The sequence below is a fragment of the Bacillus salitolerans genome, assembly GCF_042680805.1.
In the GTDB taxonomy this organism is placed as follows: domain Bacteria; phylum Bacillota; class Bacilli; order Bacillales; family SA4; genus Bacillus_CJ; species Bacillus_CJ salitolerans.
Genome location: NZ_JBHUEM010000009.1, coordinates 1 through 115,343 on the forward strand (window position 1 = coordinate 1; position 115,343 = coordinate 115,343).

At 36.2% G+C, this 115,343-nt stretch carries 124 protein-coding genes, 1 tRNA gene, 3 pseudogenes and 1 riboswitch (1 of these 129 running past the window's edge); of the genes and pseudogenes, 25 read left to right on the forward strand and 103 right to left on the reverse strand.

The window, feature by feature from the left end; genetic code table 11:
- Window positions 1–261: 261 nt before the first annotated feature.
- Window positions 262–1,098: a lipoate--protein ligase family protein gene (locus ACFSCX_RS08040; protein WP_377927675.1), complete on the reverse strand. Its 837-nt coding sequence runs from the start codon at window positions 1,096–1,098 to the stop codon at window positions 262–264.
- Window positions 1,099–1,241: 143 nt separating this feature from the next.
- Between ACFSCX_RS08040 and ACFSCX_RS08045 the strand changes: the two genes are divergently transcribed.
- Together ACFSCX_RS08045 and ACFSCX_RS08050 are read left to right on the forward strand one after the other, a co-directional pair.
- Window positions 1,242–1,619, forward strand: a complete 378-nt coding sequence (locus ACFSCX_RS08045; protein WP_377927676.1) for a rhodanese-like domain-containing protein — start codon at window positions 1,242–1,244, stop codon at window positions 1,617–1,619.
- A 100-nt stretch (window positions 1,620–1,719) separates the two neighbouring features.
- Window positions 1,720–2,877 carry a histidine kinase N-terminal domain-containing protein gene (locus ACFSCX_RS08050; RefSeq protein ID WP_377927677.1) on the forward strand — a complete coding sequence of 386 codons (1,158 nt, stop codon included), beginning with the start codon at window positions 1,720–1,722 and terminating at the stop codon, window positions 2,875–2,877.
- 426 nt (window positions 2,878–3,303) lie between these two features.
- Here ACFSCX_RS08050 and gcvPB read toward each other — a convergent pair whose 3' ends face one another.
- From gcvPB to gcvT, 3 genes are read right to left on the reverse strand one after another with little or no spacing between them, the layout of a single operon-like run.
- Window positions 3,304–4,761, reverse strand: a complete 1,458-nt coding sequence (gcvPB, locus tag ACFSCX_RS08055) for an aminomethyl-transferring glycine dehydrogenase subunit GcvPB (protein WP_377927678.1) — start codon at window positions 4,759–4,761, stop codon at window positions 3,304–3,306.
- On the reverse strand, window positions 4,754–6,100 hold the full coding sequence (gene gcvPA, locus ACFSCX_RS08060) for an aminomethyl-transferring glycine dehydrogenase subunit GcvPA (RefSeq protein WP_377927679.1): 1,347 nt from the start codon (window positions 6,098–6,100) through the stop codon (window positions 4,754–4,756). The genes gcvPB and gcvPA overlap by 8 nt, the downstream gene beginning before the upstream one ends.
- Before the next feature lie 17 nt (window positions 6,101–6,117).
- A complete protein-coding gene (gene gcvT, locus ACFSCX_RS08065; protein ID WP_377927680.1) occupies window positions 6,118–7,221 on the reverse strand; it encodes a glycine cleavage system aminomethyltransferase GcvT in 1,104 nt (367 codons plus the stop codon).
- Between the two features lie 207 nt (window positions 7,222–7,428).
- Window positions 7,429–7,538: riboswitch (glycine riboswitch) on the reverse strand.
- 174 nt (window positions 7,539–7,712) lie between these two features.
- Between gcvT and ACFSCX_RS08070 the strand changes: the two genes are divergently transcribed.
- Both ACFSCX_RS08070 and ACFSCX_RS08075 read left to right on the forward strand, forming a co-directional pair.
- A complete protein-coding gene (locus ACFSCX_RS08070; protein WP_377927681.1) occupies window positions 7,713–9,395 on the forward strand; it encodes a DEAD/DEAH box helicase in 1,683 nt (560 codons plus the stop codon).
- The gene (locus ACFSCX_RS08075) at window positions 9,382–10,185 is read left to right on the forward strand and encodes a YqhG family protein (protein WP_377927682.1); all 804 of its coding nucleotides are present in this window, start codon (window positions 9,382–9,384) and stop codon (window positions 10,183–10,185) included. Before ACFSCX_RS08070 ends, ACFSCX_RS08075 begins: the two co-directional genes overlap by 14 nt.
- Before the next feature lie 30 nt (window positions 10,186–10,215).
- Here the strand turns inward: ACFSCX_RS08075 and ACFSCX_RS08080 are convergent, their stop codons facing one another.
- The 9 genes from ACFSCX_RS08080 to comGA all read right to left on the reverse strand — a co-directional run bounded on the left by ACFSCX_RS08080 (window position 10,216) and on the right by comGA (window position 15,081).
- Window positions 10,216–10,398 (reverse strand): YqzE family protein, encoded by a 183-nt coding sequence (locus tag ACFSCX_RS08080; protein WP_377927683.1) that lies wholly within the window; start codon window positions 10,396–10,398, stop codon window positions 10,216–10,218.
- Window positions 10,399–10,445: 47 nt separating this feature from the next.
- The gene (locus ACFSCX_RS08085) at window positions 10,446–10,943 is read right to left on the reverse strand and encodes a shikimate kinase (RefSeq protein ID WP_377927684.1); all 498 of its coding nucleotides are present in this window, start codon (window positions 10,941–10,943) and stop codon (window positions 10,446–10,448) included.
- A 167-nt stretch (window positions 10,944–11,110) separates the two neighbouring features.
- A complete protein-coding gene (gene comGG, locus ACFSCX_RS08090; protein ID WP_377927685.1) occupies window positions 11,111–11,485 on the reverse strand; it encodes a competence type IV pilus minor pilin ComGG in 375 nt (124 codons plus the stop codon).
- Window positions 11,478–11,918 (reverse strand): competence type IV pilus minor pilin ComGF, encoded by a 441-nt coding sequence (gene comGF / locus ACFSCX_RS08095; protein WP_377927686.1) that lies wholly within the window; start codon window positions 11,916–11,918, stop codon window positions 11,478–11,480. The genes comGG and comGF overlap by 8 nt, the downstream gene beginning before the upstream one ends.
- Window positions 11,915–12,250: a hypothetical protein gene (locus ACFSCX_RS08100; RefSeq protein ID WP_377927687.1), complete on the reverse strand. Its 336-nt coding sequence runs from the start codon at window positions 12,248–12,250 to the stop codon at window positions 11,915–11,917. Before ACFSCX_RS08100 ends, comGF begins: the two co-directional genes overlap by 4 nt.
- On the reverse strand, window positions 12,237–12,677 hold the full coding sequence (gene comGD / locus ACFSCX_RS08105; protein WP_377927688.1) for a competence type IV pilus minor pilin ComGD: 441 nt from the start codon (window positions 12,675–12,677) through the stop codon (window positions 12,237–12,239). Before comGD ends, ACFSCX_RS08100 begins: the two co-directional genes overlap by 14 nt.
- Window position 12,678: 1 nt before the next feature.
- Entirely contained in the window at window positions 12,679–12,975 is a 297-nt protein-coding gene (gene comGC / locus ACFSCX_RS08110; protein ID WP_377927689.1) for a competence type IV pilus major pilin ComGC, read from the reverse strand.
- 17 nt (window positions 12,976–12,992) lie between these two features.
- Window positions 12,993–14,030 (reverse strand): competence type IV pilus assembly protein ComGB, encoded by a 1,038-nt coding sequence (comGB, locus tag ACFSCX_RS08115; RefSeq protein ID WP_377927690.1) that lies wholly within the window; start codon window positions 14,028–14,030, stop codon window positions 12,993–12,995.
- The gene (gene comGA / locus ACFSCX_RS08120; protein ID WP_377927691.1) at window positions 14,008–15,081 is read right to left on the reverse strand and encodes a competence type IV pilus ATPase ComGA; all 1,074 of its coding nucleotides are present in this window, start codon (window positions 15,079–15,081) and stop codon (window positions 14,008–14,010) included. The genes comGB and comGA overlap by 23 nt, the downstream gene beginning before the upstream one ends.
- Before the next feature lie 162 nt (window positions 15,082–15,243).
- On the opposite strand from comGA, the gene ACFSCX_RS08125 reads away from it, so the two are divergent.
- Window positions 15,244–15,315, forward strand: a tRNA-Gln gene (locus ACFSCX_RS08125).
- A gap of 224 nt (window positions 15,316–15,539) precedes the next feature.
- Window positions 15,540–15,785, forward strand: a complete 246-nt coding sequence (locus ACFSCX_RS08130; protein ID WP_377927692.1) for a DUF2626 domain-containing protein — start codon at window positions 15,540–15,542, stop codon at window positions 15,783–15,785.
- A 43-nt stretch (window positions 15,786–15,828) separates the two neighbouring features.
- On the opposite strand, the gene ACFSCX_RS08135 is transcribed toward ACFSCX_RS08130, so the two are convergent.
- On the reverse strand, window positions 15,829–16,932 hold the full coding sequence (locus ACFSCX_RS08135; protein WP_377927693.1) for a class I SAM-dependent methyltransferase: 1,104 nt from the start codon (window positions 16,930–16,932) through the stop codon (window positions 15,829–15,831).
- A gap of 11 nt (window positions 16,933–16,943) precedes the next feature.
- Window positions 16,944–17,579, reverse strand: coding sequence for an MBL fold metallo-hydrolase (locus tag ACFSCX_RS08140; protein WP_377927694.1), 636 nt, complete (start codon window positions 17,577–17,579; stop codon window positions 16,944–16,946).
- A gap of 291 nt (window positions 17,580–17,870) precedes the next feature.
- On the opposite strand from ACFSCX_RS08140, the gene ACFSCX_RS08145 reads away from it, so the two are divergent.
- Window positions 17,871–18,350 carry a hypothetical protein gene (locus ACFSCX_RS08145; protein WP_377927695.1) on the forward strand — a complete coding sequence of 160 codons (480 nt, stop codon included), beginning with the start codon at window positions 17,871–17,873 and terminating at the stop codon, window positions 18,348–18,350.
- Between the two features lie 105 nt (window positions 18,351–18,455).
- The gene (locus ACFSCX_RS08150; RefSeq protein ID WP_377927696.1) at window positions 18,456–18,629 is read left to right on the forward strand and encodes a DUF2759 domain-containing protein; all 174 of its coding nucleotides are present in this window, start codon (window positions 18,456–18,458) and stop codon (window positions 18,627–18,629) included.
- A gap of 380 nt (window positions 18,630–19,009) precedes the next feature.
- Here the strand turns inward: ACFSCX_RS08150 and ACFSCX_RS08155 are convergent, their stop codons facing one another.
- The 7 genes from ACFSCX_RS08155 to ACFSCX_RS08185 form a co-directional block, all read right to left on the reverse strand.
- The gene (locus ACFSCX_RS08155; protein WP_377927697.1) at window positions 19,010–19,324 is read right to left on the reverse strand and encodes an MTH1187 family thiamine-binding protein; all 315 of its coding nucleotides are present in this window, start codon (window positions 19,322–19,324) and stop codon (window positions 19,010–19,012) included.
- Window positions 19,325–19,341: 17 nt separating this feature from the next.
- A complete protein-coding gene (locus ACFSCX_RS08160; protein ID WP_377927698.1) occupies window positions 19,342–20,475 on the reverse strand; it encodes a YqgU-like beta propeller domain-containing protein in 1,134 nt (377 codons plus the stop codon).
- Window positions 20,476–20,945: 470 nt separating this feature from the next.
- The gene (locus ACFSCX_RS08165; RefSeq protein ID WP_377927699.1) at window positions 20,946–22,139 is read right to left on the reverse strand and encodes a M14 family metallopeptidase; all 1,194 of its coding nucleotides are present in this window, start codon (window positions 22,137–22,139) and stop codon (window positions 20,946–20,948) included.
- Between the two features lie 166 nt (window positions 22,140–22,305).
- A complete protein-coding gene (locus ACFSCX_RS08170) occupies window positions 22,306–24,186 on the reverse strand; it encodes an LTA synthase family protein (protein WP_377927700.1) in 1,881 nt (626 codons plus the stop codon).
- A gap of 324 nt (window positions 24,187–24,510) precedes the next feature.
- Window positions 24,511–25,479 (reverse strand): ROK family glucokinase, encoded by a 969-nt coding sequence (locus ACFSCX_RS08175; RefSeq protein WP_377927701.1) that lies wholly within the window; start codon window positions 25,477–25,479, stop codon window positions 24,511–24,513.
- Between the two features lies 1 nt (window position 25,480).
- Complete coding sequence (locus ACFSCX_RS08180) at window positions 25,481–25,687, reverse strand: YqgQ family protein (RefSeq protein ID WP_377927702.1); 207 nt, start codon at window positions 25,685–25,687, stop codon at window positions 25,481–25,483.
- A gap of 444 nt (window positions 25,688–26,131) precedes the next feature.
- Window positions 26,132–27,595 carry a spore germination protein gene (locus ACFSCX_RS08185; RefSeq protein WP_377927704.1) on the reverse strand — a complete coding sequence of 488 codons (1,464 nt, stop codon included), beginning with the start codon at window positions 27,593–27,595 and terminating at the stop codon, window positions 26,132–26,134.
- Between the two features lie 182 nt (window positions 27,596–27,777).
- On the opposite strand from ACFSCX_RS08185, the gene ACFSCX_RS08190 reads away from it, so the two are divergent.
- Entirely contained in the window at window positions 27,778–28,653 is an 876-nt protein-coding gene (locus ACFSCX_RS08190; protein ID WP_377927705.1) for a hypothetical protein, read from the forward strand.
- On the opposite strand, the gene ACFSCX_RS08195 is transcribed toward ACFSCX_RS08190, so the two are convergent.
- The 4 genes from ACFSCX_RS08195 to ACFSCX_RS08210 all read right to left on the reverse strand — a co-directional run bounded on the left by ACFSCX_RS08195 (window position 28,650) and on the right by ACFSCX_RS08210 (window position 31,517).
- Entirely contained in the window at window positions 28,650–29,822 is a 1,173-nt protein-coding gene (locus tag ACFSCX_RS08195; RefSeq protein ID WP_377927706.1) for a rhomboid family intramembrane serine protease, read from the reverse strand. The genes ACFSCX_RS08190 and ACFSCX_RS08195 overlap by 4 nt on opposite strands.
- Before the next feature lie 90 nt (window positions 29,823–29,912).
- Window positions 29,913–30,089: a hypothetical protein gene (locus tag ACFSCX_RS08200; protein ID WP_377927707.1), complete on the reverse strand. Its 177-nt coding sequence runs from the start codon at window positions 30,087–30,089 to the stop codon at window positions 29,913–29,915.
- An 80-nt stretch (window positions 30,090–30,169) separates the two neighbouring features.
- Entirely contained in the window at window positions 30,170–30,955 is a 786-nt protein-coding gene (locus ACFSCX_RS08205; protein WP_377927708.1) for a DUF92 domain-containing protein, read from the reverse strand.
- Window positions 30,948–31,517 carry a 5-formyltetrahydrofolate cyclo-ligase gene (locus ACFSCX_RS08210; RefSeq protein WP_377927709.1) on the reverse strand — a complete coding sequence of 190 codons (570 nt, stop codon included), beginning with the start codon at window positions 31,515–31,517 and terminating at the stop codon, window positions 30,948–30,950. Before ACFSCX_RS08210 ends, ACFSCX_RS08205 begins: the two co-directional genes overlap by 8 nt.
- A gap of 902 nt (window positions 31,518–32,419) precedes the next feature.
- Here ACFSCX_RS08210 and ACFSCX_RS08215 point away from each other — a divergent pair.
- Window positions 32,420–32,773, forward strand: coding sequence for a chymotrypsin family serine protease (locus ACFSCX_RS08215; RefSeq protein WP_377927710.1), 354 nt, complete (start codon window positions 32,420–32,422; stop codon window positions 32,771–32,773).
- Window positions 32,774–32,801: 28 nt separating this feature from the next.
- A complete protein-coding gene (locus tag ACFSCX_RS08220; protein WP_377927711.1) occupies window positions 32,802–33,164 on the forward strand; it encodes a DUF3221 domain-containing protein in 363 nt (120 codons plus the stop codon).
- Window positions 33,165–33,410: 246 nt separating this feature from the next.
- Here ACFSCX_RS08220 and rpmG read toward each other — a convergent pair whose 3' ends face one another.
- The 4 genes from rpmG to ACFSCX_RS08240 form a co-directional block, all read right to left on the reverse strand.
- Window positions 33,411–33,560: a 50S ribosomal protein L33 gene (gene rpmG, locus ACFSCX_RS08225; protein ID WP_149218494.1), complete on the reverse strand. Its 150-nt coding sequence runs from the start codon at window positions 33,558–33,560 to the stop codon at window positions 33,411–33,413.
- Window positions 33,561–33,665: 105 nt separating this feature from the next.
- Entirely contained in the window at window positions 33,666–36,455 is a 2,790-nt protein-coding gene (locus tag ACFSCX_RS08230) for a 1,4-alpha-glucan branching protein domain-containing protein (RefSeq protein WP_377927712.1), read from the reverse strand.
- An 11-nt stretch (window positions 36,456–36,466) separates the two neighbouring features.
- The gene (locus ACFSCX_RS08235) at window positions 36,467–37,117 is read right to left on the reverse strand and encodes a DUF4912 domain-containing protein (RefSeq protein WP_377927713.1); all 651 of its coding nucleotides are present in this window, start codon (window positions 37,115–37,117) and stop codon (window positions 36,467–36,469) included.
- A gap of 235 nt (window positions 37,118–37,352) precedes the next feature.
- The gene (locus ACFSCX_RS08240; RefSeq protein ID WP_377927714.1) at window positions 37,353–37,574 is read right to left on the reverse strand and encodes a hypothetical protein; all 222 of its coding nucleotides are present in this window, start codon (window positions 37,572–37,574) and stop codon (window positions 37,353–37,355) included.
- Window positions 37,575–37,773: 199 nt separating this feature from the next.
- Between ACFSCX_RS08240 and ACFSCX_RS08245 the strand changes: the two genes are divergently transcribed.
- Both ACFSCX_RS08245 and ACFSCX_RS08250 read left to right on the forward strand, forming a co-directional pair.
- Complete coding sequence (locus ACFSCX_RS08245) at window positions 37,774–37,989, forward strand: hypothetical protein (protein WP_377927715.1); 216 nt, start codon at window positions 37,774–37,776, stop codon at window positions 37,987–37,989.
- 32 nt (window positions 37,990–38,021) lie between these two features.
- Window positions 38,022–38,543 carry a hypothetical protein gene (locus tag ACFSCX_RS08250; protein ID WP_377927716.1) on the forward strand — a complete coding sequence of 174 codons (522 nt, stop codon included), beginning with the start codon at window positions 38,022–38,024 and terminating at the stop codon, window positions 38,541–38,543.
- 140 nt (window positions 38,544–38,683) lie between these two features.
- On the opposite strand, the gene phoU is transcribed toward ACFSCX_RS08250, so the two are convergent.
- The 7 genes from phoU to ACFSCX_RS08285 form a co-directional block, all read right to left on the reverse strand.
- Window positions 38,684–39,343: a phosphate signaling complex protein PhoU gene (phoU, locus tag ACFSCX_RS08255; protein WP_377927717.1), complete on the reverse strand. Its 660-nt coding sequence runs from the start codon at window positions 39,341–39,343 to the stop codon at window positions 38,684–38,686.
- 38 nt (window positions 39,344–39,381) lie between these two features.
- The gene (gene pstB, locus ACFSCX_RS08260) at window positions 39,382–40,218 is read right to left on the reverse strand and encodes a phosphate ABC transporter ATP-binding protein PstB (RefSeq protein ID WP_377927718.1); all 837 of its coding nucleotides are present in this window, start codon (window positions 40,216–40,218) and stop codon (window positions 39,382–39,384) included.
- A gap of 18 nt (window positions 40,219–40,236) precedes the next feature.
- The gene (gene pstA, locus ACFSCX_RS08265; protein ID WP_377927719.1) at window positions 40,237–41,121 is read right to left on the reverse strand and encodes a phosphate ABC transporter permease PstA; all 885 of its coding nucleotides are present in this window, start codon (window positions 41,119–41,121) and stop codon (window positions 40,237–40,239) included.
- A 1-nt stretch (window position 41,122) separates the two neighbouring features.
- Entirely contained in the window at window positions 41,123–42,064 is a 942-nt protein-coding gene (pstC, locus tag ACFSCX_RS08270) for a phosphate ABC transporter permease subunit PstC (RefSeq protein WP_377927867.1), read from the reverse strand.
- Window positions 42,065–42,201: 137 nt separating this feature from the next.
- Window positions 42,202–43,212 (reverse strand): PstS family phosphate ABC transporter substrate-binding protein, encoded by a 1,011-nt coding sequence (locus ACFSCX_RS08275; RefSeq protein ID WP_377927720.1) that lies wholly within the window; start codon window positions 43,210–43,212, stop codon window positions 42,202–42,204.
- 198 nt (window positions 43,213–43,410) lie between these two features.
- The gene (locus tag ACFSCX_RS08280; RefSeq protein ID WP_377927721.1) at window positions 43,411–45,474 is read right to left on the reverse strand and encodes a peptidoglycan D,D-transpeptidase FtsI family protein; all 2,064 of its coding nucleotides are present in this window, start codon (window positions 45,472–45,474) and stop codon (window positions 43,411–43,413) included.
- A 103-nt stretch (window positions 45,475–45,577) separates the two neighbouring features.
- Entirely contained in the window at window positions 45,578–46,867 is a 1,290-nt protein-coding gene (locus ACFSCX_RS08285) for an MFS transporter (protein WP_377927722.1), read from the reverse strand.
- Between the two features lie 214 nt (window positions 46,868–47,081).
- On the opposite strand from ACFSCX_RS08285, the gene ACFSCX_RS08290 reads away from it, so the two are divergent.
- A complete protein-coding gene (locus ACFSCX_RS08290; protein ID WP_377927723.1) occupies window positions 47,082–48,050 on the forward strand; it encodes a GGDEF domain-containing protein in 969 nt (322 codons plus the stop codon).
- Between the two features lie 296 nt (window positions 48,051–48,346).
- Here ACFSCX_RS08290 and sodA read toward each other — a convergent pair whose 3' ends face one another.
- A complete protein-coding gene (gene sodA / locus ACFSCX_RS08295) occupies window positions 48,347–48,958 on the reverse strand; it encodes a superoxide dismutase SodA (protein WP_377927724.1) in 612 nt (203 codons plus the stop codon).
- Window positions 48,959–49,247: 289 nt separating this feature from the next.
- Window positions 49,248–49,730, reverse strand: a complete 483-nt coding sequence (locus ACFSCX_RS08300; RefSeq protein ID WP_377927725.1) for a DUF456 domain-containing protein — start codon at window positions 49,728–49,730, stop codon at window positions 49,248–49,250.
- A gap of 81 nt (window positions 49,731–49,811) precedes the next feature.
- On the opposite strand from ACFSCX_RS08300, the gene ACFSCX_RS08305 reads away from it, so the two are divergent.
- Window positions 49,812–50,579, forward strand: a complete 768-nt coding sequence (locus ACFSCX_RS08305; protein WP_377927726.1) for a DUF1189 domain-containing protein — start codon at window positions 49,812–49,814, stop codon at window positions 50,577–50,579.
- Window positions 50,580–50,601: 22 nt separating this feature from the next.
- Here ACFSCX_RS08305 and ACFSCX_RS08310 read toward each other — a convergent pair whose 3' ends face one another.
- Window positions 50,602–51,234: an NfeD family protein gene (locus ACFSCX_RS08310; RefSeq protein ID WP_377927727.1), complete on the reverse strand. Its 633-nt coding sequence runs from the start codon at window positions 51,232–51,234 to the stop codon at window positions 50,602–50,604.
- Between the two features lie 168 nt (window positions 51,235–51,402).
- Between ACFSCX_RS08310 and ACFSCX_RS08315 the strand changes: the two genes are divergently transcribed.
- The gene (locus tag ACFSCX_RS08315) at window positions 51,403–51,735 is read left to right on the forward strand and encodes a LysM peptidoglycan-binding domain-containing protein (RefSeq protein WP_377927728.1); all 333 of its coding nucleotides are present in this window, start codon (window positions 51,403–51,405) and stop codon (window positions 51,733–51,735) included.
- A gap of 97 nt (window positions 51,736–51,832) precedes the next feature.
- Window positions 51,833–52,924 carry a flavodoxin-dependent (E)-4-hydroxy-3-methylbut-2-enyl-diphosphate synthase gene (gene ispG, locus ACFSCX_RS08320; protein ID WP_377927729.1) on the forward strand — a complete coding sequence of 364 codons (1,092 nt, stop codon included), beginning with the start codon at window positions 51,833–51,835 and terminating at the stop codon, window positions 52,922–52,924.
- A gap of 27 nt (window positions 52,925–52,951) precedes the next feature.
- Here the strand turns inward: ispG and ACFSCX_RS08325 are convergent, their stop codons facing one another.
- Window positions 52,952–53,431 carry a DUF4190 domain-containing protein gene (locus ACFSCX_RS08325; RefSeq protein ID WP_377927730.1) on the reverse strand — a complete coding sequence of 160 codons (480 nt, stop codon included), beginning with the start codon at window positions 53,429–53,431 and terminating at the stop codon, window positions 52,952–52,954.
- A gap of 180 nt (window positions 53,432–53,611) precedes the next feature.
- On the opposite strand from ACFSCX_RS08325, the gene ACFSCX_RS08330 reads away from it, so the two are divergent.
- On the forward strand, window positions 53,612–54,190 hold the full coding sequence (locus ACFSCX_RS08330; protein ID WP_377927731.1) for a hypothetical protein: 579 nt from the start codon (window positions 53,612–53,614) through the stop codon (window positions 54,188–54,190).
- Window positions 54,191–54,462: 272 nt separating this feature from the next.
- On the opposite strand, the gene ACFSCX_RS08335 is transcribed toward ACFSCX_RS08330, so the two are convergent.
- From ACFSCX_RS08335 to ACFSCX_RS08345, 3 genes are read right to left on the reverse strand one after another with little or no spacing between them, the layout of a single operon-like run.
- Window positions 54,463–54,873: a Fur family transcriptional regulator gene (locus tag ACFSCX_RS08335; protein ID WP_377927733.1), complete on the reverse strand. Its 411-nt coding sequence runs from the start codon at window positions 54,871–54,873 to the stop codon at window positions 54,463–54,465.
- Window positions 54,870–55,709, reverse strand: coding sequence for a metal ABC transporter permease (locus ACFSCX_RS08340; protein ID WP_377927734.1), 840 nt, complete (start codon window positions 55,707–55,709; stop codon window positions 54,870–54,872). Before ACFSCX_RS08340 ends, ACFSCX_RS08335 begins: the two co-directional genes overlap by 4 nt.
- Window positions 55,703–56,476 carry a metal ABC transporter ATP-binding protein gene (locus ACFSCX_RS08345; protein ID WP_377927736.1) on the reverse strand — a complete coding sequence of 258 codons (774 nt, stop codon included), beginning with the start codon at window positions 56,474–56,476 and terminating at the stop codon, window positions 55,703–55,705. Before ACFSCX_RS08345 ends, ACFSCX_RS08340 begins: the two co-directional genes overlap by 7 nt.
- 242 nt (window positions 56,477–56,718) lie before the next feature.
- On the opposite strand from ACFSCX_RS08345, the gene ACFSCX_RS08350 reads away from it, so the two are divergent.
- Complete coding sequence (locus ACFSCX_RS08350) at window positions 56,719–56,973, forward strand: DUF2624 domain-containing protein (protein WP_377927737.1); 255 nt, start codon at window positions 56,719–56,721, stop codon at window positions 56,971–56,973.
- Window positions 56,974–57,119: 146 nt separating this feature from the next.
- Here ACFSCX_RS08350 and ACFSCX_RS08355 read toward each other — a convergent pair whose 3' ends face one another.
- Entirely contained in the window at window positions 57,120–58,013 is an 894-nt protein-coding gene (locus tag ACFSCX_RS08355; RefSeq protein WP_377927738.1) for a deoxyribonuclease IV, read from the reverse strand.
- A gap of 71 nt (window positions 58,014–58,084) precedes the next feature.
- Entirely contained in the window at window positions 58,085–59,386 is a 1,302-nt protein-coding gene (locus tag ACFSCX_RS08360) for a DEAD/DEAH box helicase (protein ID WP_377927739.1), read from the reverse strand.
- A gap of 275 nt (window positions 59,387–59,661) precedes the next feature.
- Here ACFSCX_RS08360 and vrrA point away from each other — a divergent pair, with 275 nt between their 5' ends.
- Both vrrA and ACFSCX_RS08370 read left to right on the forward strand, forming a co-directional pair.
- Window positions 59,662–60,198: a VrrA/YqfQ family protein gene (gene vrrA, locus ACFSCX_RS08365; protein ID WP_377927740.1), complete on the forward strand. Its 537-nt coding sequence runs from the start codon at window positions 59,662–59,664 to the stop codon at window positions 60,196–60,198.
- A 146-nt stretch (window positions 60,199–60,344) separates the two neighbouring features.
- Window positions 60,345–61,286 carry a 4-hydroxy-3-methylbut-2-enyl diphosphate reductase gene (locus ACFSCX_RS08370; protein WP_377927741.1) on the forward strand — a complete coding sequence of 314 codons (942 nt, stop codon included), beginning with the start codon at window positions 60,345–60,347 and terminating at the stop codon, window positions 61,284–61,286.
- Window positions 61,287–61,315: 29 nt separating this feature from the next.
- On the opposite strand, the gene ACFSCX_RS08375 is transcribed toward ACFSCX_RS08370, so the two are convergent.
- From ACFSCX_RS08375 to ACFSCX_RS08500, 26 genes and pseudogenes are all read right to left on the reverse strand, one after another.
- Window positions 61,316–62,434, reverse strand: a complete 1,119-nt coding sequence (locus ACFSCX_RS08375) for a Nif3-like dinuclear metal center hexameric protein (protein ID WP_377927742.1) — start codon at window positions 62,432–62,434, stop codon at window positions 61,316–61,318.
- Window positions 62,431–63,144, reverse strand: coding sequence for a tRNA (adenine(22)-N(1))-methyltransferase (locus ACFSCX_RS08380; protein WP_377927744.1), 714 nt, complete (start codon window positions 63,142–63,144; stop codon window positions 62,431–62,433). The genes ACFSCX_RS08375 and ACFSCX_RS08380 overlap by 4 nt, the downstream gene beginning before the upstream one ends.
- Before the next feature lie 167 nt (window positions 63,145–63,311).
- Window positions 63,312–63,668, reverse strand: a complete 357-nt coding sequence (gene cccA, locus ACFSCX_RS08385; RefSeq protein WP_377927745.1) for a cytochrome c550 — start codon at window positions 63,666–63,668, stop codon at window positions 63,312–63,314.
- A 254-nt stretch (window positions 63,669–63,922) separates the two neighbouring features.
- Complete coding sequence (locus ACFSCX_RS08390) at window positions 63,923–65,062, reverse strand: acyl-CoA dehydrogenase family protein (protein ID WP_377927746.1); 1,140 nt, start codon at window positions 65,060–65,062, stop codon at window positions 63,923–63,925.
- Window positions 65,063–65,175: 113 nt separating this feature from the next.
- On the reverse strand, window positions 65,176–65,733 hold the full coding sequence (locus ACFSCX_RS08395; RefSeq protein WP_377927747.1) for a hypothetical protein: 558 nt from the start codon (window positions 65,731–65,733) through the stop codon (window positions 65,176–65,178).
- 66 nt (window positions 65,734–65,799) lie between these two features.
- On the reverse strand, window positions 65,800–66,930 hold the full coding sequence (gene rpoD / locus ACFSCX_RS08400; RefSeq protein ID WP_377927748.1) for an RNA polymerase sigma factor RpoD: 1,131 nt from the start codon (window positions 66,928–66,930) through the stop codon (window positions 65,800–65,802).
- Window positions 66,931–66,975: 45 nt separating this feature from the next.
- Complete coding sequence (gene dnaG / locus ACFSCX_RS08405) at window positions 66,976–68,772, reverse strand: DNA primase (protein WP_377927749.1); 1,797 nt, start codon at window positions 68,770–68,772, stop codon at window positions 66,976–66,978.
- 18 nt (window positions 68,773–68,790) lie between these two features.
- Window positions 68,791–69,044: pseudogene (locus tag ACFSCX_RS08410) on the reverse strand (DUF188 domain-containing protein).
- Between the two features lie 598 nt (window positions 69,045–69,642).
- Complete coding sequence (locus ACFSCX_RS08415) at window positions 69,643–70,452, reverse strand: pyruvate, water dikinase regulatory protein (protein WP_377927750.1); 810 nt, start codon at window positions 70,450–70,452, stop codon at window positions 69,643–69,645.
- A gap of 20 nt (window positions 70,453–70,472) precedes the next feature.
- Window positions 70,473–71,111 carry a helix-turn-helix transcriptional regulator gene (locus ACFSCX_RS08420; protein ID WP_377927751.1) on the reverse strand — a complete coding sequence of 213 codons (639 nt, stop codon included), beginning with the start codon at window positions 71,109–71,111 and terminating at the stop codon, window positions 70,473–70,475.
- Window positions 71,112–71,263: 152 nt separating this feature from the next.
- Entirely contained in the window at window positions 71,264–72,010 is a 747-nt protein-coding gene (gene recO / locus ACFSCX_RS08425) for a DNA repair protein RecO (protein ID WP_377927752.1), read from the reverse strand.
- Window positions 72,011–72,041: 31 nt separating this feature from the next.
- Window positions 72,042–72,185, reverse strand: a complete 144-nt coding sequence (locus tag ACFSCX_RS08430; RefSeq protein ID WP_377927753.1) for a YqzL family protein — start codon at window positions 72,183–72,185, stop codon at window positions 72,042–72,044.
- A 153-nt stretch (window positions 72,186–72,338) separates the two neighbouring features.
- Entirely contained in the window at window positions 72,339–73,247 is a 909-nt protein-coding gene (gene era / locus ACFSCX_RS08435; RefSeq protein ID WP_377927754.1) for a GTPase Era, read from the reverse strand.
- The gene (locus tag ACFSCX_RS08440) at window positions 73,228–73,641 is read right to left on the reverse strand and encodes a cytidine deaminase (RefSeq protein WP_377927755.1); all 414 of its coding nucleotides are present in this window, start codon (window positions 73,639–73,641) and stop codon (window positions 73,228–73,230) included. The genes era and ACFSCX_RS08440 overlap by 20 nt, the downstream gene beginning before the upstream one ends.
- Window positions 73,642–73,711: 70 nt before the next feature.
- Window positions 73,712–74,098, reverse strand: coding sequence for a diacylglycerol kinase family protein (locus ACFSCX_RS08445; RefSeq protein WP_377927756.1), 387 nt, complete (start codon window positions 74,096–74,098; stop codon window positions 73,712–73,714).
- A complete protein-coding gene (gene ybeY, locus ACFSCX_RS08450) occupies window positions 74,098–74,568 on the reverse strand; it encodes an rRNA maturation RNase YbeY (protein ID WP_377927757.1) in 471 nt (156 codons plus the stop codon). The genes ACFSCX_RS08445 and ybeY overlap by 1 nt, the downstream gene beginning before the upstream one ends.
- The gene (locus ACFSCX_RS08455) at window positions 74,565–76,655 is read right to left on the reverse strand and encodes an HD family phosphohydrolase (protein WP_417281901.1); all 2,091 of its coding nucleotides are present in this window, start codon (window positions 76,653–76,655) and stop codon (window positions 74,565–74,567) included. Before ACFSCX_RS08455 ends, ybeY begins: the two co-directional genes overlap by 4 nt.
- Window positions 76,656–76,950: 295 nt before the next feature.
- Window positions 76,951–77,913: a PhoH family protein gene (locus tag ACFSCX_RS08460; RefSeq protein WP_377927759.1), complete on the reverse strand. Its 963-nt coding sequence runs from the start codon at window positions 77,911–77,913 to the stop codon at window positions 76,951–76,953.
- A 2-nt stretch (window positions 77,914–77,915) separates the two neighbouring features.
- Window positions 77,916–79,103: a sporulation protein YqfD gene (gene yqfD / locus ACFSCX_RS08465; protein WP_377927760.1), complete on the reverse strand. Its 1,188-nt coding sequence runs from the start codon at window positions 79,101–79,103 to the stop codon at window positions 77,916–77,918.
- Between the two features lie 22 nt (window positions 79,104–79,125).
- Window positions 79,126–79,410 carry a sporulation protein YqfC gene (yqfC, locus tag ACFSCX_RS08470; protein ID WP_377927761.1) on the reverse strand — a complete coding sequence of 95 codons (285 nt, stop codon included), beginning with the start codon at window positions 79,408–79,410 and terminating at the stop codon, window positions 79,126–79,128.
- 221 nt (window positions 79,411–79,631) lie between these two features.
- Window positions 79,632–80,099: a hypothetical protein gene (locus ACFSCX_RS08475; protein WP_377927762.1), complete on the reverse strand. Its 468-nt coding sequence runs from the start codon at window positions 80,097–80,099 to the stop codon at window positions 79,632–79,634.
- Between the two features lie 31 nt (window positions 80,100–80,130).
- Window positions 80,131–81,117, reverse strand: a complete 987-nt coding sequence (gene floA, locus ACFSCX_RS08480) for a flotillin-like protein FloA (RefSeq protein WP_377927763.1) — start codon at window positions 81,115–81,117, stop codon at window positions 80,131–80,133.
- 12 nt (window positions 81,118–81,129) lie between these two features.
- Window positions 81,130–82,467 carry an NfeD family protein gene (locus ACFSCX_RS08485; protein ID WP_377927868.1) on the reverse strand — a complete coding sequence of 446 codons (1,338 nt, stop codon included), beginning with the start codon at window positions 82,465–82,467 and terminating at the stop codon, window positions 81,130–81,132.
- Window positions 82,468–82,638: 171 nt separating this feature from the next.
- On the reverse strand, window positions 82,639–83,085 hold the full coding sequence (locus tag ACFSCX_RS08490; RefSeq protein WP_377927764.1) for a GatB/YqeY domain-containing protein: 447 nt from the start codon (window positions 83,083–83,085) through the stop codon (window positions 82,639–82,641).
- A gap of 15 nt (window positions 83,086–83,100) precedes the next feature.
- Window positions 83,101–83,274, reverse strand: coding sequence for a 30S ribosomal protein S21 (gene rpsU / locus ACFSCX_RS08495; RefSeq protein ID WP_377927765.1), 174 nt, complete (start codon window positions 83,272–83,274; stop codon window positions 83,101–83,103).
- Between the two features lie 105 nt (window positions 83,275–83,379).
- Window positions 83,380–83,939, reverse strand: a pseudogene (locus tag ACFSCX_RS08500) (flavin reductase family protein).
- 64 nt (window positions 83,940–84,003) lie between these two features.
- Between ACFSCX_RS08500 and ACFSCX_RS08505 the strand changes: the two are divergent.
- Window positions 84,004–84,924, forward strand: a complete 921-nt coding sequence (locus ACFSCX_RS08505; RefSeq protein ID WP_377927768.1) for a Na/Pi symporter — start codon at window positions 84,004–84,006, stop codon at window positions 84,922–84,924.
- A 272-nt stretch (window positions 84,925–85,196) separates the two neighbouring features.
- Here the strand turns inward: ACFSCX_RS08505 and ACFSCX_RS25665 are convergent.
- The 27 genes and pseudogenes from ACFSCX_RS25665 to gpr form a co-directional block, all read right to left on the reverse strand.
- Window positions 85,197–85,516: pseudogene (locus tag ACFSCX_RS25665) on the reverse strand (transposase); the annotation flags it as partial.
- Between the two features lie 196 nt (window positions 85,517–85,712).
- Window positions 85,713–86,384 (reverse strand): deoxyribose-phosphate aldolase, encoded by a 672-nt coding sequence (gene deoC, locus ACFSCX_RS08515; RefSeq protein WP_377927770.1) that lies wholly within the window; start codon window positions 86,382–86,384, stop codon window positions 85,713–85,715.
- Window positions 86,385–86,815: 431 nt separating this feature from the next.
- A complete protein-coding gene (locus ACFSCX_RS08520) occupies window positions 86,816–87,016 on the reverse strand; it encodes a helix-turn-helix domain-containing protein (RefSeq protein ID WP_377927771.1) in 201 nt (66 codons plus the stop codon).
- A gap of 92 nt (window positions 87,017–87,108) precedes the next feature.
- A complete protein-coding gene (gene deoC, locus ACFSCX_RS08525) occupies window positions 87,109–87,915 on the reverse strand; it encodes a deoxyribose-phosphate aldolase (RefSeq protein ID WP_377927772.1) in 807 nt (268 codons plus the stop codon).
- A 14-nt stretch (window positions 87,916–87,929) separates the two neighbouring features.
- The gene (locus tag ACFSCX_RS08530; protein WP_377927773.1) at window positions 87,930–88,199 is read right to left on the reverse strand and encodes a EutN/CcmL family microcompartment protein; all 270 of its coding nucleotides are present in this window, start codon (window positions 88,197–88,199) and stop codon (window positions 87,930–87,932) included.
- A complete protein-coding gene (locus ACFSCX_RS08535; RefSeq protein ID WP_377927775.1) occupies window positions 88,199–88,480 on the reverse strand; it encodes a BMC domain-containing protein in 282 nt (93 codons plus the stop codon). Before ACFSCX_RS08535 ends, ACFSCX_RS08530 begins: the two co-directional genes overlap by 1 nt.
- 4 nt (window positions 88,481–88,484) lie before the next feature.
- Window positions 88,485–88,766, reverse strand: coding sequence for a EutN/CcmL family microcompartment protein (locus ACFSCX_RS08540; protein WP_377927776.1), 282 nt, complete (start codon window positions 88,764–88,766; stop codon window positions 88,485–88,487).
- Between the two features lie 5 nt (window positions 88,767–88,771).
- Window positions 88,772–89,236, reverse strand: coding sequence for a ribose 5-phosphate isomerase B (rpiB, locus tag ACFSCX_RS08545; protein ID WP_377927777.1), 465 nt, complete (start codon window positions 89,234–89,236; stop codon window positions 88,772–88,774).
- Entirely contained in the window at window positions 89,233–90,075 is an 843-nt protein-coding gene (gene tpiA / locus ACFSCX_RS08550) for a triose-phosphate isomerase (RefSeq protein ID WP_377927778.1), read from the reverse strand. The genes rpiB and tpiA overlap by 4 nt, the downstream gene beginning before the upstream one ends.
- Before the next feature lie 15 nt (window positions 90,076–90,090).
- Window positions 90,091–90,369: a BMC domain-containing protein gene (locus ACFSCX_RS08555; protein WP_377927869.1), complete on the reverse strand. Its 279-nt coding sequence runs from the start codon at window positions 90,367–90,369 to the stop codon at window positions 90,091–90,093.
- Between the two features lie 134 nt (window positions 90,370–90,503).
- Window positions 90,504–91,925 (reverse strand): aldehyde dehydrogenase family protein, encoded by a 1,422-nt coding sequence (locus ACFSCX_RS08560; RefSeq protein ID WP_377927779.1) that lies wholly within the window; start codon window positions 91,923–91,925, stop codon window positions 90,504–90,506.
- A gap of 15 nt (window positions 91,926–91,940) precedes the next feature.
- Window positions 91,941–92,234: a EutN/CcmL family microcompartment protein gene (locus ACFSCX_RS08565; RefSeq protein WP_377927780.1), complete on the reverse strand. Its 294-nt coding sequence runs from the start codon at window positions 92,232–92,234 to the stop codon at window positions 91,941–91,943.
- Window positions 92,235–92,238: 4 nt separating this feature from the next.
- Complete coding sequence (locus ACFSCX_RS08570; RefSeq protein WP_377927781.1) at window positions 92,239–92,961, reverse strand: hypothetical protein; 723 nt, start codon at window positions 92,959–92,961, stop codon at window positions 92,239–92,241.
- Entirely contained in the window at window positions 92,958–93,617 is a 660-nt protein-coding gene (locus ACFSCX_RS08575) for a phosphate propanoyltransferase (protein ID WP_377927782.1), read from the reverse strand. The genes ACFSCX_RS08570 and ACFSCX_RS08575 overlap by 4 nt, the downstream gene beginning before the upstream one ends.
- Complete coding sequence (locus tag ACFSCX_RS08580; RefSeq protein WP_377927783.1) at window positions 93,618–94,574, reverse strand: sugar-binding transcriptional regulator; 957 nt, start codon at window positions 94,572–94,574, stop codon at window positions 93,618–93,620.
- Window positions 94,575–94,983: 409 nt separating this feature from the next.
- Window positions 94,984–96,345, reverse strand: coding sequence for a tRNA (N(6)-L-threonylcarbamoyladenosine(37)-C(2))-methylthiotransferase MtaB (mtaB, locus tag ACFSCX_RS08585; protein ID WP_377927784.1), 1,362 nt, complete (start codon window positions 96,343–96,345; stop codon window positions 94,984–94,986).
- Window positions 96,346–96,351: 6 nt separating this feature from the next.
- Window positions 96,352–97,104, reverse strand: a complete 753-nt coding sequence (locus tag ACFSCX_RS08590; RefSeq protein ID WP_377927785.1) for a 16S rRNA (uracil(1498)-N(3))-methyltransferase — start codon at window positions 97,102–97,104, stop codon at window positions 96,352–96,354.
- Between the two features lie 60 nt (window positions 97,105–97,164).
- Window positions 97,165–98,103 carry a 50S ribosomal protein L11 methyltransferase gene (gene prmA, locus ACFSCX_RS08595; protein WP_377927786.1) on the reverse strand — a complete coding sequence of 313 codons (939 nt, stop codon included), beginning with the start codon at window positions 98,101–98,103 and terminating at the stop codon, window positions 97,165–97,167.
- Between the two features lie 22 nt (window positions 98,104–98,125).
- A complete protein-coding gene (gene dnaJ, locus ACFSCX_RS08600) occupies window positions 98,126–99,250 on the reverse strand; it encodes a molecular chaperone DnaJ (RefSeq protein ID WP_377927787.1) in 1,125 nt (374 codons plus the stop codon).
- Window positions 99,251–99,409: 159 nt separating this feature from the next.
- A complete protein-coding gene (gene dnaK / locus ACFSCX_RS08605) occupies window positions 99,410–101,239 on the reverse strand; it encodes a molecular chaperone DnaK (protein WP_377927788.1) in 1,830 nt (609 codons plus the stop codon).
- A 30-nt stretch (window positions 101,240–101,269) separates the two neighbouring features.
- Window positions 101,270–101,845 carry a nucleotide exchange factor GrpE gene (gene grpE / locus ACFSCX_RS08610; RefSeq protein ID WP_377927789.1) on the reverse strand — a complete coding sequence of 192 codons (576 nt, stop codon included), beginning with the start codon at window positions 101,843–101,845 and terminating at the stop codon, window positions 101,270–101,272.
- An 89-nt stretch (window positions 101,846–101,934) separates the two neighbouring features.
- Window positions 101,935–102,963 carry a heat-inducible transcriptional repressor HrcA gene (gene hrcA / locus ACFSCX_RS08615; RefSeq protein ID WP_377927790.1) on the reverse strand — a complete coding sequence of 343 codons (1,029 nt, stop codon included), beginning with the start codon at window positions 102,961–102,963 and terminating at the stop codon, window positions 101,935–101,937.
- 92 nt (window positions 102,964–103,055) lie between these two features.
- Window positions 103,056–104,195 (reverse strand): radical SAM family heme chaperone HemW, encoded by a 1,140-nt coding sequence (gene hemW / locus ACFSCX_RS08620; protein ID WP_377927870.1) that lies wholly within the window; start codon window positions 104,193–104,195, stop codon window positions 103,056–103,058.
- Between the two features lie 167 nt (window positions 104,196–104,362).
- On the reverse strand, window positions 104,363–106,198 hold the full coding sequence (gene lepA / locus ACFSCX_RS08625; protein WP_377927791.1) for a translation elongation factor 4: 1,836 nt from the start codon (window positions 106,196–106,198) through the stop codon (window positions 104,363–104,365).
- A 324-nt stretch (window positions 106,199–106,522) separates the two neighbouring features.
- Entirely contained in the window at window positions 106,523–106,861 is a 339-nt protein-coding gene (locus tag ACFSCX_RS08630; RefSeq protein ID WP_377927792.1) for a YqxA family protein, read from the reverse strand.
- A 24-nt stretch (window positions 106,862–106,885) separates the two neighbouring features.
- On the reverse strand, window positions 106,886–108,073 hold the full coding sequence (gene spoIIP / locus ACFSCX_RS08635; protein ID WP_377927793.1) for a stage II sporulation protein P: 1,188 nt from the start codon (window positions 108,071–108,073) through the stop codon (window positions 106,886–106,888).
- A gap of 77 nt (window positions 108,074–108,150) precedes the next feature.
- Window positions 108,151–109,269 (reverse strand): GPR endopeptidase, encoded by a 1,119-nt coding sequence (gpr, locus tag ACFSCX_RS08640; protein WP_377927794.1) that lies wholly within the window; start codon window positions 109,267–109,269, stop codon window positions 108,151–108,153.
- 308 nt (window positions 109,270–109,577) lie between these two features.
- On the opposite strand from gpr, the gene rpsT reads away from it, so the two are divergent.
- Window positions 109,578–109,844, forward strand: a complete 267-nt coding sequence (gene rpsT, locus ACFSCX_RS08645; protein WP_377927795.1) for a 30S ribosomal protein S20 — start codon at window positions 109,578–109,580, stop codon at window positions 109,842–109,844.
- Window positions 109,845–109,948: 104 nt separating this feature from the next.
- On the opposite strand, the gene holA is transcribed toward rpsT, so the two are convergent.
- On the reverse strand, window positions 109,949–110,959 hold the full coding sequence (gene holA, locus ACFSCX_RS08650) for a DNA polymerase III subunit delta (RefSeq protein WP_377927796.1): 1,011 nt from the start codon (window positions 110,957–110,959) through the stop codon (window positions 109,949–109,951).
- A gap of 293 nt (window positions 110,960–111,252) precedes the next feature.
- Between holA and ACFSCX_RS08655 the strand changes: the two genes are divergently transcribed.
- Window positions 111,253–111,387 (forward strand): YqzM family protein, encoded by a 135-nt coding sequence (locus ACFSCX_RS08655; protein WP_377927797.1) that lies wholly within the window; start codon window positions 111,253–111,255, stop codon window positions 111,385–111,387.
- A 147-nt stretch (window positions 111,388–111,534) separates the two neighbouring features.
- Here the strand turns inward: ACFSCX_RS08655 and ACFSCX_RS08660 are convergent, their stop codons facing one another.
- From ACFSCX_RS08660 to ACFSCX_RS08670, 3 genes are read right to left on the reverse strand one after another with little or no spacing between them, the layout of a single operon-like run.
- The gene (locus ACFSCX_RS08660) at window positions 111,535–113,886 is read right to left on the reverse strand and encodes a DNA internalization-related competence protein ComEC/Rec2 (protein WP_377927798.1); all 2,352 of its coding nucleotides are present in this window, start codon (window positions 113,884–113,886) and stop codon (window positions 111,535–111,537) included.
- Between the two features lie 9 nt (window positions 113,887–113,895).
- The gene (locus ACFSCX_RS08665; protein WP_377927799.1) at window positions 113,896–114,465 is read right to left on the reverse strand and encodes a ComE operon protein 2; all 570 of its coding nucleotides are present in this window, start codon (window positions 114,463–114,465) and stop codon (window positions 113,896–113,898) included.
- Between the two features lie 31 nt (window positions 114,466–114,496).
- On the reverse strand, window positions 114,497–115,108 hold the full coding sequence (locus tag ACFSCX_RS08670) for a helix-hairpin-helix domain-containing protein (protein WP_377927800.1): 612 nt from the start codon (window positions 115,106–115,108) through the stop codon (window positions 114,497–114,499).
- Window positions 115,109–115,203: 95 nt separating this feature from the next.
- On the opposite strand from ACFSCX_RS08670, the gene comER reads away from it, so the two are divergent.
- Window positions 115,204–115,343, forward strand: partial view of a late competence protein ComER gene (comER, locus tag ACFSCX_RS08675; RefSeq protein WP_377927801.1) — the start only. The gene runs 694 nt beyond the window's last position; only the first 140 of its 834 coding nucleotides appear in the window; it begins with the start codon at window positions 115,204–115,206; its stop codon lies beyond the right edge, outside the window.

Below are 115,343 nucleotides of genomic sequence, written 5' to 3' on the forward strand. Positions count from 1 at the left end.
AGAGTAAAATAGTGGGGGCAATTTCCTCTTTATAAGAAAAAATGAAAAACTAAGATAAAAAGAGATATTTAAAGTAAGTGTCCTAAATAAGGGGGCCAACCCGCATTACTAAATTTAACAGCAACTTCTGAGTCTTTATCAGCAACTATCCAAATTCTATCATCAACTTCTACGATATCAGTAACTTATCTCGACTTTAAAATTTTTGTTCAATCGGGATTTGCAAAACAAAAAGCCGTTACATCACAACGGCTTTCTCTATCACCTTCTATAGTTCCATTCATCACTTTCATACTTTTCTTTTGCGATGCCTTCTACTTCACGGAGCTCCTCAGGTGTAAGTTCATAGGACTCCAAAGTTATATCCAGCCCTTTTTCAAAGCCTTTTTTGAAAGCTATCTTTGCTTCTTCAAGTGTCACTGGTCTATCACGTAAAGCGTTGATAGCGACTGCCTTGTTCTTAAAATTCTGTTGCATTCTTAACTTAACTCGCTCACTAGGATACTTAAATAAGCTAAATAATAAATCTTCGTCAAGATCTAGTAAAATAGAGCCGTGTTGTAGGATCACACCCTTTTGCCTTGTTTGAGCACTTCCTGCAACCTTTCTTCCCTCAACCACAAGCTCATACCAGGAAGGAGCATCAAAACAAACAGCCGATCTTGGATTTTTCAGACTTTCTTTCTCTTCTTCCGTTTTAGGTACAGCAAAGTAAGCATCGAGCCCAAGTGACTTGAAGCCTTCTAATATACCTTCAGAAATGACACGATACGCTTCCGTCACTGTCTGTGGCATTCCTTCATATTCTTCTGTCACGATGACACTATATGTTAGCTCTTTATCGTGTAAAACACCTCTTCCTCCTGTTGGTCTCCTAACAAATCCTAGATTATGTTCTTTTACAGCATCCATATTGATCTCTTTTTCAACTTTTTGAAAGTAACCGATTGATAATGTCGCTGGAGACCAACCATAGAAACGAATAGTAGGTGGAATAAGTCCTTTACTATGCCAATCCAACAATGCTTCATCTAATGCCATATTAAAGGCAGGAGAGCAGTTACCAGAATCAATAAATCGCCATTTGTTTTTTGCCATACTTTCAACCCTCTTTATTTCAATTTGCAGGTATAAGTCTATCAAATAATCGCAGGATGTCAAAAAGAAACACAAAGAATCCTTTGAAACTTTACCCATCGAACACTATAATAAAGAGGTAAAAAGAAAAAGGGGTCGATGTTATGTTAGAAGCTTTATTAATTTTACTAGGGGCTATCATCGCTTATTCAGTTTTCACATTTTTTTATCAACGAAAAATATTGAAAACTCTCACAGAAGAAGAGTTTCGTGAAGGATATAGAAAAGCGCAGCTGATTGATGTTCGTGAACCGAACGAATTTGAAGGTGGACATATTTTAGGAGCAAGAAACATTCCACTTTCACAACTAAGAATGCGTCATAAGGAAATCAGAGCAGATAAGCCAGTCTATTTATATTGCCAAAATGGAATTCGCTCAGGACGAGCGGCTGCGGTTCTTAGAAGAAAAGGTGTTAAAGATTTATACCAATTAAAAGGTGGTTACAAATTTTGGGGCGGTAAGATTAAAAAAGGAAAGTAATAAACCCTCACTTTCAGGGTTTATTTTTTTTTGTAAAAAAGGATTTTGTTTCTTTAAAGAGTATTATGTATATAAGATAGTTAGCTTGGAGGGGTGGAATTTGTCAACTGTTGAAGAAAAACTATGCTTATATTTAGAAAATAACTACGAAGATTTCATAGATAAATGGAGTAAAATTGTCATTATTTCGAGTGATGACCCCTATAAAGATGAAGTAAGACATAACGGCCGAAAAATGATTCAGTTAGTCATTAACTTTTTAAGACATGAATATAATCGCGACTTACTTAAAGAACTTGCTGATAAAGTAGCAATCGAAAGGTTTGGAGCAAAAGTAAACATCGGAGAGTTCATATACAATGTAAATATTGGAAGAAGTGAAATCTTTAAACACTTAAACGATTCTCAAATCCCTTTAGAGATGTTACAACCAACAATCAATAAAATCAATTCCTGCTTTGATCAATTTATTTATTTTGCTGTATTAAAGTACACAGAGCTAAAAGATAAAGATCTAGAAGAAAAGAATACCTTAATTGAGCACACTCATAAAGATCGCTTAACAATCCTTGGTCAAATGGCTTCTAGCTTTGTACATGAGTTTCGCAATCCTTTGACATCAATAACTGGATTTATCAAGCTTTTACAACAGGAAAATAAAGACCTCAAATACTTAGATATTATTTCACATGAATTAGAACAATTAAACTACCGAATCACTCAATTTTTATTAGTTTCAAAAAAAGAAATGATCGGTTCTTCAAAAAATACGTTTTCTCTACCATCTCTTTGTGATGAAGTAAAACAATTTCTTTATCCTAGCCTTGTAGCCTCTAATGTTCAAGTTGATTTACATATTGACCCTACAGTTCAACTATTTGGCTATCGGGAGGAAATTCGTCAGGTTATTCTAAATATCGTCATTAATTCGATTGATGCGCTTGAAAGTGTCAAGGAGGAGAGACATGTACTTATTAGCGCAGAAATCATCGCTCATCGTCAGTCGGTATCTATCAAAATCCAAAATAATGGTCCAATGATTCCCGAGGAGTATTTACAATCCATATTTGAGCCGTTTGTCACAAATAAGAAGCTTGGTACAGGGATAGGCTTATTTGTATGTAAACAGATTATAGAAAAACATGGTGGAAGTATCTCCTGTAAATCCTGTAATGAGCATACAACATTCGTCATTGAGCTCCCCTTATTAATAGATGCACCTACTTCAGATCGACAATTTGAGTCTAGAATGAATTAGAAAGACTATGCTAGTGAAAGGTCCTTGGACGAAAAACGATAGCATAGTCTTTCTAAGCGGTGTCCTTTTTGAAACAAAAAACACAAGCACGTAGTTCATTAATTCACGAAAAAACTTTATACTTTCCTGCATTAGCTTACAAAAGGCGCAAGCGCCCCGTTTAGCCTAAGGCAGAGCAAATGTTTTGTCATGAAAAAAACGGTGGTTTTCCCTTTTATTCATGACATGTTATTTGACCAAGGCAATAGTGATTTTTCTTTTTCTCTCGAGTAGGATGAAATGGCGAAGATCGTCGCCATTTCAGCTTGACTGGGTGCTGGAGCTGGATTTAGCCGTAACATTGTATTAACTAAACACTGGAAACTTATGCTTTCTTAACAAATAAAAAAGAACCTCATTCAGCTAGAATGAGGTTTTTATCATATCTTATCGTTCGAATTTTAATATTGGTTTTCTTGCAGCAGTCGTTTCGTCAAGACGCTTAACAACAGTATGGTGAGGTGCTTCTTGAACGATTTCAGGATTCTCTTCTGCTTCTTTTGCGATTTGAATCATTGTATCGATAAATTCGTCTAACGTTTCTTTTGACTCCGTTTCTGTTGGCTCAATCATAATCGCTTCTTCTACATTTAATGGGAAGTAGATAGTTGGCGGATGGTAGCCGAAATCAAGTAAACGCTTTGCGATGTCTAAAGTACGCACGCCTAATTTCTTTTGACGCTTACCAGATAGCACGAATTCATGCTTACAATGCTGCTTGTAAGGTAAATCATAATGTGGTTCAAGACGACGCATCATGTAATTCGCATTTAATACGGCATATTCCGTTACGGCCTTTAGTCCATCTGGTCCCATTGAACGAATATACGTATAGGCACGAACATTTATGCCAAAGTTACCGTAATAAGGCTTAACTCGACCAATCGAATGAGGGCGGTTGTAATCAAAACGGAATCCTTCTTCTGTCTTCACTAATACTGGTTTAGGTAAGTATGGAATTAAGTCCTTCTTCACCCCAACTGGACCTGAACCAGGACCACCACCACCGTGAGGACCTGTAAAGGTTTTATGCAAGTTTAAATGAACGACATCAAAGCCCATATCTCCAGGTCTTGCCTTACTTAACACGGCATTTAGATTCGCTCCATCATAGTACAGCTTCCCACCAGCATCATGGACAATTTTAGCCATTTCTAAGATACGCTCTTCAAAAAGTCCAAGTGTATTCGGGTTCGTTAACATTAATGCCGCAACATCCTTGTCAACAACTCGTTTTAAATCTTCAAGGTCAACTAAACCGTTTTCATCCGACTTTACGGTAACAGTCTCCAAACCAGCAACTGTAGCCGATGCTGGGTTTGTTCCATGGGCAGAATCTGGAACAATAACCTTTGTACGATTAAAGTCTCCATTTGCCTCATGATAAGCACGAATCATCATTAACCCGGTCCACTCACCGTGTGCACCTGCTGCAGGCTGAAGGGTAACCTCATCCATTCCAGTAATTTCAATTAGATGCTCTTGAAGATCGTACATAAGCTCCATCGCACCTTGTGCTGTTTCTTCTTCTTGTAATGGATGAACATGTGAAAACCCAGCGAATCTTGCTACATTTTCATTGATTTTCGGGTTATATTTCATCGTACAAGAACCAAGTGGATAGAAACCTGAGTCTACACCGTGATTTCTTCTTGATAATGCAGTATAGTGACGCATAATATCAAGCTCTGAAACCTCAGGTAATTCAGCATCCTCAGTGCGAAGATAGTCTGCTGGAATGACTTCTTCAAGTGAAATTTCCTCAACATCAAGTGCAGGAAGGCTATATCCAACACGACCTGTCTTGCTTAATTCAAATATAAGTGGTTGGTTTTCCTTATGCATGACAATCCCCCAATTCCTTTACAAACTGGTCAATTTCTTCTTTCGTGCGTAGCTCTGTTATAGCGATTAGCATATGGTTTTCTAAATCACTGTAATCTCTTGATAAATCATAACCACCAATAAAGCCTTTTTCTGCTAATTGGAGGTTTGCATTTTTTGCAGGAATTGGTAATTCAATCACAAACTCATTGAAGAAAGGTCCTGTATAAGCTATATTGAATCCTGCTTTTTCAAAAGCCTGTTTAGCATATTGGGCTTTTTGAATGTTTTGAGTAGCAATTTCCTTCACACCTTTTTTCCCAAGAGCCGTCATGGCAACAGAGGCAGCTAACGCATTAAGAGCCTGATTAGAACATATGTTAGATGTCGCTTTGTCTCGTCTAATGTGTTGTTCACGTGCTTGAAGAGTTAATACAAATCCTCGTTTACCATCTTCGTCGACCGTTTGACCAACAAGGCGTCCAGGAACTTTACGCATTAATTTTGTAGATACAGCAAAATATCCGCAGTGAGGTCCACCAAATTGTGTAGGGATACCAAATGGCTGTGCATCACCAGCTACAATATCTGCTCCAAACTTTCCAGGAGGAGTTAATGCTCCCAATGATAGTGGGTTACTTGAAACGACAAACATTCCCTTATGCTTATGAGCAATTACTTCAATGTCTTTTAATGGTTCGATTTGTCCGAAGAAATTTGGATATTGAACAATGACTGCCGCAACATCTTCATCCATCTTTTCCTTCAAAACCTCTAGATCAGTAACACCGTTTTTGGTTGGAATTTCGACCACTTCTAATCGCTGCCCACTTGCATATGTTTGTAGAACTGCTCTTGACTCTGGATGAACAGCAGCAGATACTAGGATTTTATTATTTCTTGTATGTCCAGCGCTTAAGGTAGCAGCCTCTGCTAAAGCAGTACCTCCATCATACATTGATGAATTCGCTACATCCATACCCGTTAGCTCACAAATCATCGTCTGAAATTCAAAAATAGCTTGAAGCTCACCTTGTGAAATTTCCGGTTGGTATGGTGTATAGGCTGTGTAAAATTCTGAACGTGAAATAACATGGTCAACAATTACAGGGATATAATGATCATAAACACCCGCTCCTAAGAACGATGGGTTTTCTTTAATATTCTTACTTTTACTTGCTAACTCTGAAAGCTCCTTCATTAAAGCTGTTTCCGATTTAGCCGGCTTTATGTTGTATTCACCTTGAAAGCGAACGCTTTCCGGAATATCTTGAAACAGTTCATCAACTGAATCAACGCCAATCGTTTTTAACATTTCCTGCTTATCTTGCTCAGTCATCGGTAAATATCGATGTAACATGCCTTGTGCCCCTTCCATTATTTTTTAGGTCGTTTATAAAATGGTGTAGAAACAATCTTTGCTTTTAAACGCTTGGAACGAATTTGTACTTCTACCTCTTGATCAAGTTGTGTGAATTCTGTTTTTAATAAGGCAAGACCTATATTTTTCTTTAAAGTTGGAGATTGAGTTCCCGTTGTTACAAACCCAATTATTTCTTCCCCTGCAAATACCTCATAGCCGTGACGTGGAATTCCTTTATCAATCATTTCGATACCCACTAGCTTACGAGATAAACCTTCTTCTTTCTGTTTGACAAGTACGTCTTTCCCTATAAAATCGGTTTCCTTTTGAAGCTTTACTGCAAAGCCAATTCCCGCTTCTAATGGACTAATATCCTTCGTAAGCTCCTGCCCGTAAAGTGCTAGATTGGCTTCAAAACGAAGAGTGTCGCGTGCACCAAGTCCACACGGTAACACTCCATCGGCTTTACCAGCCTCTAGAATTTGAGACCATAAGCCTCTAGCATCATCTTTTTGACAATATATTTCAAAGCCGTCCTCACCTGTATAACCAGTTCGTGATACAAGGGCCTTCATGCCATTTAGATCAACCTGATCTTTAAAAGCAAAGAAACCGATTTCATTTAATGGTGTAGATGTAAGCTTTTGAAGTATTTTTTCAGCTAGAGGACCTTGAATAGCTACTTGAGCAATTTCATCTGACATGTTTGTTAATTCTACATCTCCAGAAAGATGTGATTGTAGCCAATCAAAATCTTTATCAATATTGGAAGCATTCACGACAAGCAAATAGTCATTTTCTGCTCTTTTATAAACTAGTAAATCATCTACAGTTCCACCATTTTCATAGCACATAGCTGTGTATTGAGCCTTGCCATCTACAAGCTTGGAAACATCATTTGTCATCATTTTTTGCAAGAACGCTAGCGCTTCTGAACCCTTTACTTCGAATTCACCCATATGAGAGACATCAAATAGGCCAGCCCGCTCACGAACTGCTTCATGTTCCTCTTTAATACTTGAAAATTGTACTGGTAAATCCCATCCACCAAAGTCAATGGTTTTAGCCCCATGCTCAGCATAACTATCATATAAAGGTGTTCGTTTTAACTGAGTCATCCTTCTCCTCCTTTTATGTAACAAGATCATCCTTTTTTTAGCCATAAAACAGTAACATCATCTATAAACTGCCCTAAAAACACGAAAAAGGACAGAAAAAATCCAAGAAAAATGGATAATCTCTGTCCTGGCACCTGAAAGTTTTGCTTTTCGCATTTCCTCTTTGGTGGTTCATTCCTAAACATACATGAACACTCTCCAGAGTAGCGTCAAACAAGAGTCTTTTTGCCTGAGAGATTCACGAAAAAATCGCTTGCTCCTTCGGCGCTACTTAACTAACAAGACTAGTTCCTAGTAGTCTCTCCTCTTGTTCTCATTCGCTTATATATAATTTTGCTAATTTATGGCTATACTATTTGAACAGTGAAACGTTTTAATGCTTTTCAAAACTATCCTTATCCTATCATTAAACCATCTTTTTCGGCAATATACTTCTATGTCTTTTCATGATTAATTCCAAGAAAAATATATAGAGAGAGGAGTGACTTCAGATGCAGCAAGTTAATATCCTATTTGATGAGACATGGGAAGAGGAATTTCATAAGCGCTTCGAAGATGATGGACCATGGTCTCATTGGGATCTATATAAGCTCGCGTACGAAATCGAACAGCATCTTGCCATTCCAGAATTTGAGGGTCTTCAAGCTCCAAATTTTTTACCAAATCTACAGCCTTTACCTCATCAGCTCGAGGTAGCAAAGAATGTTGTGGAGAAAATGAACGGGAAAGCCATCTTAGCAGACGAAGTCGGACTAGGAAAAACGATAGAAGCCGGTTTAATTTTAAAAGAGTATATGATTCGAGGATTAGTAAAAAAGGTATTGATTTTAGTGCCTGCCTCCCTTGTATCTCAGTGGGTTACAGAACTAAACCAGAAATTCTTTATCCCAGCAATAGGACAAAAGAAAAGCTATGTTTGGGAACAATGTGACGTTGTCGTTTCTTCAATCGATACAGCAAAAAGACAGCCTCACCGCGACATTATTTTGGAACAGGATTATGATCTAATCATCATCGATGAGGCTCACAAACTTAAAAATAACAAAACAAAAAACTATGAATTTGTCCAATCTTTAAAAAAGAAGTTTTGTTTACTGTTAACTGCTACGCCTATCCAAAACAGGATTGAAGAAATTTTCAACCTCGTTTCCTTATTGAAGCCAGGACATCTCGGGAATCAAACAAACTTTGAAGAATCCTTTAATGCAAAGGAACGTTCACTAGACAATGATGAACATTTAAAGGAGCTTGTCAACAAGGTTATGATTCGAAACAGACGTGGAGACACAGGAATCGATTGGCCAAAACGACATGTTAAAACCGTCCCCATTGAATTCTCTAGTGAAGAATGGGATTTATACCATTCGATTCAGTCATTTAAACAACAAAGTAAAGGAACTCTTGGAAGTCAATTCTCACTAATCACACTTCAACGGGAAGCATGTAGTAGCAGAGAGGCTGTTTATTACACATTACAAAATATGTTAACTAAGCATGAAGAAAGTGAATATGTTCAAAATATTGTATTTGAATTAATGAAAAAAATCGAGGCTGTTACGTCTAATTCAAAGGCTGAGAAGGTTGTTGAATTAGTCAAAGAAATTAATGGAAAAGTTATTGTTTTTACAGAGTATCGAGCCACACAATTATATCTTCAGTGGTATTTGAAACAACACGGCATTACTTCCGTGCCATTCCGAGGCGGGTTTAAACGCGGGAAAAAGGATTGGATGAAGGAGCTCTTTAAAAATCACGCTCAAGTGTTGATTGCGACTGAAGCTGGCGGGGAAGGAATTAATCTTCAGTTTTGCCAACATATTATCAATTACGATCTACCATGGAATCCTATGCGACTTGAACAAAGAATTGGACGTATTCATCGCCTTGGTCAAGAACATGATGTTCATATTTACAATTTTGCCATTAAGGATACTGTTGAAGAACATATTTTAAAGCTTCTTTATGAAAAGATACACCTTTTCGAAAGAGTCATCGGCCAATTAGATGACATCTTAACCAAACTTGAAATTGGAAATATTGAAGACCATATTACCGAAATATTAACTCACTCAAGGACAGACGGAGAGATTAAAATAAAAATGGAAAACCTAGCCTCATTTATAGATTTTGCGGGGCAAGATAGCGAAGAGGATGAACAACATGCAGCAACGTGATATTCACCGATTTTTAGAACGATACTTTACCGCTAATGAGTGTGAGATAGTAGAAAATGCAGCTGGATATATGAATGTTCAGCTTACCATTGAACTAGACAAGCAATTAATGAACCGTCCGTTTTATTGGCACTACTTAGAGAAAACAGGCGGAGTTCCAAACCCTATGCGATTAACACTGATCACAAATAAAGAAAAGGCTCCGGAAGACTTAAAGGGTGAGGTTGTTCATTTTGGCTCACCTCGATTACATCAAATTTTTCAATCTACAAATAATCTTGGTGGCTTCATTCGATTATATGAAAATGTTAGGCAGACCTCCGCTGGTGGTCAAGCACCCTTGCATCCATGGCTAGGAATGAATTTCAAAATCTCCTATCAATGTGATCGCACACGAGATGTCATTCTTTCTGTTGGGTTAAATCTTATCAATGGGATGATTATTGATCACTTCCAAGAACGGCTAGAGGCACTTATCCTCACACCTAAGATTCCTGATTATTGTTTTACGTTGTCCCCTATCATCAAGCCAAAAAGTGGCGTGAACAGACTAAGACAAACAATCCAATCTATAATTGATAATGATGATCACTCGTGGGCCAACGAAGCGAGAGACAGGTGGCAAAAAGATTTGGACCTTTTAAATCATTTCTATGAGGATTTAGATGAAAAACCTGACTCATATAAAACCGAAAAACAAGCTTTAAAGGAACAGTATGAACCTAGGGTTAGAGTGTCGATTATCAATGGAGGTATTTTTTATCTAACTCAACAGTCTGTACAACACTAAAAGGCGAAAGCACAAAATGTGCTTCCGCCTTTATTTTTCCCTTTTTTTAAAAAACATCATAAAGCCAAACGGGACAACACCAAACCACCTACTCACTAAAGGCGTTTTACTAGATTTCCTTGCTCGTTTCACCTGTTTACGCTGATCTTTAGGACTATCTAAATAGGTGACAAGCTGTTGAGTTACAAATTTAAGTAAATCATTGAAAGACATATGTACCCACCTACTATTTTTTTACAATAATAGTGTAGCCACCTTATTTACTTTTTAACCCTACTTACAATCTCGTCAACAACTTCATCAACTGATTGGTTTGTTGTATGGATGACTATACTGCCCTCTTTATAAAGCTCTTGTCGACTTATATAGATCTTTTTTACAGCTTCCTTTTGTTGATTCAATACGAGAGGTCGTGTTTCGTCCTTCTCAAGACGAGACCACAGTTTATCAAATTCACATTGTAAATAAAACACAATGCCATTTTGTAGCATCCATTTACGGTTTTCCTCCCGTACCACCATTCCCCCGCCTGTTGTGACAATCATATCCTCCTTCGGAATAGTCTTTAGTATAGAGGTTTCTAGACTCCTAAAGTAATCCTCTCCATACTTTTCAAAAAGGGTTCGAACTGAAAGACCTTCCTTACGACTAATTTCTTCATCTGTATCCATAACCGGTAAATGTAATTTTGAAGAAAGCTGTTTTCCTATCGTTGTTTTTCCAGATCCCATAAACCCAGTTAAATATATTGATTTCATACGATTTCCACCTTACTTTTTTAATATCGTATCAAAAGTAAGAAATGAATGCACATTGCTTTAAGATATGTACCTTCTTTTCTTGTTTAATTCTTCTGGTACAATCTAGATTTCTTCACAGAGTTAAATGATGAATGTGAAATGAAATAAACATTTCATCATCGACATTATCTTTCGATCCAAGAAACAAATATCATCTTGTGCCTATCAAAAATGAGTTCCACCTTGCGCTTCCTATTTTCGGTCGTAGTATAAGTTAAATCTATTGTAACGAAATTTTCACCAGCTTCTGACATCTCATATTGAACGGTTCCCTCCTCGTAAAAAAGAACAGCTGACATTGAAAGAGTGTCATTTACGATTGTTTTCATTTCTACTAATGACTTTTGTAGCATCCTCTCTATTTTCATTATCTCTTCCTTTTCTTTATAGAATTTTAACCCTGTAACATATAAAGTAAGTTGATTGGATAAGAGGAGGAAAAGTAAAGTACAAATCATTAAAACAAATGGCAAGATATAACCTCTTTCTTTATCATTCACGATTGATCACATCCAGCCACCGATATATTGATACATGATAGGTTTCATCAGAAAGATCCGTAACATCAATCCTAATACTGTACTCTTCGTCTACTACTTGAAAATTCCTGATATTCTGAAGTACAATTTCATGCCCTTTGTTATTCACCTGTCTTAGTAAAGCTTGGTTATACATTTTATACGTCACGCTATTACCTGAAGTTGTAATCAATTCAATTGTGTTATCTGATATCACCATCTTCTTCGCCTCTCTAATTTCTATAGACAATTGCCTAGTGGCAACCTCCCATTCAAAAGGATGTAATATTGTTTTCTCGTTCGTCCATTTTTCAAATACTTGAATGATTAGCGGAAATAGAAATGCAATTGACAAATATATAATTAACACCAATAGCATTTCAAGTAAAGTGAATCCTCGTTCACACTTATTCATCGTATAATCGTTTCACATTCAAGATATTTATTATGTTCATTTTCCCAGCTAACACACCCTTCCCATTCTTGTGTCAGTATATTAGTTTGGTCAATCACTATTTGAAAACGAATACCATTATATCGATAGGATTTATTAAAGTATTGTTGGTTTCCTAAGCTAAACCGGAATAATTCATCATTGAGCTTCTCTATTAAATAGGCTCGTACCTCTATATTTTCTCTTTGACTAACAATGAAATATAGTTGAGGCATCACAAGGAGAATAACCGAAAACAGGAGAAAACTAGCTACAACCGATTCGAGTAAACTCACTCCCTTACAGTTTCTCAATATAGAATCTCCCCCTTCCTAATAGAAAGATCACTTTATATCTTTGATCATTGAAAATAACATACAGAGAGCCTGCTCGATTAATATTTCCGTTTGGGGTAAATGTAATAGGATTGGTCATTGTTAGTAGTTGAATCTTAATACGAGGATGAAAGGCTCTACTCATGATTAATTTACCAAATCCCTTTTCTCGAAGTTGGTAGAGATTGTTCGAATGTAAAAACATGATATCAACATAACTAGAATGACTTATCGCATATTCCTGAGCTAACCATATATCCTCTTGGAACTGCTTTAAAAAATGGTGGATAACCTGCTTTTCATACGTTGATTGTAGGCTGAAGTAGGTGGCTGTTGATAAAGTGAATACGATTGACAAAACGATAAGCATTTCAAGAAGTGTGAACCCATATTGATTATGTTTCAAACTATTCAATAACTCTCACTGTTCCATCAACATCCACTAATAGTTCATCACCATTTGGACAATTAGTTTTGGGGATATAACCTGAAGTTTCCAATTTGAGGATAGAGGGGATGGTATTTTCGTTATCCATTTTATATGCCTCCACTTGCGCTTGGACCATGTTCATATAAGCATCACACCCTTTTTTCCCAATTACTGCTTGATGCTTAGTTACATTAGGAATCGTGATCATGATTAATACAGATATCACCATTAGCACAATCATCATTTCAATTAACGTAAAGCCTTTTTGATTCATATTTTTATCACTCCTTACTATCCTTGTAGTAGCTTAAATATTGGTTGCATGATTGCTAAATACAAAAGCATAATAAACGAACCGATGAGTAGAAAAACAAGGGGCTGAACAACTGCCATTCTCCTCTGTAAAAAGCTTTGTAGTTTTTGAAAAGATAGCTTTGAATAGAAAAATAATTCTCTCGATAGGTCACCATTTTTCACTCCAAATTCAATTGATTTTGAAAGCTCCTCTTCAAAATACACTCGATTCCTAATTATTTCTGGTAAAGCTTCACCGTTTGTCAACTCAGCTTTCATTTGACTTGCTTCTATTTGAAATAACAAAAAATGCTGTTGTTTTTCAAAAACTGTTAACGATTCATAAATGGATAAACCTCCTTTAATTAACTGGCTTAGCTGAATTGCGAAATATTGGGAATAAAACATGCTAATGATGGGACCGTACAATGGGAGTGTACTTAGCCACTGAATTCGTTTTGTTAAAGGTGTTTTTTTGAATTGTAGCCAAAAGAGAATGAATAGGATGCCTAGGAGGATGGCGGAGAAAATCGTGAGAATGGGAAACCATTTCACAATTCCAAGTATCAAACCTAATAAAGGAGTTTCAGGGATGTTCATCGATTCAAACATACGTAAGAACTGAGGAAATAAAAAAAGATTACTTATCGTTAATAGGAAGAATGTAATACAGATAAGAATAATGGGGTATTGCATTATTTTCAAAAGCTGCTTTTGGTAAATAACTTTATGTTCTAACAGCTCACTTGCTTCTTTTAAGGCAAAACTGATATTGCCGTGGTTTTCTGCAAAGTATAAATAACCTAAAATATCACGGTGAAAACTTAATCTCACAAGTACCTCATGAAAGGTTGCCCCATCTCTCATTCCCTTGATTGCTTGATCTATTTGTCTTCTCTTCAAAGGGGGTAAATGAAGCGTAAGGAACATTAACCCTTCTAATAGTGGGTATCCCCGTTCTAATAATGTGCTTAATTGTTTCAATAATTTTGCTTGATCCTCGAGTTTCCATTTAGCTCGTAGTCGTTTTCTCAAGCTCCCACCCTTCCAAATCCTTTCTTGATAAATACCCTAATGCAATTCCTTTATTAACTAATTGAAAGAGAGTGGGATAAGAGTATGTGACGTCTTTCCCTTTCGCTTCATCGATAACACCTTTCAAACTTGTTCCAAATAATATCTCATATACACTTACCCGCCTATTTCCTTTCCATTTTCTACACAAAGCACTGCACTGTTCATTACAGAAGGGACATTTCACTTCAAATAGACGTTGTGCGGCCACTGCAATAACTGTCTGTTCTATCTCCTGGAGCGAAACGTTAAATTCTAGAAGCCGGTATATCGCTCCCTTCGTATCCTTTGTATGCATGGTTGAAAGTACTAAATGGCCAGTTAAAGCAGCGCGTATCGCAATTTTAGCTGTTTCCTCATCCCTAATTTCCCCCACCATGATAATGTCAGGGTCATGTCGTAAAATCGCTTTTAAGCCAGTTGAATATGTTATTCCAGCCTTTTCGTTCACTTGTACCTGTAAGAGATTTTCTGTAAATTTTTCAATCGGATCTTCTAGTGTAATGACATTGCGATGGGTCCTCTCAATCGAAGCGTGTAGTAGAGAATATAGTGTGGTTGTCTTACCTGAACCTGTTGGTCCTGTAAAAATAATCAAGCCATGGATTTGCGTCATAAAGGAAAGTAAAGTTTTAGTTGAGTTAGGAAATAAGGATAGTTCGGATAAAGGATAGGATTCATCTTGTGGGAGTAACCGAATGACTAGACTCTCATCATGGTGAGTTGGTAAGGTGGATAAGCGAAGATTAATAATGACTTGATTTACGGATATCATGAGAGATCCAGATTGCGGCCTTCGTTTTTCACCAATATCCATGGAGGCCAAAAATTTAAAGTGGGATAGTAGCTTTACCGCCAAGTCTTTTGGAATAGTCGTCTTTGTGAAGAGATGTGATCCAATTCTGTACTTAATGTGACATTCCGTTTTTTTAGGAATTAGATGGATATCTGTCACTCCTTTCTTTACTGCATCATGAATTAATCCCTCCGCATGATGTTCAACCATGCTCAATACGTTCACCTCTTTCATATTTTCTTATCTTATAAATTCAACGCCTATGAGGGAATTCCTCTTACATAACAGAAAAAAAATTTGTACGACCTCTGTTTGCTTAATACAGAAAATAAGTATATTACACTTATAGTTATCCATACTAGTAAGGAACTCCTATATTGGGCTATAGCCAAGTGGTAAGGCAACGGACTTTGACTCCGTCATGCGTTGGTTCGAATCCAGCTAGCCCAGTTCATAACCAAAAGGAGGAGTCTCGCATCTTCCAAATTGTTTTGTATTAATGCAATAGTTTCTAATTACATAGCCTATTTTTTTCTTTTGCCCAAACTAAGGTTAATCATAAAAATTAAATCTTCAAGATTACGACACAAACTTACCCCATCACATATTTACATTGATAAAATCGTCCATTATAATAGTAAAGTGATGGATAAGGGTATAAAGGAGGGATACATATGGATCGTATGTACCGTGTAATGGGCTTTTGGACTGGTATCTTCACCGTCATGTTCTATCTAGGTGATATGTATACAGCCTCATTACTTTTCTTAGGACAAACTGCATTTTTTGTATTTTTAGGCTATTTAAACCTATCAGAACGTATGTATATTTATATTTTCGGTGCTTACTTAACTGTTTTCTTTGTTGGTTTTACTTACTGGACAACATTTATGATGACTCCGGGTGTAGGTGGCCACTAATACGTAAAATAAAAAACGACGGATATGATTCGTCGTTTTTTATTTATGTTAAAAAGTCTTCAATTTTGATTCCTTTTGTCTGAAGAAGCACTCGAAATGATGAGCTTATTCCACCTTGCATAATAAGTGAGCGAATCGCTCGGTTTTTTTTGCTTACTTCAGAAAAAGGATCGTTATTTACATGGTCTTGCAAATAATGTAAAATACCAGATTCAATAAGAAATTCATCCTGCCTTACTAACCTTTGATCTGTAAATCCAGCCCACTCACCAGCTTTGATTAATTTGTCAAAGTGAATATGTGTTGTTAGATCCATCTCTCCTACATTCTTTAATGGATCTTCAATCATCTGATGTTTGTAATATCCACGTAGGCTTCCTTGACTATGAAACGGCAATCCCCATTCATGATCGCTATATCCATAATCAATTGTAATGACAAGACCTTCTTCAACCCAGCTACTTAATTCGAGAAATAAGAAATCCATTACAAGAGGGATCTCATATCTCTGTCCCTCCTTTAGTTCCACTCCATATTTCTCAACAAAGGATAAAATTTGATCATTACAAAGCGGAGTTACCATTTCTACAAGTTCAGCACCCACTCTCCCTATCATGATTTCATGAAAAGCACCATTTTGTTTCTTTATGACATGAACTGGAAGAGCATCAAAGAATTCATTGGAAAAAATAATCCCTTTGAACGTAGGAAAACATTCTTTTGCATCCTTTATTTGATTAAAAAGTTCCACATTATCAAACTCTTGTAGCTGCTCCTGAATTAATTCCTTATGAAATGGGCTTGCTTCTATCAAAATATACTTCCCCTTTATAAAAGTATCAGGAGATAACTCTTTCCATGTGTGCAGCACTTGTTTTGCAAACGTACCGTTCCCCCCTCCAATTTCTAAGATGATTGGAGGAACAAGACCCTTTTGAATAAGCTGAACGAGCTTCGTTCCAATAATTTCAGCGAATACATCGGAAACTGAGCTACTCGTATAAAAATCTCCACTCTTTCCTATTTTGGTTTGACCCTTCATGTAATACCCAGCGCTTGGGTGATATAATGCCAACTCCATGAAGTCTGCATAGGAAATACATCCACTCTCTGTATTTTCAATGGCCTGCAAAATCAGTTGTTTCATACGACCCATCATTAAAAACCATTTAAAAACGGATTTGAATCCATTTCTTGTTGAATCGTAGTCTCGCCGCCGTGTCCGGATAGGACAAGTGTTTCTTCCGGCAAGGTAAGTAGCTTATCATGAATACTCTTCATGAGAACATCGTAATTTCCACCTGGTAAATCTGTTCTTCCTATACTCCCTTCAAATAATGCATCACCGGAAAAAACTAGGTTTTCATCTTTAAAATAAATGGAAATACTTCCTGGTGAATGACCTGGGGTCTCGAATATTTCAAATGTAAAACTACCTATCGACATCAGTCCTTCAGAAGATATAATTTCTTCAGCTGGTTTTAAACGAATAGGCTCTCCAAATGGAAGATTAATGGATAAGTTTAGAGCAGGATCCATTAGCCAGCTTTGCTCTTTCTTGTGAATATAAACGGGAATTTCGTACATGTCCCTAACATCATCGACAGCACCTATATGATCATAATGAGCATGTGTTAGTAATATGGCAATCGGCTTTAGTTGGTTTTCCTTAATATACCCAAATACTTTGCTTGGTTCACTTCCTGGATCAATGATTAAACACTCTTTTTGTTGATTCGAAATTATGTAAGCATTTGTGCCAATCGGACCTAATGGCATTCTTCTCCACTTCACTTGAAATCCCTCCATTTACAAACTACTAGTCATTATTTTACACTAAAAAATAGGATGACGGAACAAAAGGCTCAGCGCGCCCCGTTTAACCTCGACAAGCAAATGTTACTTGAAGAGTAAAGAGTGCTTTTTCCTTTTACTCTTCAAGTAACATTTGACCACGAGAAGGGTGAAATTGCAAAGATTGACGCACTTTCATCTTGGTAGAGTGCTGGAGCAGAATACTTAGAACACGTAATTTGATAGTATAAAAACGTATTCTTATCCTAAAAAATAGAGGAATGATAATAAATGAAAAGTATATATGGAATTGAATTATTAGACGCAAGCTATGCCGATATCATTGAGCCCTTTCTTCCAATTACTCATTCCTTTTTAGGAAGCTTCTCTTCTATTTATTTGTTTAATTCTTACGAAGACATCTCTTACTTGCAAAATCAATTAGAGGAATATGAGATCATTGACAGTGTTCATCACTTATTAAAGCTTGAAAACGTAGAGTATTTTGAGGGTTCAGGTAGTTTAAATGATTATGGATTCAAGTTTCCTAATCAATCCTATTACGTAATCAGGAACATGGTTCGAGCGTTTTCCATTTTAAGTGGGGATGAGCAAGAAATTAAAATGGCTTTGTTACAATTTGATGAACATTTATTAGCAAAACAGGGTAAGTTATATGTAGTAGACGCTCATCATCAAGGTCTAATAGAAAAAATTGCAGAAGCCTACAATATAACGGTGTCCTTTTTAAACCTCGACAAAATGGTTTAAAACGATTAAAATAAGGTAGGATATATGTTACATATGCTAGAGGTATTAAAACTTAGGATAAAAAATAACCTCTCATGTAAAAATTAATAGAAGGGGGTATTATTCATGGGTTTAGTCATTATTTTCGCATTAGTTACGTTATTAGCAGTTGCAGGAACAGTTCGTTCCCTTCGTGAAAAAAATATGCTTGGTTTATTGTTTGCAGCAGGAACGCTTGTAGTATTTGGTTGGTTTACAATCATGACTTTAATCAATCATGGATTCCCAGTTGCTCATTAATTGACTACTATTAGCCCCTAAGTGTTTTTAATACTTTTAGGGACTTTTCAAATGCTATTATGGGGGAAAATGATAATCCCCCTATAAATGTAAAGCCATCAACTAAAGTTGATGGCTTTTATTTTTAAGAAAGTATAAGTTTCTGGTGGTTAGTTTATACAATGTTACGGCTAAATCCAGCTCTAGCGCCCAGCCAAGATGAAATGGCAACGATCTTTGCCATTTCATCCTACTCGAGAGAAAAAGAAAAATCACTTTTCCATAGTCAACTAACCTGTCATGAATATAAGGGTAAACCACCCTTTTTTTCATGACAGAACATTTGCTCTGCCTTAGGCTAAACGGGGCGCCCTGAGCCTTTTGTTCTTCTTATTCTTTTTTTACTTCTCCAATTCACGCCTTACACTGTCTAATTTATCATTCATCGTTACTTTTTTATCACGACGGTCATCAATTCTAATATTTGTTGCTACTCTCATAATTCCCTTCTTAAAAGGGGATTCATGAATTGCCTGAATGACCTCAAATAATACAGGAAGATTTCCTTCAATGATTGTACTCATAGGTGTTAATTGAAAAGTAATTAATCCTTGTTCTTCATACTTTTTAAGAATGCTCTGTATTTCTGCAACATAAGGACTTACACTTGGAGAACCAGTACCTGTTGGAATCACTGTAACGTCTACAATAGCCATAAATTATTCACCTCTAATTAAAATGATTGTTTTACGAAGAAATGTACAGTCCTATTCTTTATATCAAGAATTTCCTCAAATTGAAACCCTATAAGGCAAAGTTCCCCATCAGGAGAAATACTAATAGGTCGATTCTCCGTGTTTTTCAGTAATTGCGTTCCTTCTCCTGTTTCTGTTGAGAATTGTATAAACGATAATGATTCTGGCTCAGATCCGATTGCAGTTGGTTTAAATAAGTATAATTGTTTTGAACCTGAATGATAATCGAAATTAGGTACCCACCACCTATCAGAAAATGTATTAATCATAGGTAATGTAAATTCTTGGATGACCTTTAAGCTTTTTTGATCATATAATTGATAAATAGATTTCATCTGAGCGGATGTAACCGTAAGTAATATATCTTTAAATGATTGAAAAGCGAGAATTTGGTCAATCATTTTTTCTTCTTTTCCACTTTCTAAATCATACACGTATAAAGGAGCATTAAAACTTGTATTTTCTTCATCCCACTTCAAGTAAGCAACTTTTGTTGTATCGACCCATTGTATAAATGGCTGATTTACCTCTGGATTAGTAACTGTCTTCGTTTGCACACTTAACACATACGTTTCAAAAGACCAATCATCTAAAAAGCTCGTTACAAATAGCTCATGCTCGTTGAATGGATTCCAAACAAATTGAAGCTCAATTGAGCCAACTCCCCACTTTAAAGCTTCCTTACCTTTATGATCAAGTAGTACTAAATTTGCTTCATAGCTTGTAACAGCCGTATGTACAACAAAATATCTCCTACTAGGATTTGCTTGTAAAGTGATAATTTGATCTTTTGTTTCGTAAAACAATTCTGATTCACCATTGAATATATTATAACGATAGATCTTAGAGCCTTGGGTACCATTGGTAATATACAGGATGGTCTGGTTATCATACCAATCTGCAACAGAGTTAAAGTAATCTCCCTTTACTTGTAGAGGAATGATAGTCTTTTCACCAAAAAATTGTCCGGAAGGTTGCACTTTGTAGTCAAAGGTATACTCTTTCATCGGAGCAAGTGTATATCCATCTGTTTCAAAAGAATTACAAGCAGAAAGAATAGAAAAACTAGCACATATAATAAACCATACAAAGAAACGGATCAAAACACTCACCTCATTACTACCTATATTAATAAGACGATTCGGACTACAAAAAGTTTCAAATTTATTTTCTCATAACATCCTTCTTTATCTATAACCGATATTGTGACGCTTCAACCAGATAAATTTTTTTCTTATGAGCCGTATATGGTCTCCCTGATTTCAAAAAAAATGGCTACTTTTCTTCAATTCCTTGTAGTGTAGACATGTAGTAAGACCATTGATATACATTTTTCCATTCAATTTGTTAAAAATATAACATGTTTTTATTGAAAAAAAATAGATATACTCAGCTTTTTGTAATTTAACAGAAAACTTAAGAAAATTTATCAGTGACCTCATATATTTATCAGCAGCTTTTCATGTTATCGGAAACTTTCCACACGTTTTCGGCAACTCTTACTATTTTAACAGCCATATCATCTGTATGATCAGTAGCTACTAATCCTCTCAAAAAACAGCCGCGCTAATGGCGACTGTTTTTATATCATATATAAACTAGCTAGAAAAATACCGATAGACTGTTTATATATTTCATCAAACTGTGAGATTGGAAGAGGATTTACCCCTTCTCCTAATTCAACTGTATATCCTGGACGCCTGTAGGTTAAGATAAACCAATCCCTAAAACCAGCATGACTATCGATGTCTTTGACTGCTTTATATCCACTAACTCTCTCAAATTCGTTTACAATACTCTCGGCAATTGGCGGTTCGTGATTTAAGTACCCCCAATAGATTTCCTTTCCTTGTGTATGAAACGCAACGACCATTGAAAAATCACTAGTCTTTGTTAATTCGGCTATGGCAATAGACTCAGGTTCAGATAACGGTGCATCCCCTGGATAATCACGTGGTGCTGGTGACTTTGGTTCCTTTCGCCCTTTTTCAATCTCCCAATACGACGGATATTGATTATTTAGATCCACTCCCCGAATATTAGCTTTCCAATTTCTAAAATCATGACTTCCTCCATTGATTTCCAATACTTCTGAGTGATAAGCCGCTTTTTCAGGAAGACCGTTTAGAACAAGGTCAACTCCATCGGGATTTACCATGGGTACAATAGATAAGGTAACCTTATGGAAATAAGGCTCCATTTGATGCCCATTAATGGACCCAAAATTTGTTAATGCGAGAAGATAATCATTCACAAATTGCATGATTACAGAAGTAGTAATCCATTCATTTGCATGAAAAGACCCGTTAATATGAATATGTTTATCTCCGGTTCCAATTTTTATCTCGTATAGGTCTTTATTTAGCACCGATTTTCCAATTGAATGTACCTTTATGAAAGGGAACACTGTTCGAAGTCTTTGAATATCGGTGACAAGCGTTGGATAGTCATATTCCTGCTTTCCTTTTACAAGGCTATCGGTTACTCTTGTAGGGACAAAGATATGTTGCCCCGTTTGGAGTTCATTTGGATTAATCGTAGGATTTAATAAGATAAGCGCATCTAAAGAGGTATTGCGATTCTGCGCAATCGCTGCTAGATTATCACCAGCACTAATCACGTACTTATTCTTAACAAAACCAGGAATATAGACTTCACTGCCGATTTTAAGATTCATAGGATCAACATGATTCGATTGAATGAGTAAATACAGAGGAACCTCATATAACTGACTATAATAAAAAAGTGTATCCCCTTGTCTCACTGTAACTTTCATACTTTCCCTCCTTTAATCTTCATGCTGATTTAATGTATGAAATCAATTCAAAAAATATTAGTGTATACATTTTTGCCATGACAAAGGATGATAGTCCCTATTTTTGTGATGAAAGGAAATGTTCAAAGTATTGCTAAAAGCCCTGACGTTAATCAGGGCTTTTTCTTTAGTTATTACCTCGGTAGCTATTACCTTCATAGAAACGAAGTAAATCACCATATACAATTCGATCTGAGTAGTCTAGTTCCTGTTTTGCCTTATTCATGAATGGCTCACAGGAAGTGCCGTCAACTGCTTCACCTGTTGCTTTATCATAACATGTGCTCTTTGTGTATACAAAGTTGCTTGTAATAAAGCTACCATCACGAAGAACAGTTAAAGGTATTTTACCATTAGAGAATAAATCAGTTCCGAACTGGACATCATTTCTAGTATCAATACCTAGTAAATGAAGAATCGTCGGTTTAAGATCAATTTGTCCAGAAACGGTTGAAATTGTTTTTCCTTCCATGCCAGGAATGTGAATGATTAAAGGAACCTTTTGTAACTGTACTGTATCAAAAGGAGTAATTTCTTCTTTTCCTAAAAATTGAGCCATCGCTTTATTGTGGTTTTCAGAAATCCCATAGTGGTCACCGTAAATAATGATGATTGAATCCTCATACATTCCTTCAGCTTTCAGTCGTTCAATGAACAGCTTAATGGCTTCATCAGTGTAACGGACTGTTGGAAAATAACGATTTAGTGTTCGACTATTTGACGTATATTCATTAATTGATTTATCTTCCTCACCTAATTCAAATGGAAAATGATTCGTCAAGGTAATGAATTTCGCATAATATGGTTCAGGCAACGATTTTAAGTGGTTAATCGATTGTTCAAAAAAGTCTTTGTCTTTCAGTCCCCACCCAATTGAATTTTCTTCTGTAATCATGTAGTCATTTAACTCAAAGAAACGATCATATCCTAATGACTGATACATAATATCTCGATTCCAAAAGCTTTTATTATTGGCGTGAAGTACGGCTGAATAATAGCCATACTCTTTAATCATTTCAGGGGTAGCTGTAAATTCATTTGTACCATGTGTAAAAAATACAGCTCCTCGTCCCAATGGATAAAGGGAGTTATCAAGTAAAAATTCTGAATCTGATGTTTTACCTTGACCTGTCTGATGGTAAAAATTATCAAAGTAGAAGCTCTCTTGAATAAAGTCATTTAAAAATGGTGTTATTTCTTCACCATCAAGGGTTTCTCCAATAACAAAATTTTGGGTTGATTCCATTGAAATTAAAATAATATTTTTATCCTTAGCTACTCCAAACATTTCTTCATTCGGTTTACGATAATTTGATTTTAAATAGTTCTCAATTTCAATAAATTCACTACCATTTGCAAAAGCTCTTTGTGCCCTTGACTTTGATTGTAAAAACATATCATAAAGGTGAAAGTTGTAAGTTCCGATATTTTTCACTAATATTTCTCTGTCAAACGTTCTCGTTAACAATTGTGGACGTTCTACTTCAGCTAATCCTAAATTCACAACAGATAAAATAATCGCAATTAGAATATAACGAGCTTTTTGCCTTTTTGTAAGTTCCATTGATGTTGCAATTTGCCCTTTTTTCTTAGTTATCTTAAGAACAAGAGCTATAAATAATATATCCACAAAGAATAATAGGTCAGTGACTCTGATTAATTCGAATGCACTATTTCCTAAGTCACCCATATTACTTGTTTGAAAGAGGACAGGAATTGTCAAGAAATCGTTGAAAAAACGATAGTAAACAGCATTTGCATACAATACAAAGCTCGTTATGATACTAAATACGAACATTAGTCGGATCCTTCTCTTCTCTTTTACAACAAACAGGATTCCAAAAAAGAATAATAAAAAGCTTAACGGATTAATAAATAAAATAAACTCTTGCATCATCGATTCTATTTTAATATCAAAACTAGTTTTATAGACAATGTACGTTTTTAACCACAACATGACAACGGTTAAGAATAATGGCCATGTCTTTGCCAATGTTGATTTCACCATACGGTCATACCTCCAATTTTTTCTAGATGTGTAAGTCACTTATATTCAGAATATTACGTGTTTTTTTACATTTTATGGGTGTAGCTTAAGGTAAACAAAAATAATATTAATGTGTTTTTTACAAAAAAGCAATAAGATTTTAGTCTTACAAAGTTATAATAGAAGTTTAGTGAAAATTACTATTTTAGGAACCTAAACATATAGACGTTTACATAGGATGAAAAGTTTCATAAATTATATAATTTCCTTATTTTACAATAAAAAAACGAGTCTCATTTCCTAACTGAGACTCGTTTTTATTATGTTACAATACCATATTCAGTACTATTTTCCTAATTCGTTTTTGACTAACCAAGCTCCACCAATGACCCCTGCATCATTCCCTAAGATAGCTATTTTAATTTCTGCCCCTATACGAACTCTTGGAAATGTAAATTTTGAGAAATATTCTTTAACCGGTTGAAGTAATATTTCTCCAGCTTTGGACACGCCTCCGCCAATGACGATTTTTTCTGGATTGATACCGTTGGATAAGTTTGCAATGGCAAGACCTAAATGAAAAGCAATAGTATTAATCACGTCCTTTGCAACGGTATCATTATTTTTCACTGCTTCAAACACATCCTTTGCACTTAACAATCCGTTAGCTTCAAGAACTTTTGATAGCTCTGAACTTTGACCCTTTTGGATATACTCCAAAGCAATGCGAACAATTCCTGTTGCAGAAGCAATTGTTTCTAAACATCCTGTTTTACCGCAATTACAATGCGCTCCGCCTTCGGCAATAGAAGTTATGTGTCCGATTTCTCCTCCCGCACCATTGACACCATGAATTATTTGACCATTAGTAATAATACCACCTCCTACCCCTGTTCCAAGTGTTACACAAATTAAGTTGTCAGCACCTTCCCCGGCACCACGCCACATTTCTCCTAATGCGGCTAGATTCGCGTCATTGTCTACGAAAACAGGAAGGTCTGTTGCCTCTTCTAATAACCTCTTTAGGGGGTAGTTCTTCCATCCAATATTTACAGCTTCGTAAATTAATCCTTGTTCCATATTCACTGGTCCAGGAGCACCCATTCCAATTCCAAGAAGCTTTGTCTTTTTCAAGCCGATTTCTCTTAGCTTTTCATCAATAGCATCGTTTATATCTGAAACGATGTATGACCCCAGCTCATCCCTATTTGTCGGCACTTCCCACTTGTGAACTATTACGCCTTGTTCAGTAATAAATGCTAGCTTTATCGTGGTTCCACCTAAATCTACACCTACTAGTAAGTTTTCTTCCATCTTATCCATTCCTTTTTCTTTTTTCATTTTCTTGTTCTTGTCGTACAATTAGTTGTCCTATTTTAAAGTCGTTTGGCTCTATGAGTTTTGAATGGAATAATTCTCGTAATTCTTCCTCCATCATCTCTAAATCAGCCAAACGATCCCCTACATATATAAAAATTCCGTATCTTCGTAGGAACTGCTGTACATCATATAATGTCTTCAATAATGATCACCTAACCTACTGCTCAATTTTCTTATTATCTTCTTAGAGTAAAGAATATACAAGATTAGGTCAAGTAATGGAGAAAGAACAAAAGGCTCAGTGCGCCCCGTTTAGCCTAAGGAAGAGCAAATGTTCCTAAATGAGAATAAGGGCGCTTTTCCCTTTTACTCATTTAGGGTTATCCCACTCCAACTGGTGGTAGAAAACAAAGCCACCAGTTGGCGTCTGATTGGTTCAACTAACCAACAGAAAGTATCACTGATGGAGGTTTCACTAAATCTGATCTCTTAGTAGGATGAAATGGCAAAGATCGTCACCATTTCTTCTTGGCTGGGCGCTGGAGCCGGATTACTAAGCACATCGTAATTAGATACAATCAAAACCTATAATGTCTTATTCATAAAAAAGAGTGCTGATATAAACCAGCACTCAATTGAGCATTATTTACCGATCAGGATCCTTTGGGTGTAAAACAGTCGGTCTTCTATTCTTTAAAGGAATTGGTGATCGAACAATTACGTCTCTCAAAGCTCTATAGTTAAAGGGAATAAACGGCCATAGGTAAGGAACATTGAATGTTTTCATTCTTCCTAGTAGAATGAACCAAGCTGTTACACCAATCATAAATCCAATGACTCCACCGATTGCAGTAAAGATCAATAAAATAAGACGAAATATCCGATTGGCTAAACTCATCTCATAACTTGGTGTGGCGAAAGAACCAATGGCAGCTATTGCTAAATAAAGGATCACTTCATTCGTTAGCAGACCCACTTCAACAGCAACTTGTCCAACCATTAACGCAGCAACTAAACCAAGTGCTGTTGCTAAGGATGATGGTGTATGGATGGCAGCCATCCTTAACATATCAATTCCAACTTCTATTATGAGAAACTGAGCAATTAAAGGAACATTTGCATCATTATCATTCGGTCCAATAAAGTTCAATACTTCTGGTAATAATTCGGGATTCATGGCAAATAAATACCATAATGGCAATAGAAAAATAGACGCCCAGATGGCCAGAAATCGAACGAAGCGTAAATAAGCACCTACAACCGGTTTATTTCGATACTCCTCAGCATGCTGAAGGTGATGCCAAAATGTAGCAGGCGTTATCATAACACTAGGAGTGCCATCTACCATCACAAGAACGTGTCCTTCATATAGATGAGTTGCAGCCGTATCAGGACGTTCCGTATATCTAACAACCGGATAAGGATTCCAATGACGGCCTGAGATAAACTCCTCGATTGTTTTTTCACCCATCGGCAATCCATCCGTGTCTATTTTACTAATCGAATCCTTCACAATTTTTACCTGTTTTGGATCAGCAATATCCTCAATGTAGCATATACATACATCTGTTTTACTTCTTCTACCAACCTGCATATACTCCATCCTTAACGTCCGATCTCTTACTCGTCGTCGAGTTAGAGCTGTATTGAAAACAATGGTTTCAACGTACCCATCCCTTGCACCTCGGACGACTCGTTCAATATCAGGCTCTTGCGGACCTCTAACAGGGTATGTACGTGCATCAATCATAATGGCATAATTTATTCCATCTACAATGAGAGCTGTAGGACCGGCTAGAACAGTATCTACCACACTATCTAAATCCTCTACTTTTTCAATTTCCACATATGGAATATGAGTTTTTAATAATTTTTCTAGAGGATCTGGTTCTAATTGTTCAGGCTCTAATTGTGATAATAGCTTCATTAAATAATGAAGAATATCATCCTTTGCAAATCCATCAATTAAATAAAGAGCCATCTTTCTACCTGCATATTCTAAATCTAAGCTGATGACATCAAAACTCTTTTCAACGCCTAACTCAGCCGATAAGTATTTGACATTTTCATCAATATTACTAGATACTTTTTTTATTTCGTTATGGTTCATTTTATTCACCTCATCCATAGACTATTAGAATCTATGATCTATACAACCATCATTAACGAATGAATGAAGAAACATACCTAGCATTACTTATTTTTTCCATCCGAATTCTTTCTATGAATCTTTCGATCAATTGTTTCATATATTTTCATGAAGAGTTGTCCAGGGGGGGGGGATGGATCAAGGTGAGTAAGAAAATAACATTGTCCTTAGCTGTTGTCTCAATAGTAATAACAACCATCATAATAAGTAACGTTTATTTCTCCCAGCCCGTAAGAGAAAGTCTTACTTATTTTCCTACCGATTCAAGTTTAACTTTCAGCATCGCTGAGACGACCATATCCTTATTTAATAAGAAGGACAATGATGAATATATTGTTAATTGGAGAGAGGTTTCAGAAACAGAGAAGGAAGTTTATTTACGTCAGGATATTTCATTCCTATTTAAAGATGGCATTCTTGATTCGACGATGTCCTTATGGAAAGAAGAAACCAAATTCATTGAACAAGAAAAAAGGTTAAGAGGTGAGGATAGTAGCCATTATCAAGCTATTAGTCTACATCATGCTGAAATTCATTTGAAAGATGATCAAATAAAAAGTGCTCAAATGATGTCACATGATGAGTTGTATATTATTGATTCTTCCTATAGTCCATTGGACTCCTTTAAACAACCAAGTAATGAAGAACAAAAAGAATGGAAGAAGGTTCTTGATCACGCAATTAATCAACATCTGTTTTACAGTTGGAACGAGCTTGCAAAACACTATAATCTAGATTTAGAAACATATGACGCTATTCCGTTCGTAAACCTTGCAACATATAATAAAACTCCTCTTCCTGGTTTAACAGCAGAGGAGTCCATACGAGTGATTGGGCAATTATGGGAGGGTTTATATAAAAATTACCTGCTCGGAATTGAGCTAACAGCAACAGAAACCGTTAGTCCCATTGGAAGCAAGATTCCACTTATCCTAATTAGTAAAGATCGCTCACATTTAATCATTTTAATAGAGACAGAAGCAGGAGAGAAGGTACGGTTATTTCAAAAAATCAACTAAATAACTCCATAACCCTTTATCAAAAGAACAAACAGTATAATTATTGTTGCGATAATAAATGCAGCTTGGGACACGAAATTCTTTCTTGATGGTAAGGATACAGCTCCTGCGGCAAGAAAGCCTCCTAACAATCCGCCAAGGTGACCTGAATTATCAATTGATGGGACAAGAAAGCCGATCACTACATTTATCCCAATTAATACGATAACATTTGATCCCATTGTTTGAAGGAACACTTTGGGATTTATCATTCCAAAATAGACGAGTGCCCCAAAACAGCCAAAAATAGCTCCTGAAGCGCCAGCCGAAAGGGAAGGACTAAACACAAAGCTCGCAATAGAGCCTAAAATACCTGAAAAAAGATAAATGTACACAAAACGATAATTGCCATATATTTGTTCAATAAGCCTGCCTAAATATAGTAAGGCTATCGTATTCATAAATAAATGAAGGAATCCTATATGCAAGAAAATAGGGGTGAAGAAACGCCACCATTCACCTTCTAATATTAATGGAGTATATTTTGCACCAAATTGTATTAATGTCCGAGGGTCTGTACTACCACCAAAGCGCTCTAATAACAAAAACATCAAAAGTTGAATGACCATAAAGACATATGTCCATCTAGGTTTCCCTGCTTGGAATAGGGCCTTTAATCCCTTTACCCTTTCTGTTGCTGTTACAAGTACTTCACTTTTTAACACTTGGATTGTTTGATCATTCACATAGTCATCCTTTAGGTTTATTTCTAACGGGATAGTCAGTTTTGCTTCGACCTCCCTAACGTCATTTTGGGCATTTTCGGATGTAATAAGGTATGTATGTAAGCTAGACCGCTTCAGACTTAATGGTTTACTTAACTGATCCACATATTCATCTACCGGTGGATAAGACGATACATAAATATTAACAGCTTCTAATTTGTGCAAGTGATGTTTCTTGCGGTAGAAATCGAGTCTCTTTATGACGTTTTCCATATCCCGCCTCATCCAGTTTCCCCAATCAAGATCATACCGAAGAATTCGAATTAATTTGGCTTGATTCTTTTTATTAGTTGATTGGAGCCACATTTCATTTTGAGACTCAGAAAGGGCAACGAGGTGGTACTTCTCCTTTACCACCAGCTTATAGATTAGCTGCCAATACACCGAATCAAGGAACTCTTTCATCCCTTAACCCCCTTAGCTAAAAATCGTTAGGATGTTGTTCCTTCATCATAACATTAGCTCATAAAAAAATCCTGCTACAAGAAGCAGGATTCACCTAAAAGCTTGCTTTAAGAATCTCTCTCTTACATAAGGGATATTCATCGTAAACTGAACTAATAATCGACGAACCGTATTGTTTCCGAGTATTGTATTAAGAAGTCGGTAACGGTTTTTTATTAAACGGAATACGACATACAAAGCAGCAAAAATGATGATTAAATTTTTCATACCAAATCCCTCCTACTATTACTAATTTGCATCAGAAGAAAATGTTTTATCCATTATTTTAAAGGGATGAGGATTTGTTCTTATAACTGAAAATAAAGGATGGATGTGATCAAGACAGAAAGAAGTATGGATGTAAAATTCGTACTATCATTATTCATCCATTTTACACCTCTAATTAATTCGGTTGGAGTATTGCAATGTACTACACTTTCTGTCTCAATAAGGCAAACCTTGCACTGATGAAGAGATTGGATTGTCGCACCAATCAAAGTATCAATGAAGGACCCTGCCATTCCGGCAAAACTAATTAATAGAATAGATGAAAGGGTAAGAGAAGGGAATACTATAAATGATACAATTCCAATTAATAAAGCCCCCATTATAGTTGCTAATGTTCCTAATAAAGAAATGGCTCCCGATGTACCAGGAGCTACTCTTTTAAGTGTTAGGATATGAACAGGTGTCTTTTTACTCATACTTCCTATCTCTGATGCCCACGTATCAGAATTAGCAGCAGCGATTGAGAAACAAAAAGCATGTAACCATACCGGATCTGGACTTACCATATAAACGACACTAAAGACAGCGGGTAATAAACCGTTAGCCAGCACTTGTATAGCATCTCTTTTTTCTCCCTTTTGAAGAATATCATCAAGTCGCTTTTTATTCCCTTTTTTCAGTTTACTCCATAGACTTGAGGATGCAAAAAAAACACCTAGAAGTACTAAACCACTGCTATTGAAACCAATTCCTATTAATAGGCCTACGATAATTGCTGCCAAAAATCCGCTGAGTGTTAAGGATTTTACAACATAACCAATGCTGGCCATAACAAGAACAAAACTAACGAGTAACACACTATTCATAGCAAAATATCGTCCTTTTTTCCGTAAGTAACTGACGAACTGCAATGTCGTGTTGCTCCCTTGGTAGATCGTCAACAAGCTGGCACTCAAATAGTAAAGATAGTGTTTCGGCATTAAAGTTTTCTAAAAAGCGATCATAATAACCACCGCCATATCCTATTCGATAGCCGTCTATAGTAAAACAAACACCTGGTACAATTAATAGATTGATTTGATCTTTCACTATCTCGTTTGTTCGTGCTGGAATCGGTTCTTTTAGCCCAAAGTAAACTTCCTCTAACGAATTAAAATCGTCAATTTGGTAAAATACCATTTGCTTTTGTTCAGGGTAACACTTTGGTATAGCAACTTTTTTTCCTAGCTTCCAAGCTTGTTCAATAATTAGCCTTGTTTCTACTTCACGTCCTCTTGATAAGGTAACTCCAATTATTTGACTTTCAACCCATGTCTTATTTTGGAAAAGTGTTTGATGAATTTTTTTTGTCCAGTTGCTAATGTCCTCATCACTTACTTGGTTTAATGATTGAATCATTTGTTTTCGGATTTCCTTTTTACTAGGCACTCACAAACACCACCTTCAATATATTCTACTTGTTATTCATATATGTAATAGGCCATATAAAACCAATCTGTCAATTTGTATTAAAAATCAACCATATCCTCTTTTTACAATAAAAAGCCGCAAACCATTTAATAGGATTTCGGCTATACTAAGTCATCATTACTTAGTTTCTCGGTGTAATCATGTTGTAAGTTAATTACTTCCCTCTACGAGCGACAAAGGTTGATATGACGTGGTTTTTAATGATACCTTAGTATATCCATACGCTGCATTATGTTGTTTTGTGCGATAAAAAACTTAAATGCGTGAGCAAATGTGTGCTCATGTGATTATTTGATGTGGTCAAGAAGTTTTTGACCACTTTCTTCTATTAATTTATATTCTATATCATCATCTGTAAATCCGCATAGATTACAAATCAACATGAGTAATTTAATTTCTGCTGCTACTTCTCCGCAATCTTTACACTCAAACACCGTAATACATCATATAAGCTCTCTCATATTGAGCTTTATAGAGGTTCGCCCTTTCAAGTATTCAGAATCACCGAATAGCTCATGTAGAGTCATATAATCGATATAGTAATCTAATATCTCATTTATTGTTAAAACATTTCTTAATTTCATTATTATATCTAATAATTTTAAAATATATTAGGAGTGAGAATATAGTGCAAGAGTTATGTTCATAATTTTATTAATCTAACCACTACCTTGTGGGTTTGTTCCAACTCAAACAAGGGTGGTGTAAAACAATATACCCACCGAGTGGGAACTGACCATACTGTTGCTGGTTGGGCGGGATTAGATGTTAGATAATACAAACACTCATCCATATGGTAGATTTCCTACCAATCATTACATTTGGTTGGCAGAAGATAATGCAACTTATGACAAGGTGCTTTGAGAACCACTTTAGCCGGAGAATACCTTTGCAAATCAGGAATATCAACAAGTGTAACTTGTGGGACTGTTGATTATTCAGATGATGATTATGGACACCAAAAGGTATCAAAAATAATAAATGATCATAGTATATTCCCCGATTATTACCAAGATGGAGATAGTGGAGCAATTGTATTCGATCCTGCTAATTTATATATAGTTGGTATCCATTCTGGAGGAGAAGTTCCTACTGGCGAGGGAATTACTTTCGGATATTTCACTAGGAGTTGGGAGGTAGAAGACCATTTTTCTACATCTGGAAATCTGTTTAGGGTATATACAAATGACACATATGTTAAGGTTTCCAATTAGTATAAATTATACGTCAAGGAGGGGTCTAATGAAAAAACACATAAAGCTATCCTTAATTTGTTTAATTAGTATTATTATTTTAACGTCATGTTCACAAGAAGATACAATAACTGGATATGTTTCATCTACAATAACAGACCAAAATTATTTTCTTTTGATTCAGAATATAACCCAAGATGAAATTAGGGATAAAACATTTGAAGAAAAGGTAGTCATTGCTATAGAAGAACTAGAAAATGAGGATTCTAATGGATATTTTATATATGTTCCTCAAGAGTTTCACGATAAGGTAATATTGGGGGAAAAAGTAAAAGTTTGGTTAACAGGGCCTGCTCAAGAATCGCTCCCTCCGAAAGTATCTGCTGAAAAAATACAAACTATTTCAAATTAGATATATTAAATATAGTACCTTGGAAAATTTCAACATAAAATAACTAGGGCATTCTTCTACAACTATCACCAATGAAAACTCAGAAGATGCGTCATTCACTTACAGATCGGTTAGATAAGTTATATGAATCGAATGCGAGAAAGAATGAGTAAAGTGGTCAAAATGTGAGTTTTGATGTTTTGTGGTAAAAATAAAATAGTCACAAACCCTTTTGTATCAAGGCTTGCGACTATATTGTGAGAACCATTATTTTGTTTCTCGGTGAAGAGTAACTCTCTTAAGTCTTGGGCTATATTTCTTAAGCTCAATACGCTCAGGATTGTTACGCTTATTTTTCTTCGTAATGTAGTTACGATCGCCAGTTTCTGTGCAAGCTAGAGTAACAGTAACACGCATTATATATCCCTCCAAACATCATTACATTCAATCAGACTTTTCTATGATATCATTTTTCCAATAGAAATGCCAGTCTATTTTTAGGGGGAAATGGAGTTTATTTCTTTAAGTAACAGTTAATGCGTCTTTGTTTAGTATATCACGATATAACAATACCGTTCTCACACCTATATGATCCCAATTATACTCTTCGATTGCAACTTGTTGCGCATTTTGTGCGATTTTATCGGCCAAACTCGGATTTGAAAGCAGTGCTATGATTGCTTCTGCAAGTTCTTCACTTGATTCTGGCTCTACAGTTATACCGGTAATACCATTTTGAACAAAGCTTGTGAGACCCCCTGTATTAGATACAATGACTGGTTTTTTTGCAATCATTGCTTCCAATGCAGCGATTCCAAAAGGTTCATAGGTACTTGGAAATACAGCCATCACACAAGTTCGCAATCGTTCATTTCGCTCTTTATCATTCACAAACCCAACTAGTTGAATCCGTTCTTGTAAGCCTCGTTCCTGAATTAGATCATCATACTTTTTCTCTAATGGTCCACTTCCAGCCAAAATAAATCTTACATTTGTAAATTTAGTTAACACCATTGGAGCAGCATCGATGATTGTTTCAAATCCTTTTTCAGGAACCATTCTTCCGATTGAAAAAACGATTTGATCATCGGTTTGGTTATAGAGTGGCAGTCTATTCGATTCTTCCGTTTTATTCTCAAGAAAACTTTGATCCACTCCATTTGGAATTACACATATTTTTGATTCTACTGACTTCTCTAGTGTAATCACTTCTTTCTTCATGAAATCACTACATACAATCACCTTATCAGATTGCCTTATTAAATCGATTTCCATCTCTTGTATGTCGACTTGTATAGATGTATAAATCCCTTGATTTCTCCCGTTCTCGGTTGCATGTATTGTCGTTATCAATGGGATATTCAATAAGCTTTTTAGAGTAACAGACGATGAATATACTAACCAATCATGGGCATGAATCAAGTCAAAGTGAATATGTTGCGCTAATTTCATTGCTTCATCTAACAGGCATAAATTCATGCTCCCTATCCAATGCAAAAATTCTGTTTGCTCTCTTTGATAGGCAGGTACCCGGTAAACATGAATTCCTTCGTATTCTTCATAATTGATTGTATTTTGATCATTCGTTGTAAGAACATACACATCCATTCCTTGTTCAACTAATGTTTTTGCGAGTTCGCACACATGACGCGCTAGCCCCCCTACAATTCTAGGAGGAAATTCCCATGTTAGCATGACAACCTTTTTGTTTTTATTACTCTTTCTCTGTCTTTTATCTATTATGTATTGGTCATGCTCAGAAAGTAGTGGGGTTAGATCAATCTCTTGTAAGAATGGATAATCTCCTTTAAGCTTCATCACCAGTTCTTCTGTAATCATATTATGTTTCACTTTGTCATGTAGATAGTAAAATCTTTGTACATGCTCTTTAAAGCGATTGGTTGCATACTCACTTGCACTATTGTTATCAAGAATAAACGCCCAATCACTACTTGTTGCAAGCATCCACTCTCTTGTTAGCTGTTGCAATGCAAAGGTAGTAAGCTCATCCTGTATAGGGGAATCACTAACAATCGCTATCAAGCTTCTTTCCATCTCATGCATATGGCGGTACATCCATTCATTCGATTCATTCAGCCATACATCACCATAGCCATCTCTCCCCCAAGTCGAAAACGAAACATGAGCTGTTTCTAAATCCTGATAATGTCTATTTATGAACTCCAATGGAGTAATCCATTCGACCTGATTGATTGTACGACTAATCACTTCATGAAGCCACTCTGGACCTTCAAACCACCAATGACCAAACAATTCAGCATCAAATGGTAACGTCACAAGATAAGGTGGAAACGACTGGTCTCCTTTACAATCTTTATGACCTTCAAGAACGGATGCAAAATGATCTGCATGACGTTTTACCTTATCACTTGCCCACTTTGGCACATATAAATCTTTTCCTTCTGTTTTTCCTGTGATTCGATGAAACTTTAATCCTGTATCAACACGAATACCATCAGGATGAATAAATGGCAATATATAATCCATTTCTCGATCATATGCAATATCTCTGTAAAATTCCCTGTAGTCATAATCTCCTGGATATCCAGTACTTGAGCTCCAAACCATATTTGTGATTTCCTGATTTCTTGGAAATAGAACAATACCATGTGGTGAATAAAGGGGTGCACCGATTGACTTTGAAGGTGTAGGATCCGCACAACGAATAGTATGTTCGTCCACAAATGTATAACGAATTCCTTCAAGATGTAATAGCTTATCAATTCCAGGAGTAAAGCCGCATTCCGGCAACCAAAACCCTTTCGGTTTCACTCCGAAGTACCGTTCAAAAGTTGAGATTCCATGCTTTATTTGCATGCTTACTCCTTGTTTTGTCTGTAAATAAGGTAAAAACGTGTGTGTGGCTGAAGATGTGATACAATCAATTTTACCTATATCGTAAAAATGTTTGAACCCTTCTAAAATGTTTTGGTGCCATTTGATAAAGGTATCTTTTACTTTTATATATCGCTCTTCATAAAATCTTACAATTTCTTGTTCACGGTCTGTTTGTGCTCGTTCTTTTTCTAATTGAATTAGTGCCATTGACTTATCAAGATAGTGTAGATATCTTCTTTGAATAAGTGTATCTGCAAGCATTTCCATTAGTGGAGGTGAAAAAGAAATAGTCCAATTATGATGATGATCTGGCTTTTCTAGCTGCCATAGAAGAGGAATGTAGCTTTCAGTAATGGCCTCATACAGCCATCGTTCTTCTAGTCTATTCGCTTCTTTATGTCTTATATAAGGTAAGTGCGCATGCAAAACGAATGAAGCATACATATAATTCATCATACTCCCCCTTATTTCAAGCCTTCGTAATAAGAATAAGTACTAAAACTTTCGAGCCAATCTGGACTTGAGGATTCACCTGTCTTCCATTTAATTACACTTTCTTTATATACACCTGTCTGTTTTTCAGAATTCCGAGGTGTGTCAATAGGATTAGATCGTAGTAAAGTAAAAAATGCTCCCTCCGGCAAACTTGTTCCTAATTCACCAATATAAGTACGATTAGGTTCTAAATCCGTAACAAACCAGTTATTCGTCATTTCAGGAATTGGAATGATACAGTACCGATGGGCATTTCCACCATTAAATTCGATTCCAGTAATATCTGAAATCCTTATACACTTAGCCATGCGATTCCAATTCGTTTTGAAATGATGTTTAATAAAATCCAACCGAACCAAGGAAAGTTCCCAATATAGGTAAATAGTTGTGGAATTTTTAGGTAAAGCATACATTTTGTCTATCTCATATGAAAAAGGGAGGCTCCACTTATTTGGTAGGCTTTCTTGTTGTGTATGAAAATGAGTGTGAATTTTTTCTTCGAGCTGATTATGGTATTTGACCCATTGATAGTGTATTTTTCCTACTGTTGAGTTCAGTTCCTTAGCAATTTCTCGAAAACTTAATCCGCTATCACGCAGTTTAATGATCTCTGTAATCATGGTATCACCCCCAAAGTATAATATAAGTGTTATAGTAACCCTATGTTCTATTTAATCTTAACACTCCCTTTTTTCTCTCACAATGAACACATTTTGTCGGAACATGTGAGTACTAGAACCAACTTCATACAGGGGGTCTATTATTTTCAAATAACCGCTTACAAAGACTTTTCTATTGAATTAATTCGACTTATTATTACTCTTCTCAACAAAAAAGAGCAATTTCACATTGCTCTTATTCGTCAATATATTGATCATTTGTATCTACTAATGGGGCATTGTTTAACAATAATGCCGGAGAGATTCCTGAATTATTTCGATTGCCATGATAGAACTCATCATTTATTTTTGAATTCGCTCTCGTCGCTTCATTATCAAAAATATTACTTTCTGAGTGGACTTTTTCTTTACCTGATAGGTTAAGGTTAACTTCAATCATATCTTTATCTTCTTTCATCGGTAATCACTCCTTATCTTTATGTCTCAATATGACTATTCTTTACTTTAAGGATATTTACATTCATTGTTAATCGGTCCTTTTCTTTTTTAGAAAGTAGTTAATAATATGAAATAAGAAGAAACTCATTCAGTTTTAAGACTGTATATGGTATAAAAGAAAGAGGAAAAAGAAATTGGAAACAGTATGAGGTGAGCCTATGGAATATGTAATAATCGGTCTTCTCTCTTTTGCAATACTATTGTTATTTTTGTCTTTCTTTAAACGAGATAAAATAAATGATCTAGAAGAACAATTAGAACAATTATCATTAAACGTTATGCAAGAGAACTATCAGTTGAAGAAAAGATTATCTATATTAGAAGAAGAATTGTTATTTAATGATGAAGAATTAAAGAGAACACTAAAGAAGTAGGGTATTTTCAATACGAAATGTGAGGTTTAACAATGAGCAAAGGTTTTTTACGCGGTCTATCGTTTGGTATTATATTGACTACTACAATTCTTTCATATTTTCTTTACACTTCTGTTACTGAAAAAGAGACAAGCGATTTCACCATATCCAGTGAAGAAGTAACACAGTTTTTAGAACAAAGTGGACAAACTTCAATCACTGTAGAAGAATATACACGTTTAACAGAAGCCTCTAATGAATTAGAACAAGTGAAACTGGACTTAGAAAACTTAAAAAATCAAAGTTCTGCACATGCTCAAAATGAGGAGAACATGACGGAAGATACACAGGTAGAACCAAATGAGATTTTATCATATACGTTGGAAATCAAATCCGGGATGGCAACTACTCAAGTAAGTAAACGGCTAGAGGAAGTTAAGATTATTAATAGTGCTACACAATTCGAAGAATACTTAAAGAAGAGAAATTGGGAAGGATCTGTTCAGATTGGTACCTTTCATGTAAATAACAAAATGACAGTGGAAGAAATTGCAGCAATGATTACAGGTCATTAGAAGCAATTAGCAGGAACCACATTATTTGCCCTTATATGGACTATGTTTTACTCTTACAGTGTGTCCTTCTTAACAACAATTTCTTTCGTTTAAATAGCAAAAACCCTAGCAAATGTTAATACGCTAGGGTTTTTTACGTATTATTCGTTTAAATCGTAGTGCTGTCCTTTCACTAAGAAAAAGATATTTTCTGAAATATTCGTAGCATGATCAGCAATTCTTTCTAAATACCTTGCAACAAAAGCTAGTTGTGTAATTTGTGCTATTTGTTCTGGATGATGGGGCATCATTGATAATAGCTCACTAGTGATCGTTCCATACATTTCATCAACTTTATCATCAATCTCAGAAACCTTTTTAGCATGTATCAAATCTTGCTCATTGTATGCTTTTAATGATTCCCTAAGCATTTCAAGTGCAAGACAATGCATCTTTGGAATATCCTCAAGTGGTTTAATAAGGCTTTCTGCTCCTATACGGATAACTGATTTAGCAATGTTAACAGCATGATCGGCCATACGTTCAATATCAGCGGCAATTTTAAGTGCAACCATAATTCTTCTTAAATCGACTGCTACAGGTGATTGTTTTGCAATTAATAGAATAGCAAAGTCGTTAATTTCTTCTTCAAGCTTATCAATCCGGTTATCATTTTCGATAACATGTAAAGCTTTTTCAATATCTTTTTCAAGAAGTGCCGTCATCGATGATTCAATGGCTGTTTCAGTCATTTTACCTAGTTCTAAAAGCATTTCACGAAGTTTATTAAGATCAACCTGGAATCTTTCTCGTACTGTCATAAGGACACCTACCTTGTTTTTATGCTGACAAAATAATATTATCCAAATCTTCCTGTGATGTAATCTTCAGTTCTTTTATCATTCGGATTAGAAAATATGTTGTCAGTTGCTCCATATTCCACCACTTCGCCATTTAAAAAGAAAGCTGTTTTATCTGAAATACGAGCGGCTTGCTGCATATTATGGGTTACGATAATGATACTATAGTTTTTCTTTAGTTCTTGTATTAATTCTTCCACTTTCAAAGTAGAAATTGGGTCAAGTGCTGAAGTTGGCTCATCCATTAAAATAACATCAGGTTCGATTGCTAAGCAGCGTGCAATACATAAACGTTGTTGCTGTCCCCCAGATAAACCATATGCATTTTCATGAAGCCGGTCTTTTACCTCATCCCAAATGGCAGCTCCTCGTAAGCTTTTTTCGACAATCTCATCCAAGACTTTCTTATTCCGGATACCGTGGATCTTAGGACCATACGTAATATTTTCATATATGGATTTTGGAAAAGGATTTGGTTTTTGAAAGACCATTCCAACATGTGTTCTTAAATCTTCCACTTTATATGATTTTTCTAAAATACTTTTATCTCGATATAATATGTCACCGGAGATCCGAACAACTGGAATTAGCTCAACCATTCTATTCAAGGTTTTTATATAAGTTGATTTTCCACATCCTGATGGACCAATGATGGCAGTAACCTCATTTTCATGAATAGCCAGGTTTATATTTTTTAGAGCCTGGTCTTCTCCGTACCATAGGTTTAAATCTCTTGTATCATAAACGATTTTCTTCGTTTGATTTTTATTAGCTGAATCTACTGCTTTTGTCGTTGCCTCTGTTAACTGCTTTTCTCTATCAGAAATAACGGCCATGATAACCCCTCCATCCAATTAATATCTTTTCTGAAACTTATTTCGTATAATGACTGCAATCGAATTCATGATAAATAAAACTAATAAAAGAATAACTATTGTAGCAGCAGCCAGGTTTGCATATTCCGCTACTAATGCTGAATCGATCGTCCAATAGTATATTTGCATAGGCATCACGGTGAATTTATCCATTAATCCATCTGGTAGAGGAATTAATAAGGCTGGAATTCCTATGACAACAAGTGGAGCTGTTTCACCGATAGCACGAGAAAGAGCCAATATTACACCAGTCAAAATACCAGGGATGGCTGCCGGAAGAACGACATTTTTTATCGTCTGCCATTTTGTCGCACCCATTCCATACGAAGCTTCACGTAAAAATTGGGGCACTGCTCGAATTGCCTCTTGACTCGCTACAACAACGACTGGAAGAACAAGAAGAGACATTGTAAATCCACCCGCTAAAATAACTGAACCTAAGTCTAGTCCTCTTACAAAGACTGTTAAGCCTAATATTCCAAATACAATTGATGGAACACCAGCTAGATTTTGAATATTTGTTTGAATAAAGGATTGTAGCCGGCCTTTTTTGGCATACTCCTCCAAATAAATCGCCGTTCCAATTCCCAAAAACATCGTTACAGGTGCGACTACGACCATTAACCACAATGTTCCAGTAATAGCGCCCATAATACCAGCTTTTTCAGGATCTGTTGATAGTTTATTCGTTAGGAAGTTAAAATCAATCCATCCAATACTGTCTGTAAATACTCTATATATTAAGGTTACTAACACTACTAGTCCAAAGAGAGTGGCAAGTAAGAAAATAAATTTTGCAAAATTATTGATAAATAACCTTGAACCCATGTTCTTTTTTACTTGAGCAGAATCAACATATTTCATTTTAATATTCCTCCCTATACTTACGAGAGATATATTGTGCAAGTAGATTCATAATTAAAGTAAAGACAAATAATGTCATGGCAACCGCGTATAAACTATAGTATAAAGTAGAGCCAGCAGGTGCATCCCCGCCCGTAACCTCCACAATATAAGCTGTCATCGTTTGCATAGACTGTGTAATATCAAAGGTGAAATTCTTCGAGCTTCCGCTTGCAATCGTAACAATCATTGTTTCTCCGATTGCTCGGGAAATTCCAAGCACAAATGATGCCACTATCCCAGATATAGCTGCAGGTACAACAACCTTCCAGGTTACTTCAAGTTTTGTTGCGCCTAGTGCTAAAGCCCCTTCTCTCATTGAATTCGGAACAGAGCTCATAGCATCCTCTGATAAAGAAGCAACCATCGGAATAATCATGATACCCATTACTATACCTGGACTGAGAATATTCGTAGGCTCTAAGCCTGGAATGAAAGATCGTAATAATGGGGTTACAAATGTAAAGGCAAAAAAACCATAAACGATTGTTGGAATCCCAGCTAAGATTTCCAATAATGGTTTTAATGCCTTTCTAACTCGTTCAGATGCGTATTCACTTAAATAGATTGCCGTCATTAGTCCAATTGGAATGGCAACTAGCATTGCAATAGCAGACGAAATGATTGTACCCGTCAATAAAGGAAGAACACCAAATTGCGCATTCTCACCTAGAGGTTTTAAGACAGTGCCTGTGAAGAATTCTATAAACGGTATCTCACGAAAAAAGGCAATGGTTTCCGATAACAATGTAAATAAGATACCAATAGTCGTTAAAATTGAAATAATTGCAATAATTAAAAGAAGTTTAGGCATAAACTTTTCTACCATACTTGTAATAGTAAATGTCCGCCTATTTTGTTCGATTAGCTCTCTAACATTGACTTTCTCTTTATCTCTAGCCATAGACTTATCCAAGTTTATATAACCCCTTTCATCCTTATTGTGTAAGGAGAAATAATAAATCATCCAGATTAAACACATAAGAAGATGAGAAGTTTACACTTCTCACCTTCATCGTACAAAGAAGTTACGAATAGTTATTATTTCAATGCATTTAGTGCATCAAGATACGATTGAATTTCAGCATCTGTTAATGGTGCAAATCCAGTTTCCTTCGCTACATCTTGTGCATTTTCCATTGTGTAGATTGCATAGTCTAACACTTGCGGTTTTTCTTTAGCATGGTTCACGTTTAAATATGTGAAAACAGGACGAGTAAAATTACCATACGCGAAACTTTCACCTTCACCAATTGTCTCTAACGTTGGTTCTACTGGGCCGTTACCAAAGTCAACTTTTACAGCCGTTAATTTATCAGTATTGTTTACATAGTATCCATATCCGAAGAAAGCGATAGCATTCTTTTCTTTTGACACTAAGTCAACTAGAGTTGAGTAGTCTTGTTGTAGGTTAATACCCTCTACTAAATCTTGTTCTTCTAGAATTTTTTCCCAGAAAAACTCATAAGTTCCATGGTTTTCGTTTGGTCCCATTGTAACAATGGGCTCATTTGGGAAATCCGGGCGAATGTCTGACCAGTTTTTCTTTCCAGCGCTTGCTAAAAAGATATCAATTACTTCTTGCTCTGTTAATTCAGTAGCCCAATCATTCTCTTTGTTAATAACGAATGTTAAACCGTCTAAAGCAACTTTTAGTTCTTGAACTTCAATTCCTAATTCTTTTGCAGTAGCTGCTTCACCTTCCTTGATTTGACGAGAAGCATCATTGAAGTCTGTTCCATCTTCAACTAAGAACTTTTTAAAACCAGCAGATGTCCCTGCACGACTTACTTCAACAGAAACATTTTCCTGCTCATTTGTCATATAGTTTTCAGCCATCTTAGCCATGAAAGGATATACAGTACCAGAACCGTCGATAACTACGCTTCCTTCTAGTTCAGTTACTTCTTGAGCATCTGTTCCCTCTGCGTTTTCTGTACCAGTTTCTTCGTTAGTATTTGTAGTTTCTTCGTCAGCTCCACCACATGCTGCAGCAAATACAACAAGAGCAGTCATTACTAAAAGTAAAAGTAAGCTTTTTAAGCTTTTCATTCTTTAATTCCCCCTAAGAGTTTGGTTGGTTGTTTTGTCCTACGAGTATTAGAATAACTGCTCAGTATTAACCTTGTTTTAATCAATTGTAAAGGTTTTGTAAATTCATGCTGAAAAATGTATTTTATTGCTATAGATTACCTTTATTATGGCTAAACATATACGATTAATACTAACCACTTTTCTTAAATTAGCAGATTATCTAGCTTTACGTGCTTTTAATTCAAAGTATGTGTCTAAGATTCTCTCTCCTATTTCCTTATTTATATTATTTTCATTGTCTTTGGAATGAGCCCATGGAACGACAACAGCAAATGCAATTTCTGGTTGATGAAAAGGAGCATAACCAACAAGCGTTAAATTATAGGTGCTTGAGCCATGTTTTTCTTTATTCTGTCCCCAATATACAGCCTGGGCTGTCCCTGTTTTGCCTGCTGGTTTATAAAATTTGTCTTTGAAAAAATTTGCTGCTGTCCCCCCCCTTTCTTGCATAACTTGTCTAAATCCCTCTTGAACCCGGTCAATATGTTTTTGATCCATATCAATACGATTCATTACTTCAGGCTGTATAGAATGAACGATTTGACTAGCTTGATTTTCGTCCATACTTGGATTTACAATTTCCTTAACCAAATGAGGCTTCATCCTAAATCCATCATTCGCAATAGTAGATACATATTGAGCCAATTGCATTGGGGTATAAGTATCATATTGACCTATTGCTAAATCAAGAATAAAGCCGGTTCGATTACTAACTCCTGTATATCCTGTAAACTCATTCGGTAAATCGATACCCGTTTTAACACCTAGCCCAAATTGGCTAAAGTAATTGCGCATTTTCTCAAACGTACCATCCTTTAGAACAAGTGCCATATTAGGATGATAATAAGCACCTCCTAGAAGCATCGCTATTTTAAACATATAAACATTGGATGATCTCTTTAATGCGGTTAGATCACTTACTCTCCCCATGTTTACATAGGATGCCTTAGTAGGTGTTGCTTTTAGCCTAATTGGTTCATCGACCATTACAGTACCTGGATGTATAACACCTGTTTCATACCCAGTTAACACCGTTGCTCCCTTTATAGCAGAGCCCATTTCATATCCTGTCGTTATATTTCCTAATGCGTAGTCAGACATCTCATATTTTCCTGATTGCTTCTTCTTTATTTGCTTACCTGCCATAGTTAGAATTTCACCAGTACTAGGATCCATCATCACAACGAATGCACTCTCTAATAGTTCAGTTCCTCTTAGCCTTTTCGCTTTAAGTAATTCCTCCTCTATTATTTTTTCCACAGCTAGTTGAAGATCCATATCAATTGTTAGCACGACATCACTCCCTTGCTGTCCTTCTGAGATAACCAGAGTATTGAGCAAATGGCCTGTCTTGTCTGTAACGTTTTGTATTTTCTTTTTTTGTCCCCTAAGAACATCCTCATACTGCTGTTCTATGTAACTTTTTCCTACTCGATCATTTAAGGCGTAATCTCGTGCTAAATAAAAGTCTAAATTTTCCCTAGGTATTCCCTCATCCGAGCTAGTGGTGGATCCAAGCACGGACTTTAAAGTATCACCAAACACATACTCCCTTAACCAGTCTGTCGTGATATCCACGCCAGGCAGAACAGATAAATGCTCACTCACAATTGAGAGTTCTTCTTTAGTGACCCCTTCCTTTTTGATGATTTGTGGGATTAGCGCATACCCTTTATCAAATTCTCGTTTTATTGCGGCCACTTCCATATCTTTTTCGGAAAGAGCTGCTAGATCCTCCTCTGTTATCCTGTTTAAAAGTTCCTTATAAAGAGCTCGATCATCAAAACCTTGTACTCGTAATTGTTTTTTTTCTTCATTTGATATTTTTTTTTCTGCTAATTCAGGTTTTGTTAAGATCCAATAATCCTTTAAATCAGGAACGGTTAGATCAGTTGTATCTTTTTCAATGATGTCAGCAAGTCTATTTGCAATTTCAAGCTTTGCGCTCACACTTATTCCCTTCATTGCCGTATAGGTGATCGCATGAACTGGAAGGTTATCAACCATAACTCTTTGATGGCGGTCAAGTATCTTGCCTCGAGGTACAGGTGTATGAACTGTTACATTGTCTGTACGTTCTATTTCTTTTTTATAGTTTTCACCATAGACAATTTGAACAACACCTAGCCTAAGTATTAAGCATGAGAACAGTAAAAAGACAATGAAGAATAAGATATTAAGCCTTAATGGAATTGGATTCTTTTTCTTTTTGTTTTTCATGATCGTCACCTTGCTTTATATTAATCTTGCTTCTTACCCAAAAAAAAGAGATACCCCATGGTAGTCCCCTTTTTTCAAGCAACAATTAATCGTGAAATGGTGATTAAACAGTTGAGCCTCCCTCTCCATCGTTAAGCTTCCTTTGAGAGATTGTAGATGAATAGGCAGAATGATTTCGTTCCTTTGGATCAATATATACATGTCTAACAAAGAAATAAATGACAGCATGGCCAGCCCCGAGAATCATTAACAAAATCGGGATACTCTTTTTCTCATCAAAAAACGTGATGGAAAATAAAAACAACAAAATAGATACAACCCTCCCACTATTTATAAAGAGTTCTCTTACAACAATGTATTCGATTCTCATCTTAGCTGCATTCCAGCCTTGTCCTATAACATCATAAGTTAACGACATATACGGTACTAAGAGCAATGGATAGGCAATTGCTATGACAATTGCATAAATAATCAAACGTGAGTAAGTTAGGTCAAACACAATTAAGAAAATCGCAGCATATAAGAGAAAACCTCCTACCATTATTGATTTTTTTCTATATTTTTGTTTGATTAGTCTAGTTGCAATATAGTAACAAACAAAAGCAACTGCGGAGTTAACTAATCCAAACGTTCCAAGAGCAAGCTCACTATTGGTCGTAATAAACACAAAAACAGAAATGATAAAGATAAATGTTCCTTCACGTAATCCCTGAAAAAAATGTGCTCTTGTTATCAATTTCCAATTTCTATTGTTCTTTCGTTCCTTGATGATCCGTATAAAATCAAATGTTCCTTTTGCTGGTCTTCTCTTTAGAAAAAGACTTAAAACAACTGCACCTGAAAAAAGAACTAAGGAAATGGTAAAAATAACAGTATACCCAGTAAACTTTTCCATCCTTGAAATAATAAAACCGGCTAATATCGGACCTATCATACCTGCAAAGGAAGATAGTAAACCAAGGAAGCCGTTAAAAAAGTCTCTTGTTTCAGGTTCAGTTATTTCAAACGTTAATACATTAAATGCTAGCCAATAAAATCCATACCCTACTCCCAATACCCCGCCAAGAAGGATAATAAAATCGGAAGCACGCTCCCCTATAAATAAAACGGTTAAGAAAAATGCTGCTAAAAATATTACCCCGAGTCTTAGTACAATAACACGATCAATTTTTTTCGCCCATCTTCCAGCCAAAATAAATGTCAACGGTTGAAGTAGTACAATCGATAAATTGTATAATCCAATATCTGAGAATTCACCAGACTGTTTCCATAAGTAAACATTCACGAATGTATTTGATAGTGCAATACTTAAGGAGTATAAACCACCAATAAAAAGTAGAAAAATTAAGTCTTTATTTACCTCTACATCACCTATAATTTTTTTTATTTTCATATCCTTTCTCCCCTTTTTGTCTATCCAATATTTTTCCTAAAAAGAAGAGAGATATGTAAGGAATCTAAAAATATCCTATACAGTGTTAAAGAGTAACAAATATAGGAAAATTTACAAACACTTAATATTCGTTTCTCGATTCGTTCCTGTAAAATAAGGTTTAGGTAAAAAGTAATAGTAGGATTAAGGAAAATGGCTGCAGGGAGTAATGTTTATGTTAACCTATATTGGTGAAATCGCAGAGAACGTACCGAGTGTATTCACTCATTCTATCGGAGCCGATGCACATGCACTTTTTGAAGAAAATCCACATATAGAAGGTATTGTTGTCATTAATCTTGAACGCAATCCAGTTGGTCTTATTATGAAATCCATGTTTTATAAAAAGTTAGCTTTGAGATATGGCCTCGATTTATTCATGGGCAGATCCGTTGAACTAATTATGGACAAAAAACCACTTATTGTTGACTACTATTCTCCTATAACGGATACAAGTAATAATGCCATGAAGAGAGAACAAGAACACCTTTATGACTATGTAATCGTGAAGAAAGAAAACCTTTTCTTTGGAATTGTTAGTATCAAAACATTACTTGTAAAATTTGCAGAAATTCAAGTAGAAATTGCTAAATACACAAATCCATTATCGGGGCTACCTGGGAATAAGATTATTGAGGAAAATTTATTAAAAATCTTGTATCAAAAGGAATTTAGTGTTCTTTATTTAGACTTAGATCACTTTAAAACGTTTAATGATACCTACGGCTTTAATAAAGGTGATATATTGCTTCGAGAAACAGCCACCCTTATCTCAAAGACTGTTTTATCTAAAGCTGACACAGGCACGTTTATAGGCCATATTGGTGGCGATGATTTTATTGTGATATTACATAGTTACGAATTTCAAATTATTTGTGAGGCAATCATCAATCAGTTTAATGTAATGATCAAGGACATGTATACAGATGAAATATATAAACGAGGATTTGTTCTTGCAAAAAATCGTCTTGGAGTTACGGAGAATATCCCACTTGTAGCGATTTCGATTGCTGTTGTTACGAATAAAGAAACACAATTTGCGACCATTGATGAATTAAGTCGAGTGGCAGCTGAGATTAAAAAAATTTGTAAACAAAATGAGAGTAGCTGTTATTGTTCCAATGTTTGTACGCTCAAAAATTGAACCAATTAGAGAACAAAAGACTAAGGGTGCCCCGTTTAGCCTAAGGCAGAGCAAGTGTTCTGTCATGGAAGAAAGGGTTGTGTTCCCTTTTATTCATGACAGGTTATTTGACCAAGGGAAAAGTGATTTTTCTTTTTCCCTCGAGTAGGATGAAATGGCCAAGATCGTTACCATTTCATTTTGGTTGGGTGCTGGAGCTGGATTTAGCGGTAACATCGTAGAAACTAAACACCAGATACTTATAACTTCTTAACTTATAAAAAAACCGGTGTACTATGTACACCGGTTTCGTTTCATTATTTTGCAGCCGAGTATAATTTAGAAACCTCATCCCAGTTAACTACATTCCAAAAAGAAGCAATATAGTCAGGACGACGGTTTTGGTAATTTAAATAATAAGCATGCTCCCAAACATCTAATCCAAGAATAGGTGTTTTTCCTTCCATTAATGGAGTGTCTTGGTTAGGAGTACTTGTCACTTCAAGTTCGCCATTAGAAACCACTAGCCAAGCCCAACCTGAACCAAAACGAGTTGCAGCAGCTACTCCGAAAGCTTCCTTAAACTTATCAAAACTTCCAAATTTATTTGTAATTGCTGACGCAAGATCACCAGTTGGCTCACCGCCACCATTTGGTGAAAGAATAGTCCAGAACAAGCTATGATTTGCGTGTCCACCACCATTGTTTCTTACAGCTGTACGAGCTGCTTCAGGAACAGCATCTAAATTAGCCACTAAATCTTCAATGCTCTTGCTTAGTAACTCTTCATTTCCTTCCAACGCATTATTTAGATTTGTTACATAAGCATTGTGATGTTTTGTGTGGTGAATATTCATTGTTTCCTTGTCAATATGAGGCTCAAGAGCGTCATATGCATATGGTAATTCAGGTAATTCAAACTTTGCCATGATAAAATCCTCCCTTAATTATGTAGCATTTTTTTATGAACAATGAATGTTCATGGTTTAATTTAACATTACCAAAATAAACTCAGTCTTTCAATTAATACGCTTACTTGCACGTAGCTATTTTACCCGAAAATGAAAGTAACAAACATTTATACAAAAAATAATATTTATTTTGTTGTTAAAGTAATGAATACAGTACTATAGTGATGAACAGAATTGTATTCCCTATTCGGAAATATCTCAATAGGAGATTTAATAAACTCAACCTTTTATTCTCTTTCCATAAACCTTATAATACAATGAATAGAAAATGGATGATCATAATGACCTGTACAAAAAATTTAGCAATCGTGCTGCTTAAAAACCCTATTACTGAGCCTACTCCAACCTTAATCGAGGATATAAAATCCTTTCGTTCAACAATTAACTCAGCTAAAATAGCACCAAGAAATGGACCTAGGATAATACCTAAAAACGGTATGACAAATGGCCCAACGAGCAAACCGATCGTACTTCCCCAACCAGCAGCTTTAGAACCACCAAACTTCTTGATTCCAAAAAGATTTCCAATGTAATCTGCTATAAGTAACAGCGTGATAAACATGCCTTGAATTATCCAAAAGACAATCCCTAATGCTTCAAATGTAAAGACAAATCCATATACTAAGTATGCTAAAACAATCAATACTAGGCTTGGTATGATGGGATATACAAGTCCAATGAACGATCCTATAAATAGTAGAGCTATAATAATCCAATAAATAACTTCCATTCTTAAATTCCTCTTTTCCTTGTGAAGGTATTACTGAGTAATATACAATAAGGTGACACTTTTTTCTTGGGGGATTTTAAAATGACAATTTTCAAGCAATATTCAAGAAGTTTATACTCGCCAAAAGATATAGCAAAATTGCGGTTTCAAACGATAGGAAAAACCATTTTATATGTATTTCTTTTATCACTTTTATCCATTATTCCCTCGTCGATTTACTCAAGCTATGAGCTTGTTCAAGTAACAAATGATCTTGATGAAATGATCGAAAAGGCAATACCTGATTTTTCTATCCAAAATGGTGAGTTAGTCTCATCTGTTACTGAGCCTACTACATTCACTCACCAAGACCTTACTATCGTATTTGATCCTACTGAACAGTCAAGGATTGACTTAAGTTCGTTCAATAAAAGCATTGGATTATTCAAACATGAATTTGCTTATCATTTTGGTACCACAACTCAAACCATTCCTTACGATATGCTAGAAAGCATGACTATAAATAAGCTAACCATTCTGTCTTTTGTTCAATCTTTTTTAGCAATTCAACCTATTATCATTGCTCTTATTATCCTTGCCTCTTATATTTTGGCAGCTGGAGTTAAATTTATCGAGATTTCTTTACTAGCCCTGATAGGTCTTACCCTTGTAAGAATAGTTCAAAAGCAACTACCTTATAGACGCCTTTGGGCAATGAGTGCATACTCCATTACATTACCACTAACATTTCTAACGATCATGGAATTATTAAAAATAACGGTCATCTCCTCATATGGAGTTTACTGGCTTGTGTCTATAGTCATGCTTTTCCTTGCTTTAAAAGAAATTCCAGCTAAAAAGATAAAGTAGCCATATGCTGTTAAAGGGCGTTTCACTTTTCAATCCCTTTAACAGCAATTTTTGTTCCATCTACTTTTATTACTTCTATAGTTGTCCCCACCTCTAACCAACTAGCATCAGTGATAGCACTATAATGTTTTCCCTCTATATCTATTGTACCCACCGGCCTAAATGGAGTAACCGTTACTCCTTGTTTTCCTACAAGGGATTGGTAGGATGTGTTGATTGAATTATACCCTTCTTCTGAAGTTAACCTGTCCTTTAGTGCCATTTTGTTCCACATATCCCTGCTAGGGAACACCTTTAATAGCAGAGGAGCTAGGCTCGCTCCAATTAATAATCCAAATGCAGAGAGAATCCCATAAACGACAGAAGGTGCAGGAATCACAACAGCTGTGACCATAAGTATTAGACCAATGATGGCTACTGTACCATCGTTAATAAATTTCCCATCTATAAAAACAAGAAACAGTCCTATGATATATAAAACGGTTATCCATACGATATTTTCTCCTGATATATGAAAGACAAAATAAATTGAGACAAGGCCGATTCCAATTAATCCGAAAATTCCTCTCGTTTTAACCAGCATTTCTCCCACAATAAATAATGTCCCTATCAATAGAACAAAAAAACCAATAGAAGGATATTGTAAAATTTCCATTCTCCCACTCTCCTACATTTTTTTACTTATATACGATTTAGGTTAACAAAAAGTTTCCTTTTACAACTATATTATTTTTGGAATATTTCACTTGGACAAGCATAAGTGTAAGTAAACCCGTTTGAAAGAATCAAACGATTATTAATAAAAGGGGCGATAATAATAATAATGAAAAAGTTGACATTATTTCTTATTATTTCATTACTTATATATAGTGTCTATTATGATTTAAAAACAGGAACGTTACCTATTTCAAAAGTAATTGCTGCTAGTGGGGATAACGAAATAAACACCCACACTCCTATACCTACCGAGCATTTTATAGAAGTCAAAGTAAAGCCTGGTGATACTGTTCTTTCAATACTTGAACAGCATTTGGAAGGGAATTTACCCGTTTCTATTCCTACTGTTATTATAGATTTTAAGAAGCTCAATGATGAAATGGATCCAGAAAAAATCCAAATTGGAAAAACATATAAAATTCCCTTATATAAGAAATAATTAAAAAACTTGTCACGAATTCTTATTGATTGTTACAATATATGTGGTTTCAAATTAAAAGCTTGGATTAGGTCTTATAGCTAAAAGGAGCGATATAATGGCTGAAATAGTGCATCGTTCAAATACACGCCCTGTCAAAGTCGGTAATTTAACGATAGGTGGTAATAATGAAATTGTCATTCAAAGTATGACAACAACAAAAACACATGATGTTGAAGCAACAGTTGCAGAAATAAAACGATTAGAAGAAGCTGGTTGTCAAGTAGTTCGGGTCGCATGTCCAGACGAACGTGCAGCAAATGCCATCTCCGAAATAAAAAAGAGAATCTCTATTCCACTTGTTGTAGATATTCATTTTGATTATAAGCTTGCCCTAAAAGCGATTGAAGGCGGAGCAGATAAAATCAGAATAAACCCTGGGAATATTGGACGTAAAGAAAAGGTAGAGGCGGTTGTAAATGCAGCGAAAGCAAAAGGAATTCCAATTAGGATTGGAGTTAATGCTGGGTCTCTAGAAAAGCGAATCATTGAAAAATACGGCTATCCAACAGCAGATGGAATGGTAGAAAGTGCTCTTCATCATATCAAAATCCTTGAGGATCTCGATTTTCATGATATCATTGTTTCTATGAAAGCTTCTGATGTTAATTTAGCGATTGAAGCATATGATAAAGCAGCTCGAGCGTTTGATTATCCATTGCATTTAGGGATTACAGAGTCTGGAACATTGTTTGCAGGAACTGTGAAAAGTGCTGCAGGACTTGGGGCAATTATTAGTAAAGGCATTGGAAATACAGTTCGTGTATCTTTAAGCGCTGATCCAGTTGAAGAAGTAAAGGTTGCAAGGGAGTTATTAAAGTCATTTGGCTTAGCCGCTAATGCAGCCACGCTCATTTCTTGTCCAACTTGTGGTCGAATTGAGATTGATTTAATTAGTATCGCAAATGAAGTGGAAGAATACATTTCAAAAATTAAAGCACCTATTAAAGTAGCTGTTTTAGGATGTGCCGTAAATGGACCAGGTGAGGCTAGGGAAGCGGATATAGGTATTGCTGGTGCTCGTGGAGAAGGTCTTCTGTTCCGACATGGAGAAATTGTTAGGAAAGTTCCAGAAGCAACTATGGTTGAGGAATTAAAGAAGGAAATTGATAAGATAGCCGAAGAAAAGTTAAAGAGCTTAGCACAGTAAATGTGCCAAGCTCTTTTTTTATCCCGTTTAAAAAAACGGCAATATAAAAATACCGACAATAATAGAAGCTGCCCCTATACCAATTGCCCATGAACCTAAAGCAGTTGCTCCTCTTCGTCTTGCGACAAATCCAATGATGATCCCCGCTGCTCCTAGAATAATGGGTAGAACAAATAATGAAAGGATTGAAAGTGCCAACGCAAGTCCACCAATACCTCTGCCACCTGTCACATCATCTACGTTAGTTTCTGCTGTATTAATAGCTCCAACATCACGTGTGGCTTCGTTACGGCGATTGAAGTCAACAATGTTAGGTGCAACCTCAGCCGCATATTCCTCATCACGCAATGAATTCTTTATTGGCGTAGACTCTACATCATATTCATTGTCCAGGTTTTGATCTACAATCGGAATATTGTTATTGGTATATGCATCTACATTAATCGGATTTCCATTTTCATTGACTTCATTAACAAGTTCTTCATCGTTGCTAAATTCGTTTGCCATTCTGAATCCCTCGCTTTCCTTGGATAAGGAGCATTCTTAGTATGAGAGTCTATAGCAAAATTATGGGTGTTAATAATTTCATGTTTATCTAAAAAGTTACCACAAAAAGATCAAAGTAAAAAAAATATAATAGTTGTGGTACACTTATACAGGAATGCCTAATAGGAAAAGAGGTACATTATGGCGAACAACAAAAGGCTTGGAATAGATATTGATGGTACAATCACATGCCCTACTACATTTATTCCTTATATTAATCATTCCTTTAATTTGAACCTAACGTTAAAGGATCTTACTGTATATGACCTAGCAACAGTTATTGGCATTACGAGTAAGGAATTTTATGAATGGATGATCGTTCATGAGCATGATATTTATCGAAATGCATCACTAGTCGACCATGCTCTCCACGTATTAGCTGAATGGGAAAAACAACATCAATTAATTTATATAAGTGCTCGTAATGATCTTTATAAAGATGTTACTCATCGTTGGTTTGTGGAAAATAAAGTCCCTTTTCACCATGTTGAATTAATTGGAAAACATGACAAACTTGACGCCGTTAAAAAGCATAATATCGATGTCTTCTTTGAAGATAAGCATGATAATGCTTGTGATATTGGAGAAGAATGTGATATTCCTGTTATTTTATTTAATGCTCCTTATAATCAAGATCCCATTCATAAAAATGTTATCCGCGTTAATAACTGGCAGGAAGCGAATAACTGGGTCAATTACTACTTTACAGAAAAAAAATAAAAACCACATCTGTGGTTTTTTTTGCTTGTAGAAAAACCCCTCATGTTCGAAAGGCTCCTCGAGAACTCCTCTCTTAGACATTTCACTAGCAAATGCTCTTCAACATGTCTTTGAGAACTCCTTGGAAATGTTGTCGGAAGTTCCCACATTTTTCTAGAATAAATGAGATATACAATACAACAAATTTTATTTTGTGATAGAAAGTAAAAAGTGGCTGACGAGACTTTCTCGACAGCCTGAGTGTATAGGGGTCCTGTTACTGGACCCTCTTTCTAAACACAGTTCGGACATTTACCATACACCTCAAACTTATGTCCAGTTATGTCATACCCCTTAAAATCAACAGGCACGAGATCCATGGGACACGTTTTGATTTCTTTTGTAACACCACAATCCATACAAATAAAGTGGTGGTGATGTTCATGTGTCGCACATTTAAAACGGAAGTGCTTTTCCCCTTCTAATTCTGTTGCTTCTAAAATCCCCATTTCTGCAAACAACGAAAGATTTCGATAAATAGTATCAAAGCTTAAACCAGGGTAGTCATCCTTCATTGATTCAAGAATATCCTTTGCAGTCAAATATTTATTGACAGAAGCAAAGATTGTTAACATTTCTTCGCGTTTATCTGTATGCTTGTATCCCTTTTCTTTTAATAACAAAAGCGCATCTTTTACATTCATACTGCCGTTCTCACCTTCCATTTCTGAGAAAGAATTGCTACAAGTAATAGTAGGACCGAAAGCATGACAATGGTTCCACCGGGTGCTAAGTTTAAATAATAAGACAAAAACAACCCACCTATTACAGCAATCTCTCCAAAAATAATCGATAATACAATGGTCTGTTTAAAGCCAGTAGCAAGACGAATACTGGCTGCAACAGGTAGTGTCATTAAGGATGATACTAACAAAATACCTACCACTCGCATTGATGCAGCAATTACAAGGGCTACCATTATGATGAAAATAAAATTAACAACCTTCGTCTTTACTCCTGCCGCAATGGCATGTTCTTCATCAAAAGAAAGTGTAAATAACTCTTTATATATCAATAAAATAACCATTATCACAAGAAAGGTAATAACTAGAATGGTATACATATCTGAACGACTTACTGCGTTTACACTTCCAAATAAATAATTAAATAAATCCGTATTAAACCCATCTGCAAGTGATATTAAAATAACACCTAACCCTATTCCACCAGACAATATAATAGGAATCGCTAATTCTTGATAATATTTATATACTTTTCTTAACTTTTCGATAAACAAAGACCCAATTACAGAAAAGAGCATACCCATATATAGAGGATTTAACGCATACACAGAAACCTTTTTTTCTAATAATAAACTAGCTGCTATTCCTGCAAGTGTAATATGACTTAAGCCATCAGCAATTAAGGCTAACCTTCTAACAACAATGAAAACACCCAACAATGGTGCAAGTAAGCCAATAAGTATCCCAGCAATAAAAGCGTTCTGAATAAATTCATAAGAAAATAATCCCTCTAGCATTTTTCACATCCTCCATGATCATGAGATAATACATGAACATGATGACCATAAAATTGAGAAAGGTTCGTTTGTTCCTTCTCAAACTCTTCCGTTTTTCCATGAAAGTGAAGATGACGATTTAAACAAGCCACATGAGTTACCTTATCCGTTATAGTCCCAATGTCATGTGTGACAAGCAGTAACGTAATCCCGTTCTCCTTATTTAACTTCTCAAGCAGGTTATAAAAATTTTGAACATTTTGCGTGTCCACTCCAACAGTAGGTTCATCAAGAATTAGAAATTCTGGACCACTTACAAGCGCTCTAGCAATAAAGACTCGTTGTTGTTGTCCCCCAGAAAGCTCTCCAATATTACGGTTCATAAATTCTTCCATTCCCACAGACTTTATAGCCTCATGTACCTGTTGTTTATCACCGTTTTTCATACGTTTAAATAATCCAAGCTTTGAAACTAATCCTGTTGAAACAACCTCAAATACAGTAGCGGGGAAGCCAGTATTAAAGCTATTAGCTTTTTGAGACACATAACCAACCTTGTGCCAGGCATGGAAATCCGATGATTTCTCACCGAACAAATAAAGTTCACCAATTGATGGTTTTAGGAGGCCCAAAATACATTTTAATAATGTAGATTTCCCTGAACCATTAGGTCCTACTAGCCCCATAAACGCTCCCTTAGGTATTGTCAGGTTGATTTCATCAAGTACAGTTTGATGGTTATATTGAAAAGAAAGATTCCGAATGTCTAATACGTGTAATTGTTCCATTAACTTCACCAACTTTAAGAATGATTACGATTTACTCATCATCTGGATAGTATAACTTACAACTGAAAAAATGTAAATGATATAGCGTGAACATCCTACCCTATCAATGGCATTGAAAACAAGATATTGTATTTAATGCTTTGATTAGACCAACATTCGTACCAATTGTAAAAAGGTACAAGTTGAATTGACACCTTTTTGTAAGCCATTTCGTAAAATGATTACGAAAAGGAGGCACGATTATGAACATTTTACAGCAAGTTATTAATGGCCAACTGAATCGAATAACTAAAAAGGATCTCATGAATTATGCAAGTCAATATAATATTTCTATTACCTCTGCTCAAGCCGAAAAAATTGTATCATTGCTAAAGAATAAACAAGTTAATATTTTTGATGCATCAGAAAGGACGAAACTACTTAAGAGTGTCGCAAAAATAACAAATCCAGAAGTGGCTAAAAAGGTGAATCAACTATTTCAACAATTTATTAATTAAATGGTTTATTAAACATAGCTGTTGTTTTCCGCTTCCAATCAACTGGGATTTAAACAACAAAAACCTTGAAAAATATATAGTTGAAGCAATAGATTTGCTTTTATACAAAAAACGAGAGAAGTTTCTCTCGTTTTTTAAAAAATTCTTTATACCATTGATAATTCTTTATACCATTGATCATTAAATTCTTGTTTCTTCAACATTTCAATTTCATATTGATAAGGTGGTTTCTTAGAGTTCTTGTCTGCACCTATATAAGGTGTTTCTAGTATTTTAGGAACATCCTTAAGCGAAGGGTGATTCACAATGTAATTAAGTGCCTTAAACCCAATATGACCAAATCCTATATTCTCATGACGGTCCTTTTTGGCCCCTTTTTCATTCTTACTATCATTGATATGCAAGACCTTAATACGGTCTAGTCCAATGATTTTATCAAATTCATTCAAAACTCCATCAAAATCATGAACAATATCATATCCTGCATCATGAGTATGACAAGTATCAAAACAAATTGATAGTTTCTCATTGTGAGTAACTCCATCAATAATTTGTGCGAGCTCTTCAAACGTACACCCACATTCAGATCCTTTTCCAGCCATTGTTTCTAACGCAATTTGTACATTTTGATCTTTATGAAGAACTTCGTTTAATCCTTCAATGATCTTTTTTATACCAGTATCCGCTCCTGCCCCAACATGCGCACCTGGGTGCAAAACAATCTGCTTAGCTCCAATTGCTTCTGTACGCTCAATTTCTGATGTTAAAAAACGTACTCCTAAATCATAAGTATCCGGGTTTTGACTATTACCAATATTAATAATATATGGAGCATGGACAATGATATTGTCAATCCCATTTTCCTTCATATGTTGCAAGCCTGCTTCAATATTCAGGTCCTCAATTTTCTTTCTTCTTGTATTTTGGGGAGCACCTGTATATACCATAAAAGTATTTGCACCATAAGAAACTGCTTCTTCACTTGCAGCAAGTAGCATTTTTTTCCCACTCATTGAAACATGTGATCCTATTTTAAGCATGATTCTCCTCCTCCACATTCACCTACATCATCATATCATAGGTTACAGCATTCGACAAAATATGGAGTGTCCTATTTATTGTTATTTCTTTTCAGTTTTTTCTTATACTTCTCCGTTTGAGTTTGAAGCTTTTTCTTATATCCCGGTTTTACATTTTTAGGTTTCTGGATAAAGCTCTTCGCTTTTTTATCAACTTCTGACTGCTCTCGTTTTCTTGTCTTTCTTTTATCTCTAGGACCAATTTCAATCCATTCCCGATCTTTAACATCAATATTTAAAAAGGTAATGCCCTTTTTCTCTAACTGAACAAGTGCATCCTCGTCTGATAGATCATAAATAGTAACGGCTATACCTGATTGTCCCGCTCTAGCTGTTCTTCCTACACGATGTACATAAAAATCAAGATCACTAGGTATTTCATAATTAATAACATGTGTAACACCTTTAATATCGATCCCTCTTGCAGCTAAATCAGTTGCTACAACGAATTGAAATTCGGCATCATTTATTTGTTTCATTACTTTCTTTCTTTCCCTAGGAGGTAAATCTCCATGAATGACGCCCACTTTAATTCCATTTAGACTCAGTCCTTCTGCAACCTCATCTGCCATTTTCTTTGTGTTTGTAAAAATCATTGCTAAGTAAGGGTTTATAGATTCACAAAGGTCTGTTAATACCTTTATTTTTTTACGATGCTTAAGTGGTAAAAGATAATGTTCAATTTTCTCCGCTGTTATTTGTTTTGGTTGCACATGAGTGTATTTTGGATTATCCATATACTTTTTTAAGAATGGCTTCAACTTTTCAGGGATTGTCGCTGAAAAAACAAGAATTTGTAGGTCATCTTTCATTTTTGCACATATCTGATCAACTTCAACAATAAAGCCTAAATCAAGCATTAAGTCGGCTTCATCAACAACTACAGAGTCAGCAGTATATACAAATAAGGCTTGTTCTTTGACTAAATCATTTATTCTCCCTGGAGTTCCCACAACAATATGAGGTTGTGTTTTTAGACGTTCTATTGTACGTTGCTTATCTGTTCCTCCAACAAAATTTTTAGCCCTCATTGCAGGTTCAAATGCAATAATTTTTTGAACCTCTTCATATATTTGCCCTGCTAATTCTCTAGTTGGAGCTGTAATGACAACCTGCACTTCATCTTTTTGTGGATCCACTTTATTGATTAGTGGTAGTAAAAAGGCGTGGGTCTTTCCAGTTCCAGTTTGCGATTGTCCAATTACACTCTCTCCCTTTTGTATGGAAGGGATCAGTCGTTCTTGGATTTCAGTTGGCTTATAAAATTGCAAGTCTAAAATTGCATCTATTATAAACGGCTTAAAGTCATATCGTTCAAAGAGTGTTGTTTTCACTTTATTCACCTCATGATTATTGTTTACCATATGTATACATACTAGAAGCATTCTTTTTATTATAATTCAACAAGTTGATGATTTCCATGTATTCGCCTATTCTTATTGTCCGATTAAACAAATATAGATACATGTGCATATTGTATAACAGGAACATATTAGTTGGATCAACGATGCTTTTTAATGAAGTTACCCTCCATTCGCTTTTTTTATATCTGTAGAGGGTTTACTAGGTCCGGAATAATTATTACATTTGTAAGAAAGGGGGATTCATTATGTTCCCAGGAGGACCAAGACCACCGATGGGACCTTTTATGAGAGGTATGAACCCAATGGGTCCGATGAATCAAATGACACCATTCACTGGCCAACCACGGGGATTGGGTGGCATCCTATCAAAGTTATTTAATAAATCGGGTGCTGGAGTTGTAAACCAGGCAGGCATGTTAAATGGAATGATGAATCAGCCAGCTAGTCAAGGGGCTGGTGGGATGTTATCTAAACTTCTCTCTAATCCAGCAGGTATGATGAATAATCTACAAAAAGTAATGGGAATTGCCAATCAAGTGGGACCAATGGTTCAACAGTACGGTCCAATGGTAAAAAATATTCCTGCTCTAATTAAACTATATAGCGAATTGACTTCCAGTGATGATGAAGAAGATGCGGAAGAGGAAATACAAGCTGAAGAAAGAGAGATTCCAAGAAGGAAGAAAAAAAAGGTAGAAAAGGAAAGCGAAATTGAGGAGGATGATACAGAAGAAACAAAAGCTACGGTAAAAGGAACCTCTACACCTCGCCTCTATATTTAACGTAAATTGATTTTTGTCAATCCTTGTTCTCTTACGATATAATAAGATAAAGATGAAAAACTCTTGTCTATACACGCAACTTAACAAGTACTTAAACAAAATCGTTCTCTAGTTTACAACATGCTAGGGGAAAGGGGGACAAGAACGTGGAAGTAATAAAAATATCACCTAGAGGTTATTGTTATGGAGTTGTAGATGCAATGGTGATTGCCAGAAATGCTGCTCTTGATAAAAGCCTGCCACGGCCAATATATATATTAGGAATGATTGTTCATAATAGTCACGTTACCGAAGCATTTGAAGAAGAGGGAATCATAACATTAGATGGTCCCAATCGTTTAGAAATATTACAACAGGTTGAACAAGGGACGGTTATCTTCACAGCACATGGAGTTTCACCAGAGGTTAGAAAAGTGGCAAAAGAAAAAGGACTAACAACTATTGATGCAACATGTCCGGATGTAACCGTTACTCACGATTTAATTCGTGATAAGAAGGATGAAGGTTATGAATTTATTTACATTGGAAAAAAAGGCCATCCCGAACCTGAAGGTGCGGTTGGGATTGCGCCAAATATCGTCCACCTTGTAGAATCTGTTCAGGATGTTGAAGCCTTATCCATTCAAAATGATAAGATTATCGTAACAAATCAAACAACGATGAGTCAGTGGGATGTATTAGACATTATGGAAAAAGTCCAGGAAAAATATCCACATGTAGAGGTGCACAAGGAAATTTGTCTCGCAACCCAAGTTAGACAAGAAGCAGTTGCTGAACAAGCAAAGGAAGCAGATTTGCTTATTGTTGTTGGTGATCCAAAGAGTAATAACTCAAACCGTTTAGCGCAAGTTTCCGAACAGATAGCTGGTACAAAAGCGTATCGCATTTCTGACTTATCAGAGCTTAAGTTAGAGTGGTTACAAGGTATAACCAAGGTCGCAGTTACTTCTGGAGCATCTACACCAACTCCCATTACAAAAGAGGTCATCACGTTCTTGGAGCAATATGATCCTATAAAAGATGATACTTGGTTACTTCATACAACTGTCCCTAAGCACAAAATTTTACCGAAGGTTAAATCAAAATAAAAATAGCACCCAAAAAAGGGTGCTATTTTTTATCTGAAAGTAAAAGGATCTGTATCTACAGTTGATTTTAAAATTGAAACATTGAAATTTTTATGAAATGCTTCTTTTTCTAGCACAGAGGCAACACCATGAATCATTACTTTTTCAATATTATGACCCGGATCAACAATATTAAGCCCCAAAGCCATCGCGTCATGAGCTAGATGGTAGTAAATGTCTCCACTTACAAACACATCAGCCCCCGCAAAGTGGGCTTGTCTTATATATTTGTTTCCATCTCCTCCTAACACGGCAACCTTTTTTACTTTAGCATCTAATGGTCCTACAATTCGAACTCCTTTAACGTTTAGAGCTACCTTTACAAATTGAGCAAATTCATCTAGTGACATTTCTTGATCTAAATAACCTACTCTGCCTAAGCCTAATTGTGGACCTGCATTTTCAAGTGGATAAATATCATAGGCAACTTCCTCATAAGGATGTGCCAGTAACATTTGTCTAACCACTTGCTTTTGTAAGTTTTCAGGGAAAACGGTTTCAATTTTTACTTCATTTACACTTTCAAGATTTCCTGTAGACCCTATGTAAGGATTCGTTCCTTGCTCTGGTAAAAAGGATCCTATTCCCTGACTTGAAAAAGAACAGTGACTATAGTTACCGATATGACCTGCCCCAGCCTTTCCTAAGGCATCCTTAACTTGATCTGAGTGATCTTTTGGGACGAAAACCACTAACTTTTTTAACTTTGTAGTATGAGTTGCTGATAAAAAGGTTACGTTTTTTAGTTTTAACGCGTCCGCAAGTAAATCATTAACACCGCCGTTTGTTATATCTAAATTCGAATGAGCTGAATATATAGCTATATCATGCTTCACACACTTTTCAATGATTCTACCTGTAGTTGAGTCTGTTCTTACATTCTTTATTGGTCTAAAAATAGGTGGATGATGAGAGATAATTAAATCTATGTTTTTCTCAATTGCTTCGTCAACAACCGTTTCTAGTACATCAAGAGTAACCATGACATTATGTATTTGTTTATGTAATGTTCCAATTTGCAATCCAAACTTGTCATCTTCAAACGCTAGTGACATAGGTGAAAATCGCTCAAATATTTCTATGATTTCAAAACCATTAGGTACTTTCACTTAATCTCCTCCTCAACGAAATGGATATTTTTTCTTACCTCATCCATTTTTTCTAAAAGCTCGTCCGACACTTTTGCCTCTTTCATTTGTTTGAGTATGCGTTCCCAGTTCTTTTTTTCGGCTGTCCATTTCTTAATGAAGCTCGGGTTCTTTTCTTTAGACAGAAATGGTCCAAGGAGTAGTTCCTTCTCTAAATTCCCTTCTGTATATGAGACAAGGGGATTCCCTGTTCTTTCAGCCACTAAGATTTCATATATCTTTTCATCCTCTTCTAAAATCTCCTCTTGAATTAATGACCAGTTGTTATCGATTAGCCACTTTCGAACAGAGATAGACGATATATTAGGTTGTAGGATAAGTCTTTTTATATTGGATAATTTATCCTTCCCCTCTTCAAGTATGGATGCAATAAGTGCTCCTCCCATACCACAAATTGTAATAACATCTACCTCGCCTGAATGTACAACCTCTAGACCATTTCCTTTTCTCACCTTTATTTTTTCTGTCAGCTGCAGGCGCTCGATTTGATTTTTAGCTGTATGATACGGACCATCTACTACTTCGCCTGCGATTGCAAATGTGATAAATCCATTTAAAAATGAATACGCTGGTAAGTACGCATGATCTGATCCAATATCAGCTAACTTACTCCCCCGCGGAATCAAGGCTGCAACCGCTTCTAAACGCTTCGATAATTTTAATTCATTCATACTAACACACCGCTTTCACTTTCTTGTCGTTATCATCATCATAAACATTCCAGGCTTTCGTTTCAACCTATGTAGTCTAGAGGATTTAATGGCCCCTTTATAAACATCTTTAGTTACAAGAAAAAGAAAAAAGGCCTTTGCAAAAAGCAAAAACCTTTTGTGTCTTGTTATTTCTTTTCAGCTAACCATTCAGCTAAAATTTTCGCTTTTTCAGCATCAACAATACCAGGAGGCATTGTGCCTTGACCTTTTAGGATTACACCTTCAATGTGAGCAGCATCATATTTGCTTCCAATGTTAGCAAGAGCAGGTCCAATGGTACCTTGCAATTGATCCCCGTGACAGCTTATACAGCTTGCTGCATAAATTTCATCTGGAGTTGCTGGTTCTGCTATTTCTCCGGCACCTTCGTCACCATGTGCCATTTCATCCATATTATCTAACCCAACGAATGAAAGAAGAAACATTAGTCCAATTCCCAAGAAAGCAATTAGTGCAAATGGTATTAATGGATTACGATTCATGTGAGTTTCCCTCCTTATGTAAAAATCATCATTCATCCTATGCAGAGTAATTCAATACAAGATCATGTCTTACTCTTTACCACATTTAATATAGCATAGTAGAACAGAATAAACCTAATAATATTTTATACAAACAACCTCTATTTTACTTGAAAAAATAGAGAAGTAAAAGACCAAATGTACAAGTTCACTAAAATTCACGAAATGTACAAAAAATCTCACCAATTTCGGTGAGATTTTTTGATGCATATTAATTAACAGCCAATTTCTCGAGCAATGACGATACGTTGAACTTCAGAAGTACCTTCACCTATTTCTAACAATTTCGCGTCTCTCATATAGCGTTCAACATGGTAATCACGCATATAACCATTACCACCATGGATTTGAACAGCCTGACTTGTTACCTCCATACAAATCTCAGAAGCATATAGTTTACACATAGAAGCTTCCTTAGAAAAAGGACGGCCTTGATCCTTCAGCCATGCAGCTTTATAAACCATATTTCGGGCAAGCTCAATTTTCATTGCCATATCAGCTAATTTAAATTGGATGACTTGAAATTTTGAGATTGGTGAGCCAAATTGTTTGCGTTCCTTTGCATAAGCAAGCGCTTTTTCATAGGCTGCTTGTGCAATCCCAACTGCCATAGCACCAATACCAATTCTTCCTCCATCTAATGTAATTAAAAATTGCTTAAAGCCTTCTCCTCTTTTACCTAAAAGATTTTCTTGAGGAACTCTAACATCTTCTAATACCAACTCTGTTGTGTTAGAAGAATGTAAGCCCATTTTTTCATAATTATCGATCACCTTGAATCCTTGTGAATCTGTTGGAACGATAATCGCGCTAATTTCTTTTTTATCTCCATCTCTTCCAGTTATTGCAGTCAATGCTAAATATTTTGCATAACTTGCATTTGTTATATAACATTTATTTCCGTTAATAATGTAGTCTGTACCATCCTCTACAGCTTCAGTTTTTGTTCCGCCAGCATCTGATCCTGCATTAGGTTCTGTTAACCCGAATGCACCAAGTGATTCCCCAGAGCAAATAGAAGGTAAATAGGTTTTCTTTTGTTCCTCTGAACCAAACATGGCGATTGGAGCTCCACCAAGTGAGATGTGTGCTGAATATGTAATTCCAGTCGATCCACAGGCACGGCTTAGTTCCTCAACGACGATAGCAAAGCTTATAGTATCAGCACCAGCTCCACCATATTCTTCTGGAAATGGTAAGCCCATCATACCTAATTCGCCAAGCTTATGAAAAATTTCTTTCGGGAACTGTTTATCTTTATCTCTTTTTTCGGCTCCTGGAGCAACTTCCTCATTTGCAAATTCCCTAATCATTTTTTGCAAAATCTGCTGCTCACCAGTTAAGTCAAAATTCATGCTTTCCCCTCCCGGTTTTGTATACGTTTACATTAATGTTACCTTTTTCATTATAAGGAAAACCAGGAATTTTCACAACATTTGAAACATTTTTTCATATAATTTTTATCAAACTAATTGATAGTAGAAGTAACAATAAGATAGAAAATGAACAATATTAATGCCGCAATTCCAGAAACCCTTAAGTAAGTTAGTTTTGAAAGCCGACCAATTAAATACCAGATTACACAATGAAAGACAATAACCGTTCCTATTATATAGGCTGACCTTCCAAAAAAATATTCAGTAAGAAACACTGTATTTAAGAAAAAAAGGAGCAAGCTAAAAACTAAAAAAAACGTAAGGTATAACCGGTTTTTCTTCCAATATACAATTGATAAAATAATTGAAATGCCCATTATTAAACTTTTTATGGTGATTTGCAAAACAAAATTGAATTCAGTAAAATAAACAAAAAGGAAACTAATTGGTAAACCTAACATAATAAAAAAGGGTAAGTACTGTAACCATGCTGACATACTAAATTTTCTTGTCTTATGACCGTTCTTTGATTCATGCTCACCTTCAGAATATAAGGTTAGCAGAAAATCACAATACTGTTCCGGTAGTAATCGGCTTTTCTTCCAATATTCAATTTCATTCATAATAATTTCTTTTCTATGTTTATTCATTTAATTCCTCACAAAAAAATAGTTTACTTCAATTGTAAGAAGTAAACTATGTCATGTAAATATATTTTATTCTAAAAAGTCTTTTAATCGTTTGCTTCTGCTTGGATGGCGTAGTTTTCGTAATGCTTTTGCTTCAATTTGTCTAATACGCTCACGTGTTACACCAAAGACTTTACCTACTTCTTCCAATGTTCTAGTTCTGCCATCATCAAGTCCAAACCGCAGTCGTAAGACGTTTTCTTCGCGATCAGTTAAAGTATCTAAAACATCTTCTAACTGTTCTTTCAGTAGTTCATATGCTGCATGTTCAGAAGGTGAAGTAGCATCCTGGTCTTCGATGAAGTCGCCTAAATGAGAATCATCTTCTTCTCCAATTGGCGTTTCTAAAGAAACTGGTTCCTGAGCAATTTTTAAAATTTCCCTAACCTTATCTGGAGTTAAATCCATATCTTCTGCAATTTCTTCTGGAGATGGTTCTCTTCCAAGGTCTTGCAAGAGTTGACGCTGAACTCTAATTAATTTATTGATGGTTTCAACCATATGAACAGGAATACGGATTGTTCTAGCCTGGTCTGCAATAGCTCTTGTAATGGCTTGACGAATCCACCAAGTCGCATACGTACTAAATTTGAAACCTTTATCATAATCGAATTTTTCAACAGCCTTAATCAGTCCCATGTTTCCTTCTTGGATTAGATCAAGAAATAGCATTCCGCGTCCAACATAGCGTTTTGCTATACTTACCACTAAGCGAAGATTTGCTTCAGCTAAACGACGTTTTGCCTCTTCGTCTCCCTGTTCAATTCTTTTTGCTAGCTTAATTTCTTCTTCGGCTGACAATAAGTCTACTCGTCCAATTTCTTTTAAATACATTCGGACAGGATCATTTATTTTTACACCAGGAGGTACACTTAAATCATTTAGGTCAAACTCTTCTTCCTCTTTTGCTAGCTCCTGTATATTTGGGTCCTCTTCCCCATCACCATCACCAATTATTTCAACACCTTGTTCTCCAAGGTATTCATAATACTCATCCATTTGGTCTGATTCAATTTCAAACCCAGACATCTTATCGGCAATTTCCTCATAAGTCAGTACTCCGCGCTTTTTCCCTAAATCAACTAATTGTTCTTTTACTTGGTCAAGGGTTAACTCTTCTGTATCAACTTCTACTTGCTTTGCTGGTTTTTCCGCCATAAGATCCCCTCCTTCCAAAATATTGCGAGGTATAATAAGTCCTTATTATTTAAGTTCTTTTCGCATCTTAATAATTTCCATTTCAATTTGTGCGGCCATTACATATTCATTTCTTCGTTCAGCATCTCTTCGCTCTGATTCTTTCTCTTTTATCTTTAACATTTTGGGATAATTCAACACCTGTTTAATATAATCAGATAACTCTAGTTCCGATATCTCTTCATTAAGAGTTAGCATAGATAGCTCTGAAATCATTCGTTGAAGATTTTGCTCCTGGATTCTACTCAATAATGCATTGACATTAGGAGGGTTTCCCTCTTCATAAAAAGCATAAAGGTATGCAGCAATTGCACTATGCTCTTCAATGTTAAATAGCCCATTAAGCGTATTCTGTACCTTACTAGCGACTTCCGCGTCCCTTAACATGTGAGCAAGTAATAGTCGCTCAGCATTATGAAAAGCCGGTAGCATTCTTTTTTGTAATATTGGCCTATTAGCTATATTATTTCTTGATACAGGGCTGTTATCCCTCTTTTTATTCTGTTTATATACTTGAAATTGTTGAGATTTCAAAGCATCGAGTGAGATCTCGAATTCCTCAGAAAGCTGACGCAGATAATGATCCCTTTCAACTGGTTTATCAAGCTTAGAAACCTCTCGTAAGATATTATCTATATAAGAGATTTTATCCGACTCATCCTTTAGGTCTTTACCGCGTCTATAATATTGCATTTTAAATCCCATGAGCGTGACACTAGCCCCTATTACATCAGTCCTAAATTTCGTTTCTCCAAATTTACTGATGTAGTCATCAGGATCGTAACCATCCGGCATAATCGCAATTTTGATTTCACAGCCAGCATCCTTTAGCATTTCAGATGCCCTAAAAGCTGCTTCCACACCTGCTTTATCAGAATCGTAGCAAATGATGACTTGATCCACATTCCTGCGGATGATACGTATTTGCTCATCCGTCAATGCTGTTCCCATTGTGGCAATTGCGTTGGATATTCCTGCACGGTGAAGCGCGATAGTATCTAAGAATCCCTCTAATAGGATTGCGTGTTGCTTTTTTCTGATGTGAGACCTTGCTAGGTGGAAGCCATAAAGAACTTTACTCTTTTGAAAAATAGTGGTTTCAGGACTATTTAAATATTTAGGCTCTCCATCCTCGATTATTCGACCACTAAAAGCAATAACATTCCCTTGTAAGTCCCAAATAGGAAACATAATTCTGTTTCGAAATCGATCATAGAATGTTCCTTCTTGACTTTTAATGGCAATCCCAGCTTGTTCCAATAGCTCATAGGAAAATCCACGTTTATGTAAAAACTTAATGGCAAAATCTTTGGAGGATGGAGCATAACCTATTGTAAAGTTTTCTATAGTCTCTTTCGTAAATCCTCGATTATTTAAATATTGTAAAGGTTTACTTCCTTCCTTTGTGTTTACGAGCAAATGATGATAAAATTTCTTTAGAAGCTCATGAGCTTCTACCATTTTCTCAGCGATTGTAGATGTTTGTGTCTTTTCAGTGATTGTTTCAATTTCTGGAATGTCAATATTTGTCCTCTTTGCCGCACTTTGAACAGCTTCTAAAAAAGAGAAGCCTTCAATTTCCATTAAAAAAGAGAATACATTACCACCAGCTCCACATCCGAAGCAGTGATAAATTTGTTTCTCCGGTGATACAGAAAAGGATGGTGATTTCTCACCATGAAATGGGCAAAGCCCAAAATAGTTTCTTCCTTGTTTCTTCAATTGAACATATTCACTAACGACGTCTACAATGTCTATTGTACCTCGAATCTTTTCGATAATATCTTCAGAAATTCGATTCACGGCTACACAACTCCATTGTTAATTATTTCGATGTGAATCTATTTTCTCCTTCAAGATTCGACAATTTTTTTCTAATGTTTGAATAAAGTTCTTTCTATCTTCACTTGAATAGGAGCTAGGTCCCTTTGTATAGAATCCTTTTCTTCTTTCCTTAGCAAAAATATATCTCATATTAAAGCTAAATCGATTGATTCTTCTGAAAACTGCCTTCCTTTTGGAGAAATTACATGAATCCCTTTCCCTAATAAACCAATAACCTGTGTAACAACCATATCATCTTTTTTTAGAGTGAATCATAATATACATATCTGCTTCTTTATTCGCATCTACGTATATCCAAGTACCACCAATTGTATTTGTTACAACATGAGCGTAAGAAGCAATTAAGGGTTACCTCTATATGGGACTTTTCAGCTAGTTGTAGATTCTCACTTTTTACGGACACGCATCTGCATCAACCAAAATTCGATAATTTTTTTTTGTCATATTTCACTATTCTACATCCCTCCAAATATTCCTTCAATCTATTAACATGTTTTAAATTTCTGAATTTTTGTCGAATAGGTGGTAAGTTTGTAAAATGTCATTACAGAAAAAGAATCTTTTTTCATAAAAAAAGTACATTTACCTCTTGACAAATGTTCTACAATTAGTTTATTCGTATTTTACTAAGTCTAAACATATTTTTTATCAATTTATCCTGTTTATCACAATTTTTTATTATATTACAGGTGAATTTTTTTTCTAGTTAAAAATTTGATTGCGTATAGAAATCATAAAAAAAACTTGGTCCGACTCGAAGAATGCGCTTTTGTATATGTCCCTATTTATTGTTCAGAAAAAAATACACTTCAAAATATTGAAGTGTAATCATTTATACGTTTGATAGTATAGATTTAATATGACATTAGCTGTTTCCTCAACAGCTTTATTTGACACATCAATAACTTGGCAGCCAATTTTGTTTGAAACCTTTTCAAAATATTCCAGTTCATTTTTGATACGTTCAATGTTTGCATAGCTAGCCTGATCGTTCAGACCAAGTGCTTTTAGACGTTCCTTACGTATGTGATTCAGTTTATCTGGGCTGATTTTCAACCCAAAGCAACGGGAAGCTTGAACTTTATATAATTCTTCAGGAGGGTCTACCTCTGGTACTATAGGTACGTTCGCAACCTTTAGTCTTTTGTGCGCTAAGTATTGAGACAATGGTGTTTTAGATGTACGAGAAACTCCGACTAGGACAATATCGGCACGCATAATTCCTCTCGGATCCCTTCCATCATCATACTTCACAGCAAATTCGATAGCCTCAACCTTTTTAAAATAGTCTTCATCTAACTTTCTAACATTTCCAGGTTCACAAAGAGGCTTAATACCAGTAGTTTCTTGCAATGAGTCAATAAGTGGCCCAATAATGTCTATCGCGATTACTCCATCCTTTTTTGCTTCTTCAAGGAGAAAGGTTCGCATTTCGGGGATAACGAGAGTGTACACGATAATTGCATGATTTAGCTTTGCCAAAGAGACCACTTCTTTTAAAGTACTAACGTCTTCTACAAAAGGCGTTCTCCTAATATCACAATTGGTGGTTTGAAATTGGCTAATGGCTGCTTTTACGACTAATTCAGCCGTTTCTCCAACTGAATCTGATACGACATAGATGATTTGTTTGCTCATCTCACTCCTCCATTCTAGCGTTATAACATTTCATCATTTCCAAGATCTACAAGAGCTTTCGTCATATTTGTTTTTGTTAGTCTACCAACAACCTCTAATCCCTTTTCAGTCTCTTTTATAACTGGTACAGCATCAATTTGCTTATCAATTAACCATTTTGCTACATCGATCAATAAATCTTCTCGCTTGCAAACTGTTATATTGGGCATTCTTGTCATGATGATATTTACTGGGATACTGGTTAGTTCCTGTTTTCCTAAACTAGCACGTAACAAATCTTTTCTTGATAAAACTCCTACAAGGTTTGCCTCTTTATTGACTACAAAGAGAGTACCGACATCCTCAAGAAACATCGTACAAATTGCATCGTAAACAGACACGTTTTCATCGACAACTACGGGTATAGATTGATAATCTTTTACCTGTATTTTTTTTATTTTTTCACTTAATAATTGTGCACCAGTCTTCCCGGTATAAAAATAGCCAACTCTTGGTCTTGCATCTAAATATCCTGCCATTGTTAAAATAGCTAAGTCTGGTCTTAAAGTTGCTCTTGTCAAGTTTAATCTGTCTGCAATACTCTCACCTGTTATAGGTCCATTGTCTTTCACAATTTGAAGAATGAGCTCTTGCCTCTTATTAAGTTCTATTGGTATCACCACCTTATGATCAAAAAGCCAATGTGTTATACTTTTTTGTATTATTATATCTTATTACATGAAATTTTGGCTACAATTGAATTTCTCCAAAATAGAGAAACCCTCGGTTTACGAATAGAGACCGAGGGTTTTTAGCTATTTGTACTAGTGAATCATAGTTTAAATTTCTCAAGTTGATTTAAAAATCGCTTTGATTTTAGTGATAATCCGGAATATTCGTCATAAAAATTTGAAATGACTGCTTTTAGTTCTCGTTTTGTTTCATCTTTAACTGTGATGTTTCCTAATCTTCTTATATCAAAAGCGTGAAACAATCTCAATAACCTCACCGTTGCAGGCGAAATCTGAAGATGATTCGGATCTTTACCTGCACATTTATGACATATAAAACCGCCTTCTGAAATAGAGAATGAGAATTTGGCTTCAATTTCCTTACAGCTTATGCAGCTACTTAAGTGAGGATATAATCCGATAACCTGAAGCATCTTAATCTCAAAAATCATAGTAACAATTTCAAAATCTAATCCTTCGTTTATATAATGTAAGGATTGATGTAATAATTCAAATAAGTATGGATTGGCTTTCCGATCATCGACAGCTTTATCAGTGAGTTCCACAATGTATGATGCATAAGCTGTTAGGCTGATATCGCTTTTGATTTGTTTCATATTTGAGATACTTTCACCTTGTTGAAGAGTACCAAGGCCAGAGCTAGGAATATATACAAAATAACCGTAAGTAAATAATTGTGAGATTGCCGATAGCCTACTATTGGTTTTTTTTGCACCTCTTGCCATCACACCAATTTTACCTAACTCCCTAGTAAAGATGGTTAATATTTTGTTTGTTTCTCCGTAATCATTTGTCCTAATTATTATACCTTCTATTTTTTGAATCAAACTGTCACCTTCCAAAGCAACAGAGACAAGGTCAGGAGATTGGTGAATCTACTTCTGCTAGCTCCTCGTTAAAATCATCGGTTCTTGTTTCATTCTCCTTTTCAAGTTCCTTAAAAAGAAGGTACGTATCAATATTACCTGTCTCACTAAACACTTTCCAGGTAAAATGTAGCATAAGAACCCCACCTTTCTGTTATTCAACTAGCAACTACTAAATCCAATTCCTTAAGACTTATCATGACCTTTCTGTACTTGTTTCATGTGAGATAAATATTGTTAATATTTTTTTTAGGAAAAGATGTATATCGAATAAAAACCTTAATAGAGATTAGTATTCGTCTTCTCTAAAGCCATAATCACGTAATTGCGCCATCTTATTTCTCCAGTCTTTTTGCACCTTTACCCAAAGTTCCAAAAACACTTTCGAACCGAGCAAAGCTTCTATATCTTGCCTTGCTCTTTTCCCGATTTCTTTCATCATCGAACCTTGCTTCCCAATAATAATTCCTTTTTGTGAGGATCGTTCTACTATGACAGTTGCACTGATATAAACAGTGTTTCCATCATCGCGTCTTTCCATCGCATCCATTACAACAGCTATAGAGTGTGGCACTTCTTCTCTTGTTAAGTGTAATACCTTCTCTCTTATCAATTCTGTCACAATAAATCTTTCTGGGTGATCTGTCACTTGATTTTCAGGGTAATATTGTGGTCCTTCTGGTAAATATTTTTTAATAAGCCCTATCAATGTCTCAATATTGTTACCTTGGAGGGCCGAGATGGGAACAATTTCTGCAAAGTCATGTTTGAGTTTATACTCTTCTATAATAGCTAACAACTGATCAGGGTGAACTTGATCAATTTTGTTTAATGTTAAAAATACTGGAGTATTAGTATGTTTTAATTTTTCAATAATGAATTCATCACCGCGACCAAAGCCTTCCTCCACATTAACCATGAATAGTACAATATCTACTTCTTTTAACGTATTTTGGGCAACCTTCATCATAAAGTCACCTAGCTTATGTTTTGGTTTATGAATACCTGGTGTATCTATAAAAATGATTTGTGCCTCATTTTCAGTGTAAACACCTTGAATTTTATTCCTTGTCGTCTGTGGCTTATCACTCATTATCGCTATCTTTTGACCAACTACTTTATTTAAGAAAGTAGACTTACCTACATTTGGGCGACCAATGATTGATACAAAGCCAGATCTATACTCTTCCTTTGTCATCTTCCATATCCTCCGCTGAAAATGCTCCTGGTAGTAATTCTGCGACAGTAATTTCTTGCACATCTCCCTTTAGATTTGTCAAGTATACCTTCGTATCTTTAGAACACAGCTCTGAAATCACTTGCCTACAAGCCCCACATGGCGGAACTGGTCGATCGGTATCTGCTACTACTGCTATAGCTTCAAAATCCTTATCACCTTCTGAAATCGCTTTGAATAAGGCAGTTCTCTCTGCACAGTTCGTCATGCTATATGCTGCATTTTCTATATTACAACCTTTGTACACTGTTCCATCCTTAGTTAGGAGTGCAGCACCCACTTTAAATTTTGAGTAAGGGACATACGCTCTTTCTCTTGCTTCTTTTGCTTCAACAATTAGTTTGTCAATGTTCACACTTATACTTCCTTTCAGTCATCGCTTGGCGACTATCTATATTTTACCTTATTTTCCTTAACTTTTCACGTTAAATAGTTAGAAAATTTAAAATATTAATCCATATTTTTTGGCCTATAATGATGATGCCAATCAGAACTGACACAATCGCAAAGACAAAAACAGCTCCTGCCGCTAAATCCTTAGCTTGCTTAGCTAATGGATGATACTCGTTTGTCACTAAATTGACAGCGCGTTCTATCGCAGAATTTAGTAATTCTAATGATAGCATGCCACCTATTAACATAATAATTAGACTCCATTCCCACCTTTCAAGATCAAGGAACCATGCAAGAGCCAATGTAAGAACAGCTACAACTGTATGGATTCTAATATTTTTTTCTGTTTTATAGGCATGAATCACTCCTTCAATGGCAAAGCGAAAGCTGTTTTTAAGACGTGTGAATTCTCGCCTCATTACCTTGTTAGTCCGTATTCGTTTAATATTTGCGTTTGTAAGGAAAACATAACCTTCTCATCTTCTTCATTCACATGATCATAACCTAATAAATGTAGAAACCCATGGACAGCTAAAAAACCTAGTTCTCTCATAAATGAATGTCCATATTCATCTGCTTGCTCTATAGCCTTTTGAGTTGATATAATAATATCCCCTAAATGCCTTGGTTGATTCGCACCAACAATAACGGTTTCTCCCACACCAAGCTCCTCAAGTGCAAATGAAATAACGTCTGTTGGTTGATCCTTATCACGATACTCCCTGTTTATTTCTTGTATACGTTCATTATCCACAAATGTGACAGATAGTTCTGTTCCATCATCTATCTCTTTCATATTTGCTGCAAAGTTTAAGATGCTCTCAACCTCAGAAATAATCGATTGTTCTAGCTCTTCTGTCTCATCTAAAAAGTCAATCAATAGTTTCATGCTTCTTTCACCTTCTGCTTCGTCATTTCTGGATACTCAATTCGCGAATGAAAAATCCCCTGCATCGTTTCACAAAAAGATTTTGAAATAATATCTAGTTCTTTCATTGTTATATCACACTCATCCAACTGGCCATCTTGAAGTCGGTCATTAATGATATTTTTCACGATTGACTCAATTTTTTGTGGAGAAGGATTAGTCATAGAGCGAACAGCTGCTTCCACACTATCAGCAATTCCAATAATAGCCGTCTCCTTTGTTTGTGCTTTAGGACCAGGGTATCTAAATTCTGATTCATCAATTTCATTATCATTATTTTCGCTTGCTTTATGAAAAAAATACTTCAGAAGAGTCGTACCATGATGCTGTTCAGCAATATCAACAATTTCCCTTGGGATTTTATATTGTCTGAGCATTTCAGCACCGTCTGTTGCATGTGAAATTATAATCGTTTTACTCAGCTGTGGTGAAATCTTATCATGTGGATTATCTCTGTTCATCTGATTTTCAATAAAAAACTGTGGACGCCTCGTTTTTCCAATATCATGATAATAGGCTCCTACTCTCGCAAGAAGACCATTTGCTCCTATTGCTTCACAAGCTGCATCAGATAGATTAGCGACCATAACACTATGATGATAGGTTCCAGGGGTTTCTGTTAGTATTTTACGAAGTAAAGGATGGTTTGGATTGGACAATTCAATTAGCCTCATCGTTGATAAGATTCCAAATCCTGCCTCGAAGAATGGCATTAACCCAATTGCCAATACAGCTGACACTATACCCGACAAGAGTGCCATTATAAAAAATGGTGTACTATCTAAAGAAAGAATATTTCCATTTTTTAGCAGAATGATTGCCAAGACTAACACAACATTAATCATACCTACAAGTGTTCCTGCTTGTAAAATTTTCGAACGTTGATTATGTTTCCCGAGAAATAATACACCACTTATACAGCCAATCAGAAAGTAAATTCCAATTGCAAAATTAAATGTGCTAGAAATTCCTCCATTAAAAATAATACTCCCGCACACTGCGAGAATCATACTTGCAAGAATGGCGAGTCTTTCATTTATTAATAACTTTATTAAGATAGCCCCCATTGCAACCGGTACTACGTATCCTATTTCGGAATAGTTCATCTTTTGAAATAAACTAATAATCTTCATTAAGACAATCGTGATTGAACATGTTAATACATATATCATTAAATACCGAACATCTTGGCTCTTGTCATCCCTAAAGTAAAAGTAAACTGCACTTAGTAAGAGTAATATAAACAAGGATAGTCCTATAAATGGTGAGTTCGTATCTTTATTTGCTAATAGCCCTGCCAAGTCAAGCTTTCGATAGGCTTCACTATTAATTACATCCCCTTCTTTAACGATAATCTCACCTTGCAAAATATACACAGGTTCAACCGCATCCATCGCAGCTTGTTTCTTTGCCTCAGTTGCTTCCTTATCAAACACAACATTTGGAATAATGGCATTTTTACAGATTTCAATTGTTGCCTTTTTAACTGGGTCATTAACATTCATGAACCTCAGTTCAGTATCAACATTTTCACGTGCGGCTTCTATTTCTTTAATCTCCACTCTATTCGACATAATAGTGTTTACGGCGGTAACTGCATGATCCCTAGCAACGATGCGTTGTTCAGGTGTTGCATTAAACAATGCCTCTAGAGTGGCCCTTGAGAGATCTTGATGAATTTTCACTTCATCAGGTAACTTCTCATTTAATAAAGCCATTTTTTCTGAGAAGCTCGCTTGAGGAATCACCTGTCCTTGAGCTTCGGTTGACGATTCTTCTGTATTATCGGAATCGTCCTCTGCTATTGCTTGCTCTTGTAATTTTATGTCAACTTCATTAAATGCCTTGAATAAAGCATCAATTAAATCTACTTGGTTTTGAGCATAATCCTTTTTTAATGAATACGTATCCTTTACTTGCTCCACGGCATCTCTTCTTTTTTCCTCGGTTTGGAAAGGGTCGGCTATGGTCCCTGGAGAAACAATTGTTTTCTCAGCATTCGCATATAGCTTTAACTCTAATTTTTCAGGACGAATATTGCTATACATTGCAAAGAACAGTACAAAAGCAAATACAAGATACAATCCCGTCTTTAAAAAGTGTTCATTCTTAAATGCTTTGATAAAGTTAAGAATGTTCTTCCAAGCTGCCAAGGAAATCCCTCCCTAATACCATTACAAAACGAATAAATGCTAAGTAGTCAACTAGCGTATCCTCTAGGTATAATGTTAGTACAAGCATAACATGGATTGTTAGAAGTTCATAACAATTTCCTACAATGAGGTTTTTTACAATATTATACCTTAAACAAGAAGAAAAAAGGCACCTTTTGGATGCCTTTTCTTAATTGTCTGATTCCTCATATGCTTGAATGATTTTTTGAACAAGTGGGTGACGAACAACATCTGATTGCTCTAGATATACAAATGAAATCCCACTTACATGATTCAATATTCGATCAGCAATCACTAATCCGGAAGTGTTGCCTTTCGGTAAGTCAACCTGAGTCATATCCCCAGTAATCACCATTTTCGAACCAAACCCGAGCCTGGTTAGAAACATTTTCATTTGTGCCATTGTAGTATTTTGCGCCTCGTCTAATATAACAAAGGCATCATCAAGCGTTCTCCCTCTCATATAAGCTAGCGGAGCAATCTCGATCGTACCACGTTCTATCATACGTAGTGTATGCTCTTGACCGAGGACATCATGAAGAGCATCGTATAATGGTCTTAAGTAAGGATCAACCTTTTCCTTAAGATCACCAGGTAAAAAGCCTAAACTTTCTCCAGCCTCGACAGCTGGTCTTGTTAAAATGATTTTCTTCACATGGCCATTTTTTAAAGCAGTAACAGCCATTACAACTGCTAGATATGTTTTTCCCGTGCCCGCTGGACCGATACCAAATACAAGATCATTTCGTTTAATCGCGTTAATATATTGTCTTTGTCCTAATGTTTTAATTCTAATTGATTTTCCTTTTGCATTTTTTGCAATTTCATCTTCGTATAGTTCAAGAAATTGTTTCATTTTTCCTGATGTAGCTAATTGAACTGCATATACTACATCTCGTTCTGAAATGGTAATTCCTTTTCGAATAACCTCAAGTAAACCTTGTAGCACCTCTTCTACAATCTTAACCTTATCAGAGTCAGAAGAAACGAGTACCGATTCTCCTCTAGTCACGATAGAAACATCTAGGAGCTCTTCAAGTCTCTTTAAATGTGCATCTTGATTACCAAATAAAGCTACCGCTTCATTCGTGTTCTCTACTTGTTGGTTGATCATTACAAATTCTTCTGGCATTCTTAGTCTCCTTGGATAATTGGTTGTCCGACTGATATTTCTTCTAAAACTTGGTAGTGAATACTTAAGTTTACTTTACCATTGTTAATGGATTGGCGCAAAACTTTTTCGCCTTTAATCATAGCATGTTCATCTAACCTCTGTTTTATTTCTTTTCGGCCATTCGCCATGGCAGTTTTGATTGCTTCTTCTTCTGAATACACTCTTTCAACCTGTTCACTCTCTAAAACCACTTTCTTTTTATACCCTATCGGCACGTCCCACTTTAAAAATCGAAAGGATTTATATTCTAGATCTGTTTGATATTCTGAAAATTTATGCTTCCCAAAGCCCCAAACTGGTAGATCAAAGTGGAAAAATCTAATATAATGAGTCGTTTTTGATGAGCCGGTCAACACACGAAAGGTCGTTTTTAAGGGTACTGAAACATGAGCTTCATACCACGTTTCCCCCATTATTTCCCCCCTAGCGCTTACGACCTTTGTTTGACCTTCCTTTCCAATAAATCCAGAAACAAGCAAATCTCCTTCTTTTACATAGTCATTGATAGCTACTAGCGGCTGACCTTCTTCAACAAACATATTCGTTATAATTGCCTTCTTTTTCGCTACTAAATGCCTTGGACTGAAATACTCTGTTTCCTTTGGTTGATTTTTTTCAACAACCTGGAAGTGATAGGTCGTCCCATTTAATTCCACACCAACCCACGTAATATTTTGTATCTTTTCAGATAAATGCTTTTGTACCGACTCCACGTCCTCTACCAAAAATTGAAATGTTCCCGCCTTAATCCCCATTGCTTGAAGTTCTTTTCGAATTATATGCTCTGTTTCTGGCTTGGCCCCTTCTATTTCTATTCCCCAAACCATATTTGATAAGATAAAAAGAATAAAAATACAAAAGACTGTCCCAATCATAAAACCACTGTTATAGAATGCTCTTCTAATTAAAAACGGAACTCCCCCGCCTTTTAAAAACTTTAGTTTACAATCATTTTTTCGAACAATTCTTCTTAACTTATGTACATCTGATAGGTGGAGGGAGCATGTTACAGAAGAATCCTTTTGCTTATTGACCTCCCAAATCATAATATTCTGACGAACGCATTCATTAATGAACCTTTCAATTCCCTTGCCATATATTTTTATTTTTACATGCCCTGAGAAAAAGTTTGTCCATTGATTCTTCATACAAAAAACTCCCTCCTAAAGATTAAACCTTATCTAAATATATAACTTGGTCTATTTTCCCTTCTAACAAAATTTCTTCTGGAAGTATTGTTTTGATGACAAAGGAACTACCCTTAACGAGAAGCTGTCCTTGTTTAAGTAGTAAACGAATTTCTTGATCTGTAAAAGATAATAAACCCCTATGATTTTCTATATAGATATGTATTTGGCCAATCATCGTAATTCTTGGTAAGTCCATTGTTACATCAGCAGGTAAATCTAATTGGTTTGTCATCCACCGCTTCATCTTATGTCGCCATTTCATCATAGAAAGGACCCCCCTTCTATTTCATATTTATGTTTTAGCTTTCATGTGTATCACAGTTTTTTCTAGGAACCTTACTTTTTAGTTGTAGTTTGTTTGTTATTAAAAAAACGTACCTAGCGAAATGTCTATAGCCCCGAACGATTCCTCGTTTTTTATGAGGCGGTCATTGATAAAACGTCGAATGAAAATATCCTTAATATTACAAATAAAAAAACTGCCGATTAATCGACAGTTTTTTTATTTGTAATATAAGATGATTTATGCGGTTTTAGTGCTCTAGGAGGACCTAATACCTCAGCCATTATAATGCCTTCCATCAACTTTTCTTTCGTTAGACGGTTAAGAGCTATTTTAGATTTTGGAGTAATTGTTGAATTGACTTTTTTCTTTTGTTTCCGTCTTTCCTTCAAATTACTTGAGTGAGGATCATAGGCATTTGGTTCATACTTATTGATAGCCTCTACTTTTTCTATTATTTCTAGATTGTCTTTATATTGGATTTTCTCTTTACGAACAGGCACTTGACGAGTCTCTCTTTGTTGTTGCTCGAAATGCTTTGGATGCATCGGGTCTATCTTCGGTGAAACCGTTGGCTTGTTTTGTTGTCTATTCTTGTTCTCTTGAAAAGAATTAAAAACTTTAACAATGATCCCAATTACAACAATTAAAGTAACTAAATTAAATTCCATATAGGATTCCCTCCTTTATTTCGGGGAATTCTTATTTTTCATCCTCGTCAACTTCGTTGATTTTCCCTATTGAGTCTCTCATCTCTGTGTCAGCCATAATATTCTTAATGTTCATATAGTCCATGACGCCTATGTTACCTGAGCGAAGAGCGTCAGCCATTGCAAGTGGTACTTGTGCTTCAGCTTCTACAACCTTAGCACGCATTTCCTCAACGCGAGCTCTCATTTCTTGCTCTTGGGCTACAGCCATTGCACGTCTTTCTTCTGCTTTCGCTTGTGCAATATTTTTATCAGCCTCAGCTTGATCTGTTTGAAGGACCGCCCCAATATTTTTCCCAATATCAAGATCTGCAATATCAATCGATAAGATTTCAAATGCTGTCCCGGCATCTAAGCCTTTCTTTAAAACAGTTTGGGAAATCAGGTCTGGATTTTCTAGTACTTTTTTATGATCATTCGAAGAACCAATTGTACTTACGATACCTTCACCAACACGGGCAATAATGGTTTCTTCACCGGCACCCCCTACTAACCGGTCAATATTAGCACGCACAGTAATACGTGATTTTGCCTTGATCTCAATTCCGTCCATTGCTACACCCGCAATGAATGGAGTTTCAATTACCTTCGGATTTACACTCATTTGAACTGCTTCTAATACATCACGACCCGCTAGGTCGATCGCAGCACAACGTTCAAACGTAAGTTCAATATTGGCACGATGTGCGGCAATTAATGCGTTCACAACACGGTCTACATTTCCTCCTGCTAAATAGTGACTCTCTAGCTGATTGATAGTTACATCAATTCCTGCTTTGTAAGCTTTAATGAGAGGATTGATGATACGACTTGGAATTACACGACGTAAGCGCATTCCAATTAATGTGAAGATACTGATCTTCACACCAGCAGCTAATGCTGAAATCCAGAGCATTACTGGAACAAACGTTAAAATAACAACTAAAAAGATGAATCCAATTGCAATTACTAATAATAGTAATAAAGTATTTGCATCCATAATTCCTACCTCCTAATGATTTGTTTCATTCTTTATTTCTCTAACAACTGTCCTAGAACCTTCAATTTTTACAATTTTTATTTGTTTATTTGCTTCAATATATACTCCTTCTGAGACAACATCCAAATGTTCATCATCGATTAGGGCAGTTCCTACGGGACGTAACGCTGTTAATGTTATTCCTTCTTGACCAATTAATTCTAGGCGGTTGACGTTGGATACGTAACCTTGATCCGTTCTCGTCGCATCTTTTAGAATTATTCGGTCAAATATCTTTATGCTTTTCCCAAATACCTTAATTAACAACACGGTCGCAAGAATACAAATAACAACAGCAACTAAAATTGAAATAGCAGCAAGCTCAAAGCTTTTTGTAGAAAGGAAAATACTCACTAGAATGGCTGCTAATCCGATGATTCCAAGTATTCCACCTGGAACAAACAGTTCAATTACGAGCAATATTAGCCCTACAATGAATAAGAGTACAGCTTCCATCCCAGCTAATCCAGCAACTAAATGACCGTAGAAAAATAAAACTAATGAAGAAAGTCCAACTAATCCTGGTATACCAAATCCAGGTGAATATAGCTCTAGAACCAACCCTAGACTCCCTAACGATAGTAAGATTGGTACGACTACCGGATGGGTTATCAATCGTGCAATTTGCTCAGATAAGCTCACTTTAGTCCTTACAATATCATTGTTTTGTGCTTCTAGGACAGAAAGAAGCTCATCCAAATTCTCAACAGTTCCTTCCGAATAGCCGACTTCAACTGCCTGAGAGGAAGTTAAGGTCAATAACTTCCCTTTACCAGCGTTAAGCTCTGGAAGATCAATTGAATCATCAGCCATGGCCATTGCATAAATGGGATCACGACCACTAAACTCCGCTGCATTTTTCATTTCTGCTAACCAAGAGGATTGTGCCTTTTGATCAGCGGCATTCCCTGCTTGATCAATGACCGCAGCTGCACCCATTGTTGCGCCAGGTGTCATATAAATCTTGTCGGCGTAAAGTGAAATATAGGCTCCTGCTGATAAAGCATGCTTTTGGACAAATGCCACGATTGGTATTTTAGTAGTGGCCATTAAGTTCGCAATGTCTGCTGCTGCATCAACAGCTCCACCTGGAGTATTAATATCTAATATTATCATTTCAGCGTTAGCACTTTCGGCTTCCTTTATTGAGCGCTCGATAAAGGCAAATAAGCCTTTTTCGACTGTTTCATGAACAGGTATTACATAAACAGATTTTTTTCCGCTTTCAGCAAATGTCATATCTTGAGTAAACGTAATTAATAGAAATAAAGAAAAAAAGATCATCGAAAACATTTGTTTTATTTGTTTCATTTTTTTCATTTTATTATCCCCCCTTTCGATAGTTACTTTCAAAAAGTAATTCAGCGTATGTAAACATATACGAGCAACATAGCAAAAGGTTTCAAAATAAATTTTCACTTCTATAATTTGCACCATTTAAAACAAAATTAACAAAAATAAAAACACCTTCAAAAGAAGGTGTTAGGATAAATGTTGTTGGACTATGCGATTAACGTGACCTCCGTCTGCCTTTCCTTTTACTTTAGGCATAAGAGCAGCCATCACTTTCCCCATATCTGATTTTGAAGAAGCGTTAACTTCAGCAATTGTTTCTTTCACAATTGTAGACAGTTCTTCTTCTGTTAATTGTTTTGGAAGATATTCTTCTAAAATAACCAATTCAGCTTTCAATTTATCCACAAGGTCTTCACGACCAGCTTTTTCAAACTCAAGGAGGGAGTCTTTACGTTGCTTGACTTCACGTGAAAGCACAGTTAACTCATCATTCTCTGAAAGCTCACTAACTTGAAGCTTAATCGCTTCATTTTGAAGTGATGCCTTTACCATTCGAATAACCGTTAATTTGTCCTTTTCTTTGTTCTTCATCGCTTGTTTCATGTCGTTATTTAAACGTTCAAGAAGACTCATAAATTACACCCTCTATTAAAATTTGCGCTTTCTAGCTGCCTCAGACTTTTTCTTACGCTTTACGCTAGGCTTTTCATAGAATTCACGCTTTCTTGCTTCAGAAAGTGTACCAGTTTTTGATACAGAACGTTTGAAGCGACGTAGAGCATCCTCAAGAGACTCGTTCTTACGTACGACTGTTTTAGTCATTCTATTTCCCTCCCTCCGACAATCACGTGCAAAAAGATTCACATGCTATTCATTTAGAAAACATGTCTTTTGCAATTATAATATATCAAGTTCAGAAGGTCAACTCTAACAATCCTGATAATAATTCTTTACGATTGTATTTTGATTTATAAATGCATACTTCGATCGCCCTAAGTATAAGGGTATTTCTAATTTTCTCAGATTCGGTAGTCCATTTTCCAAAAATTTTTCTTCATTCCGGTAAAATTTTTCTATTTTCCCTACAAACCAATCGTGATCCCCGTAAGTACAAACATCCATCACCTTACACTCATAGCAACATAAGCATCTTGAAGGATCGGGCTATTTATAATTTCTCCTTTTTTGTATACCAGATTTAACGTTTCTAGTTTTTGAGTATCTTTACCTGAAAGAGTCCCACTTTGTTGAATTTTGTCTGCAAAATGGCCTGGCATGAAATGAACGGCAAACTCTCCTGATTCTTTAACTAAACTATGAGTATGTCTCTCTTTGGCAATCGCCACTCCATAAATAGCTGGCTCATATGATAGGTAAGTATGCCAACCTGCAGCCATGATATTCAAAGCTCCTTGAAAATGGCTTGTAACTAGGGAAACCATACCTGGATAGCTGTGCATTACGGTCTTATTTGTACTTTTCAGCATAAAAACCTCTCCCTATAGTTCTGTCTTGTCCCTCTTATCCATAAGATATACAAGAGGTGAGAGTATGTCCAAGGATATCGTTTGGTTTTGCGTATTCTTAGCAATATTTATGTATGGGTTAACTGTTATGAGAGTTGGTCTCTATAACATTTCGGGCGATGTGTGGAAGAAAAAGCTTATTTTACTTACGGATCATCCGATAAAAGGGCTTCTGGTCGGTACGTTCATAACAGCAATTCTACAAAGTAGTTCAGCTATCATGATCATTACGATTGGTTTTGTGACGGCAGGAATGTTAACGTTTAAGCAAAGTCTTGGTATTATGCTTGGAGCCAATATTGGAACCACTATTACTGCAGAAATCATGACCATTAATATTGGTGATGTTGCTGTTTATATTGTGATGATAGGTTTTGTTTTATTATTTGTGAAAAACAAGTCCGTTTTTGCCTTAGGAACCTCATTATTTGGTTTGGGCTGTATTTTTATTTCAATGCAAGGATTCACAAGCCTAGCAGACAGTATTTCGTCCAAGTCTGTCGTCGAACAGCTCCTTATGTATTCAAATTTATATCATAGTGTTGCAATTATGATTGGAACGATTCTTACGTCCATCATACAATCAAGTTCTGCGGTAATTGGCATTGCAATGGGTTTTTTACATAATCAAGATATGACGATAAGCTCTGCTATCGCCATTATGCTTGGAGCTAATATTGGGACGTGTATAACTGCATTTTTTGCAAGCATTGGAGCTGGAATTGAGGCAAAGAGAACTGCCTATGCACATATATGGCTCAATATTTTCGGTGTAGCACTATTTTTTCCGTTTATTAATCCATTGGCGGAATGGAGCATAAGTTTAGCAAGTCAACCTGAAAGCATGCTCGCTCATGCTAGTGTTATTTTCAATATTATATGTTCACTAATTGCATTGCCTTTTTTAGGGTTATTTTCTCGGTTTATTACAGCGGTGTATCGATAATATTTAATGTTATAATTTTTTTGTATACTACATTCGGCCTTTTACACCGGGATGCCGATGATGCAAGATTTTGGGCGGTTATTGGGGGGAGTGATGCTCCAAATTCGGTTGATTTTTAGTATTTTATGGATTATTTTACATAATTTTTTTATGTCTTTTATCTTTTTCACAGATTTTCTTATAATTATGAATGTTTTATAATTTTTTTGATCAAAAAGTGGCATTATCGGCAACTTTTCACTTTTTATTAGCAACTTGCATTTTTTTATCGTCAACATGTTTGTTACTTTACGAGTAGAAACACCGTAAACAACCATCTCCATCATAGAGAGAACAAGAGACTGATCTGCACGCTGATACTTCTCAAAGACAGAGGTAGAGAATTGGCCGTTCCTTGTACGTGGATCAGTGAGCTTAATTTTACCAATAGAGACTAAGAAATCACGCTCATCATATCCATTTCGGTAGTCGTTCCTGTTCATCGTTCTTTCATAAGAACCGGCACATAGGTAATCCTCTCGTTCGTTCTCCATAAATTCATTAGCACTAAAACAAGAGAAGATTTAACAACTGCCTCAAGTTCAGAACTCATTACTTGGTCTTTTAATTAGTCAATATTTAGGGTATGGTTAAACTGGGTCATAACAAATCCTCCTGTACAAAATTTTCTTAGTCGAAAACATTGTAACATGGGATTCGTATGACCCCTTTTCTTTTTACACAATTATATAAACTCTATCCTTTTGTAAATAGGAAACCAAAAAAATTCGGGCTACGGCCCGAATTTTTTAATATGAAGAAGTACTTACTTCACCTTTAACTATCGCTATTCCTGAACTTGCGCCGATACGAGTAGCCCCAGCTTCAATTAAGTCAGCTACAGATTTGGCATCACGGACTCCACCCGAAGCTTTTACCCCGACATTAGGTCCAACTGTTTCCCTCATTAACTTAATATCATCGATGGTCGCCCCACCAGTTGAAAAGCCTGTTGATGTTTTTACAAAATCTGCACCTGCTTTTACAGATAGCTGACAAGCACGTTTCTTTTCTTCATTCGTTAGTAAAGCTGTTTCGATAATAACCTTTACTAGCGCTTTCCCTTTAGATGCTTGTACCACTGCACGTATATCCTCTTCTACTAGATCATCTTGTTTATCTTTAAGTGCTCCGACGTTGATGACCATGTCAACTTCTGTTGCACCTTTGGAAATGGAATCTGCCGTTTCAAACGCTTTCGTTTCGGTAGTTGTTGCTCCTAAAGGAAACCCAATAACCGTGCAAACCTTTACATCTGACCCCTTTAATAACCGGGCAACTGTTTCTACCCATGTAGGGTTTACACAAACAGAAGCAAACTTATATTCCAAAGCTTCTTTACAAAATTTTTCAACCTCTTCTTTTGTCGCATCTTGTTTTAATATCGTATGATCAATTAGCTCAGCTATATTTTTTGTCATTATTTCAACTCCTACGAGGAATAGAATTCCCTTAAAAGATTTACTATAAAAAGTAAACATGTATAGTATGTGCAAAAGTTAAGGAAATCACATGCTAGAAATACTTGGTTCCCACCTTGTTTCGAAAGCCCTAAATCAAATACTAATTCCCTTTACCGAGCCATGGAAAGGCTTAGGCAGCCCCGTTTAGCATAAGGCAGAGTAAATGTTCCTAAATGAGAAAAATGGTGCTTTCCCCCTTTTACTCATTTAGGGTTATTTGACCAAGGAAGAAGTGGTTTTTCTTTTTCCCTCGAGTTAGTGAAATGACAAAGATCTTCGCCTTTTCATCTTGGCTGGAAGCTGGAGCTAGATTTAGAAGTAACATTGTATAAACTAAACACTAGAAACTTATAAAAAAACCCTCACATAGAATGAGGATTTTACAGATATTATATTGACACGTTTCCAATATGAAATGAATAATTCAACTCACTTGCAACTTTCTCAAGTAATGGTAGATCAGGAAGTACCAACCCTTTTTCCAAATTTAGGAGATGTTCTTTCGATGTTCCGATTTTTATCGCTAATTCATCAATTGTTAACCCTCGCTTAGTTCTAGCATTTTTCAATTGGTATGCGACTTCATTCATGACTCAACACTCCTTTATTATTGTAAACGCTTTCTTTTTAGTGTAGGAAAAAGCAGCGTTCAAATAATACTTTGAATGCTGCTTTATGAAAATTAATAATTCCCTGACGCTTTAGATTGTTCTCCTTTGACAATGGCAATACCTGCACTTGCTCCAATTCGAGTAGCTCCTGCTGTTACCATTTTACGAGCAGTATCTAGATCTCGCACACATGCAGAAGCTTTAACACCTATATCTGGTCCAACAGCTTCTCTCATTAATGCAATATCCTCAGGGGTAGCACACCCAGGTCCAAAACCTGTTGAGGTCTTAACAAAGGCAGCTCCTGCCATTTTTGAGAGCATACAAGCCTTTTTCTTCTCCTCTTCAGTTAAGTAGCCTGTTTCTATGATTACCTTAACTGGAGCTTGATCCTTGCAAGCTAAAACTACAGCTTCAATGTCCTTTTTGACAGTTTCATAGTCCCCAGATTTTAACGCACCTATATTCATAACCATATCAATTTCAGTTGCTCCGTTAGCGATAGCATCTCTTGCTTCTGCAACTTTTACAAAAGAACTTGTCGAACCTAATGGAAACCCAACAACTGTTGTGATCCCAACCTTACTACCTTGAAGCTCTTTCTTTGCTGTGCTTACCCAATATGGGTTCACACACACAGTGGCAAAATTATATTCTTTTGCTTCCTCACACAATTTTACGATTTGTTCCTTCGTACTATCAGGCTTTAATAATGTATGATCAATTAGTCGGGCAATCTGTGGGCCTGTAATAACAGTATTGTTTGAAAAACTATTCACTGATTGAGTACTAACTGCTTTTTCTTTTGTTTCACCAGCGTTTGATATTTGGGCCATCACTTCTTGGGTTATTTGTTTAATTAATTGCTCCATATCCAATTGAATCACCTCCGTTAATTAGTTTTTAAATAGTCTACAATTCCCGCTATAATAGCATCTACAGCTGCATCTGGTTTCTTGAGAATGTCCCGTGCTGATCCACCCTCTTCAATAATAATGACAATGTCACCTATTCCTGCTTGAGCAGCATCTACTGCAATAAATGAATCACCGATACATGTACCTTCCATATCAATCGGTTCTACCACCATTAATTTTTGTCCATTATGACTTGGGGTCTTAATCGTTGAAACTACGTTCCCAATTACCCGAGCAATCTTCATTAGTTTTGAGGTAATTGAGGTAAGATCTTCTCGATATCTTGGTGAGGTCTTGGAATTACATGGACAGATAAAAACTCCCCTACACGTCCAGCTGCTTCTGCACCAGCTTCAGTTGCTGCCTTAACAGCTCCAACATCACCACGAACCATAACTGTAACTAATCCGCCACCAACTACTACTTTCCCAACAAGTGTAACATTAGCAGCCTTCGTCATTGCATCAGCCGCTTCAATTGCTCCTACTAAACCTTTAGTTTCGATCATTCCTAATGCGTTGTTCATTTGTTTATTCCTCCAGTTTTTTTATGTTATAGTGTTCAATGATTCCCAATATACCGGCATCAGACGCCGTAAGTTCTTTAGTCAGAGGTAAGGAGGATTCCTTACTTTTTGCAAGATAAACTAAGTCTCCTTCACCAGCTTGTCGTATTGTATCAATGGCTATAATAGGTTTACCTTTCGGGGTTAACTTATCATTTAAAGGCTGGATGACAAGAAGTTTTAATCCTTGTAAACTTTCATCCTTCTGTGTACAGACAACATTACCGATGACCTTACCTATAAACATAATGATTACCTGCTTTCACGCTTAATGAATCGGCTTTCAATTTCCATTATTTTTGTAACTCGACGATCATGGCGTCCTCCAGCGTATGGAGTTTCTAACCATGTTTTTACCATTTGTATCGCAATTCCATCACCAAGCATTTGCCCGCCAATAGATAATACATTTGCATTATTGTGTTCACGACTATTGATAACAGAGGATAAGTCCCAACACACTCCGCAACGTACACCAGGGATTTTATTCAGGGTCATTCCACTTCCAATCCCTGCACCATCAATCATGATTCCAACGTAATCATCGTGTGTAGCTACGCACTCACCTACTAAGAAAGCGATGTCAGGATAGTCAACAGCATCCTTGCTGTGACATCCAAAATCCAAATATTGATAACCAAGCTCAGTTAAGTGTTTTTTTATTTTTTCCTTTAACTCGAAACCACCATGGTCACTACCAATAGCTACTTTTTTCATGCTATCGCCTCCTTACTAAAGCCATTAATAATAGCATTAAAGTCTTCTACTTTTAAACTTGCTCCCCCTACAAGGGCACCATCAATATCCTTCATCTTACTTAGCTCTTTAGCATTCTCTGGCTTTACTGAACCACCGTATAAAATTGGTATAGTAGCAGAAATAGTTCCAAAGAGGTCCTCTAGTATTGAGCGAATATATTGATGGACTTCTTGGGCTTGCTCTGGTGTGGCGGATTTTCCCGTTCCAATCGCCCAAACAGGTTCATAAGCAATGACTATGTTTGAAGGATTTTGTACATGTTGAACAGTGGCTAAAACCTGCTCTTTAATCACACAATTGGTTCGTCCTACATTTCTTTCCTCTTCTGTTTCTCCTACACAAATAATGGGTTTTACTCCCACCTTTAGTGTTTGGGACACCTTTTTTGCGATGATTTCATTTGTTTCACCAATTGCTCTTCGCTCTGAATGACCGATAAGACAATAGCTTGTACCTATGTCTTTTAATTGCTCAGCTGAAACATCACCTGTAAAGGCACCATGAGGTTCAGTATGAACATCTTGTCCACCTAGTAAGACAGAACTGTTTTTCCTATCTAATAATCCTTTAAGCAAATATAGATAAGGGAAAGGAGGACAAACAATCGTTTCAATACCATGTAACTCATCCGTTAGTTCATTTACAAATTGGTGTATTTTCTCCGCTGTCATATTCATTTTCCAGTTTGCTACAACAACTGGCTTTTTTGTTCCCAATAAAGAGAAACTTGTTGAAAGCTTCTCACTTACTATTTTTCTAACAACTTCTTCTATGAAACTTTCAATTTTTTGAGACATAATGATTCATTCACCTTAGTTCGACTTTGGTAGAATCCCTTCAACTTCTGTATTTGGGCGCGGAATAACATGAACAGAAATCAATTGTCCTACACGACCAGCAGCTTCAGCACCTGCTTCTGTTGCTGCTTTAACTGCACCAACATCTCCTCGTACCATTACACTTACTAATCCTCCACCAACAAGTTCCTTCCCTACCAACGTTACATTTGCAGCCTTTACCATTGCATCTGCTGCTTCAATTGCACCTACTAAACCTTTTGTTTCAATCATACCTAATGCTTCTTTCATCATTTCATTTCCTCCTTGAGTGGTTGTTTTTTTTGTACTTCGCGAAGAAGTTTTCGTCTTTGGTTTAACTTGTTCTTCTTTTTGGGAAGCTCCGTTTTTAGTTTCTTCATTTATATCAGACATCTAAAAACCCTCTCTTAAATAATTCTAAAGCCATCCACCAATACACATCGGCGCTGACGAGTGAATGTTTTTGCTGAAGTTAATCCCTCACCAGTTGGACCAGCAATTGTTAAGGTTGTAAAACCTTCAGCATTATAACCTAACCCTGAATAGGATGGGCCATTTTTCACGAAAATGGTTGCTTCAATTGCTTTTGCCATTTTTGTAAGATTGGTGATATTTTGCGAATGCATAATAGCTGTATGACGGTTTCCTTTTTCGGCTATAACCGCTTGCTTGATAGCTGAATCGACACACTTAACCTTAACAATTGGTAAGATTGGCATTAACATTTCGGTAGTGATTAATGGGTGGTCAGCACTTGTTTCTGCGATGACAAGCTTTACATGGTCGTCCACTTTTTTACCAATCGCATCAAGTAGTACTTTAGCATCCTTACCGATGTAATCACGGTTAGGCATATACTTTCCATCTTTTTCAACAAGGATGATTTTTAAGAGCTTCTCAAGCTCAAATCCCTTTAACTCAATTGCACCACTTTTAATCATTTCTTGCTTTAATGTGTTTGCTACCTTTTCAACAACAAACACTTCTTTTTCGGCTGTACAGAGAACGTTATTATCAAAGCTAGCTCCATTCACTATATCTCGAGCAGCCTTTTCGATATTTGCTGTCTCATCAACCACAACTGGAGGATTACCAGGACCAGCTGCAATTACCTTTTTCCCTGATTTCATTGCCTCTTTAACCACTAGTCCACCGCCAGTAACGACTAGACCACGAATCCCTTTATGCTCCATTACTTGTTTACTAGTTTCTAAGTTTGGAGATGCAACAGCGGTTAATACATTTTTTGGACCGCCAACAGATACAATTGCTTGATTTAGTAATTGTAACGCACGTAATGACACTCGTTTTGCACTTGGGTGAGGATTGTATACGACTACATTTCCTCCTGCTACAAGTGAAATACTATTATTAATGATTGTTGCAGCTGGATTAGTAGATGGAGTAATTGAACCCATTACTCCAATTGGAGCACTTTCAACTAATGTTAATCCATCATCCCCGGTATAGGTGACACTTATTAAATCCTCCACTCCCGGGGTTTTTTTAGCTGCAAGTAAGTTTTTGGCAATTTTGTCTTGGACTCTTCCTAATCCTGTCTCTTCAACTGCCATAACAGCTAGTTCTTCGGCATGTTGTATACTAATATCACGCATGGCTTGAATCATTCTTCTTCTGTCTTCAACTGAAACGAGCTTCATATCTAATTCAGCTTGCTTTGCCGCAAGTACCGCTTCGTCAACAGTCGTAAATACACCGTCTCCAAGCTGTACCCCTGAAGGATCGACTGAGCTATTATTTGTTTCACTATTTAGCGTAAGTAATACTTTTTCTACTAGCTTTTGTATATCTTTTTCTGATATTTGCAAGGCTCATTTCACCCCCTATGTTTTTTCAAATGTTAATGCACCTTCGATTTCGATTTGATCAATAATACCAACAATTGCAGCATCAACAGGTGTTCCATTTGTAATGACGGTTTGTCTTGCAGAACTTCCACTTACAACCATGACTACTTCATCTTTTCCAGATCCTACTGTATCAATTGCAACAAGCGGTTTTCCGTCAGGTTGAACCGTGATCATATCAAGTGGCTGTACAATTAACAGCTTTTTACCTTGAAGCTTCTCAGCCTTAGATGTAGAAACGATGCTTCCTATTACTCTAGCAATAATCATACGCCTACTCCTTATATTTTATTGAGATACCTAAATCCTTTGCATACTCTCTTCCCAATGGTGTAATGATGCTATTCGTAGGTACTTGAAACTCGTCAAATCCTTCTTTTGCAACCTCTTCAATATGCTTTGCAAGTACGATTGGACGATGTTCTGTAAAATTCTCAAAATAATTGTCTTTCACAACCTTCTTTAATGTTGTGACTTGGACTTGATCTTCTCTAAGTTGCTTTAAATATGTATGTATTTTCTTTTGGATTGAAGACGGTGTGGTTACCTTTTGATCACCTTTTGGAATGAGTGAGTCCTTTGCTACTACTATTGGTTTTCCGGCAAATTGTGCTCCTATCAGTAGCTTTAGTATTTCAGTATCATCAATCGTTAAAGCAAGCTTTGCTAATGTAGAGAGAGAAGGAGCTGGAACAAAGACAATGTTTGCTTCCTCAAGACGTAAACGAACTATATCCATATTAGAAGTATCAACAACTTGAATGGATTCGTGCTTACTATTTATTGGAATTTGTACAGGACTTTCCGTCACACAAACAGAAATCTTATATGACTTTGATAAGACTGAAATAACTTCCCAAATTTCATCCTTCGATAGCATCGAATTTCCTTCAAGAATTACAAACAGCTTTTTATTCCTTTTTTGCTCTTCATTTCGTTCATTGTTCACATACTCTACTACCACTTGTCTCACTAATTCCTCTATTTTTTCTCTCACTTTTTCCCCCCTTTCAATTTTATAAGTGTTCCGATTTGCCCATTTTGTATATGAGCTGCGTTTGCTTCATCTAAATCAATATGCATCTCTAGTCGATAATGAGGAGAAACACGTATGAGAACATGGTCAAAGATGACTCCTCTTTCACCCGCTACTTTTATTTGGACATGTTCCCCATCTCTTACTTCAAGTTTTTCAGCATCTGATGTATGCATATGAATATGCCTGGCAGCACAAATTAAACCTTTCTCTAACTTGATTTGTCCTCTTGGTCCTTGAATGGTTATCGCAGGGGACCCTTCTATATCACCAGAATTTCGAATAGGTGGAGTCACTCCAAGAGTGTAACCATCATATAAAGATACCTCGACCTGTGTTTCTCCTCTTGCTGGTCCCAATACTCTAACTTTTTCTATTTTCCCTTTAGCACCAATTAAAGTAACTGTTTCTTTTGCAGCAAATTGATTTGGCTGTGATAAATCTTTTAGCTTCTGCAATTGATAACCTTTGCCAAACAGTCTTTCTAAATGAAGTGTAGAAAGGTGCACATGCCGATTGGAAACTGCTATTGGAATTTCATTTAACTTTTCATTTTGTTTTTCTAATGTCTTTACCGTTATTTCCTTTATTATATGAACAAGTTTTTCTTGGTCCACTTATTGTTCACCTTCTTCCATTTCTAATAATGATTGAGCGGTGTATTGGTCTGTTATTAGAACGTTAGAAAATTGACCGGTCAAAGCCCCGTAAATACCTTCTGTTTTTTCTAATCCACCAGCGACTAAAATACTATATTCCTTGTTACTAAGTTCAGATAGTTTAATTCCAATTGTTCGTTCATCCAAATCTTGGCTGCAAATATGTCCATATTTATTAAATATTCTAGAACATATATCCCCAACTCCACCATGATTTTTGACTAGTTCAATATCTTCAACTGAATAATATCCAGCTTTAAACAAGGTAGAGTCATTATAAAGTTCTCCGACCGTATATATTGCAATGTTACTTTTTCTCCCTAATTCTAAAACATGCTTTATATGACGATCTGACATGATAGCATTCGCAACTAATGGATGATCCACAACCGCAGGTAATGGTAAAAAGTGTGGAGCTGTATTAAAAGCTGCGCTCAAATAGTTTAATATTTCTGATGCGTACGTATGTGTTTCAGAGTAACTCACTCCACCATTAAGTTGAACAACTGAAACGCCTTTTACATTTTTATGTTGAACATTTTGTGCCACTTGATATAAAGTAGTCCCCCATGTTGTTCCGATAATATCTCCATCTTTAACGATATCGTACAGGTAGTTGGCAGCTGCCTTTCCAAGTTCTTTTTTCATTGCATCTTTGTTACTCTCGAGAATTGGGATCACAATACAATGTTTTAATTTATAATATTTCTTAAGTAATTCGGCTAATTGTTCAGTTCCTTCAGTTTGATCTAATATTTTTATTTGAACAATTCCTCTTTCTTTTGCTTGTTGTAACAACCTTGATACAGAGGGTCTTGAAACCCCTAACTGCTCAGCAATTTGTTGTTGACTAAAGTCAAATTGATAATATAATTTTGCTACTTCTATCAATTTACTTAGTTTCTCATCTTTCAATCGAAGAACCCCTTATGAAATTTTGTTAATTGTAAATGAACAAAAGTTTATATTAAGTATATTATGTAAAGAAAAAATAATCAATAAACGATTTATCAATTATTATGATTTCCTTAAAATGAACTTATGTGCATTTTCATTTTTAACATTTGATAAATATTAGAAAGAGCGATCTTCTCCTATGGAACAAAGGGCGCAAGCGCCCTGTTTAGCATAAGGCAGAGCAAATGTTCCTACATAAGAAAAAGGGTGCTTTTTCCCTTTTGCTCATTTTGGGTTATTTGACCTCGAGTGGCTGGGTGCTGGAGCTTGATTCCAAGTCACTAGCCCCTTCTCTTACTGAAAACTTTTATACTTTCTTAATAATTCAAAAAAAAGATCAGTTGAATAAAAATTCAACTGATCTTTCTTATGAACTCAATCGAGCATCCTGGAATACATTTACTGTTTCTTCAAGGACACGAATGAATTGTCCTTTGTTATAAGGATAACCTGCTTTATTAATCTTCACTTTAACAATTTGACCAATCATTTCTTCTGTAGCTTCAAAAACGACTTTCAAATAGTTGTCTGTATAACCTACATACAATCCTTTTCCAGGTTCTTCCTTATAGCGTTCCTCTGGAATAACCTCTAAAACCTCATCTTCAAATCGTGATGCATATTCTTTAGCAAGCTGATCAGAAAGAGAAATTAAGCGGTGCACTCGTTCGTTTTTTACTTCTTCATCTACTTGGTCTTCCATTCTTGCAGCTGGTGTACCAGTACGTTTTGAATAAGGGAATACATGAAGCTCAGAAAACTTATGCTCTTTAATGAAATTATACGTCTCCATGAACTCTTCTTCCGTTTCTCCAGGGAAACCGACAATGACATCTGATGTAACTGCTAAACCTGGTAATGCTTGATGAAGCTTCGTTAATCGCTCTGCAAAAAACTCCATTGTATATTTACGACGCATTCTTTTGAGAACACTATTTGAGCCAGATTGAAGAGGGATATGAAGATGACGAACAATCTTATCGGATTTATCTAATACTTCAATTACTTCATCAGTTATTTGACTCGCCTCAATAGAAGAGATACGAATTCTCTTTAAGCCTACTACTTTTTCATCCAGCTCTCGTAGTAACATAGCAAAATTGTAGTCCTTCATATCTTCACCATAGCCACCTGTGTGAATTCCTGTAAGGACAATCTCCTTATAGCCTGCATCTACTAAGCTTTGAGCTTGTTTGATTACATCCTTCGGATCACGAGAACGCATAAGTCCACGAGCCCATGGGATAATACAGAACGTACAGAAATTATTACAGCCTTCTTGGATTTTCAAAGAGGCACGAGTACGGTCTGTGAATGTAGGTACTTCTAGCTCTTCATATACACGAGCTTTCATAATATTGCCTACACCATTTATTGGCTGACGCTCGATTTTATATTGTTCAATGTACTCAAGCATTTTAATACGATCTTGAGTACCAACCACAATATCAACACCAGGAATAGCCATGATTTCTGCAGGTGATGTTTGTGCATAGCAACCTGTTACACAAATAACTGCATCAGGATTTTTACGAATAGCTCGTCTAATCACTTGTCGACTTTTCTTGTCACCCGTATTTGTTACTGTACATGTATTGATGACGTAAACGTCTGACGCTTGTTCAAAATCAACTCGTTCATAGCCATTTTCTTTAAAAAGTTGCCATATTGCTTCTGTTTCATAATGATTTACTTTACAACCTAATGTATGAAAAGCCACTGTTGACATCTATTTTCACCCCTGTAATTCAAAGTGATATGAAACCGCCGAAAGCACATAAAGAGGTGCGGTCTCCGTTCTTAAAATCCTTGGACCTAATCCACATGATAGGAATCCAGCTTCGTTTAGCTTTAAAACTTCTTTATCTGTAAGTCCACCTTCTGGACCAAATACGGCTAGCAATGATTGACCTGCTTTCATTTGTGATAGTAGTTGAACAAACTTTGCTTTTTCGCCTTCTTTAGCTTCTTCCTCATACGCTACCATCTTATAATCAAATGATGGACTTATTCTAATCAGTTCATCAATAGAGATTGGTTTTTGGACAAGAGGTACGATACTACGATGAGACTGTTCTGCTGCTTCTTTAGAGATCTTATTCCAGCGCTCTATTTTTTTATCGCCTTTTTTCTCATCCCACTTCACAATAGAACGGGCAGCATTAAAAGGGACAAACTGATGGGCACCAAGCTCTGTTGCCTTTTGAATAATTAACTCAAGCTTATCCCCTTTAGGCAACCCACTCGCAATAGAAACGCGCACTGATAACTCGGCAGAGTTCTCCAACCATTCTACAACATGTAACTCAATTTCTTCATTGGTAATTTTCGTAATCTCAGAAATACATGTCTCTCCTAAGTCATTACAACAGTATACACGATCCCCTTCGATCATACGCATAACACGGCTAATATGATGAACATCATCTCCAGAGATATAAACGGTGTTTTCATTAAAGTGCGAGGTTGGAACAAAATATCGTTGCATTTACTTCACCTCTTTTTCTAAACTTAGAAAAGAGGAAGAGCACATTTGTGCTTTCCCCCATTATGATTTACGTGCAATGTAAGAAACCCAATCTTCCATTGTTAACGTTTCCTCAATGATAAAACCCGCTTTAATCAATGCTGACTTTACATCTTGTTTTTTAGGCTTAATGATGCCAGATGTAATGAAGTACCCACCCGGTTGAAGAAGCTTGTATGCATCTTCAACAAAGCGCAGGATAATCTCTGCTAAAATGTTTGCTACGATTAGGTTGGGAGTTTCAGTCACATTATCAAGTAAATTGTTTTGTGAGATAGAGACAATATCCCCTGCCTTATTAAGGTCAATGTTATCTTTTGCTACATTGACGGCAACCTCATCTAAGTCATAAGCATGAATTTTGCTTGCTCCTAGTTTTGCTGCCGCAATGCTTAATACCCCTGACCCCGTGCCTACGTCTATGATTGTGTCACCTGTTTTGACCGTTTTCTCAAGAGCTTGAATACACATAACTGTTGTTGGATGTGTACCTGTACCAAATGCCATACCTGGATCTAACTCTATAATTAGCTCATCACTGCTTTTCGGTTCATATTCCTCCCAAGTTGGTACAATGGTGAACCTTTCAGATATTTTAACAGGATGATAATATTTTTTCCAAGCATTTGCCCATTCTTCTTCATCCACTTCACTTAGTGTTACTTTATTTTCACCTACATCAATGTCATACGTACGAAGGTTGTGAATAGCTTCCTTGATTTCATCAATCGTTTCTCCAAGAAAACTACTATATGGCAAATACGCTTTGACAATAACGCCTACTTTAGGGTAATCATCTGGATTGAGTTGATAGATCTCACCAAAGGCTTGTTCCCGTTCCTTTTTTAATTCACTCGGATCTTCTATTACAACTCCGCTTGCCCCTGCTTCATGCAAAATGTTTGAGATTGGCTCTATCGCTTCATTTGTCGTATGAATACTAATCTCTGACCATTTCACCTATCTACCAACTCCATTCCAGTTATTCTCCTTTAAAGGCTCGCTTTACTTTTGCAAAAAAACTATCATGCTGCTCGTCAGGCGATTCTTGTCCACGTAATGACGTAAACTCTCGTAATAATTCCTTTTGTCTTGAAGATAGCTTCGTTGGAGTGATGACTCTCACATGTATGTGTTGATCTCCTTGACCGTATCCTCTAACATTTGGAACTCCTTTGTTTCGCAGTCTAAATTTGGTACCAGTCTGTGTACCAGCTGGAATCTTTAATTTAACTTTCCCGTGTAAAGTCGGAACTTCAATATCATCCCCTAATGCAGCTTGTGCAAACGTTAGCGGCATTTCACAGTACACATCATCCCCGTCTCGCTCAAAAAATTCATGAGCTCTTACTCGGAATACAACATATAAGTCGCCAGAGGGTCCGCCATTTATACCAGGCTCACCTTGACCAGAAACCCGTAGTTGCTGTCCATCATCTACTCCTGCAGGGATCTTTACATTAATTTTCTTACGCTTTTTCACTTTACCAGCGCCACCACAAGTTGAACATTTTTCTTTTATAAACTTTCCAGTTCCAGAGCAGTGATGGCACACCCTACGGTTTACAATTCTTCCAAATGGTGTATTTTGCTCTACACTTAATTGACCAGAACCATTACAATGTGAACATGTTTCAGGCTTAGTTCCTGGTTTCGCACCCGAACCATCACACGTATTACATGTTTCTTCACGAGGTATTTCTATTTCTGTTTCTTTCCCAAATACAGCTTCCTCGAATTCTAGTGTCATTGTATATTGCAAGTCTGCACCTTGTCTTGGTGCATTTGGATCACGTCTTCTACGACTGCCACCGCCGAAGAACGTATCGAAAATATCTTCAAAGCCACCGAAGCCGCCACCAAAGTCAGCACCACCAAAACCTTGGTTAGGATCAGTATGCCCATATTGGTCATATCGTGCACGCTTCTGATCATCACTAAGAATTTCATAAGCTTCGGCTATTTCCTTAAATTTTTCATCAGCACCAGGTTCTTTATTTATATCTGGATGATATTGCTTTGAAAGCTTTCTGTATGCTTTTTTTATCTCATCCTTGCTTGCACCCTTACTAAGACCTAGTACTTCATAATAATCTCGTTTACTCATGTTTTCCACTCCCATTAGTAATCCGAAGATAGGACTCTCTCATTCACATAAATTCTATTGTAACACTTATTTAAATAAGTGAGCAATTATTATTCATCTATACATAGAAAAAAGTCAAAGCCAAGGCTGGCCTGACTAAGACTTTCTTCTTACCATCTATTACTTATCGTCATTAACTTCTTCGAATTCAGCATCTACAACATCATCATTTTTCTTAGAAGATGTACCGCCGTCACCTTGGGCTGCCTGAGCTTGCTGAGCTGCTTCTTCATACAGCTTCATTGAAAGTTGTTGAACGATTTCTTGCAATGCATCCTTCTTTGCGCGAATATCGTCTAGATTATTGCTCTCGATTGCAGCCTTTAAAGCATCCTTAGCTTCTTCAGCCTTTTTCTTATCGTCTTCCGAAACTTTATCACCTAAATCTTTTAACGTCTTTTCTGTTGTAAAGACTAGCTGATCTGATTCATTTCTTAGATCAACTTCTTCCTTACGTTTCTTATCTGCTTCAGCGTTCGCTTCAGCATCCTTTACCATACGTTCTACTTCTTCGTCTGATAAGCCAGTTGAAGATTTAATTGTGATTGACTGCTCTTTATTCGTACCTAAATCCTTCGCACGAACATTTACGATACCGTTCTTATCGATATCAAATGTTACTTCAATTTGCGGTACTCCTCTAGGCGCTGGTGGTATATCAGTTAATTGGAAGCGACCTAATGTTTTATTGTCTGCAGCCATTGAGCGCTCACCTTGAAGGACGTGAATGTCAACAGCTGGTTGATTATCAGCTGCAGTTGAGAAAACTTGTGATTTACTTGTTGGAATTGTTGTATTACGATCGATAAGCTTCGTAAATACTCCACCCATCGTCTCAATTCCCAGTGATAATGGAGTAACGTCAAGTAATACGACATCCTTAACATCTCCTGTAATAACTCCACCTTGGATAGATGCTCCAAGTGCTACTACTTCATCTGGGTTTACCCCTTTATGCGGCTCTTTTCCTGTTGCTTTCTTTATTGCTTCTTGTACAGCCGGGATACGAGTTGATCCACCTACTAAAATGACTTTATCAAGTTCGTTTGGAGATAGTCCTGCGTCAGATAAAGCTTGGCGAACTGGTCCCATTGTTCTTTCAACTAGACCAGCAGATAACTCATCAAATTTAGCACGCGAAAGTGTTACTTCTAAGTGAAGTGGTCCTGCCTCTCCAGCTGTAATAAATGGCAGGGAAACTTGTGTTGAAGTTACACCTGAAAGGTCTTTCTTTGCCTTTTCAGCTGCATCCTTTAAACGTTGCATGGCCATTTTATCTTTAGATAGGTCAATCCCGTTATCTTTCTTGAATTGTTCAACTAGGTAGTCAATAATGACTTGGTCAAAGTCATCTCCACCAAGACGGTTGTCACCAGCAGTTGCTTTTACTTCAAATACTCCGTCACCTAATTCTAATATTGAAACGTCAAACGTACCTCCACCTAGGTCATATACTAAAATCGTTTGGTCTTCCTCTGTTTTATCTAGACCATATGCTAATGCTGCAGCAGTTGGTTCATTGATGATTCGCTCAACTTCTAAGCCAGCAATTTTACCAGCATCCTTTGTCGCTTGACGCTCAGCATCATTAAAATATGCAGGAACAGTAATAACAGCCTTCGTTACAGTCTCGCCAAGGTAGTCCTCTGCATAAGATTTTAAGTATTGAAGAATCATAGCTGAGATTTCTTGCGGTGTATATTCTTTCCCTTCTACCTCTACTTTATGGCTCGTTCCCATGTGACGCTTAATAGAGATAATTGTATTTGGATTCGTAATGGCTTGGCGTTTCGCAACTTCTCCAACTTGACGCTCACCATTTTTAAATGCGACAACAGAAGGAGTTGTGCGATTCCCTTCAGGGTTTGGAATAACCTTTGGTTCCCCGCCTTCCAATACTGCCACACATGAGTTTGTTGTTCCTAAGTCAATCCCAATAATTTTACTCATTTTAGTGCCTCCTCATTCCATGTCTCAATTTTATTGATTTACTTTAACCATTGAAGGGCGAATCACTCGATCGTACAGTTTATAACCCTTTTGGAATTCTTCAACGACAGTGTTTGGTTCAAAATTTGAATCTTCAACCTGCATAACTGCTTGATGAAGGTGTGGATCAAACACTTGACCAACTGCTTCAATCACTTCTACACCCTCATTTTTTACTGCCTCTACAAGTTGTCTATATACCATTTCCATCCCTTGCAAAAGAGATTTCATTTTTTCATCCTCTGTATCTACCTTTAACGCTCTTTCGAAATTATCGAGAGCAGGTAGGATATCAGAAACCAGGTTTTGTGCTCTATATTTTGAAGCCGCCTCCTGATCAAGCCTTACACGGCGACGATAATTATCAAAATCAGCTTGTAATCGAAGAATTTTGTTTTCCTTTTCTTCAATAGCTGCTTCTAATTCTGAGACCTTTTTCAGAGCATCTGTTGATTCGTCAATTTCCAATTGATCCACATCGTTATGTAGCTCATTGGATAAGTCCTCTTCAGATTCGAGTACCTCTTCTATTACTTCTTCTTGTAGTGTATCTTTTTCATTTGCCACTAGTTTCACCTCCCTTAAAGGTTAAATCATTATGTAAGAGGGAAACAGGGTTTCCCTCACGTTAAACGTTACTATTCTGTACACGGCAATTATTTTTGATACCATTGATCAAGAACTTTCGTTAAATCATGTGAAAGTAATTGCAATAAGCTAATTACACGTGAATACTCCATTCTCGTTGGTCCTAATATTGCAATAGTTCCAAGCTGTTCTTTACCAAAAGAATAGGTAGCTGTAATTAAGCTACAGTCCACCATTGCCTCATTTTGGTTCTCTTTTCCGATTGTAATATTAATGCCTGTATTTTTGGAACGGAGAATTCGATATAATTCCTTTTCTTGTTCGATTACATTCAAAAGAGACCTTATTTTTGAAACATCATTAAATTCTGGCTGAGCTAGCATATTTGTTTTCCCACCGTAAAACACTTTTTCAGCGTTCGATACAGAAAATGTTCCGGAAATTGCACCCATCAAGTTCTCATAATTACGAATGTGTGCCTTTAATACGGTTGCTACCTCTTTGTAGATTTTATCTTGTAAGTCTACAATTGGTATCCCTACAAGACGCTCATTAATAATATTGACTAGCTTTTCAATATCCGATACGTCGATACTCTCAGGGATTGTCATCGGTCTGTGTTCAACGTGACCAGTATCCGTTACAATGATTGCAACAGCTGCGGTTTTACTAATCGGAACAATTTGCATACGTCTCAGTTTGTTTTCATTGACTTCAGGTCCTAGCACGATTGATGTGTAATTTGTAATATCAGAGAGAATTTGAGCAGATTTTTGAACAACCTTCTCAAGTTCTACAATTTGCTCAGCAAAAACGGACTGTATTTTAAATAAGTCTTCTTTCGTAAGCTGCTGAGGAAGTATTAAATTATCGACATAAAAGCGGTAGCCTTTTTCAGACGGTATACGACCTGAAGAGGTATGAGTTTTCTCAATAAACCCAAGTTCTTCAAGGTCTGCCATTTCATTTCGAATCGTTGCAGAACTAAAGGTAATCTCACTCTTCTTTGATAAAGTCCTTGAGCCAACAGGTTGGGCTGAACGGATAAAATCATCAATGATTACCTGAAGAATCAATAGCTGACGATCAGTTAACATCCATTATCACCTCTGTTAGCACTCTTGTTAACTGAGTGCTAATTCTAATAATAAATTATCAAAACCACTATAAGATGTCAATCATTAAGGGCTTACGTTAACAAAAATGTTTGAAATACTTCATTCCCAAGTAGTTTTCCATTCCTTGTAAGAGAGATGTTTTCATCATTTATTTGAAGTAAACCCCTTTCCACATTTTCATTTATTTGCCTGCCAAACACATCAAACATAGATTGGTCATATTTCGCTTGGAAATCTTTTATATGAACACCCTTCATTCTTCTAAGGCCTAAAAACATTTCTTCTTCCATTTTTTCGTTTTTTGTTACAATATGTTCTTCAACGTATGGTAACCCTTTTTCCTCTACTAAAGCCATGTATTTTTTTAATGGCCCTGCATTCACATTTCGAACGCCTTTTAAATATCCATGTGCACCTGCACCAAATCCATAATATTCCTCATTATTCCAATAAGTAAGATTATGCCTACTTTCAAATTCTGGTTTAGAAAAGTTACTAATCTCATATTGAAAATACCCTTTCAGCTCCATTTGGTCCATTAATATTTCATACATTTTTGCTTCATTTTCCTGTGTGGGTAGCTGTAAGCTTCCTTTTCTCATTAGATTATAGAACACCGTTTTGGGCTCAATGATTAAGGAATAAGCAGAGAAATGCTCCAACTGTAAAGAAAGTGCTTTATGAAGCGTATCTTTAAAATCTACTATTGTTTGATTTGGAAGGCTATAAATTAAATCGATGCTTATATTGTTAAAACCTATTTTTCTTGCTCGTTCTAACCCTTCATATACATCCTTGCTTTTATGAGTTCGACCAATTTTTGTAAGCAACTCGTCATTAAAGGACTGAACACCTACACTTAAACGATTTACCCCGCCTTGCTGTAAAATATCTAGTTTGGCTTTTGATAAATCCCCTGGATTAGCTTCAATTGTAAATTCTACATTTTTAGCAACGGTCGGCAAGTGTGAATGTATACTTTCGAGCAGTTTTGTTAATTGACTTTCATTTAAAGAGGTTGGTGTACCTCCCCCAATGAAGATTGTCTTGAGTTCAGATGTTGGAAAACGCTCTAACGTATTTCTCATTTCTAAATCTAGATAGTTTAAATAATCATCTACAGGCTGACCCTTTAAGAAAACCTTATTAAAATCACAATAGTGACAGATTTGATGACAAAAAGGGATATGAATGTATGCGGATTGAATGATAATAATCACCTCTTACAATGATGAATAATTTTTGGGAATTTTCACTAAAAGCTAATTTTGCGCTACTACTAGATATGAAGTAACGTACAATAAATTAATCACGGAATGATAAATTGTGGTTTTAAAGAAAATACCGCAGATGTCTGCGGTATTAGTCGTTATGATCTTTATTTTTTCGAACCTGCATCATCCATACGTAGGACTGCCATGAAAGCTTCTTGTGGAACCTCTACAGAACCAACTTGCTTCATTCTCTTCTTACCTTCTTTTTGTTTCTCTAGTAGCTTACGTTTACGTGAGATATCTCCTCCGTAACATTTCGCTAGTACATTTTTACCCATAGATTTAATGGTTGAACGCGCTATAATCTTTTGCCCAACGGCTGCTTGTACCGGCACCTCGAATTGCTGTCTCGGGATTAATTCCTTCAGTTTCTCAACAATCACTTTACCGCGTTCATACGCTGAATCTCTGTGTACAATGAAGGATAAGGCATCTACCTTCTCGGCATTTAACAGGATATCCATTTTAACTAGCTTTGATTCTTTATAGCCAATAAGTTCATAATCAAAAGATGCATACCCTTTTGTATTTGATTTTAATTGATCGAAGAAATCATATACAATTTCGGCAAGTGGAATTTCGTACACAATACTTACACGTCTTTCATCAAGATATTGCATATCAATAAAAATTCCCCGTTTTCCTTGGCAAAGCTCCATTACTGGACCAACATAATCATTTGGAACCATCATAGTTGCCTTAACATATGGCTCTTCAACTCGGTCTATCTTTTGAGGGTCTGGCATATTTGAAGGGTTGTCCACTCGGATTTCTTCTCCATTTGTCATGTATACACTATAAATAACACTTGGTGCTGTTGTGATTAAATCGATTTTAAATTCACGTTCGATACGCTCTTGGATGATTTCCATATGCAAAAGTCCTAGGAAGCCACAGCGGAATCCAAAACCTAGTGCTTGTGATGTCTCAGGCTCAAATTGCAGTGCCGCATCGTTTAGCTCTAATTTCTCCAGAGCTTCACGTAAATCATTAAATTTTGCAGAGTCGATTGGATATAAACCACAAAATACCATTGGATTTAAACGACGATAGCCAGGAAGTGGCTCTGTCGCTCCCTTTTTGGCACTCGTTATCGTATCACCAACGCGGGTATCACCTACATTTTTAATTGCAGCTGTTAAATAGCCTACATCTCCAACTGTAAGTTCATCCTTTCCTACAGCCTTTGGAGTGAATACCCCTAGTTCAATTACCTCAAATTCTTTTTTGGTGGCCATCATTTTAATTTTGTCGCCAACCTTGACAGTGCCCTCAACGACTCGGATATAAGCTACTACACCACGATACGGATCATAAAGCGAATCGAATATTAACGCTTTTAGCGTTCCATCAGGGTCACCTTGTGGGGCTGGAACTTTTTCAACGACCTGCTCTAGTATTTCTTCAATACCAATCCCTGCTTTAGCAGATGCAAGAACTGCTTCAGAAGCATCTAAACCAATAACATCTTCAATTTCCTGACGAACTCTTTCAGGTTCAGCACTAGGTAAATCAATTTTATTAATGACCGGAACAATCTCAAGGTTGTTGTCTAACGCTAAGTAGACATTTGCAAGAGTTTGTGCCTCAATACCTTGAGCTGCATCAACGACTAAAACTGCACCTTCACAAGCTGCTAAACTACGTGATACTTCATACGTAAAATCTACATGACCAGGTGTATCAATTAAATGGAAAATATATTGATTTCCATCCTTCGCTTTATATTGTAATTGAACAGCATTTAGCTTAATTGTAATTCCACGTTCACGCTCTAAATCCATTGAATCCAAAAGCTGATCCTTCATCTCACGTGCAGTTAAAGCACTTGTTTTTTCTAAAATACGGTCAGCCAATGTTGATTTCCCATGGTCAATGTGAGCAATGATAGAAAAATTTCGAATTCTTTCTTGCCTTTGACGTCTATTTTCACTACTCATTTTATTATCACTCCTACAGTACTACCAAGAATACACTAAATTTGATTATAGCAATACAAAAAGGAAGATTCAATCTAAATCAGATTTATTGTGGATGAAGGGTAGAACGTAATAACTTTGCGAATGGCATCAACTATACAGGAATGAAACATTGTATTACAGAAAAACTTGGTTAGCGCTGTCAGTTTTTGCTGGCCATTTGTTTAATGTTCCAATACCCTGTCCTATAAATTAGGGGAATGAATGAAGGGTATGTTTTTATGAGAAGTCCAATTATCAAAAAAATCCTGTGTATATTTGTCACAGGATTTAATATTTTTATAACTATTCAGTTGTCTTTGTAATGAACTCAAGTATTTTTTGAAAGAAAAACGCAATACCTTCACTAAATTTTGCACCAATTTTGGAAAATATATTAAATGCTTCCATCTCCTGTAATTTCTGGTGTTTTTCCTGTATATCATGGCTAGTAACCCTTTCGCCTAGAACGGCTGCCTCTAAATCACCTGACTCTGCTTCAGTTATCTGAAAGGCCCCTTCAAAGTTGGGATCGTTGTAACCTTTCATGTTCCGTATTCCATCATTTGCATGTTGCATTCCAAACAAAACCAAGATAAATAAAACAGATATTAATAAAAAACTTTTTAGCATAAATTTAATCATGTTACGCACCTTATTTCGCGGGTTCTATTGTGTCTGATTTACCTTCTCAGCCTGCCAATAGTAGTCACTAAATACCTCAGCCATTGCTTCTGCTGTTCTTTTTAATTCTTCTGGTGTGTTGTCTACCCCACCAAACTCTATGACTAATGAGTTTTCTGATAAATCTTGATTAAACTTTCCATCTGTTAAACGACCTTGCTTCGTTGTAACGCCTCGACTCAATCCTGGATATTTTTCCTCCAAAAGATGATGCAAATCTTCCGCAAGCTTAAGATTTTTTTCGTATTTAGCATGTTCTCCACCAATAACAAAGTATGTCCTTGCAAACTTTTCTCCATTAATGGTAACAGTCGTTTCCTTTTTTCTTTGGTAATCTCTGTGTAAATCAAATAAAAACTGGATATCTTTATTTGAAGCCAAGGTACTTTCTACAACAGGTCTAGAAGCATCATACGATTTGGAGTATTTCCAGCCTCTGTTAGTTAGCAGACCTGTAAAATCAGTCTTATCAAGGACAGTACCTATTCCACGCTTCTTTAGCTCATTAGATAAAATTTCGCCCACCAACGTTATATTTGCTTCTTTATGATAAGCTAGATCAGGGTCTGTAACCCCTTCTAACAGTGGAAGAAACGATTCTCTAGTGTGAGTATGATAAATAAAAACAATATCTTTTTCCCCAGTTGTTAATATTGGTGTTACCGGTTTTTCATCTTTCTCAACAGTTTTATCTAGTTTTTCTATCTCCTTGACAGCAGCCTCTCTTTCAGCCAACAAAACTTCAAGCGGCGGGGCTGACTCACTAGGCATATTCGTATAATTTGATCCATCACCTGCTACTAATATTTCCCCATCATATATAAGATATCCAGGAATTTCTCCCCCTAATAAACTTCTTGGGTCATCTGGATTTATGCTCGTCGCTGCCTTGAACAATGCAGTCGATAACTGTGGTGACTTTTGCTCACTCGGTACTGCTTGCAAGAAATATCGATTTTCATACCCTAATACATACACTAAAGAACTCTTTGCTAAATTATTAGTTAATGAATACATCGATGAAGAAGATATTCGATATTCTGGCTTTAATGTTGTTAAAATCCCCGATAATGTGAACATCGTCATAATGCAAAAACCGAAAACTAGCGCTATTTTCTTAAGGCTTGTCCCATTCAGTGAGACCATCATCCCTTGTCCATTATTCCAACCCATGCTCTCACTCCTTAAAGGCTGTCTTACTCAAAAATATGTACAAGCCTGTAAAGATAGAACTACTTTAAGGAATTTTTTTAATGAGTATAGGCCCCATAATTATCTTGGTCAACTTCATAATGGAGGGCAGCATTCAGTCCACTTGCTATGACATTTGCCATATCTTCAATAAACGTATCGACCTCTTTTGGTGTTACCATTAAATTATGGCCAATCGGAGATAGAACTTCATGGATTAGCTTTCTTTTCTCTTGATCTGGTAGCGTACCTACTAATCCAAGAAAAGTTGAGCGATCTTTTTGTTCTGGTAAATCCTCCTCAGTCAACTCGCGTTTTTCTCCAAATGTCATCGAGGCTGGAGCAAGTGCTCTTGATGGCCTGTCTCCCTCTTTTAATTCTCTGCCAAAATGTTTAAGGATGAAGTCGATTGTGTCACTTGTTATGGAAACTGCATCTACTACGGTTGGAACACCTATCGCAATCACAGGAATTCCTAACGTTTCTTTACTCAATTCTTTACGCTTATTGCCAACTCCAGAGCCCGGATGAATTCCTGTATCAGATATTTGAATGGTTGAATTTACTCTTTGAATGGATCTAGCTGCAAGAGCATCAATCGCAATAACAAAATCGGGCTTCGTTTTTTCAATAACCCCATGGATAATGTCACTAGTCTCTATACCTGTGATGCCCATGACCCCTGGTGCTAATGCACTTACAGATCGAAATCCGCTATCTACACTTTCAGGCTGAAGCTCAAATAAATGCTTAGTAATCAGTAAATTTTCTATTGCCATCGGTCCTAATGCATCAGGAGTAACATTCCAATTTCCTAATCCAACAACTAAACAGCTCGCTTCATCCTTTATTTCTAATTGTTTTAGGAACTGTGAGAACTCCTTTGCAAACACTTCCTCGACCACTTTTTGTAATTCTGTATCTTTTTGTCTGATCCCTTGTACTTCTAACGTCAAATAATTCCCTTGTTTTTTTTGGAGCACTTCTGCTCCTTGCTGAGTAATCTCTACAGCAGTAATTTTCACGCCTTGGACATTTCGTTCCTTGACAATTACACCTTCGATATCCTCACTTTTTTTCTCTATCTTTTTTCCATTTCTTTCAACGACCATTTCTCTAGCTTCTAACGCTAAATCAGTTCTGACCGAATATAAACTTAAATCTAACTCTTCCGTCATTTATCTTCCCCCTCACTAATTTTTACTACCTAGTTTTTCCTGTTACAATCTGATTCATACAATTTTATGTATTTTTACCACTTGAACTATGGTTTTCACGAAACATGTATTGCAATAATGGCTTACGTTTGATAGAATATTTTTTGTTCTACATTCAGAGTTTCATTTACGAGGGAAAAACATTTTTTTACCCTTTTGCGTAAAATTCTGACCTTGAAAATGTATTTTTAGTCTATTATTAGACTGAATGATTCAATAAGGAAATCGAGCTTTTTCTAATCTCGATCTACACCAGGGAGGTGAAACGAATGCCAAATATTAAATCTGCTATCAAACGTGTAAAAACTAGCAATGAGCATCGTGCACATAACAATTCTGTTAAATCAACTATGCGTACTGCTGTGAAGAACGTAGAAGCTTTAGTTACTAACAACGATCTTGATAATGCAAAAGCTGCTCTAGTTGAAGCTACAAGTAAGCTTGATAAAGCTGCACGTAAAGGATTAATCCATAAGAATGCTGCTGCTCGTCAAAAGTCTCGCTTAACGAAGAAAGTAAACGGTGCAAATGCATAACACATAAAAAAACGATCCTCATAAGGATCGTTTTTTTATGGAAAAATCATCAAAGATACAAACAATATTCTACAGAGAACTTTTGCAGATAGATTGAGTATCAATTATGCTTGTTTCAGGATGAACAGTTCCACTCCGAGTCTTTTATCCACTTTTCCAGTTTTCATGGAATAGTCAAGGTTAGCCAGTTCATCAATATTATTCTTTAAATAATTGAAGGAAAAACCAGTTACCTTTTGGAGAGCAAGTTTTACTCGGTAAGGGTGAATTTTCAAATGAGTAGCAATTTGTTGTTGTCCATACCCACGAGAAGATAAATCTTTTACTTGATACAATAATCGAAACTGTGATACTAATAATGACACTATTTTTATAGGCTCTTCATTTAACTTAAGCAGGTCTTGAAATATATGCATGGCTTCAGGTATTTTTTTCTCCATTACATTCTCAATCAACTCAAATATATTATCCTCAATTGTTTTTGATGATAGAAGATGGACCGTCTCAGCATCAATTGATCCACCTCTTCCTACAAACATGACCATTTTATTGATCTCATGAACTAATAATGTAATCGAATTTCGGACATATTGTAATAGTAAGTGGGATGCTTCCTCTGTAATGCTGACATCAAAATGATTGACTTCATTTTCTAACCATTGAAGTATGCTTTTTTCATCTGATAATGAAGCTTCTAACACCTCTGCTTCTTTTCTTAACAGCTTTGTCAGTTTTTTTCGCTCGTCCAATTTTTCGGCATAAACAACAATAACAACTATTGCAGTGGGTGATGGAGAAGCCATATATTTTTCCAACAACTCTAGACGATGCTCAACCTTATCTTTCTCTTTTACACCCGTTAAAAAACTTGCATTCTTCATGATAATGATGCGCTTATCTCCAAAAAAGGGTATGGTTTGAGCATCTTCTAAGGCAATATCTAAAGGGGTTTCCTCAAGGTCATATGTTGAACTATTAAAGTCACGTTCTTCTTCCTTTAACACATTCTGTAAAAGTAAGGTTATCGTTTCATTAATAAAATGAGTTTCTTTGCCATATAGCAAGTAAACAGGTGAAAATTTATGGGCTTTAATTTTTTTATGTATTTCCAACATTGATAGTAGTCCTCTCCCTTTATGAACTACTCTTATCCTAGACCGATTACTATTTTTTTGCAAGCAAGGAAGGGAATTGATTTACGAAGAAATCAATTCCCTTATATATGTTAACGCTGCTGTGAATGCCCTAGGTTACATCCCCAGCAACGATGATCACTGCTGTACTATATAGAATCTCCTTGCAAAACATATATATTTGTGTTAACTCTTGTCAGTATAGGAAATGAGGATGAAGTCTAGATTTTTTCAATCGTTTAGCTTATACTAAGTACGTATGAGGAGGGGTTACAGTGAATGAATTTGAAAAGAATGTCCAAAGCAAACGTAATGATGCGGTTGATTCTGGTGTAGGTTTTATAGTGTCTTTCGGCTTTTTCGCTACACTATTTGTGATCGCTACTGTTATTAAATTAATGAGTGCTTAGTCAAAGGGACTGTACATAACAGTCTCTTTTCTTTTATGTTAGCGGATGTATCAGGTTCAACTAGAACATCACACTAAACATTCTTAAGTGTTCGTGCTCTATCGTTATCTCGAGTATTTAAAACAGGAAATCCTCCTCAAACCATTACTAATTCTTATTATGTTTTCTCACCTTATCGTATGGAATTTTCACTTCAAAGGTTCCACCCCGATGTTCTAAAAAACGATATCGAATTGCTCCATTTTGATCTGTTCGAAAAATCGTCACATTTTGATCATTGAGTCTTGTAATCACCTCTTTTGAAGGGTGACCATACCGGTTGTTTTTCCCTGAAGAGATAAGTGCAATGTTTGGATTGGTATGTGCTAAAAATGCAGAAGAGGTTGAAGTCTTACTCCCATGATGCGCTATTTTTAGAACATCGATTTTTAAATTTGGGTACTGATTGACAATCCAGTCCTCTGCCGCCTTTTCAATATCCCCAGTTAATAACCAAACATAACTTCCTAATTTCATCATCATTACAATAGATCCATCATTTACATTGGTGAAGCTTCTAGAAGGGTTTAATATTCTAATTTGACTAGTTCCAACCATCCATTCGTCTGTTTCTGATAACACCGTTATCTTACTACCCTTTTTCTTTGCCTTGTTAATGATGTCAATTTCCAAAGGAGGAGGTATATGGTAGTCGGGTATCATGACTTCATAAATTTTCATGTACTCTAATAATGTCAATGATTCACCAATATGATCAAAATCAGGATGAGTTAAAATTAGCTTACTGATTTTGTTGATTCCTTTTGATTTTAAATACGAAACGATGATATCTTTGCCAATGGAAAAAGGCTCTGACTTCTCTTGCCATTTTTCCTTATTTCCATATGAAACTGTTCCCCCTGTGTCAACTAAATAAACCTCTTTTTGATAAGGATAAACAATTAAGAGACTGTCCCCCTGGCCCACATCCATCATCGTAACTTCCCCGTATGGATTCAGATAAGGTGTAGACCAATCAATAAAAGTGATCATGGTAAATGGCACGATAGCTAGCACCACATTTTTCACAGATACTCCTCTTTTTTCCAGCAATACAAAAAGGCAGAATATACTACATGAATAAAGTACGAGATACCACTTGCTTGGTCGTCCTAACACAATAAATTGCCAGTCCAGTTTGGAGATTGTCAAAACGAAATCTTCCAGTAGTTGTATACATTCATTAATTGGACCTATCAATAAATGATTTAGCTCCGGTAATAAAAGTTGAAGGAAATAAGAGAGAAAGCTGATAGGAAGAATAAAAAACGAAGTCATTGGAACATAGAACAGATTAAGGGGAATAGATAAAACCGAAAACTGATAGAAGTGATACAAAATGATAGGAGTCGAACATATTGTTGCTGCAATGCTAACCATTGCAAGCTGACTAATGAAACCTTTAGTTCTTGAAAAAATATACTGACTCGATAAGATTAATGCGAGGCTCACAGAAAAAGAAAGCTGAAAGCCAACATTAAATAAATAATAGGGGTTAACCGTGATCATCAATAAAAAAGCAAGGCTAATCAAATCTAATGTAGTAAGAGTAATAGAAGGAAATCTAAGCTTCAATAGTGCAAGAAAGCACATTATGGCGGCCCGTACCACCGAAGGGGCAAATCCCGCTAATATAGCATAAATTGGTAATAAGATCATGAGAATGACTATTACTTTCTCTCTAGTTACTCCAATCCTTAGACCACAGTAATATATAAAAGCACATAATAATCCTATGTGCATACCTGAAATAGCTAACAAATGAATGAGACCAAGCTGCTGAAAAGCTTCTTCAGTCTGTACACCAAGCTCTTCCCTACTTCCGAAGGTTAGCGCCTGAGCATACCCTTTAAAGGGTGGAGGAAAAGAATCTTCAATCATTTTTAAACCTTTTTCTCGGAATACATAGATCTCATCTAAAATGTTGAAATATTGGTCAGTACAATGAGATAGGGAAAATATCTGGGGTGTTACAATCCAATGAATTTTATTAAAATATAGATATTGCTTGAAATCAAAAGCGTGGAAATTTCTAGCCCCTTCAGGTTCATTTAATTTACCTGGGAAACTACAAATTAAGCGACTCGTTAACGTAGATAATGATTTTTTTTCATGTTCAGACCCGACTCGATAGCTTACATAGAATGCCTCATTTTGTTTTGTTTGTAGAGTGAAAGTTAGCATGTCTCCGTTCACTTTCGGAGTTGTTATGATTTTTCCAGTAATGTCCTTTGATTCTTTACTATACTGACTTTGATTACCAGATTCAATAATTACAAAGTGTAGTGCATAAAGCAGGATCGCAATACAACACCACACTCCGGCATATCTGTTACTTCGTACCATAATCATGATTAAATAGAGGATCAGTATAAAAAATAGAGGTAAAGGAAAAGAGTGATAGACCCAGCAAATACTTAGAATACTGCTACCAGCAACATAGATCCACTTATTTCTCAAGGGAAGAGCCTATATATAGCTAGTAAATAAACGATTTGCATGTTGGTGAAGTTCTTTTATTTCGTGCTGAGAGATATCTGAATCAGCTAATTTTCCAATTAGATTTGCAACAAATTGAAGTTTTTCTTTATTTTTTGTGTCTATAATCATCTCTTCTAGTTCCACCTGTACAACCTTAACTTTTGCCTGTTCAAATAATTCAAGGGCATATGGATGATTTTTATAGTCCACGGAATAGTACACTGTTTGAATTCCGCTTTGTATAATTCCTTTGCAGCATTGTAAGCATGGGAAATGCGTGACATATAATTCAGCTCCCTCAGTTGGCACACCAAACTTTGCGCATTGAAGAATTGCATTCATTTCCGCATGGATTGTTCTAACGCAATGGTTGTCAATCACATAACACCCTTCATCTATGCAGTGTGTTCCTCCAGCAATGGAGCCATTATACCCGCCAGCAATAATGCGTTTATCCCTTACAATCGTTGCACCCACTGCTAGTCTTGTACAAGTACTCCTCAGAGCAATCAAGTGACTTTGAGCCATAAAATACTGATCCCATGAAATTCTGTCCATAATATGTTCCTCCCTAGCTATTAAATATATTTTATTGAATCGTAATATACTGTCGAAGATTTTCCAATAGTTTTTCACCAATTCCAGGAACTTCTTGTATTTCTTCAATCGAGCGAAAGAAACCCTGTTCCTTACGATATTGAATAATTGCCTCTGCTTTTGCAGGACCAATTCCCGGTAAAGCATCAAGCTCTTCTACTGTTGCGTTATTCACATTTAGTTGCTTGTTATTATTTATATGACCTATCGACATGGTTACTAAATGTCCTTCGCCCTCTTTTCCAATATAGATAACCATCTCATCAAAAACCTTTTGTGCTAAATTCACTTGATTTTGATCCGCAAATTCAGTAAATCCACCAGCTAATACAACTACATCTTTCAGGCGACTACCATCTTCAACCTCATATACTCCTGGCATATGGACTTCCCCTTTAATATCAATCATGATCGTCTGTTCTTCCTTGGGTACTTCATTATTCCTTTCAAATGTATTCCCTTCATCTACTAAAAACGAACTTTCGTTTGCCCAGTCATCATGTTGGGAGGAGGAATCATTACTATTTAAAAGAACAATTACTTGTATACTTAACAAGATTGCAACACTGACGGCTATATACCAATATTTTTTAATGTGTTCCAATTTGTCACCTCCTTAAAAGTGGAACAAAATACATAAAATAGTGATTCACATCATATATGTGTATGAGAGAACTGTTGCAGAGGAGGGGATGGTCAGTGAACGTAGGGATTATCGGAACAGGGAACATGGGGACCATTTTAGCGGAATCATTTATCGAATCTCATGCCGTTACACCTTCTAACCTTTTTATTATAAATAGAACAAAACAAAAGGCTATGAAGATAAAAGATAGATA

Bases quoted from the DNA above. Each gene is read 5' to 3' on its own strand.
- ACFSCX_RS08155 (WP_377927697.1), bottom strand. From the start codon at position 19,324: ATGGCTATTGTAGACGTTACAGTGATTCCAACAGGTACTGGTTCTCCA.
- ACFSCX_RS08310 (WP_377927727.1), bottom strand. From the start codon at position 51,234: ATGGAAATTTTACAATATCCTTCTATTGGTTTTTTTGTTCTATTGATA.
- ACFSCX_RS08235 (WP_377927713.1), bottom strand. From the start codon at position 37,117: ATGATTACAGAGATCATTAAACTGCGTGATAGCGGATTAAGTTTTCGA.
- ACFSCX_RS08430 (WP_377927753.1), bottom strand. From the start codon at position 72,185: ATGCTACATTTTACCTGGAAAGTGTTTAGTGAGACAGGTAATATTGAT.
- ACFSCX_RS08285 (WP_377927722.1), bottom strand. From the start codon at position 46,867: ATGAAAATAAAAAAAATTATAGGTGATGTAGAGGTAAATAAAGACTTA.
- ACFSCX_RS08185 (WP_377927704.1), bottom strand. From the start codon at position 27,595: ATGAACCATAACGAAATAAAAAAAGTATCTAGTAATATTGATGAAAAT.
- cccA (WP_377927745.1), bottom strand. From the start codon at position 63,668: ATGAATCGTAATCCATTAATACCATTTGCACTAATTGCTTTCTTGGGA.
- pstA (WP_377927719.1), bottom strand. From the start codon at position 41,121: ATGAAATATGTTGATTCTGCTCAAGTAAAAAAGAACATGGGTTCAAGG.
- ACFSCX_RS08530 (WP_377927773.1), bottom strand. From the start codon at position 88,199: ATGAAGATTGCTCGGGTAATTGGGAACGTAGTTTCAACGATTAAGACC.
- ACFSCX_RS08290 (WP_377927723.1), top strand. From the start codon at position 47,082: ATGTTAACCTATATTGGTGAAATCGCAGAGAACGTACCGAGTGTATTC.
- ACFSCX_RS08075 (WP_377927682.1), top strand. From the start codon at position 9,382: ATGCAGCAACGTGATATTCACCGATTTTTAGAACGATACTTTACCGCT.
- ACFSCX_RS08505 (WP_377927768.1), top strand. From the start codon at position 84,004: ATGTCCAAGGATATCGTTTGGTTTTGCGTATTCTTAGCAATATTTATG.
- ACFSCX_RS08445 (WP_377927756.1), bottom strand. From the start codon at position 74,098: ATGAGGCGAGAATTCACACGTCTTAAAAACAGCTTTCGCTTTGCCATT.
- ACFSCX_RS08300 (WP_377927725.1), bottom strand. From the start codon at position 49,730: ATGGAAGTTATTTATTGGATTATTATAGCTCTACTATTTATAGGATCG.
- vrrA (WP_377927740.1), top strand. From the start codon at position 59,662: ATGTTCCCAGGAGGACCAAGACCACCGATGGGACCTTTTATGAGAGGT.
- ACFSCX_RS08340 (WP_377927734.1), bottom strand. From the start codon at position 55,709: ATGCTAGAGGGATTATTTTCTTATGAATTTATTCAGAACGCTTTTATT.
- gcvPA (WP_377927679.1), bottom strand. From the start codon at position 6,100: ATGTTACATCGATATTTACCGATGACTGAGCAAGATAAGCAGGAAATG.
- ACFSCX_RS08045 (WP_377927676.1), top strand. From the start codon at position 1,242: ATGTTAGAAGCTTTATTAATTTTACTAGGGGCTATCATCGCTTATTCA.
- ACFSCX_RS08535 (WP_377927775.1), bottom strand. From the start codon at position 88,480: ATGAACAACGCATTAGGAATGATCGAAACTAAAGGTTTAGTAGGAGCA.
- ACFSCX_RS08165 (WP_377927699.1), bottom strand. From the start codon at position 22,139: ATGAAAGTTACAGTGAGACAAGGGGATACACTTTTTTATTATAGTCAG.
- gcvT (WP_377927680.1), bottom strand. From the start codon at position 7,221: ATGACTCAGTTAAAACGAACACCTTTATATGATAGTTATGCTGAGCAT.
- ACFSCX_RS08395 (WP_377927747.1), bottom strand. From the start codon at position 65,733: ATGAATAAACATAGAAAAGAAATTATTATGAATGAAATTGAATATTGG.
- ACFSCX_RS08485 (WP_377927868.1), bottom strand. From the start codon at position 82,467: ATGAAACAAATAAAACAAATGTTTTCGATGATCTTTTTTTCTTTATTT.
- ACFSCX_RS08240 (WP_377927714.1), bottom strand. From the start codon at position 37,574: ATGAAAGAAGATAAAGATATGATTGAAGTTAACCTTAACCTATCAGGT.
- ACFSCX_RS08250 (WP_377927716.1), top strand. From the start codon at position 38,022: ATGAGCAAAGGTTTTTTACGCGGTCTATCGTTTGGTATTATATTGACT.
- ACFSCX_RS08335 (WP_377927733.1), bottom strand. From the start codon at position 54,873: ATGAATGTAAAAGATGCGCTTTTGTTATTAAAAGAAAAGGGATACAAG.
- ACFSCX_RS08145 (WP_377927695.1), top strand. From the start codon at position 17,871: ATGAAAAGTATATATGGAATTGAATTATTAGACGCAAGCTATGCCGAT.
- pstB (WP_377927718.1), bottom strand. From the start codon at position 40,218: ATGGCCGTTATTTCTGATAGAGAAAAGCAGTTAACAGAGGCAACGACA.
- ACFSCX_RS08200 (WP_377927707.1), bottom strand. From the start codon at position 30,089: ATGAAAAATTTAATCATCATTTTTGCTGCTTTGTATGTCGTATTCCGT.
- ACFSCX_RS08390 (WP_377927746.1), bottom strand. From the start codon at position 65,062: ATGAATTTTGACTTAACTGGTGAGCAGCAGATTTTGCAAAAAATGATT.
- ACFSCX_RS08540 (WP_377927776.1), bottom strand. From the start codon at position 88,766: ATGTTTATAGGTAAGGTCATCGGTAATGTTGTCTGTACACAGAAGGAT.
- ACFSCX_RS08565 (WP_377927780.1), bottom strand. From the start codon at position 92,234: ATGATTATTGCTAGAGTAATAGGAAGCATCGTTTCTACATCTAAGGCT.
- rpmG (WP_149218494.1), bottom strand. From the start codon at position 33,560: ATGCGTGTTACTGTTACTCTAGCTTGCACAGAAACTGGCGATCGTAAC.
- ACFSCX_RS08220 (WP_377927711.1), top strand. From the start codon at position 32,802: ATGAAAAAACACATAAAGCTATCCTTAATTTGTTTAATTAGTATTATT.
- ACFSCX_RS08070 (WP_377927681.1), top strand. From the start codon at position 7,713: ATGCAGCAAGTTAATATCCTATTTGATGAGACATGGGAAGAGGAATTT.
- ACFSCX_RS08135 (WP_377927693.1), bottom strand. From the start codon at position 16,932: ATGAAACAACTGATTTTGCAGGCCATTGAAAATACAGAGAGTGGATGT.
- ACFSCX_RS08080 (WP_377927683.1), bottom strand. From the start codon at position 10,398: ATGTCTTTCAATGATTTACTTAAATTTGTAACTCAACAGCTTGTCACC.
- ACFSCX_RS08245 (WP_377927715.1), top strand. From the start codon at position 37,774: ATGGAATATGTAATAATCGGTCTTCTCTCTTTTGCAATACTATTGTTA.
- floA (WP_377927763.1), bottom strand. From the start codon at position 81,117: ATGGATGCAAATACTTTATTACTATTATTAGTAATTGCAATTGGATTC.
- ACFSCX_RS08230 (WP_377927712.1), bottom strand. From the start codon at position 36,455: ATGAATTATATGTATGCTTCATTCGTTTTGCATGCGCACTTACCTTAT.
- tpiA (WP_377927778.1), bottom strand. From the start codon at position 90,075: ATGTCTCAAAAAATTGAAAGTTTCATAGAAGAAGTTGTTAGAAAAATA.
- ACFSCX_RS08195 (WP_377927706.1), bottom strand. From the start codon at position 29,822: ATGAAAGAGTTCCTTGATTCGGTGTATTGGCAGCTAATCTATAAGCTG.
- ACFSCX_RS08315 (WP_377927728.1), top strand. From the start codon at position 51,403: ATGAAAAAGTTGACATTATTTCTTATTATTTCATTACTTATATATAGT.
- yqfC (WP_377927761.1), bottom strand. From the start codon at position 79,410: ATGATGAAATGGCGACATAAGATGAAGCGGTGGATGACAAACCAATTA.
- hrcA (WP_377927790.1), bottom strand. From the start codon at position 102,963: ATGTTAACTGATCGTCAGCTATTGATTCTTCAGGTAATCATTGATGAT.
- spoIIP (WP_377927793.1), bottom strand. From the start codon at position 108,073: ATGGGTTGGAATAATGGACAAGGGATGATGGTCTCACTGAATGGGACA.
- rpoD (WP_377927748.1), bottom strand. From the start codon at position 66,930: ATGGCGGAAAAACCAGCAAAGCAAGTAGAAGTTGATACAGAAGAGTTA.
- ACFSCX_RS08130 (WP_377927692.1), top strand. From the start codon at position 15,540: ATGGATCGTATGTACCGTGTAATGGGCTTTTGGACTGGTATCTTCACC.
- comGF (WP_377927686.1), bottom strand. From the start codon at position 11,918: ATGAATAAGTGTGAACGAGGATTCACTTTACTTGAAATGCTATTGGTG.
- era (WP_377927754.1), bottom strand. From the start codon at position 73,247: ATGACAAAGGAAGAGTATAGATCTGGCTTTGTATCAATCATTGGTCGC.
- dnaJ (WP_377927787.1), bottom strand. From the start codon at position 99,250: ATGAGTAAACGAGATTATTATGAAGTACTAGGTCTTAGTAAGGGTGCA.
- ACFSCX_RS08040 (WP_377927675.1), bottom strand. From the start codon at position 1,098: ATGGCAAAAAACAAATGGCGATTTATTGATTCTGGTAACTGCTCTCCT.
- ACFSCX_RS08345 (WP_377927736.1), bottom strand. From the start codon at position 56,476: ATGGAACAATTACACGTATTAGACATTCGGAATCTTTCTTTTCAATAT.
- ACFSCX_RS08520 (WP_377927771.1), bottom strand. From the start codon at position 87,016: ATGAATGAAGTCGCATACCAATTGAAAAATGCTAGAACTAAGCGAGGG.
- ACFSCX_RS08330 (WP_377927731.1), top strand. From the start codon at position 53,612: ATGGCGAACAACAAAAGGCTTGGAATAGATATTGATGGTACAATCACA.
- ACFSCX_RS08455 (WP_417281901.1), bottom strand. From the start codon at position 76,655: ATGTATAGCAATATTCGTCCTGAAAAATTAGAGTTAAAGCTATATGCG.
- yqfD (WP_377927760.1), bottom strand. From the start codon at position 79,103: ATGAAGAATCAATGGACAAACTTTTTCTCAGGGCATGTAAAAATAAAA.
- comGC (WP_377927689.1), bottom strand. From the start codon at position 12,975: ATGAATCAAAAAGGCTTTACGTTAATTGAAATGATGATTGTGCTAATG.
- ACFSCX_RS08350 (WP_377927737.1), top strand. From the start codon at position 56,719: ATGAACATTTTACAGCAAGTTATTAATGGCCAACTGAATCGAATAACT.
- lepA (WP_377927791.1), bottom strand. From the start codon at position 106,198: ATGAGTAGTGAAAATAGACGTCAAAGGCAAGAAAGAATTCGAAATTTT.
- ACFSCX_RS08590 (WP_377927785.1), bottom strand. From the start codon at position 97,104: ATGCAACGATATTTTGTTCCAACCTCGCACTTTAATGAAAACACCGTT.
- holA (WP_377927796.1), bottom strand. From the start codon at position 110,959: ATGTTGGAAATACATAAAAAAATTAAAGCCCATAAATTTTCACCTGTT.
- gcvPB (WP_377927678.1), bottom strand. From the start codon at position 4,761: ATGCATAAGGAAAACCAACCACTTATATTTGAATTAAGCAAGACAGGT.
- ACFSCX_RS08275 (WP_377927720.1), bottom strand. From the start codon at position 43,212: ATGAAAAGCTTAAAAAGCTTACTTTTACTTTTAGTAATGACTGCTCTT.
- ACFSCX_RS08150 (WP_377927696.1), top strand. From the start codon at position 18,456: ATGGGTTTAGTCATTATTTTCGCATTAGTTACGTTATTAGCAGTTGCA.
- ybeY (WP_377927757.1), bottom strand. From the start codon at position 74,568: ATGAAACTATTGATTGACTTTTTAGATGAGACAGAAGAGCTAGAACAA.
- dnaK (WP_377927788.1), bottom strand. From the start codon at position 101,239: ATGAGTAAAATTATTGGGATTGACTTAGGAACAACAAACTCATGTGTG.
- pstC (WP_377927867.1), bottom strand. From the start codon at position 42,064: ATGGCTAGAGATAAAGAGAAAGTCAATGTTAGAGAGCTAATCGAACAA.
- ACFSCX_RS08665 (WP_377927799.1), bottom strand. From the start codon at position 114,465: ATGGACAGAATTTCATGGGATCAGTATTTTATGGCTCAAAGTCACTTG.
- ACFSCX_RS08380 (WP_377927744.1), bottom strand. From the start codon at position 63,144: ATGAATGAATTAAAATTATCGAAGCGTTTAGAAGCGGTTGCAGCCTTG.
- ACFSCX_RS08280 (WP_377927721.1), bottom strand. From the start codon at position 45,474: ATGAAAAACAAAAAGAAAAAGAATCCAATTCCATTAAGGCTTAATATC.
- ACFSCX_RS08355 (WP_377927738.1), bottom strand. From the start codon at position 58,013: ATGCTTAAAATAGGATCACATGTTTCAATGAGTGGGAAAAAAATGCTA.
- ACFSCX_RS08205 (WP_377927708.1), bottom strand. From the start codon at position 30,955: ATGAATAGTGTGTTACTCGTTAGTTTTGTTCTTGTTATGGCCAGCATT.
- phoU (WP_377927717.1), bottom strand. From the start codon at position 39,343: ATGACAGTACGAGAAAGATTCCAGGTTGATCTTAATAAACTTCGTGAA.
- sodA (WP_377927724.1), bottom strand. From the start codon at position 48,958: ATGGCAAAGTTTGAATTACCTGAATTACCATATGCATATGACGCTCTT.
- rpsU (WP_377927765.1), bottom strand. From the start codon at position 83,274: ATGACTAAAACAGTCGTACGTAAGAACGAGTCTCTTGAGGATGCTCTA.
- rpiB (WP_377927777.1), bottom strand. From the start codon at position 89,236: ATGAAAAAAGTAGCTATTGGTAGTGACCATGGTGGTTTCGAGTTAAAG.
- gpr (WP_377927794.1), bottom strand. From the start codon at position 109,269: ATGACGGAAGAGTTAGATTTAAGTTTATATTCGGTCAGAACTGATTTA.
- ACFSCX_RS08415 (WP_377927750.1), bottom strand. From the start codon at position 70,452: ATGAGCAAACAAATCATCTATGTCGTATCAGATTCAGTTGGAGAAACG.
- ACFSCX_RS08490 (WP_377927764.1), bottom strand. From the start codon at position 83,085: ATGAGTCTTCTTGAACGTTTAAATAACGACATGAAACAAGCGATGAAG.
- deoC (WP_377927770.1), bottom strand. From the start codon at position 86,384: ATGACAAAAAATATAGCTGAGCTAATTGATCATACGATATTAAAACAA.
- ACFSCX_RS08170 (WP_377927700.1), bottom strand. From the start codon at position 24,186: ATGGTGAAATCAACATTGGCAAAGACATGGCCATTATTCTTAACCGTT.
- mtaB (WP_377927784.1), bottom strand. From the start codon at position 96,345: ATGTCAACAGTGGCTTTTCATACATTAGGTTGTAAAGTAAATCATTAT.
- ACFSCX_RS08175 (WP_377927701.1), bottom strand. From the start codon at position 25,479: ATGGAAGAAAACTTACTAGTAGGTGTAGATTTAGGTGGAACCACGATA.
- ACFSCX_RS08555 (WP_377927869.1), bottom strand. From the start codon at position 90,369: ATGATGAAAGAAGCATTAGGTATGATTGAAACAAAAGGTTTAGTAGGT.
- ACFSCX_RS08305 (WP_377927726.1), top strand. From the start codon at position 49,812: ATGACAATTTTCAAGCAATATTCAAGAAGTTTATACTCGCCAAAAGAT.
- ACFSCX_RS08630 (WP_377927792.1), bottom strand. From the start codon at position 106,861: ATGATTAAATTTATGCTAAAAAGTTTTTTATTAATATCTGTTTTATTT.
- ACFSCX_RS08475 (WP_377927762.1), bottom strand. From the start codon at position 80,099: ATGGAATTTAATTTAGTTACTTTAATTGTTGTAATTGGGATCATTGTT.
- ispG (WP_377927729.1), top strand. From the start codon at position 51,833: ATGGCTGAAATAGTGCATCGTTCAAATACACGCCCTGTCAAAGTCGGT.
- rpsT (WP_377927795.1), top strand. From the start codon at position 109,578: ATGCCAAATATTAAATCTGCTATCAAACGTGTAAAAACTAGCAATGAG.
- ACFSCX_RS08325 (WP_377927730.1), bottom strand. From the start codon at position 53,431: ATGGCAAACGAATTTAGCAACGATGAAGAACTTGTTAATGAAGTCAAT.
- ACFSCX_RS08085 (WP_377927684.1), bottom strand. From the start codon at position 10,943: ATGAAATCAATATATTTAACTGGGTTTATGGGATCTGGAAAAACAACG.
- ACFSCX_RS08460 (WP_377927759.1), bottom strand. From the start codon at position 77,913: ATGCCAGAAGAATTTGTAATGATCAACCAACAAGTAGAGAACACGAAT.